This is a genomic window from Kitasatospora sp. NBC_00374 (assembly GCF_041434935.1).
Classification (GTDB): Bacteria; Actinomycetota; Actinomycetes; order Streptomycetales; family Streptomycetaceae; genus Kitasatospora.
This window is the reverse complement of the sequence record NZ_CP107964.1, coordinates 969,745-1,085,087: the sequence shown is the minus strand read 5'-3', so window position 1 is coordinate 1,085,087 and position 115,343 is coordinate 969,745. Positions and strand designations below refer to the sequence as shown.

97 protein-coding genes, 1 tRNA gene and 6 pseudogenes (2 of these 104 only partly in view) are annotated in these 115,343 nt (G+C 73.6%); 44 read left to right on the top strand and 60 right to left on the bottom strand.

Translation table 11 applies throughout. The features are described from left to right. Window positions 1–201, bottom strand: the 5' portion of a protein-coding gene (locus tag OG871_RS05030) for an aminotransferase class III-fold pyridoxal phosphate-dependent enzyme (RefSeq protein WP_371494448.1). The gene continues 1,761 nt to the left of window position 1, outside the view; only the first 201 of its 1,962 coding nucleotides appear in the window; it begins with the start codon at window positions 199–201; the stop codon falls past the left edge of the window. Between the two features lie 234 nt (window positions 202–435). On the opposite strand from OG871_RS05030, the gene OG871_RS05025 reads away from it, so the two are divergent. The 3 genes from OG871_RS05025 to OG871_RS05015 are packed head-to-tail and all read left to right on the top strand — an operon-like array spanning window position 436 to window position 2,920. Beyond that, complete coding sequence (locus OG871_RS05025) at window positions 436–1,326, top strand: PfkB family carbohydrate kinase (RefSeq protein WP_371494447.1); 891 nt, start codon at window positions 436–438, stop codon at window positions 1,324–1,326. After that, the gene (locus tag OG871_RS05020; protein WP_371494446.1) at window positions 1,323–2,036 is read left to right on the top strand and encodes an HAD family hydrolase; all 714 of its coding nucleotides are present in this window, start codon (window positions 1,323–1,325) and stop codon (window positions 2,034–2,036) included. The genes OG871_RS05025 and OG871_RS05020 overlap by 4 nt, the downstream gene beginning before the upstream one ends. Then, window positions 2,033–2,920 (top strand): glycosyltransferase, encoded by an 888-nt coding sequence (locus OG871_RS05015; RefSeq protein ID WP_371494445.1) that lies wholly within the window; start codon window positions 2,033–2,035, stop codon window positions 2,918–2,920. The genes OG871_RS05020 and OG871_RS05015 overlap by 4 nt, the downstream gene beginning before the upstream one ends. A 144-nt stretch (window positions 2,921–3,064) precedes the next feature. Here the strand turns inward: OG871_RS05015 and OG871_RS05010 are convergent. From OG871_RS05010 to OG871_RS04975, 8 genes and pseudogenes are all read right to left on the bottom strand, one after another. Beyond that, a pseudogene (locus tag OG871_RS05010) lies at window positions 3,065–3,271 on the bottom strand (LysR family transcriptional regulator); the annotation flags it as partial. Window positions 3,272–3,312: 41 nt separating this feature from the next. Next, window positions 3,313–5,334: an acetoacetate--CoA ligase gene (locus OG871_RS05005; protein WP_371494444.1), complete on the bottom strand. Its 2,022-nt coding sequence runs from the start codon at window positions 5,332–5,334 to the stop codon at window positions 3,313–3,315. A 44-nt stretch (window positions 5,335–5,378) separates the two neighbouring features. Next, on the bottom strand, window positions 5,379–5,981 hold the full coding sequence (locus OG871_RS05000) for an RBBP9/YdeN family alpha/beta hydrolase (RefSeq protein WP_371494443.1): 603 nt from the start codon (window positions 5,979–5,981) through the stop codon (window positions 5,379–5,381). Beyond that, window positions 5,978–7,315 carry an MFS transporter gene (locus tag OG871_RS04995; RefSeq protein WP_371494442.1) on the bottom strand — a complete coding sequence of 446 codons (1,338 nt, stop codon included), beginning with the start codon at window positions 7,313–7,315 and terminating at the stop codon, window positions 5,978–5,980. Before OG871_RS04995 ends, OG871_RS05000 begins: the two co-directional genes overlap by 4 nt. A gap of 49 nt (window positions 7,316–7,364) precedes the next feature. Beyond that, complete coding sequence (locus tag OG871_RS04990) at window positions 7,365–8,279, bottom strand: TauD/TfdA dioxygenase family protein (RefSeq protein WP_371494441.1); 915 nt, start codon at window positions 8,277–8,279, stop codon at window positions 7,365–7,367. A gap of 70 nt (window positions 8,280–8,349) precedes the next feature. Next, complete coding sequence (locus OG871_RS04985) at window positions 8,350–9,324, bottom strand: quinone oxidoreductase (protein ID WP_371494440.1); 975 nt, start codon at window positions 9,322–9,324, stop codon at window positions 8,350–8,352. An 88-nt stretch (window positions 9,325–9,412) separates the two neighbouring features. Beyond that, a complete protein-coding gene (locus OG871_RS04980; RefSeq protein ID WP_371494439.1) occupies window positions 9,413–10,471 on the bottom strand; it encodes a 3-keto-5-aminohexanoate cleavage protein in 1,059 nt (352 codons plus the stop codon). 192 nt (window positions 10,472–10,663) lie between these two features. Then, window positions 10,664–11,695, bottom strand: a complete 1,032-nt coding sequence (locus tag OG871_RS04975; protein WP_371494438.1) for an AraC family transcriptional regulator — start codon at window positions 11,693–11,695, stop codon at window positions 10,664–10,666. 163 nt (window positions 11,696–11,858) lie between these two features. Between OG871_RS04975 and OG871_RS04970 the strand changes: the two genes are divergently transcribed. Next, entirely contained in the window at window positions 11,859–13,400 is a 1,542-nt protein-coding gene (locus OG871_RS04970) for a long-chain fatty acid--CoA ligase (protein WP_371494437.1), read from the top strand. A gap of 160 nt (window positions 13,401–13,560) precedes the next feature. Here the strand turns inward: OG871_RS04970 and OG871_RS04965 are convergent, their stop codons facing one another. The 7 genes and pseudogenes from OG871_RS04965 to egtA all read right to left on the bottom strand — a co-directional run bounded on the left by OG871_RS04965 (window position 13,561) and on the right by egtA (window position 21,095). Beyond that, window positions 13,561–13,992, bottom strand: coding sequence for a hypothetical protein (locus OG871_RS04965; protein ID WP_371494436.1), 432 nt, complete (start codon window positions 13,990–13,992; stop codon window positions 13,561–13,563). Between the two features lie 105 nt (window positions 13,993–14,097). Then, window positions 14,098–15,399, bottom strand: a complete 1,302-nt coding sequence (locus OG871_RS04960; protein ID WP_371494435.1) for a KamA family radical SAM protein — start codon at window positions 15,397–15,399, stop codon at window positions 14,098–14,100. Window positions 15,400–15,464: 65 nt separating this feature from the next. Then, window positions 15,465–16,520, bottom strand: a complete 1,056-nt coding sequence (locus OG871_RS04955) for a hypothetical protein (RefSeq protein ID WP_371494434.1) — start codon at window positions 16,518–16,520, stop codon at window positions 15,465–15,467. A gap of 191 nt (window positions 16,521–16,711) precedes the next feature. Further along, window positions 16,712–17,689 carry an L-histidine N(alpha)-methyltransferase gene (egtD, locus tag OG871_RS04950; protein WP_371503213.1) on the bottom strand — a complete coding sequence of 326 codons (978 nt, stop codon included), beginning with the start codon at window positions 17,687–17,689 and terminating at the stop codon, window positions 16,712–16,714. Between the two features lie 111 nt (window positions 17,690–17,800). After that, window positions 17,801–18,478 (bottom strand): annotated as a pseudogene (gene egtC, locus OG871_RS04945) (ergothioneine biosynthesis protein EgtC); the annotation flags it as partial. Continuing rightward, complete coding sequence (gene egtB / locus OG871_RS04940; protein WP_371494433.1) at window positions 18,478–19,842, bottom strand: ergothioneine biosynthesis protein EgtB; 1,365 nt, start codon at window positions 19,840–19,842, stop codon at window positions 18,478–18,480. The gene egtB and the pseudogene egtC, both read right to left, overlap by 1 nt. Further along, a complete protein-coding gene (egtA, locus tag OG871_RS04935; protein ID WP_371494432.1) occupies window positions 19,839–21,095 on the bottom strand; it encodes an ergothioneine biosynthesis glutamate--cysteine ligase EgtA in 1,257 nt (418 codons plus the stop codon). The genes egtB and egtA overlap by 4 nt, the downstream gene beginning before the upstream one ends. A 438-nt stretch (window positions 21,096–21,533) precedes the next feature. On the opposite strand from egtA, the gene OG871_RS04930 reads away from it, so the two are divergent. The 3 genes and pseudogenes from OG871_RS04930 to OG871_RS04920 all read left to right on the top strand — a co-directional run. Further along, complete coding sequence (locus OG871_RS04930; RefSeq protein WP_371494431.1) at window positions 21,534–23,024, top strand: APC family permease; 1,491 nt, start codon at window positions 21,534–21,536, stop codon at window positions 23,022–23,024. Window positions 23,025–23,097: 73 nt separating this feature from the next. Continuing rightward, window positions 23,098–23,535 (top strand): hypothetical protein, encoded by a 438-nt coding sequence (locus OG871_RS04925; RefSeq protein WP_371494430.1) that lies wholly within the window; start codon window positions 23,098–23,100, stop codon window positions 23,533–23,535. A 153-nt stretch (window positions 23,536–23,688) separates the two neighbouring features. Then, window positions 23,689–24,141: pseudogene (locus OG871_RS04920) on the top strand (serine hydrolase); the annotation flags it as partial. 70 nt (window positions 24,142–24,211) lie between these two features. On the opposite strand, the gene OG871_RS04915 reads toward OG871_RS04920, so the two are convergent. From OG871_RS04915 to OG871_RS04865, 11 genes are all read right to left on the bottom strand, one after another. After that, on the bottom strand, window positions 24,212–25,927 hold the full coding sequence (locus tag OG871_RS04915) for a SulP family inorganic anion transporter (protein WP_371494429.1): 1,716 nt from the start codon (window positions 25,925–25,927) through the stop codon (window positions 24,212–24,214). A 346-nt stretch (window positions 25,928–26,273) separates the two neighbouring features. Beyond that, window positions 26,274–27,335, bottom strand: a complete 1,062-nt coding sequence (locus tag OG871_RS04910; protein ID WP_371494428.1) for a ketoacyl-ACP synthase III family protein — start codon at window positions 27,333–27,335, stop codon at window positions 26,274–26,276. Then, window positions 27,332–27,985, bottom strand: a complete 654-nt coding sequence (locus tag OG871_RS04905; RefSeq protein WP_371494427.1) for an SRPBCC family protein — start codon at window positions 27,983–27,985, stop codon at window positions 27,332–27,334. The genes OG871_RS04910 and OG871_RS04905 overlap by 4 nt, the downstream gene beginning before the upstream one ends. Then, window positions 27,957–29,648 carry a thiamine pyrophosphate-binding protein gene (locus OG871_RS04900; protein WP_371494426.1) on the bottom strand — a complete coding sequence of 564 codons (1,692 nt, stop codon included), beginning with the start codon at window positions 29,646–29,648 and terminating at the stop codon, window positions 27,957–27,959. The genes OG871_RS04905 and OG871_RS04900 overlap by 29 nt, the downstream gene beginning before the upstream one ends. Beyond that, on the bottom strand, window positions 29,645–30,661 hold the full coding sequence (locus tag OG871_RS04895; protein ID WP_371494425.1) for a GlxA family transcriptional regulator: 1,017 nt from the start codon (window positions 30,659–30,661) through the stop codon (window positions 29,645–29,647). The genes OG871_RS04900 and OG871_RS04895 overlap by 4 nt, the downstream gene beginning before the upstream one ends. A 574-nt stretch (window positions 30,662–31,235) precedes the next feature. Next, a complete protein-coding gene (locus OG871_RS04890) occupies window positions 31,236–32,180 on the bottom strand; it encodes an SGNH/GDSL hydrolase family protein (RefSeq protein ID WP_371494424.1) in 945 nt (314 codons plus the stop codon). Between the two features lie 383 nt (window positions 32,181–32,563). Then, window positions 32,564–34,369: an amidohydrolase gene (locus OG871_RS04885; RefSeq protein WP_371494423.1), complete on the bottom strand. Its 1,806-nt coding sequence runs from the start codon at window positions 34,367–34,369 to the stop codon at window positions 32,564–32,566. Window positions 34,370–34,539: 170 nt separating this feature from the next. Continuing rightward, window positions 34,540–35,481, bottom strand: coding sequence for a hypothetical protein (locus tag OG871_RS04880; protein WP_371494422.1), 942 nt, complete (start codon window positions 35,479–35,481; stop codon window positions 34,540–34,542). A gap of 111 nt (window positions 35,482–35,592) precedes the next feature. After that, window positions 35,593–35,718 carry a hypothetical protein gene (locus tag OG871_RS04875; RefSeq protein ID WP_371494421.1) on the bottom strand — a complete coding sequence of 42 codons (126 nt, stop codon included), beginning with the start codon at window positions 35,716–35,718 and terminating at the stop codon, window positions 35,593–35,595. Between the two features lie 616 nt (window positions 35,719–36,334). After that, entirely contained in the window at window positions 36,335–37,675 is a 1,341-nt protein-coding gene (locus OG871_RS04870; RefSeq protein ID WP_371494420.1) for a DUF2252 domain-containing protein, read from the bottom strand. A gap of 123 nt (window positions 37,676–37,798) precedes the next feature. Continuing rightward, entirely contained in the window at window positions 37,799–39,166 is a 1,368-nt protein-coding gene (locus OG871_RS04865; protein ID WP_371494419.1) for a diacylglycerol kinase family protein, read from the bottom strand. Between the two features lie 502 nt (window positions 39,167–39,668). Between OG871_RS04865 and OG871_RS04860 the strand changes: the two genes are divergently transcribed. The 7 genes from OG871_RS04860 to OG871_RS04830 all read left to right on the top strand — a co-directional run bounded on the left by OG871_RS04860 (window position 39,669) and on the right by OG871_RS04830 (window position 46,479). Continuing rightward, the gene (locus OG871_RS04860) at window positions 39,669–40,967 is read left to right on the top strand and encodes a DUF2254 domain-containing protein (RefSeq protein WP_371494418.1); all 1,299 of its coding nucleotides are present in this window, start codon (window positions 39,669–39,671) and stop codon (window positions 40,965–40,967) included. Between the two features lie 221 nt (window positions 40,968–41,188). Continuing rightward, window positions 41,189–42,739: a DUF1254 domain-containing protein gene (locus OG871_RS04855; protein WP_371494417.1), complete on the top strand. Its 1,551-nt coding sequence runs from the start codon at window positions 41,189–41,191 to the stop codon at window positions 42,737–42,739. Between the two features lie 79 nt (window positions 42,740–42,818). Beyond that, on the top strand, window positions 42,819–43,226 hold the full coding sequence (locus tag OG871_RS04850; RefSeq protein ID WP_371494416.1) for an SHOCT domain-containing protein: 408 nt from the start codon (window positions 42,819–42,821) through the stop codon (window positions 43,224–43,226). An 89-nt stretch (window positions 43,227–43,315) separates the two neighbouring features. Then, window positions 43,316–43,825, top strand: coding sequence for a DUF1269 domain-containing protein (locus OG871_RS04845; RefSeq protein WP_371494415.1), 510 nt, complete (start codon window positions 43,316–43,318; stop codon window positions 43,823–43,825). Window positions 43,826–44,285: 460 nt separating this feature from the next. After that, window positions 44,286–44,741, top strand: a complete 456-nt coding sequence (locus OG871_RS04840; RefSeq protein WP_371494414.1) for a hypothetical protein — start codon at window positions 44,286–44,288, stop codon at window positions 44,739–44,741. A gap of 63 nt (window positions 44,742–44,804) precedes the next feature. Continuing rightward, on the top strand, window positions 44,805–45,644 hold the full coding sequence (locus OG871_RS04835) for a transposase family protein (RefSeq protein ID WP_371494413.1): 840 nt from the start codon (window positions 44,805–44,807) through the stop codon (window positions 45,642–45,644). Window positions 45,645–45,780: 136 nt separating this feature from the next. Further along, entirely contained in the window at window positions 45,781–46,479 is a 699-nt protein-coding gene (locus tag OG871_RS04830) for a hypothetical protein (protein ID WP_371494412.1), read from the top strand. A 55-nt stretch (window positions 46,480–46,534) separates the two neighbouring features. On the opposite strand, the gene OG871_RS04825 is transcribed toward OG871_RS04830, so the two are convergent. The 5 genes and pseudogenes from OG871_RS04825 to OG871_RS04805 form a co-directional block, all read right to left on the bottom strand. Continuing rightward, complete coding sequence (locus tag OG871_RS04825; RefSeq protein ID WP_371494411.1) at window positions 46,535–47,023, bottom strand: potassium channel family protein; 489 nt, start codon at window positions 47,021–47,023, stop codon at window positions 46,535–46,537. A 254-nt stretch (window positions 47,024–47,277) separates the two neighbouring features. Beyond that, window positions 47,278–47,429, bottom strand: a pseudogene (locus tag OG871_RS04820) (winged helix-turn-helix transcriptional regulator); the annotation flags it as partial. Beyond that, window positions 47,411–47,671, bottom strand: a pseudogene (locus OG871_RS04815) (hypothetical protein); the annotation flags it as partial. The pseudogenes OG871_RS04815 and OG871_RS04820, both read right to left, overlap by 19 nt. A gap of 43 nt (window positions 47,672–47,714) precedes the next feature. Next, window positions 47,715–48,143, bottom strand: a complete 429-nt coding sequence (locus OG871_RS04810; protein WP_371494410.1) for a hypothetical protein — start codon at window positions 48,141–48,143, stop codon at window positions 47,715–47,717. Window positions 48,144–48,221: 78 nt separating this feature from the next. Further along, window positions 48,222–48,533: a hypothetical protein gene (locus OG871_RS04805; protein ID WP_371503531.1), complete on the bottom strand. Its 312-nt coding sequence runs from the start codon at window positions 48,531–48,533 to the stop codon at window positions 48,222–48,224. Here OG871_RS04805 and OG871_RS04800 point away from each other — a divergent pair. Then, window positions 48,437–49,003, top strand: coding sequence for a serine hydrolase (locus OG871_RS04800; protein ID WP_371494409.1), 567 nt, complete (start codon window positions 48,437–48,439; stop codon window positions 49,001–49,003). The genes OG871_RS04805 and OG871_RS04800 overlap by 97 nt on opposite strands. Before the next feature lie 169 nt (window positions 49,004–49,172). Here the strand turns inward: OG871_RS04800 and OG871_RS04795 are convergent, their stop codons facing one another. Continuing rightward, window positions 49,173–50,471, bottom strand: a complete 1,299-nt coding sequence (locus OG871_RS04795; RefSeq protein WP_371494408.1) for a DUF2254 domain-containing protein — start codon at window positions 50,469–50,471, stop codon at window positions 49,173–49,175. Beyond that, a complete protein-coding gene (locus tag OG871_RS04790; RefSeq protein ID WP_371494407.1) occupies window positions 50,468–52,225 on the bottom strand; it encodes a cation:proton antiporter in 1,758 nt (585 codons plus the stop codon). Before OG871_RS04790 ends, OG871_RS04795 begins: the two co-directional genes overlap by 4 nt. A gap of 274 nt (window positions 52,226–52,499) precedes the next feature. On the opposite strand from OG871_RS04790, the gene OG871_RS04785 reads away from it, so the two are divergent. Further along, window positions 52,500–53,450 carry an oxygenase MpaB family protein gene (locus OG871_RS04785; RefSeq protein ID WP_371494406.1) on the top strand — a complete coding sequence of 317 codons (951 nt, stop codon included), beginning with the start codon at window positions 52,500–52,502 and terminating at the stop codon, window positions 53,448–53,450. Window positions 53,451–53,471: 21 nt separating this feature from the next. Here the strand turns inward: OG871_RS04785 and OG871_RS04780 are convergent, their stop codons facing one another. Further along, window positions 53,472–54,479 (bottom strand): helix-turn-helix domain-containing protein, encoded by a 1,008-nt coding sequence (locus OG871_RS04780; protein ID WP_371494405.1) that lies wholly within the window; start codon window positions 54,477–54,479, stop codon window positions 53,472–53,474. Between the two features lie 350 nt (window positions 54,480–54,829). Here OG871_RS04780 and OG871_RS04775 point away from each other — a divergent pair, with 350 nt between their 5' ends. The 4 genes from OG871_RS04775 (at window position 54,830) to OG871_RS04760 (ending at window position 59,443) form a co-directional block, all read left to right on the top strand. Further along, window positions 54,830–56,080, top strand: a complete 1,251-nt coding sequence (locus OG871_RS04775; RefSeq protein WP_371503212.1) for an MFS transporter — start codon at window positions 54,830–54,832, stop codon at window positions 56,078–56,080. Between the two features lie 220 nt (window positions 56,081–56,300). Further along, window positions 56,301–57,596: an extracellular solute-binding protein gene (locus OG871_RS04770; RefSeq protein WP_371494404.1), complete on the top strand. Its 1,296-nt coding sequence runs from the start codon at window positions 56,301–56,303 to the stop codon at window positions 57,594–57,596. A 66-nt stretch (window positions 57,597–57,662) separates the two neighbouring features. After that, window positions 57,663–58,595, top strand: a complete 933-nt coding sequence (locus OG871_RS04765; protein ID WP_371494403.1) for a carbohydrate ABC transporter permease — start codon at window positions 57,663–57,665, stop codon at window positions 58,593–58,595. Further along, entirely contained in the window at window positions 58,592–59,443 is an 852-nt protein-coding gene (locus tag OG871_RS04760; protein ID WP_371494402.1) for a carbohydrate ABC transporter permease, read from the top strand. The genes OG871_RS04765 and OG871_RS04760 overlap by 4 nt, the downstream gene beginning before the upstream one ends. 23 nt (window positions 59,444–59,466) lie before the next feature. On the opposite strand, the gene OG871_RS04755 is transcribed toward OG871_RS04760, so the two are convergent. From OG871_RS04755 to OG871_RS04740, 4 genes are all read right to left on the bottom strand, one after another. Continuing rightward, on the bottom strand, window positions 59,467–59,739 hold the full coding sequence (locus OG871_RS04755; protein WP_371494401.1) for a hypothetical protein: 273 nt from the start codon (window positions 59,737–59,739) through the stop codon (window positions 59,467–59,469). A gap of 152 nt (window positions 59,740–59,891) precedes the next feature. Continuing rightward, window positions 59,892–60,413, bottom strand: coding sequence for a hypothetical protein (locus OG871_RS04750; protein ID WP_371494400.1), 522 nt, complete (start codon window positions 60,411–60,413; stop codon window positions 59,892–59,894). A 130-nt stretch (window positions 60,414–60,543) separates the two neighbouring features. Continuing rightward, on the bottom strand, window positions 60,544–61,242 hold the full coding sequence (locus OG871_RS04745; protein WP_371494399.1) for a hypothetical protein: 699 nt from the start codon (window positions 61,240–61,242) through the stop codon (window positions 60,544–60,546). 2 nt (window positions 61,243–61,244) lie between these two features. Continuing rightward, entirely contained in the window at window positions 61,245–61,865 is a 621-nt protein-coding gene (locus OG871_RS04740) for an RNA polymerase sigma factor (RefSeq protein ID WP_371494398.1), read from the bottom strand. A gap of 254 nt (window positions 61,866–62,119) precedes the next feature. On the opposite strand from OG871_RS04740, the gene OG871_RS04735 reads away from it, so the two are divergent. Continuing rightward, on the top strand, window positions 62,120–62,932 hold the full coding sequence (locus OG871_RS04735) for an SAM-dependent methyltransferase (protein ID WP_371494397.1): 813 nt from the start codon (window positions 62,120–62,122) through the stop codon (window positions 62,930–62,932). A 3-nt stretch (window positions 62,933–62,935) separates the two neighbouring features. On the opposite strand, the gene OG871_RS04730 is transcribed toward OG871_RS04735, so the two are convergent. After that, on the bottom strand, window positions 62,936–63,679 hold the full coding sequence (locus OG871_RS04730) for an alpha/beta fold hydrolase (RefSeq protein ID WP_371494396.1): 744 nt from the start codon (window positions 63,677–63,679) through the stop codon (window positions 62,936–62,938). A 152-nt stretch (window positions 63,680–63,831) separates the two neighbouring features. Between OG871_RS04730 and OG871_RS04725 the strand changes: the two genes are divergently transcribed. From OG871_RS04725 to OG871_RS04705, 5 genes are all read left to right on the top strand, one after another. After that, window positions 63,832–64,674 (top strand): S-methyl-5'-thioadenosine phosphorylase, encoded by an 843-nt coding sequence (locus OG871_RS04725; protein ID WP_371494395.1) that lies wholly within the window; start codon window positions 63,832–63,834, stop codon window positions 64,672–64,674. Between the two features lie 216 nt (window positions 64,675–64,890). After that, window positions 64,891–65,613 (top strand): response regulator transcription factor, encoded by a 723-nt coding sequence (locus OG871_RS04720; protein ID WP_371494394.1) that lies wholly within the window; start codon window positions 64,891–64,893, stop codon window positions 65,611–65,613. Continuing rightward, window positions 65,610–67,013 (top strand): ATP-binding protein, encoded by a 1,404-nt coding sequence (locus OG871_RS04715; protein ID WP_371494393.1) that lies wholly within the window; start codon window positions 65,610–65,612, stop codon window positions 67,011–67,013. Before OG871_RS04720 ends, OG871_RS04715 begins: the two co-directional genes overlap by 4 nt. A 341-nt stretch (window positions 67,014–67,354) precedes the next feature. Next, window positions 67,355–68,020 (top strand): ricin-type beta-trefoil lectin domain protein, encoded by a 666-nt coding sequence (locus OG871_RS04710; protein ID WP_371494392.1) that lies wholly within the window; start codon window positions 67,355–67,357, stop codon window positions 68,018–68,020. Window positions 68,021–68,543: 523 nt separating this feature from the next. Next, complete coding sequence (locus OG871_RS04705; protein WP_371494391.1) at window positions 68,544–69,038, top strand: hypothetical protein; 495 nt, start codon at window positions 68,544–68,546, stop codon at window positions 69,036–69,038. 19 nt (window positions 69,039–69,057) lie between these two features. Here OG871_RS04705 and OG871_RS04700 read toward each other — a convergent pair whose 3' ends face one another. Continuing rightward, window positions 69,058–69,453, bottom strand: coding sequence for a hypothetical protein (locus tag OG871_RS04700; protein WP_371494390.1), 396 nt, complete (start codon window positions 69,451–69,453; stop codon window positions 69,058–69,060). Next, window positions 69,453–70,619, bottom strand: a complete 1,167-nt coding sequence (locus OG871_RS04695) for a molybdopterin-dependent oxidoreductase (protein WP_371494389.1) — start codon at window positions 70,617–70,619, stop codon at window positions 69,453–69,455. The genes OG871_RS04700 and OG871_RS04695 overlap by 1 nt, the downstream gene beginning before the upstream one ends. Window positions 70,620–70,792: 173 nt before the next feature. Here OG871_RS04695 and OG871_RS04690 point away from each other — a divergent pair. Further along, window positions 70,793–70,885: transfer RNA gene (locus tag OG871_RS04690), tRNA-OTHER, on the top strand. Window positions 70,886–71,139: 254 nt separating this feature from the next. On the opposite strand, the gene OG871_RS04685 is transcribed toward OG871_RS04690, so the two are convergent. Then, window positions 71,140–71,313, bottom strand: a complete 174-nt coding sequence (locus OG871_RS04685; RefSeq protein ID WP_371494388.1) for a hypothetical protein — start codon at window positions 71,311–71,313, stop codon at window positions 71,140–71,142. Window positions 71,314–71,588: 275 nt separating this feature from the next. Between OG871_RS04685 and OG871_RS04680 the strand changes: the two genes are divergently transcribed. Beyond that, a complete protein-coding gene (locus OG871_RS04680) occupies window positions 71,589–72,821 on the top strand; it encodes a helix-turn-helix domain-containing protein (protein ID WP_371494387.1) in 1,233 nt (410 codons plus the stop codon). Window positions 72,822–73,027: 206 nt separating this feature from the next. On the opposite strand, the gene OG871_RS04675 is transcribed toward OG871_RS04680, so the two are convergent. Both OG871_RS04675 and OG871_RS04670 read right to left on the bottom strand, forming a co-directional pair. Continuing rightward, entirely contained in the window at window positions 73,028–73,828 is an 801-nt protein-coding gene (locus tag OG871_RS04675; protein ID WP_371494386.1) for a maleylpyruvate isomerase family mycothiol-dependent enzyme, read from the bottom strand. A gap of 34 nt (window positions 73,829–73,862) precedes the next feature. After that, window positions 73,863–75,860, bottom strand: coding sequence for an aldehyde dehydrogenase family protein (locus tag OG871_RS04670; protein WP_371494385.1), 1,998 nt, complete (start codon window positions 75,858–75,860; stop codon window positions 73,863–73,865). A gap of 165 nt (window positions 75,861–76,025) precedes the next feature. Between OG871_RS04670 and OG871_RS04665 the strand changes: the two genes are divergently transcribed. Then, entirely contained in the window at window positions 76,026–76,496 is a 471-nt protein-coding gene (locus OG871_RS04665) for a MarR family winged helix-turn-helix transcriptional regulator (RefSeq protein WP_371494384.1), read from the top strand. Between the two features lie 10 nt (window positions 76,497–76,506). On the opposite strand, the gene OG871_RS04660 is transcribed toward OG871_RS04665, so the two are convergent. After that, the gene (locus OG871_RS04660) at window positions 76,507–76,695 is read right to left on the bottom strand and encodes a hypothetical protein (RefSeq protein WP_371494383.1); all 189 of its coding nucleotides are present in this window, start codon (window positions 76,693–76,695) and stop codon (window positions 76,507–76,509) included. Between the two features lie 214 nt (window positions 76,696–76,909). On the opposite strand from OG871_RS04660, the gene OG871_RS04655 reads away from it, so the two are divergent. The 3 genes from OG871_RS04655 (at window position 76,910) to OG871_RS04645 (ending at window position 80,706) form a co-directional block, all read left to right on the top strand. Then, window positions 76,910–77,962 carry a YncE family protein gene (locus tag OG871_RS04655; RefSeq protein ID WP_371494382.1) on the top strand — a complete coding sequence of 351 codons (1,053 nt, stop codon included), beginning with the start codon at window positions 76,910–76,912 and terminating at the stop codon, window positions 77,960–77,962. A 172-nt stretch (window positions 77,963–78,134) separates the two neighbouring features. Next, window positions 78,135–78,317: a hypothetical protein gene (locus OG871_RS04650; protein WP_371494381.1), complete on the top strand. Its 183-nt coding sequence runs from the start codon at window positions 78,135–78,137 to the stop codon at window positions 78,315–78,317. A 352-nt stretch (window positions 78,318–78,669) separates the two neighbouring features. Then, window positions 78,670–80,706: a multicopper oxidase family protein gene (locus OG871_RS04645; protein WP_371494380.1), complete on the top strand. Its 2,037-nt coding sequence runs from the start codon at window positions 78,670–78,672 to the stop codon at window positions 80,704–80,706. Window positions 80,707–80,727: 21 nt separating this feature from the next. On the opposite strand, the gene OG871_RS04640 is transcribed toward OG871_RS04645, so the two are convergent. Both OG871_RS04640 and OG871_RS04635 read right to left on the bottom strand, forming a co-directional pair. Further along, window positions 80,728–82,866, bottom strand: a complete 2,139-nt coding sequence (locus OG871_RS04640; RefSeq protein WP_371494379.1) for a SpoIIE family protein phosphatase — start codon at window positions 82,864–82,866, stop codon at window positions 80,728–80,730. A gap of 126 nt (window positions 82,867–82,992) precedes the next feature. Further along, on the bottom strand, window positions 82,993–85,212 hold the full coding sequence (locus OG871_RS04635; protein ID WP_371494378.1) for an NADP-dependent isocitrate dehydrogenase: 2,220 nt from the start codon (window positions 85,210–85,212) through the stop codon (window positions 82,993–82,995). A gap of 416 nt (window positions 85,213–85,628) precedes the next feature. On the opposite strand from OG871_RS04635, the gene OG871_RS04630 reads away from it, so the two are divergent. The 5 genes from OG871_RS04630 to OG871_RS04610 all read left to right on the top strand — a co-directional run bounded on the left by OG871_RS04630 (window position 85,629) and on the right by OG871_RS04610 (window position 99,515). Continuing rightward, window positions 85,629–86,960 (top strand): hypothetical protein, encoded by a 1,332-nt coding sequence (locus OG871_RS04630; protein ID WP_371494377.1) that lies wholly within the window; start codon window positions 85,629–85,631, stop codon window positions 86,958–86,960. A 544-nt stretch (window positions 86,961–87,504) separates the two neighbouring features. After that, window positions 87,505–90,621: an amino acid adenylation domain-containing protein gene (locus OG871_RS04625; protein WP_371494376.1), complete on the top strand. Its 3,117-nt coding sequence runs from the start codon at window positions 87,505–87,507 to the stop codon at window positions 90,619–90,621. Between the two features lie 63 nt (window positions 90,622–90,684). Continuing rightward, a complete protein-coding gene (locus OG871_RS04620) occupies window positions 90,685–96,186 on the top strand; it encodes an amino acid adenylation domain-containing protein (protein ID WP_371494375.1) in 5,502 nt (1,833 codons plus the stop codon). Next, window positions 96,176–99,295 carry an amino acid adenylation domain-containing protein gene (locus OG871_RS04615; RefSeq protein WP_371494374.1) on the top strand — a complete coding sequence of 1,040 codons (3,120 nt, stop codon included), beginning with the start codon at window positions 96,176–96,178 and terminating at the stop codon, window positions 99,293–99,295. The genes OG871_RS04620 and OG871_RS04615 overlap by 11 nt, the downstream gene beginning before the upstream one ends. Before the next feature lie 52 nt (window positions 99,296–99,347). Then, window positions 99,348–99,515, top strand: coding sequence for an MbtH family protein (locus OG871_RS04610; RefSeq protein WP_371494373.1), 168 nt, complete (start codon window positions 99,348–99,350; stop codon window positions 99,513–99,515). A 67-nt stretch (window positions 99,516–99,582) separates the two neighbouring features. Here OG871_RS04610 and OG871_RS04605 read toward each other — a convergent pair whose 3' ends face one another. From OG871_RS04605 to OG871_RS04590, 4 genes are all read right to left on the bottom strand, one after another. Continuing rightward, entirely contained in the window at window positions 99,583–99,972 is a 390-nt protein-coding gene (locus OG871_RS04605) for a CBS domain-containing protein (protein ID WP_371494372.1), read from the bottom strand. Continuing rightward, window positions 99,969–100,379, bottom strand: coding sequence for a DUF5994 family protein (locus OG871_RS04600; protein ID WP_371503211.1), 411 nt, complete (start codon window positions 100,377–100,379; stop codon window positions 99,969–99,971). The genes OG871_RS04605 and OG871_RS04600 overlap by 4 nt, the downstream gene beginning before the upstream one ends. A 171-nt stretch (window positions 100,380–100,550) precedes the next feature. Next, the gene (locus tag OG871_RS04595) at window positions 100,551–101,135 is read right to left on the bottom strand and encodes an AAA family ATPase (RefSeq protein WP_371494371.1); all 585 of its coding nucleotides are present in this window, start codon (window positions 101,133–101,135) and stop codon (window positions 100,551–100,553) included. Window positions 101,136–101,165: 30 nt separating this feature from the next. Then, window positions 101,166–104,354, bottom strand: a complete 3,189-nt coding sequence (locus OG871_RS04590; RefSeq protein WP_371494370.1) for an AMP-binding protein — start codon at window positions 104,352–104,354, stop codon at window positions 101,166–101,168. 75 nt (window positions 104,355–104,429) lie between these two features. On the opposite strand from OG871_RS04590, the gene OG871_RS04585 reads away from it, so the two are divergent. The 4 genes from OG871_RS04585 to OG871_RS04570 all read left to right on the top strand — a co-directional run bounded on the left by OG871_RS04585 (window position 104,430) and on the right by OG871_RS04570 (window position 106,900). Then, complete coding sequence (locus tag OG871_RS04585; RefSeq protein ID WP_371494369.1) at window positions 104,430–104,783, top strand: hypothetical protein; 354 nt, start codon at window positions 104,430–104,432, stop codon at window positions 104,781–104,783. 61 nt (window positions 104,784–104,844) lie between these two features. Then, window positions 104,845–105,339 (top strand): GNAT family N-acetyltransferase, encoded by a 495-nt coding sequence (locus tag OG871_RS04580; protein WP_371494368.1) that lies wholly within the window; start codon window positions 104,845–104,847, stop codon window positions 105,337–105,339. 104 nt (window positions 105,340–105,443) lie between these two features. Continuing rightward, window positions 105,444–106,403, top strand: coding sequence for a prolyl aminopeptidase (pip, locus tag OG871_RS04575; protein WP_371494367.1), 960 nt, complete (start codon window positions 105,444–105,446; stop codon window positions 106,401–106,403). Window positions 106,404–106,555: 152 nt separating this feature from the next. After that, window positions 106,556–106,900, top strand: a complete 345-nt coding sequence (locus OG871_RS04570) for a hypothetical protein (RefSeq protein WP_371494366.1) — start codon at window positions 106,556–106,558, stop codon at window positions 106,898–106,900. A 44-nt stretch (window positions 106,901–106,944) separates the two neighbouring features. Here OG871_RS04570 and OG871_RS04565 read toward each other — a convergent pair whose 3' ends face one another. After that, window positions 106,945–107,955: a Ku protein gene (locus OG871_RS04565; RefSeq protein WP_371494365.1), complete on the bottom strand. Its 1,011-nt coding sequence runs from the start codon at window positions 107,953–107,955 to the stop codon at window positions 106,945–106,947. A gap of 32 nt (window positions 107,956–107,987) precedes the next feature. Between OG871_RS04565 and ligD the strand changes: the two genes are divergently transcribed. Then, window positions 107,988–108,878, top strand: coding sequence for a non-homologous end-joining DNA ligase (gene ligD / locus OG871_RS04560; protein WP_371494364.1), 891 nt, complete (start codon window positions 107,988–107,990; stop codon window positions 108,876–108,878). A gap of 25 nt (window positions 108,879–108,903) precedes the next feature. Here ligD and OG871_RS04555 read toward each other — a convergent pair whose 3' ends face one another. Beyond that, the gene (locus OG871_RS04555; RefSeq protein WP_371494363.1) at window positions 108,904–109,743 is read right to left on the bottom strand and encodes a GNAT family N-acetyltransferase; all 840 of its coding nucleotides are present in this window, start codon (window positions 109,741–109,743) and stop codon (window positions 108,904–108,906) included. 193 nt (window positions 109,744–109,936) lie between these two features. On the opposite strand from OG871_RS04555, the gene OG871_RS04550 reads away from it, so the two are divergent. Further along, on the top strand, window positions 109,937–110,365 hold the full coding sequence (locus OG871_RS04550) for a hypothetical protein (protein WP_371494362.1): 429 nt from the start codon (window positions 109,937–109,939) through the stop codon (window positions 110,363–110,365). Window positions 110,366–110,391: 26 nt separating this feature from the next. Here the strand turns inward: OG871_RS04550 and OG871_RS04545 are convergent, their stop codons facing one another. From OG871_RS04545 to OG871_RS04520, 6 genes and pseudogenes are all read right to left on the bottom strand, one after another. After that, window positions 110,392–110,820, bottom strand: coding sequence for a hypothetical protein (locus OG871_RS04545; protein WP_371494361.1), 429 nt, complete (start codon window positions 110,818–110,820; stop codon window positions 110,392–110,394). A gap of 34 nt (window positions 110,821–110,854) precedes the next feature. Continuing rightward, complete coding sequence (locus OG871_RS04540) at window positions 110,855–112,531, bottom strand: hypothetical protein (protein ID WP_371494360.1); 1,677 nt, start codon at window positions 112,529–112,531, stop codon at window positions 110,855–110,857. Window positions 112,532–112,622: 91 nt separating this feature from the next. Further along, window positions 112,623–112,778: a hypothetical protein gene (locus OG871_RS04535; RefSeq protein WP_371494359.1), complete on the bottom strand. Its 156-nt coding sequence runs from the start codon at window positions 112,776–112,778 to the stop codon at window positions 112,623–112,625. A gap of 188 nt (window positions 112,779–112,966) precedes the next feature. Next, the gene (locus OG871_RS04530; protein ID WP_371494358.1) at window positions 112,967–113,629 is read right to left on the bottom strand and encodes a methyltransferase domain-containing protein; all 663 of its coding nucleotides are present in this window, start codon (window positions 113,627–113,629) and stop codon (window positions 112,967–112,969) included. Next, window positions 113,626–114,345, bottom strand: a complete 720-nt coding sequence (locus OG871_RS04525) for a DUF2064 domain-containing protein (protein WP_371503210.1) — start codon at window positions 114,343–114,345, stop codon at window positions 113,626–113,628. Before OG871_RS04525 ends, OG871_RS04530 begins: the two co-directional genes overlap by 4 nt. Next, window positions 114,319–114,996 (bottom strand): annotated as a pseudogene (locus tag OG871_RS04520) (glycosyltransferase family 2 protein); the annotation flags it as partial. The pseudogene OG871_RS04520 and the gene OG871_RS04525, both read right to left, overlap by 27 nt. A gap of 106 nt (window positions 114,997–115,102) precedes the next feature. Between OG871_RS04520 and OG871_RS04515 the strand changes: the two are divergent. Continuing rightward, window positions 115,103–115,343, top strand: partial view of a response regulator transcription factor gene (locus tag OG871_RS04515; protein WP_371494357.1) — the beginning only. The gene runs 470 nt beyond the window's last position; the window shows 241 of its 711 coding nt (coding positions 1–241); its start codon is at window positions 115,103–115,105; its stop codon lies beyond the right edge, outside the window.

Sequence of the window (115,343 nt, the reverse complement as noted above, 5' to 3'; positions counted from 1 at the left end):
TCGGTCCACCGTGCACCCGGTGAGCCGTTCGAGGTGCGTCCACAGGTCGAACCCGATGGTGCCGACGAGTGACGACCACATGTCCATCGGGAGCTGATGGCCGAATTCCAGGAAGATCTCCGCGTGGGCGCGGAAGATCTCGGATTCCGGATCCCACAGCGTCCCGTCGAAATCGAAGAGGACCGCATGCACTTCCTTCACCTTCACCTCCGTCGAGCGGCAGACGACCATGCGGTCAGGAGTTGGTGCACGGATCTGGAGTGCCAACGGGCCCCATCATCGCGGAGCCGGCACATGCCCGCCATTCATGGTTCGTCAACGTACCCTCGGTCGGAGTATTTCGCGCGGCGCGGGTGGGCGGAGGGTGATCGACTCGGAGCGGTGCCGACGAAGGGCCGGCGCGGGAGCCGAGGAGCACGCGGGAGTCGAGGAGCAATGGACGAAGACATCCGCCTCGCCGGTACGGCTGCTCCCTCGGGCTGGCCGCGGGTCGCCGTGGTGGGACACGTCGAGTGGACGACGATCGCGGGAATCGACCAGGTGCCCACCGCCGGTGAGGTGATCCACGCCGAGCGGCTCTGGCGGGGCCCGGCCGGGGGTGGCGCGGTCGCCGCCGTCCGGCTGGCCGAACTGGCCGGCGGCTGCAGCTTCTTCACCGCCCTCGGCGACGACCACGCCGGGCGGCGCTCGCGCGCGGAACTCGAGCACCGCGGCGTACGGGTGCTGGCCGCCTCCCGGGCCGGCCCCACTCGCGCGGCGGTGAGCATGGTCGACCGGGCCGGTGAACGCACCACCGTCACCCTGGGCGAACGCCTGCAACCCGCCGCGGCGGACACCCTCGACTGGGGCGAACTGGCCTCCTTCGACGCGGTGTTCTTCACCGCCGGGGACGCGGCCTTGCTGCGCCGGGCCCGTCAGGCCAGGGTGCTCGTGGTGACGGCGCGTGAATTCACCACCGTGCTGGAGTCCGGTGTCAGGGTCGACGCGCTGGTGGGCAGCGGCTGCGACCCGGCCGAGCGCCACGACCCGGCGCTGCTGTGCAGGCCGCCGGATCTGGTGGTCAGCACCGAGGGTCATCGCGGCGGTGTGTTCACCTGCGCCGGCCAGCCCCCGCGGCGCTACCGACCCGCCCGCGCACCAGGCCCCCTGGTGGACACCTACGGGGTCGGGGACAACTTCGCGGCGGTCCTCACGTACGCGCTGGCCGCCGGCTCGGCCACGGCCGATGCGCTGGACCTCGCCGCCAGGCACGGTGCGGCCTGCACCGCGCGGCGGGGCCCGTTCGCGACCGGGCCGACTCCTGGGCGACGGGCAGCCCGGGTGTGAAGCGGATCCTCCTCCTGTGGGACATCGACGGCACGCTGATCGACGGCGGGGGCGTCTGCGAGGCCGTCTACCCGCTCGCGTTCGAACGCCTCACCGGCAGGCCGGCCCGCCACCGGGTCGCCACCGCAGGCCGCACCGAACTGGACATCATGGACGAGCTGTTCGCCCGGCACGGTGTCAACGGGGTCGAGCGGAGCCGGGTCACCGCCGAGTTGGCCACGCAACTGCGTCGGCGGGCCGCCGAACTCCGTACGGCCGGACGGGTCCTGCCCGGTGCCGTCGAGGCCCTGCGGGCGTTGCGGGCACAGCGGGAGGTGACCCAGTCGGTGCTGACGGGGAATCTCCGGGCCAACGCCGCCTTGAAGCTGCGGCTGTTCGGCCTGGCGGAGTTCCTGGACCTCGGAGTCGGCGCGTACGGCGGCGACGCACGCGAGCGGGCCGCCCTCCTCCCGGTGGCCCGGCGGCGCGCGGCGGCCGCGTACGGGCACCACTTCGATTCCGGGAGCACCTTCCTGATCGGCGACACTCCGCAGGACGTGCACGCGGGACGCATCGGCGGATCGTGGGTGATCGCCGTCGCCTCGGGAACGAGCAGCGGCGCCGAACTGCGGGAGGCGGGAGCCGATTCGGTCCTGACGGATCTGCGCGACACCGCCGCCGTGGTCCGCGCCGTCCAGGCACTGAGCCCTGCCGCGCGGAGCGCCGGATGAACGAGAGCGTCCGTCCGGTGAGCCTGGTCTCGGTCGTCATGCCGGCGCGAAACGCCGAGCTGACGATCGCCACGCAGCTGGAGGCCCTGCGTCGGCAGACGTATCCGGACCTGTGGGAGCTCATCGTCGTCGAGAACGGATCGAGCGACGGCACCCGCGCGCTCCTGCGGTCCTGGCAGCAGGCGATGCCGCAGCTCAGGGTGGTCGACGCCGCCGAGGACTGCGGCGTCAACGTTGCGCGCAACATCGGTTGCCGGCATGCGCACGGCGACGTGGTGCTGTGCTGCGACGCGGACGACATGGTGGCCCCCGGCTGGATGGCCGGCCTGGTCGACGTCCTGCGGACCAGCCCGGCCGTCGGGGGATCGCTCGAACGCCGCCTGCTCAACGCGCAGGTGGCCCTCGCCGCGCGCCCGCCGAAGGAGGCCGACGCACTGCTCGACACCTTCGGCTTCCTGCCGTACCCGGCGGGAGCCAACTGCGGGTTCCACAAGGAGCTGTGGAGCCACCTGGGCGGCTTCGACGAGAGCTACCGCTACGGCAGCGACGACGTCGAGTTCTTCTGGCGCGCCCAACTGGCCGGGTACCGCCTGGCCTTCTCGCCCCACGCCGTCGTGCACTACCGGCTCCGTGGGGAGACCCGGGCCATCGCGCGCCAGCTCTACCGCTACGGCCGTTCGCACCCCAAGCTCTACCGGGACTTCGCCGGCCACGGCATGCCCTCCTCACGGCCGGGTGACGTCGCCCGGGCCTGGTGGAGGATGCTGGTGCACGCCCCCGACCTGGTCGGCTCCGCGGACAGCCGCGCCGCCTGGACGGCCCAACTCGCCCTGCGGGTCGGTCGGATCGTCGGCAGCGTCAGGTACCGGCGGTGCTACCTCTAGGTTCGACGCCTCGGGCGACGCCGAGCAGTTCCGCGGCGGGGCCGACCGGGGTGCGCCCGCCGGTCCACACCGCGCGCAGGTCACCAGCCGGTCGAGTTCGAGCAGTACGCGCTGCGCCCCCTCGACGACGGCCCTGCCCGCGTCGGTGACCTGGGACCCGCGGCGCGTCCGGTCGAGCAGGACCAGGCCGAGCCGGCGCTCCAGTGCGGACAGCCGCTCGCTCGCCGAGGGCTGGGTGATGCCCAGCCGTGCCGCCGCGCTGCCGAGACTGCCCGACTCGCCCACCAGGACCAGCAGCCGCAGGGATTCCGGATCCGGGAGCCGGCCGAGGGCGGTGAGGGTCTCGGACATGACGGTTCCTCGGGTCGCAGGGTCCGGGCGGCGGGCGGTGTCTACCTGGACGAGGCGGTGAAGGCGGCGAACCAGGCCAGCATCTCGGGGTGGGTGATGGCGCCTTCGCTGCTCACCTCGGCGACGTCGGCACCCTGGATGATCCGCTTGACCGGGACCTCCAGCCGCTTGCCCGTCAGGGTGCGGGGCACCCCCGCCACCTCGGTGATGGTGTCCGGCACATGGCGGGGGGAGAGCTCACGACGGATCGCCCCGGCGATCCGCGCGCGGAGCGCGTCGTCGAGCACCGCGCCGTCCCCGAGGACCACGAACAGCGGCATGACGTACCGGCCGTCCGGCATCTCGGCCCCGACGACGAGGCTGTCGGCCACCTCGGGGAACCGCTCCACGACGGCGTAGATGTCGGCCGACCCCATCCGGACGCCCAGGCGGTTGAGCGTCGAGTCCGAGCGGCCCGCCACCACGACCGTCAGGTCCCGGTCCACCGTGACCCAGTCGCCGTGCCGCCAGACGCCGGGGTACATGTCGAAGTAGCTCGCCCGGTAGCGCGAGCCGTCCGGGTCGTCGACGAAGTACAGCGGCATCGACGGCAGCGGTGCGGTCACCACCAGCTCTCCCTGCTCACCGACGACCGGCCGGCCCGAGGGGTCCCAGGCGTCCAGGGCGACGCCGAGGGCCGGGCACTGGATCCGGCCGACCCGTACCGGGAGCAGCGCGCTGCCGCCGGCGAGGACCGAGCAGATGTCGGTGCCGCCGCAGATCGACTGCAGCCACACCTCGGGCCCGAGGCGGTCCTGGGCCCAGCGCCAGGTGCTCGGGGGCAGCGACGAGCCGGTCTGCAGGACGGTGCGCAATGCGCCGAGGTCGAGCTCGGCCGCGGGGTGGGCACCGGCCTTCTCGCCGGCGGTCAGATAGGCCGCTCCGACGCCGACGACGCTCGCGCGGGTCCGTTCGGCGACCCGCCAGACCCCGTCGACGTCGGGGTGGGTGGGGCTGCCGTCGTAGAGGACGATCGTCGAGCCGTGCAGCAGGCCCGCGACCATGAAGTTCCAGACCATCCAGCTGGTCGAGGTGTGGAAGAAGTAGCGGTCGTCGGCGCGCAGGTCGGCGCCCAGACCGAGCGCCTTGAGCAGCTCGACGACGATGCCCCCGTGGCTCTGCACGATCCCCTTGGGCAGTCCGGTGGTGCCCGAGGACCACAGGATCCACAGCGGGTGGTCGAAGGGGACGTCGGCGAAGACCAGCGGGGCGTCCTGCTCCAGCAGCGCGGACCAGGTGTGCTGCACCACGTCGTCGCGCGTCGTCCAGCGGGACTCGGCCGAGGCCGGCCGCAGGTGGTCGACGGCCACCAGGTGCCGCAGCGTGGGCAGCCGGGCCGTGATCTTCTCGACCTCGGGGAGCCGGTCGTACTCCTTGCCGCCGTGGCGGTAGCCGTCCACGGCCAGCAGGACCGTCGGGCGGGCCTGCCGTAGCCGCGCCAGCACGCTGGGCGTACCGAAGTCGGGCGAGCAGACGGTCCACACCGCGCCCACCGCGGCGGTCGCCAGGAGCGCGATCACGGCGTGCGGGGTGTTCGGAAGGTAGCCGGCGATCCGGTCGCCGGGCTCCACTCCCAGCCTGCGCAACGAGGCGGCCAGCGCCGCGACCTCGCGTCCCAGCTGCGCCCAGGTGGTCTCCACGGGCACGCCGCCCTCGTCGAGGCCGATCAGGGCGGGGCGCTCCTCGGAGGCCCGGGCGAGGCACCGCTCGGCGAAGTTCAGACGCGCGCCCGGGAACCAGGAGGCGCCGGGCATCGAGGCGTCCGCGAGCACGTCGTCGGAGGAGGAGGAGGAGGAGGAGTGGGTGGAGCGGGTGGAGTGGCTGGAACGGGCGTCCAGGCCGTAGTAGTCCCACACCGCGGACCAGAACCCGGGGACATCGGTGGTGCTCCACCGCCACAGTGCCGCGTAGTCGGCGAACCGCAGTCCCCGGGTGCTGTCCAGCCAGCGCATGAAGTCGGCGACGTTGGAGGCCTCGGCGCGGGCCCGGGTCGGGGACCACAGCAGGTCGGTGTCGTGGCTCATCGTCGCTCCCTGGAGATGTGGATGGGGTTGGCAGCCGTGGGGCGTCAGCCCTGTTCGAGCTCGCGAACGAGATCCTCGGCCTGCGGCCACGGGCCGTAGCCCGAGCCGGGGTTGAGATGCCCGACCTCGCCGAGCCGGACGAGGCGGCTGCCCCAGTGCTCGGCGAGCCGGGCGACCCGCACCTCGCTGCCCAGCGGGTCGTTGCTGCTCGCCGCGACGATGCTGGGGAACGGCAGGGCGGTCCGCGGGACGGGCGTCCAGCCGTTGCGGCTGAGCACGTCGGGGGGCGGGTAGCCCTCCGGCAGCGGTGTGTCGAAGTCCGGCGGGGTCGCCAGCAGTGCGCCCAGGACCGGGCGGGTGCTGCTGCGCGCCCAGTGCACGGTGGTCATCACCCCGGCGCTGTGGGCGACCAGCACCACGGGGCCGGGGACCGCCGCGACCACCGCCTCCAGGGCTGCGCCCCTCGCCGCACGCCTGAGCTGGTTCTCCGCCAGCGGTGCGACGGTGTGCACCGTGCGCCCGGCGGCGGTGAGCCGTTCGGCCAGGATGGTCTGCCAGTGGCCGGGGACGTGGTCGCGAAGGCCCGGTACGACGACGATCGTGGCCTCGGTGCGCCCTCCGATGACTCGTTCGCTTCGCTCGCTCACGCGGTCGCCTCCGCCGCCTGGCCGGCCGGGCGCGCGGCGAGCGTGGTCAGCCGGGTGATGTCGCGGTCGTAGTGCCGGCGCCCGACCACGAAGGCCAGCGCGGCGACCACCGCGACCAGCGGCATCAGCCGCAGCGCGCCGAGCAGTCCGAGGTGGTCGGCGACCATGCCGGTCACCGCGGATCCGGGGGCGAGCCCGAGCAGGCTGTTGGCCAGAGTGAGGGTGCCGAAGGCCGTACCGGAGATGGCTCCGGGGGTCAGGTTGGCCACCATCGCGGCGGCCGGACCGGCCGTGGCTCCCGACACCAGGGCCCCCGCCGCCAGCAGGAGGATCTGTGCCGTACCGGTCGGTGCGCGGAAGGCCGCCGTCAGCAGGACGAGGGCAAGGAGGCTGCAGACGACGGCCGCGTTCCACTTGCGGACCTGGAGCGTCCGGCCGATGCGGTCGGCGACGACACCGCCGAGGATCATGCCGGCCCCGATGAGGAGCGCGAACAGGCCGGCGGTGACGCCCGCCTTGGCGGTGGGCATGTGGTAATAGCGGTTGAAGAAGCTGGGCAACCAGGCCAACAGGGCGCCGGGGACGAACAGTTGGAGGCCGCTGCCGACGTAGGCGCTGACCACCGAGACCGAGGAGAAGAGCTGGGGCAGGAGAGAGCGCAGCGGGACCTCGGCACGCTTCCCCCGGCGCTCGGCGGAGTCCCTCCGCGGGTCGAGTCGCCGCTCGGTGACCACCACGGCGAAGACCGCCGCCAGGACGAGCCCGAAGACCCCCATCACGCCGAACGCCCAGCGCCAGCCCAGCTGCTGCGCGACGGCGCCGCCGAGCGCCACACCCAGGACCGAGCCGAACGCTCCGCCGGCGATGAACGCTCCGGAGAGCGTGGCCCGAAGCCGGGCCGGGAAGACACTGAGGACGACCGCGATGCCGACGCTGCCGTACGCGGCTTCACCGATGCCGACGAAGAGCCGGCCGAGGAACATCTGCCCGTAGCCGGCCGCCACCGCGCAGGCCAGCGTGGCCAGGCTCCACATCACCGCGGCGGCCACCAGGCTGCGCACCCGGCCCCAGCGGTCCGCCAGGAACGACGTCGGGAAGGTCAGGAGGCCGACCGCCAGCGCCACGACGCCGCTGAGCGAGCCCAGCTTCGCGTCGGTGAGACCCCACTCGGCCTTCAGGAGCGGAAAGACCGCGTTGAGCACCTGCCGCGACATGTAGTCGGAGAGCAGTAGTCCGAAACTCAGGGCGAAAACGATCCAGGCGTAGCGCCGGGAGACGGCCGGTGCGGGGGTGTCGACCCCGGGCGCCGGATCCGCAGTGGCGGGAAGACCCATCGGTACCACCTCTTCTGATCCTGGTCTGTCTGTGAGAAGGGCCGGTCTCCTAGAAGGGCCGGTCTCCGACGATTCCGGCGCGCTCCATCTTGCGGACGGCCGGCCAGTAGTCCTGGACGGCGTAGTGCTGCGTGGAGCGGTTGTCCCAGATGGCGAAGCTGTTCGGCTGCCAGCGCCAGCGGACCTGGTACTCGGGCACGGAGGCCTGGCTGAGCAGGTAGGTCAGCAGGTTGCTCGCCCCGGGCGCGTAGTCGATGCCGAAGCGGACGTTCTGCGGCGTGTGGTAGTTGGTGAAATGGGTGGTGAAGCTGTTGACGAAGAGGACCTCCTCGCCGGTCTCCGGGTGGGTCCGCACCACCGGGTGTTCCGCGTCCGGATACCGGGCCTTGAGGGCGTGGCGCTGTTCCTCGGGCATCACCGCGCCGAACGACGCCTCGATGCTGTGCCGGGCCCGCAGATCCCGGATCTGCGTCCTGATGTGCTCCGGCAGCCTGCGGTAGGCCTCGGCCATGTTGACCCAGACGGTGTCCCCGCCCACCGGGGGAGACTCCACGCAGCGCAGCACGGCACCCATGGACGGGTTCTCGCGCCAGGTCCCGTCGGTGTGCAGCGCGTTCTCGTAGTGCTCGGGCGCGCTGTCCAGGTCCTTGTAGATGCGGACCAGTCCGGGGTTCTCGGGGTCGCCGCCGGCCACCGGGTGGTCCTCCAGCGGGCCGAACCGGGAGGCGAACGCGACGTGCTCGGCGCGGCTGATGTCCTGGCCCCGCAGGAACAGCACCTTGTACGTGAGGAGCAGCTCCCGGATCTCGGCGAACAGGTCGTCGTCGTGCGCGGCGTCGGCGAGGCTCACGCCGAACAGTTCGGCGCCGATGGTGCAGGTCAGCGGCTCGGCCTTGACCGAGTGGCGGACCTGCGGCCGGACAAGGGCCGGCGCGGCCGCACTCGGGGTGCTGATCTGGTTCATGGTGGTACCTCCTGTGCAGGCTCGTGGTCCACGTGCTGCTCAGCGGTGCTGAGCGGTGCGCTCGGGACGGTCAGAGGACGAAGACGGAGGATCCCGTCGTCCGGCCGCTCTCCAGGTCCCGGTGCGCCTCGGGTGCGTCCGGGAGGGAGTAGCGCTGATTGATCTCGATCTTGATGCGCCCGGAGGCGACATGTCCGAACAGCTCGCCGGCCAGTTCGGCGCGCTCCGCCGGATCGGCGATGTAGTCGGCCAGCGCCGGGCGGGTCACGAAGACCGATCCGTGGATCGCCAGCTGCATGGCGTCGATCGGCGGCACGGGACCGGAGGCGGTGCCGAAGCAGACCAGCAGGCCGCGCCGCCGCAGCGAGGCGAGCGAACCGGTGTAGGTGGTCGCCCCGACGCTGTCGAACACCACCGGCACCCCGGCGCCGCCGGTCAGCTCGCGCACCCGCTGGGCCACGTCCTCCCGCCGGTAGTACACGATGTGGTCGCAGCCGTGGCCGCGGGCGAGCGCCGCCTTCTCCTCGGTGGACACGGTGCCGATCACCGTGAGGCCCAGCAGCTTGGCCCACTGGCAGACGATGAGCCCGACTCCGCCCGCCGCCGCGTGCAGCAGCACCGTGTCGCCGGGCTTCAGCGGGTGGATCCTGCGCAGCAGGTACGCGGAGGTCAGGCCGCGCATGGTCATCGCGGCGGCGGTCTCGAAGTCGATCGCGTCCGGCAGCTTGATCAGCGAGCCGGCGGGCATGACCCGTTCGGTGCTGTAGGCCCCGAGCGGGCTGCCGGTGTAGGTCACCCGGTCGCCCTCGGCGAAGTCGGTCACGCCCGCGCCGACCGCCTCGATCACGCCCGCCGCCTCGACGCCGAGCCCGGCGGGGAGCGGAGCCGGGTAGAGCCCGGTGCGGAAGTAGGTGTCGGCGAAGTTGAGCCCGACCGCGCTGTGGCGGATCCGTACCTCGCCGGGGCCGGGATCCCCGACGGCGACCTCCTCCCAGCGCAGTACCTCGGGGCCGCCGGTCTCGTGGAAGCGGATGGCGTGTGCCACGGAGAACTCCATTGCTGTCCGAAGGGCGGCGGTGGCCGCGTGAGCACGGCGGTGCTCACGCGCCCGCCGCCGGTTCATGGGGGAGGGGTCAGACCTTGGGGTTGCGCAGCATGAATCCGCGCTGGCCGGGACGCCGGTTCGGCACCATGCCGAGCTGGGCGAGGGTCTCGTCGGCGTCCGCGTAGCACTCGCCGAGCCGGTAGATCCTCCTGGCCTCGAGTCCGGTCGCGACGTCGCGGCCGAGGCTCTCCGAAATCCTGACCATCTGCTCCACCTGTGCGACCGACGTCATGCGCTCGCCCTTGCGGCCCCACAGGTTGTCCTCGTTGCCGACCCGCACGTGAGCACCGAGCGCGATCCCGATCGCGTTCATCGGCGCCACGGCGCGCATCGAGCTCTCGATGGTGAGGACGGCGCCGTCCGGCGTGCGGCGGATGAACTCGATCAGGTCGGCAGGGTGCCGGCCGGCGAAGCCGCCGCCGATCGCCACGTAGTTCAGGATCAGCGGGCCCGTGTACATCCCGGCCCTGATCAGCCGTTCCACGGTCTCCAGCTGGGCCAGCGTGGCGAGTTGGAAGTGCGGCTGGATGCCGTTCGCCTGGAGCCGCTTCAGGTGCTCCAGGTAGAAGTCGGGTCCGGCCTCGACGACCATGTCGCGGTACGCCTTGTACGTCGCCGGCTTCGCGATCGAGGTGCCCTGCAGGTCGTCGTCGGTCATGATCTCGACGATGTTCATCTGGCTGGTGTTGATCGCGATCGTCACCTGGTCGGGCCTGGGGTCGAGATCGGCCAGCAGGTGGCGGGTGTCGTAGCTGAGCCACTTCGCCTCGTCGCCCTCGCCCTCGGGGGCGAAGGAGATCGATCCGCCGATCTGCAGCACCATGTCCGGCACGGCCTCGCGCAGCCGCCCGATCAGCTCGTTGAACATCGACATCCGCTTGGAGCCGTGGCCGTCGAGCTCCCGCACGTGGATGTGCAGCACGGTGGCGCCGGCGTCGTAGCAGTCGACGGCGGCCTGGACGTGCTCCTCCATGGTGAGGGGAAGGTCCTCGGCGTCACCGGGCAGCCACTCGGGTCCGTACGGCGCCGCCTGGATGACCAACGGCTCCTGGTTCTCCGGATAGAGCGAGTCGTCGTGGAAGTGCACGGTCCGTCTCCTTCGTCGGTTGGGTTCGCGCAACGCCGCTCCGCTGCGGTGAACCCAAAGGTAGGAGTCGCCGGAGGCTCGCGCTTTACCCAGCGGGACAGGGAACTTGCCGTTTGGGGACTCGCCCGGACCGGCGCGGCGCCGGCCGGACGAAGGCTTCTGCCGCGGGGCGCCGACACCGGGGAGAGCGCGTCAGCGGGCGTCGGTCCGCGTGGGGTCGGAGCCGGTCGTCGCCCGGCTGCGCCACTCCCTGGGGCTGCATCCGAACTGCTCCCGGAACCAGCGGGAGAAGGCGCTGGGTGCGGAGAAGCCCAGCAGATCGGAGATCTCCGTGAGGGAGCGGCGCGGGTTGGCGACGAACTGCTCGGCCAGCTGCGTCCGTGTCGTGTTGAGAAGTGCGGAGAACGTCTCGCCCGAGTACGCGAGGCGGCGGTGGACGCTGCGCCGGTCCATGCCCAGGCTGCGGGCGACCTGGTCCACCGAGCACCGCCCGGTCGGGAGCAGGATCTCGATGAGCTCCCGCACCCGGTCCAGGGCGGAGGTGTCCCGGGGGACGGCGATGGCCTCGAAGTACTGCCGGGCGTAGCTCCTGAGCAGCGGGTCGGACATGGTGTTCAGGGAGTCGAGATCGCCGGCGTACAGGACGATTCCGTTGAACTCCTGGCCGAATTCCACCACCGGGCCGAAGACCCGCTCATGCGTGGTGAGGTCCGCGGGGGCGCCGTGAGTGAAGTGCACGGAGAGTGACTGCCATCGGGGGCCCAGAAAGGTGCGCAGCACCAGCTGGAAGGCGCCGACGGCCAGCTCGGTGGCCTGCCGGTCCTCCAGCGCCTCGCCCAGGTCCAGTCCCACCTTCAGGGTGGCCAGGCCCTCCCGCTCGGAGAGCCGGGCATGCAGCACCTCGTTGTACATGTGCTCGTGGCGCAGCAGCAGTTCCAGCGCACTGCGGACGTCCGGCTCCTCGCGGAGGACGAGGCTGATGGGGCCGAGACTGCCGAAGCGCCGCAGCTCCGACATGCGCAGCCCGAAGTCCGCGGTGCCGGACTCGGCCGCCGAGAGTTCCAGCAACCGGACCACGGCCGCACCGGAGATCCACCGGTCCTGATGGGTGAGACCGGCGGCGTCCAGTCCCTCGCGCCGCATCAGCGCCTGCGGGTCGATGCCCAGCGAACGACTCAACTCGACGTAGCCGTTGAGCGCGGCAGTGCGGACAAGCGGTCCCATTGCTCACCTCACAAACGTTGTCCCGGAAAGGTAAGGACGCTGTCTCGCCACGTCAAGCATCCGGATGCCGCGCGCCCTAGCGTTGCGGCACCGCAGGGCGACCGCACGGCGACCGCAGGTGCACCGGCAGTCCTGACCTGTCCCGCCCCAAGGAGGCAACGACATGACCAACCTCGCCGCATTCCTGGTGCACGCCGCCCACGAGGGCGGCGGCCGAGTGGCCGTGTACGAGTCCGAGGCCGTCCTGACGTACGCGGAACTGGACGACGCCAGCGCGCGCGTGGCGACGCTGCTGCGCGCCGACGGTGTCCGGCCCGGTGACCGGGTCGCCCTGGTCATGCCCAACATCACCGCCTTCCCGATCGCGTACTACGGCATCCTTCGGGCCGGCGCCGTCGTGGTGCCGGTCAATCCGCTGCTCAAGGCGCGGGAGGTGGCGTTCGTGCTCCGCGACTGCGGTGCGCGAACGGTGCTGGCGTGCCCGACGTCCGCCGAAGAGGCCGAGCGGGCCGCAGCGGAGTCCGGGGCGGCCTGCCTGGTCATGGGCTCGGCGGCGTTCGACGCCGCGCTGCGGGCCGCGTCGCCGACGCCCGGGGTCACCGACCGGGAGGCGGGCGACACGGCGGTGATCCTCTACACCTCGGGCACGACCGGCACACCGAAGGGCGCCGAGCTCACGCACCACAATCTGATCAGCAACACGCTCACCGCGGTCGAGACGCTGCTGACGCTCGGCCCGGACGACGTGCTCTTCGGCGGGCTCCCGCTGTTCCACGCGTTCGGACAGACCTGTGCCCTCAACGCCGCGATCGCCGCGGGAGCGGCCCTGACCCTGCTGCCGCGGTTCGACGCGCGCCGGGCACTGGAGATCATGCACCGGGACCGGGTCACCGCCTTCCTCGGTGTGCCCACCATGTACACCGCGCTGCTCCACGCCGGGATCCCCGGCGGCTCCGACCTCTCCCGGCTGCGGCTGGCCGTGTCCGGCGGTTCGGCCCTGCCGGTCGAGATCCTGCACGCGTTCGAACGGGACTTCGACGTCATCGTGCTGGAGGGGTACGGGCTGTCCGAGACCTCCCCGGTGGCCTCGTTCAACCACCCGGACCGGCCTCGCAAGCCCGGGTCGGTCGGACTGCCCGTCCGCGGCGTCGAGATGACCCTGGTGTCCGCCGACGGCACTCCGGTCGAGCCCGGCGAGGTCGGCGAGATCGCGATCCGTGGCGAGAACGTCATGAAGGGGTACTGGAACCGCCCTGATGCGACTGCGGAGGCGTGCCACGACGGGTGGTTCCACAGCGGCGACCTCGCGCGCGTCGACGAGGAGGGCTTCTACTTCATCGTCGACCGCAAGAAGGACCTCGTCATCCGCGGGGGGTTCAACGTCTACCCCCGGGAGATCGAGGAGGTTCTGTACGAGCACCCGGCCGTGGCCGAGGCGGCGGTCGTCGGCGTGCCCCACGACCTGCACGGCGAGGAGGTCGCGGCCGTCGTCGTCCTGCGGGACGGCGGCCAGGCCACGGCGGACCAGATCCGCGACTTCGTCAGGGAGCGGGTGGCCGCCTACAAGTACCCCAGGATCGTCACGTTCGCCGACCGGCTCCCCAAGGGCGCGACCGGCAAGATCCTCAAGCGGGAGATCGTGGTCGAGCGCCTGACGACGCCTGCCTCGGGCACGGCGAGCGCGCCGACCAGCGCGACGTCCTGACGGTCGTCCAGGGCTTCGACGCCGGCGGTCAGGCTCGCCGGCCGGTCGCCGCCCGGTGGTCGACGGCGTGAGTGCCGGTCGGGGGCGGTGTGCTCGGCGGCCGGCCTGCACCAGCGGCAGTTCCGGCCCGCCGCCCACGTCGTGTCAGTCGGCCAGGGGGCTACCGGAAGTACCGTCCCCAGTACGTCCAGTGCGCCGGTGGTGCCGGTCGGTCGGGATCGGGCTCGTCGGGCGGCGTGGGGCGGTCGCCGAAGAGGTAGGAGTGCAGGTCGAGCAGGTAGCCGTACAGTTCGCCCTCGGAGCGGAAATGGATGTCGCACCGGGTGAGGGAGTGCCAGGCTTCCAGGGTGGCCGGCTGCTGCTCCAGCAGGTACTCCAGGCTGGCGCGCAGCCGCCGGGCGTAGGCCGGGTCCCGGGCCGGCGCATGCTTCTCCCGGGTGAGGTCGATGCCCACGTTCGGGTGCAGGAAGTAGCCGTAGAAGGTCCGCAGTCGGCTGTCCTCGCGCCAGCCGGGAATGTCCCACGCGCTCCACGGCGCGGGTGCGGCCTTGACGTAGGTCAGTGCGGGGACGGCAGGGCTTTCCTCACTCACCACGGTGAGGACGAAGTGTTCGCCCGGGCGGTTCCGCCGCTGCTGTCCGAGTCGGCCTGGGCCTGCTGCCGCGGTGTGCTGGACGAGGGCGACCGGTGACCTGCCTCAGTCGAGGCCGGGCAGGGCGCTCTCGCCGGGGAGGGGCTTGAGGTCGGTCAGCCAGCGCGCGTCGGGATCGTAGGCGGCGAAGAACGGCCGGCCGACCAACTCAGGGTCGCGCGCCTGGACGTAGTGGAGGACGAACGCGCGCTGGCCGCCCACCTCCGCGACTCCGTCGACCTGGACCTTGCCGGGGGTGGCCGACATGATCGGCCCGCGGACCGTCCGGGCCAGCCCGGAGACCTGGGCGTACGCATCGCGGAAGAGCTCGTGCGCGCGAGCCAGGGGCACCGCGAAGTAGTCCTGCGGCCCGGTGTCCCGCTCGACGAACATGTAGTAGGGGACGGCTCCGAGGGCGACCAGCCTCCGCCACAGCGCGGCCCAGTCCGCTGCCCGGTCGTTGACGCCCCGGATGAGCGGCGCCTGGCACCGGACCACCGCGCCGGTGTCCGCCACGCGTCGCAGCGCACGCTCCGCGGCGGAGGTGGCCAGCTCGCGCGGATGCGAATAGTGGCCCATCAGAGCGAGGTTGCGCCCGCTGCGTACCACTCGCTCGAACAGTCGCAGCAGATCCTCGGCGTCCGGATCGGTCAGGAACCGGTGCGGCCAGTACGACAACGCCTTGGTGCCGATCCGCACCGACTCCAGGTGCGGAATCTCCAGCAGCGGCTCGACATAGCGGGCCAGCACCGAGCTGCTCATGATCAGCGGATCCCCGCCGGTGATCAGCACGCTGGTGACCTCGGGGTGCGCGGTCACGTACGCGTGCAGCGCTGCGGCGTCGCTGCTCGCCATCCGCAGGTCGGGCTCGCCGACGAACTGCGGCCATCGGAAGCAGTACGTGCAGTACGCGTGGCAGGTCTGCCCCTGGCGGGGGAAGAAGAGCACCGTCTCCGGGTACTTGTGCTGCATCCCCTCGACCGGAAGGCCGTCCACGAGCGGCGTGTTGAACACCAACTGCCCACCGGGGTGTGGGTTCAGCCGCATCCGCACCTCGTGTACCGCCGCGCGCAGCTGCGCGGACGGTGCTCCGGAACCGAGAAGCGGGCCGATGCGGTCGACATCGGCCCGGGGCAGCATGTCGGGCTGCGGGAAGACCAGACGGTAGATCGGGTCTTCGGGAGCCGCCTCCCAATCGATCAGCTCGTCGACGACGTAGGAGTTGGTCCGGAACGGCAGCACCTCGGCCACGGCCCGCGCGCGCAACCGATCCTGCTCGTCCAGCCCCGCACGCGCCAGCAGCCCGTCGAGGTGGGGGAGGACAAGGGCACGGAAGACCGGCCGCTGATCACCGTTCTCCGTTGCCACTCACTGACCTCTGTCGCCGACTTCCGCTGATGACCCTCAGTGCCGGCCGCTGCCGCCGACGTCCGTCATGCGCCGCTCAGAGCGCCGTCACCATCCGACTCGAGCCCGCCCGACGCTGCGTCAATGATGCCATGGCGCACCGCCTGGAGCCGCACGAACACGTCGGCATCCGCCTCGTACTTCTCGGCGTACGCCGCGGAGAGGCGCCGGAGCAGCGGCTCCTCGGCCACGCCGATGATCTCCAGCTCGAAGACCTGGTCCGCCCGGCCGCCCAACCGCACCCGCACCGGCCGGTCACGCCGCCTGGCGAGCTCCACGACCAGGCGCCGGTCACTGAGGTACAGGGTGCCGTCGCTCTGGACGTACTCCAGCCACATCGCCTCACCGACGGCCTCGTCGTCCATGAGCTGCACCTGCTTCGCCAGCAGCTCGTTGACGGGCCGTCCGCTGCTCCACAGCTCGGCGAAGCGTTCGGACGCGAAGGACCCGAGCGGAGTGGTGATGCGCACCTCCAGCTGCTGCCCCTCACCGGAGAGCCGGTCCACCGGGTAGAAGCTCACCATCATCCGTTCGCCGCAGCGGTACAGCTGGATGGAGGGCGCCGCGGCGTAGACGCGGACCTGCAGCTGCTCCCGATGCGCGGGTGGCAGCCGCGCCTCCAGCCGGCGCAGGTCGCGCAGGTTCCGCAGGATCTCGTGTCGTACGTCGGCGCTGAGCTCATGGGACCGCTGCTGCGCCGCCAGTGAATCCGGATCGAGCAGCATGATCCGGACGGTGGCTCCGCGCCCGATCGCACTTCGTGCCGCCTCGGCGAAGCGCGAGGCGGTGCCGCCGGAGATCAGGTAGGAGAAGGTGTCGAGCACGCAGATGATGTCGCCGCTCTGCGCGACCTTCTCGCAGAAGGACGGGTAGTCCAGCCGCAGGTGCTCGCGGACCCGGTCCTCCTCCAACCTGGTGAGGATGGGCTGGATGACCAGCAGTGTGACCATCATGGTGAGCAGCTCGGGGGCGAGATTGAGCAGCAGGTTCCCCCGGAAGTCCGGCAGACCGCGCGCGAACCAGATGCACAGCCCCGCACACACACCGAGAGCCGCACAGACCAGCAGCACCGCACGCCGCACCCGCCCGTCCCCGAACACCCGCCACCCCCGTACACCTCACACCGCTGCCGGCAATGGGCCCCCATGGATCGGGCACGTCCGTACCAACCGTGCTACCCGTCGGTTCGTCCCGTCATGCGCGGGGAAGGCGACGCGTGCCGAGCCGTTGCCGCCGGGCCGGATCGGCCCGGCCAGGACCAGGATGCCGACGGTCAGCGGGTGGGGACGGCGAGCAGCAGGGCGAAGCGGGCGGCCCGGTCGGTCCACCAGTGGCTGACGGTGAAGCCACCGGTGGCGAGCTCCGCGGTGAGGGCCTCCCGCCGGAACTTGGTGGAGATCTCGGTGCGCAGGCTCTCGCCGGCCCCGAGGTCGAGGACGAGGTCCACGGCCGGGATCTTCACCGTCTGCGCGCAGCGGGAGCGCAGGTGCATCTCGATGCGTTCCTCGGCGTCGTTCCAGACGGCCACGTGGTCGAACGCGGCGGGGTCGAAGTCGGCGTCGAGTTCGCGGTTGAGGACGTTCAGCACGTTCTTGTTGAAGGCCGCGGTCACGCCCTGGCCGTCGTCGTAGGCGCGTACCAGCACGTCGGTGTCCTTGACCAGGTCCGCTCCGAGCAGCAGGGCGTCGTCGCCGCTGAGCGCGTGGCGCAGGGTGGCGTAGAAGGACTGGCGCTGAGCGGGGTTCAGGTTGCCGATGGTGCTGCCGAGGAAGGCCAGCAGACGCGGACCGGGCTCGTCGCCGAGGGCCAGGTCCTGCTCGAAGTCGGTGACGGTGGCGGCGACCCGCAGGTCGGGGTAGTCGAGGCACAGCGCCTCGCCGGCCTCGGCGAGCGCGGAACCGCTGACGTCCAGCGGCGCGTAGCGCTGCAGGGTGCCGGCGGTGGTGAGCGCGTCCAGGATCAGGCGGGTCTTGCGGGAGGAGCCCGAGCCGAGTTCGACCAGGGTCCGTGCCCGGGTGAGCGCGGCGATCTCGGGAGCCCGCCGGGTGAGGATCTCCTGCTCGGCGCGGGTCGGGTAGTACTCGGGCAGGCGGGTGATCTGCTCGAAGAGTTCGCTGCCGTGGGCGTCGTAGAACCACTTGGACGGCAGCGTCCTGGGCGCGGCGGACAGGCCGTGCAGGACGTCGGCGCGCAGGGTGGTGGCGAGGTGGTCCTGGGGAAGCCGGAGGTCGATCGTGAGGCGGTTCGTCATCGTGCGGTGGTCCTCGGTGGTGTGGAAGGGGCGTGGCGTGGCGGGCCGAAGCGGGATCACCCGTACGCGGCCGGGGACGGCGATGAGCAGGGAGTGGTCGGGGACTTCGTGCCACGCGCCCTCGCCGTCCGGTTCGGAGGCGACGAGCACGCTGTCCGGGGCCGTCCGGTACCAGAGCGTGTCGCCGTGGCGGGTGGCCGTGATCGTGTGCCCGTCCGTGAGCAGCAGGTTCAGCCGGGAGTCCGGGCGGACGGCCGCGGTCTGCCGCAGTAGGGCGGCCAGCGCCCCGGCGGCCGGTTCGCCCCGGCGCAGCCGCCTGCCGAGGATCGCCCACAGCAGGGCGGAGTCGCTGCGCGCCTCCAGCGCGAGCAGGTCCGCAGGGTCGAGCCCGCACGCCGCCCCCAGTGCGGCGGGCAGCCTGGTCCAGTCGGGGACGGCCCCGTTGTGGCTGAACAGCCGGTGCCCGTCCCGGAAGGGGGCGGCGGCCGCCTCGTCGTGGGCGGTTCCCTCGGTGGCCGACCGGACGGCGGCGAGCAGGGCCCGGGTGCGGACGGTGCGGGCGAGGTCGGGCAGGTTGGGGTCGGCCCAGACCGGGACCGCGCGCCGGTAGCGGGCCGGCGGCTCGTCCGCGGTCGGCAGGTACCAGCCGATGCCGAACCCGTCCGCGTTCACCGTGCCGTGCCGCTGCCTGCGGGGCGCCCAGGACTGCGGGTACAGGCCGTGCGGCGGGTCGATCAGCAGCGCGGCGGCGGTGGTCTCCGGCCCGAGGTAGGCGAGATGGCGGCACATCAGAGCGCCTCGCCCGGGGCGGCGTCGCGGGCGGTGCGGAAGCCGCTGAAGATCTGACGGCGGATCGGGTGGTCCCAGTTGCGGAAGGTGCCGCGGCAGGCGACCGGGGCCACCCCGAAGGCCCCGCCGCGCAGCACCTTGTACGCCGGGCCGAAGAACACGTCGGAGTACTCCTGGTAGGGGAATGCTGTGAAGCCCGGGTACGGCAGGAAGTCGCTGGCGGTCCACTCCCAGACGTCGCCGATCAACTGCCGGGCCCCGCAGGGCGCGGCGCCCGCCGGGTAGCTGCCGACGGGGGCGGGTTGCAGGTGGCGCTGGCCGAGGTTGGCGTGCTCGGGGGTCGGGTCGGCGTCACCCCAGGGGTGGCGGCGGGAGCGGCCGGTGGCCGGGTCGTGGCGGGCGGCCTTCTCCCACTCGGCCTCGGTCGGCAGTCGCCGGCCGGCCCAGCGGGCGTAGGCGTCGGCCTCGTACCAGCACACGTGAAGGACCGGCTCCAGAGGTGGCACGGGCTCGGTGCGGCCGAAGCGGCGGCGCAGCCAGACCCCGCCGTCCCGGTGCCAGAAGAGCGGGGCAGCCAGCCCGGCCCGCTGCCGATGCGCCCAGCCCTGCGGGGTCCACCAGCGCGGGTCGGCGTAGCCGCCGTCCGTGACGAACTCCTGGTAGTCGGCGTTTCTCACCGGGACGGTGTCCAGCCAGAACGGTGCCAGGTCCACGGTGTGGGCGGGCCGTTCGTTGTCCAGCGCCCACGGATCGGTGTCGGTGCCCATGGTGAACGGGCCGCCCGGCACGAGGACCTCGCGCGCCAGCGCCGTCGCGTCGGCGGGGGCGGCCGGTGGGGCGGGGGCGGCCAGGACGGCGGGACCGGAGCGCAGTTGGTGGGTGGCCAGCATGGTCTCGGCGTGCTGCTGCTCGTGCTGGGCGACCATCCCGAAGACGAAACCTCCTGCGAGCAGGGGATGGTGCCCATGGGAGGCGGGGGAGGGGCCGTCCCCGTCGAACGCCGCGGCGTCCAGGACCTCCAGGGCGCGCTCGCGGACCTGGCGCAGGTACCGGCGGGCACCGTCGGGAGGCAGCAGCGGGAGCGCGTTGCGGTCGGCGCGCGGATGCCGGAAGGCGTCGTAGAGCCGGTCGAGGTCGGGGCGCAGCGCGGGGAGCCGGCCGGCCTCGCGGACCAGCCAGATCTCCTCCTGGTTCCCGACATGGGCCAGGTCCCACACCAGCGGTGACATCAACGGGGAGTGCTGGGCCAGCAGTTCGGCATCGTCCAGGCAGTCCGTCAGCGCGAGCGTCCGCTGCCGGGAGGACGCCAGCGCGGCGGCGGCGTCCCGGGTGGGGGTGAGGCTGTCGGCGGGGCGCGCGTTCATCGGTCCAGGCCTTCCAGGAGGTCGTCGGCGGGACATCTGCCCTGTTCGGTGTAGCGCTCGGCGAACGCGGCGAGGGTGCCGCGCAGTCGGCCGTCGCCGTCGCCCTCGCCGTTGGAGCCGGAACCGGCCAGCGCGGTGGCGGCGGCCGCGAAGCAGATCCGGGCCGCCTTGCCGATCTCGGGGTCGGCCGGGCCGAGCCGGGCGGCGCGCAGCCACATCTCGGCAGACGGCTGGTCGCCGCCGTCCGGGCACAGCGGTGCGGTGGCGTCCCAAGCGGCCCCGGCCGCCGCCGGATCGTCCAGCAGCGTGGCCGCCAGTACCGCCGGGACGATCCAGTCGTCGCCGTCCTGGGCGTCGACCATCCGCAGCTCCAGCCAGCCGCGCGCGCGTACCGGCGGGAACAACGTGGTCAGGTGGTAGTCCAGGTCGTCCAGGGTGGGCGGGCGTTCGGCCGCGTCACCGCGGAGCCAGGAGCGGAAGGTGAGGCCGCGCGGCGCGGCCCAGGATCCGGGTGGGGTACGGCGCAGGCACAGCAGTGGGGCGTCCAGGGCGTAGCGGGCCCAGGATCCGCGCGGATCCGGTGCCGACTCGGGCGGCCGGGTGCGGTCGGGGTCCGCGTTCGCCCAGACCCGCTGCCGGGTGGACCGCCAGCCGGTGGGCCTGCCGTGCCACAGCGGGGAGTTGGCGAAGGCGGCGACCAGCACCGGACCGATCCGGTGGGCCAGCGCCCAACGCCGGCGGTAGCCGGTGACGCCGTCCGTGTCCTCGCCGCTGTCGAGGTTGATCTGAACGGACGCGGTGGCCCGCATCATCATCCGTCCCCACGGGCCCAGTCCGTCGAAGTGCTGTTCCATGGCCCGGTAGCGCGGGTGGTCCAGGAGCCGTGCCGGATCCCGGTCCGGATCGAGCCCGCGGCCGGTGAGCTCCAGCCCCGCGCGGGAGAGCGTGTCCCGCAGCGCGTCCAGGTCGACGGCCGCGGACCGCACGCAGTCGGCGAGCGCCGCGGCGGACCCGGTGCTGAGCTCGATCTGGCCGCCGGGCTCCCGGGTGATCCTGGACCGGTGGGGCAGTCCGCCGGCGGACTCCAGGGCGGTGAGAGCGGCGTCCAGCCTGGCGGCGGGGACCGGACGGGTGCGGTCCGCGCGGTCGTGCACCAGCCATTCCAGTTCGAGGCCGACGCGGCCGGGCGGGCCGGTCTTGAAGCAGACCCCGCGTACGTACTTCTCGGCCTGCGTCTCCGTCAGTATGTCCATCTTCTCTCTCTCACATGGGTAGCGGACCGGCGGCCGATGGCAGCCGATGGCGGCCGGTCAAGGGGAACGGTGACACCGTAGGCACGAAAGCGGTGCAGGACCGGGCGCGGACGCCTTACGGACTTCTAACCCCGCCCGATGCGACCCGGAGACCCGACGCGACGGAACGGGTCACCGGCGGTCGAGCAGGCCACCCGCCGGCACCCGGGTGCGCACGGGCGGCACACGTGTCGACCTGCCTCGGCAGGTGATGACCGAGCCCCGCAGGGCGCCGGCGGCCGCCGTGTCGGCCGCGCCGCACCGGGGCCACCGAAGGCGGGGGCGAATGGCCGAACGACCGCCTCCGGCGGCGTAGGCCGACGTGCGGCGGCCACGGTGGGTGACGAGGATCGGACGTGGTGCGATCGGCGCGCCGAGGTTGGGACGAGGTGGCATCCGATGAGCACTGTCGACGTACCGGGCGAAGGCGCCGGCCGCGCGGGCGGGACCCGGGCGGCCGGCGCGGTTCGGGCCGGAACCGGGTCGAACAAGATCACCTGGTTGACGCTGGCGCTGATGACGACCAGTTCGGTCGCGAGCCTGCGTTCGGCGCCGACCATGGCGGTGTACGGCCTCGCCTGCGTCTTCCTCTACCTGTTGCCCGCGGTCGTGTTCCTGCTGCCGACGGCCCTGGTGTCGGCGGAGCTGGCCTCCGGATGGAGTGGCGGGGTCTACAACTGGGTGGCGCAGGGCCTGTCGAAGCCGCTGGGCTTCCTCGCCGTGTGGTGCCAGTTCGCCATGACGATCTTCTACTACCCCACCCTGCTCGCCTACGTCGCCAGCACCATCGCGTACGTGATCAATCCGAGCCTGGCCAGCAACGGCGTCTACACGGCGATCGTCATCGTGGTCGTCTACTGGAGCGGCGTGTGGATCTCCTCCCGTGGCACGAACGCCGTCGCCGGGCTGGCCTCGTGGGGGCTGGTGATCGGCACGCTGGTTCCCGGCACGCTGCTGGTCGTCCTGGGGATGGTCTTCCTCGGGCAGGGCAACCCGTCCGCGGCGCCGATGAACGGCTCGCACTTCTTCCCCGAGTGGACGGGCGTGGCGAGCCTGGTGCTGATCGTGAACAACTTCCTCAGCTACTCCGGCATGGAGATGAACGCGGTCCACGTCAACAAGCTCCGTGACCCGTCCAAGGAGTTCCCCAGGTCGATGTTCCTGGCCATGGGCCTGGTGCTGCTGATCTTCATCCTTCCGGCGCTGGCGATCAGCTGGGTGATCCCCTCGGACCAGCTCAGTCTGACCGCCGGCGTCATGCAGGCCTTCGACGCGTTCTTCCAGTACTTCCACATCGGCTGGCTGGTCCCGATCGTCGCGGTGGGGCTGTGCGCCGCCTCGGTGGGCGGGATGCTGACCTGGCTGGCCGGGCCGTCCAAGGGCCTGCTGCTGATCTCCCGGCAGGAGGGCTATCTGCCGCCGTACCTGCAGCGTCTCAACGGCAACGGGGTCCAGCAGAACATCCTGGTCGTCCAGGGCCTGATCACGACGGTGATCGCGGTGCTGTACGCGCTGATCCCGGACGTGTCCAGCGTCTACTGGATCTTCTCGGTGATCACCACGCAGGTGTACCTGATCATGTATCTGCTGATGTTCCTGGCGGCGATCCAGCTGCGGCGCAAGCAGCCCGACCATCCGCGCGGCTATCGCGCGCCGCTGCTGACCACGGTCTGCGTGGTCGGGTTCGTGGCCTCGGCCCTCGCCATGGTGATCGGCTTCGTGCCGTCCTCGCAGTTCGGCGGTGGCAGCGTCTGGGCCTACATCGGGATCGTCGGCGGCGGTCTGCTGCTGCTGGGGGTCGTCATCCCGTTCTCGTTCCTGAAAGCGCGCAAGCCGAGCTGGCGTCAGCCCGAGGCCGGCACCGGTGCGATCGAGGAGGAAGTGGCATGAGTGAGCGAAGCGAACTCATCGATGGGAGGCGCGCGTTGGGCGAAGGCCCCGCCGAGCCCTGCGAGGTGGGCGCATGAGCCCCACCCGGATGGCTTCCGAACACCGATGGATCTACATCGGCTCGATCGTGGTCCTGGTCGGCCTCGTGATCGCCGGTCTGCTGACCTACACCCAGCAGAAGGCCACCAACGAGGCCCACCGAAAGGCGAACGACCTGAACGACGCCCTGGTCGCCGACGGCTTCGCCTCCCGGAACGTCGAGAACATCGCCCTCACCCTCGGCACGGACGGCGGCGCCGTCTGCGACGACCCGAACTCGGCGCTCAAGCGCGGCCTCTGGCTGGTCCAGCTGGCCAACGGCGCCGGTGGCCCCGGGATGCGTCCGGTCATCGTCGACAAGCAGATCCTCGAGGCGGGCGCCGAGGTGATCAAGGTGTACTGCCCGGAGAAGCTGGACGACTACCAGAAGAAGATCAAGGATCTCAAGACCGCCGACCTCGTCAACAACTGAGGCACCTGCCGGAGCCGGCAGGACCGCGAACCCACGCCCGGGGCTGACGCTCCGCTTCCGATGAGAGGCGTCCCGACATGCGACGTAATCCCGCCCGCGCGCTCGCCGCGGCACTGCTCCTCACCGCCGCGCTGACCCCGGCCGCGGCTCGGGCCGCGGCCGCCCAGGCTTCGCCGCCTGCGGCGGTCTCCGACCGGTACGGGGACGACTGCCCGCAGGGCGGTCTCGGCCCCGAGCTGGGGGTGGGCGGCCGCCGCGATGATCTCCGACCTGCAGGACATGCGGCGCTGGGCCCGGGGCCTCGCCACCGGCACGCTCCTGTCCCCCGCCACCCAGGCGGAGCGGCTGAAGATGCTCCCCACCGGCTCCCCCGGTAACGACTACGGGCTCGGCATCTTCGACAACCACGGATGGATCGGGCACAACGGCTCGCTGCCCGGATACGAGAGCGTGACCGTCTACCTGCCTTCCCGGCGGGCGACCCTGGTCGTCCTGATCAACACCGACATCCACTACCAGGGCAGCGAGCCGAGCACGCTCCTCGCCAAGACGATCACCAGCATCGTGACCCCGGAGAACGTGTACGACATCCGGCCCCAGGGGTAGCACCGCCGGTGAGCCACAGCGACCCGTGCCCGCCGTGACGGGGACGATGTGCGAAGGTGTCGCCCGGGCCTCAGCCGGCCGGGGGCTCGTCGGCCGCACCGGGGGACCCTCCGGCCGGATACGCCCTGATGGCGTCGATCAGGTTGCCGAAGACGTTCTCGGGCGGGATCCGCTGCCACAGCTCGTAGACCTTCAGGGTGTCCACGAGCGCCGCGTCGGGACGCGCGAGGACGAAGGTGACGCGGCGTGCGGCGAGGAAGTCGAGGAGGTTGTGCAGGCGGATCCCGGCGGAGTAGTCGACGTCGGCGATCCCCGCGGCGTCGAGCACCAGCCAGCGCACCGGATCGGGTGCTTCGTCGACGAGGGCCTTGACCTCGTCGGCGAATCGGCTCGCGTTCGCGTAGAAGAGCTCCGCGTTGAAGCGGAAGACGATCAGGCCTGGCGCGCTCTCGATCCCGGGCTCGGCGAGCGTGTACGTGGGAACGCCCTCCTCGGTGACCCCGACCACGAAGTCCTTGGGCCGGTACTCCCGTCGGATGACCTCGAACAGGGACAGTGCGAGGGCCAGCAGGACGCCCTGCTCGACGCCGATGCCGAACACCGCGAAGGCGGTGACGACGGCGACGACGAACTCGTTGCGGCGCCGGGCGTAGATCCGCCGGAGACCGCGTACGTCGACGAGGTCGAGGCCGACCAGGAACACGATGCCGGCCAGCACCGCGAGGGGCATGTCGGCCAGCGACGTGGTGAAGACCAGCGCGACCAGCAGCGAGATGAATGCCATCGTGAGGTTGGCGACCTGCGTCCGGCCGCGCTGCTGGTCCAGGATCTCCGTCTTGGTCGGGGAACCGTTGACGACGAAGGTCCCGCTGAGCCCGGCGGCGAGGTTGGCGACGGAGAGACCGACGAGGTCGCGGTCGATGTCGAGGTGGTCGCCGTGCCGCGTCGCGAAGCTGTGCGAGGTGGCCGCGCTCTGGGCCAGGATCAGGACGAAGCAGGAGACCGCCACGGAGAACACCTGGGACACGTCTCCGGGGGTCAGGCCGGACGGCAGTCCGATCGGCGGGAAGCCGCTCTCCACGGCGCCGACCACGGCGACCCCGTGACTGGAGGCGTCGGTCGCCCCGGAGACGGCGATCAGCGCGACCACCGCCACGATGGAACCGGGGAACCTGGGCAGGAACCGCTTGAAGACCACGATGATCACGATCGTTGCGGCGCCGTAGGCGATGGTGTACCAGGAGACCTCGTCGAGGTGGGTCAGCCAGGACCACTGTTGCTGGAACCAGTTGCCGCGGCCCCTGGGGATGCCGAGCAGGTCGGGAATCTGAGCCGACGCCACCTGGATGCCGACGCCCGTCAGGAACCCGATCAGGACGGTGGCCGACAGGAAGTCGGCGAGGAAACCGAGCCGGAGCAGGCGCGCGGCAGCCAGGATGACGCCCGACAGCAGGGCGGTCAGCCCGGCCAGCGCGACCCACTGCGGCGAGCCCGGTACGAGGCCGGCGATGCCCAGTTCGAGCAGTCCGGCGGAGAGGATCGCCGCAGTGGCCGAGTCCGCGCCGACGACGAGCAGCTTCGACGAGCCCAGCAGGGCGAACGCGATGGTCGGGAGGATCAGCGTGTACAGGCCGGTGACGATGGGCATCCCGGCGATCGAGCTGTAACCCATCACCTCGGGGATCGCGACCGCGGACAGCGCCACCCCGGCGAGTACGTCCCGGCTCAGCCACGCCCGCCGGTACCCGCGCAGTGACGCGGGCACCAGCCTCGTCATGCCAGTCATGCGGGCACCTCGCAAGCGGCCGGGAACTCGTACGCTCTCATGGTGGCCGTCGAAGCGCCGTCGTCCCGGCATTTGACGGTCCCGGCTCGGCGCTGCGACTTCGGCCCCCGGGGTGCATCGGCGCGCTGAACCTGGGCCGGCGAGCCGGTCGGCGGCGGCCGGCTGTCGACGTACTGGTGACGGGCCCTCGGTCCGCCCTTGCGGGCTGAGGGCGGTGCCGACGTTCCGACAGGCCCTGCGTTTGCGATTTTCCCGTACGACGGTCTCGGGACGGGCGTTGCGGTCCGATCTGCGGTGCGCTGCCCGCCACTTCGGCGGTGACGGTGACGGCCGGCCGCCTGCCGCCTCACGCGAGGGGGTCGGCGGTGGCGGTCCCGCCGGCCGACGGGGCGGCGCGGCCGGTGTTCCACCGGATCGCGGCCGCGCCCGCGTAGTCGCCCGCGTGGGCGAAGCCGCCCAGCACGACCAGGTCGCCGTCCTTGACCCGTCCCGAACGGATGGCGTGGTCGAGGGTGACGGGGATCGCCGCGCCGAAGAGGTTTCCGCAGCTGTCGAAGGTGTCGGGGTGGCGGCGCGGCGGCAGCCGCAGTGCCTCCCGCCAGTTGCGCAGGAAGGTGCGGTTGGGCTGGTTGGTGACCAGCAGGTCGATCTCGCCGGTGGTGACCCCGAGCCGTCGGCACAGGTCGGTGACCACCTCCGGCACCAGGCGGTTGCCGCGTTCGAGGACCGTGGCGGTGGTGGCCTCGGTGAAGCCGATCCGCAGCTGGGACTCGCCCGGCTCCCAGTACTTGCGCCCGTCGTCGAGGACGGCCTTCATGTCGCCGCCGTGGTCGGCGATGTGACGGGTGACCAGTTCGAGTACCGGAGAGGTGCCCGACGTGGTCACGTACCCGACCCCGCAGCCGTCTCCGGGGATCGCGGCCTGGGCGAGCCGGCGCACGTCGGGCTGGGTGAACAGCTGGCCGGCGGAGCTCTGCGCGTTGCAGATCAGGGCGGTCCTGGCGTCGGTGGTGGTGAGGATCTGCCGGGCCAGTTCGAGCATGTGGACGAAGGAGGCGCAGCCGGCGTTGGCCACGTCGATCAGCCACCGCGGTTTCAGCCCCAGCCGCCGTGCCACCTCGGTCCCGGCCCCGACGAACGGCGTGTCCGGCAGCTGACTGTGCATCAGAAGTACGTCCACGGAGCGGATCTCGTCCGTTCCGTGCCGCTCGATCAGGGGGGCGACCGCGCGCTCGACCATGTCCACGTTGCTCTCGTCCGCGGCCACGTGGTGCCGCAGCGGGGGGATCCTGAACATGGGACTGTCGCGGAGCCCGTCCTCCGCGCCGGGGTACTCGGTGTAGAACTCGGCGGGGACCGGCTCACCGGGCAGGTAGCCGGCGACGTCGGTGAGGCTGACCGTGGTCACCGCACCACCGCCGTGGCGGGCGCGGAGCCGACCGGCAGGCCGCCCCGGTGTCGGTGTTCCAGGATCGCCTTGAGGTTCCCCATCTCCACCGTGTGGCCGGCGTAGAACAGGTCCCAGTAGTCGCCCACCCAGGGGCGGTCGGCCCGCGGGGCCAGGCCGGGGTGGGGGTTCGCGTCGTAGTACGGGTGCCGGCAGTTGGTCCAGGTGATCACGGAGCCGGGCCTGCCAAGCACCGAGCGGGCCGGCAGCACGCGCATCAGGTACACCATCCAGAGCTCCTCGCCCTGGTCCCAGGCGCAGTGGAAGTCCACCGTCATGGCCTCGGCGTTGGTCTCCACCCTGCAGAAGATCCGGGTCCGCTCCTCCAGGCGGTCGTCACCGACCCACAGCCCGGGGGTCCCGGTGGGGGCGAAGTTCCGCAGACTGAACGTCCACTCCTCCAGGTGGTGACCCTGCCTCAGGTACTCGTAGGCCTGCGCCGGCGGGCAGTCGACGTACTGCTGGATCGTGCAGTACGTCCCGTAGACCTCGCCGTGTGGGTAGGCGGGCCGGGTCAGCTCCGCGCAGCGGGCCGTCAGCTGCTCCAGGTCGGTGTTCTCGACCCTGGTCAGGCCGGGAATGTCAGCCAACACGGACTGGTCCGCGCTCATGGGCGGTCTCCTCGTTCTCGGCCGGCTGCCGGCCGGCGACGGTCAGGAAGGGAAGGAACGGTGGTATCTCGGCGGGGTCGAAGTCCAGCGTGACGAAGGCCGGGCCGGTGCCAGCGTTGCTCCGCAGCAGCGCCTGGCGCAGCTGTGCACCGTCCTCCGCCCGGGTCACGTCCAGGCCGGGGAACATGCCTGCCATGCCCGCGGCGATGTCCGCCGGGCGGAACAGGCTGCCGGGGTTCGCGGCTCCGAGGAACAACTGCTCACGCGTGGCGCACATGGCATGGGCGTTGTTGTTGAAGATCACGAAGGTGACGGGCGCGGCGTGCTCGACCGCGGTGTGGACCTCCATGCCGTGCATGAAGAACGCGCCGTCACCGGCGATCACGTACGTGCGCTGCCCGGTGGCCAGCGCCGCGCCGATGCCGGCGCCGAAGGTGTAGCCCATGCCGCCCATGCCGACGGCCACCACGAAGCGTCCGTCGCGCGGGGCGGGGAGCAGGTGGATCGCGCTGGCCCCGGCGTTTCCGGCGTCCACGAAGACGTGTGCGTCCGGTGGCAGTGCGGCCTCGACCGAGGCCACCGCCGCGGCGTAGGAGGTGGCCCGGGTGCCCGGGGTCGGCAGGGGGGAGGGCCCGGCATGGTCGGGGGGCGGGAGCGGACCGGGCGCGAGGCGGGCGGCCAGCACGCGCAGGGTGTCCCGCAGATCGCCGCGAAGGGAGATCCCGGGCACGAACGGCGGCTCGGGATCGATGCAGATCACCGAGGTCCCGGCCAGTTCCCGTTCCAGGCCGCCGCGGGCCAGGGCCGGTAGCCGGGTGCCCACCAGCAGACAGGCGTCGGCCCGCCGCAGGCACTGCGCCACGTTCTCATGACCCATCACCCCGGCCACCCCGGCGAACCGGGCGTCGCGGTTGTCGAACACGTCCTTGGCGTCCGGGGTGACGGCCACCCACGCACCGAGCCGCCGCGCCACGTCGGCCAGCTCCGCCCGCGCGCCGGCCGAGGCCACGCCCTCACCGGCGATGACCAGGACGCGTTCCGCGCCGCGGAGGACGTCCACCGCGCAGTCCGGGACCCGGGGTTCCGTACGGACCGGCGGCGCGGCCCGCAGCGGCTCCCGGAGCTCGACCGGAGCCTGCTGCACGTCCTTGGGCAGGAGCAGCACGGCCGGGCCCTTGGGATCGGTCCGGGCCGCCGCGACCGCCCGGGCCAGCAGGTCCGGGATCGAGCCCGCGTCGTCGACCCGCGCACAGAACCGGGTCACGGGGGTGAACAGCGCCCGGGCGTCGAGGGAACCCGCCTTGCCGCTGGAGTCCTGGAACGCCCCGAACCCCTCCTGCCCGGTGGGCGGTTGCCCCACCAACGCCAGCATCGGCACCCGCGAGGCATACGCCTCCGCCAGCCCCGGCACCAGATTCACCGCCCCGCCGCCCGACGTCACGGCGACGACGCCGAGGCGCCCGGTGGCCCGGGCATGCCCGTCCGCCATGGTGGCGGCGGAGAACTCGTGCTTGGCCACCACCGTGCGGATCACGTCGCCGGTGGCGTGCAGGGCGTCGTAGAGGTCCTCGATGTTCGCGCCGCCGACACCGAACACGTGCCGGACGCCGGACCTGGCCAGCTCCCTCGCCAGGTAGTCGACGAGCCGGACCTCGACACTCATACGGTGCTCCTGTCGGACGGGCCGGGCCGGACGACGTGGCCGGCCGGCGAGACGGTCTGGAACCGTTGGCGGTACTCGTTCGGGGTCAGTTCCAGGGCCCGGCCGAAGGAGCGGAAGAACGTCTCGGGGGCCGGGAACCCGCAGCGCCGGGCGATCTGGGCGACCGGCAGATCGGTGGTCTCCAGCAGCTTGCGGGCCCGGGCGATGCGCATCTGCTCGATGTACTGGGCCGGGGGCGTACCCACCTCGCGCCGGAACACCCGGGCGAAGTTCCGCAGGCTCATGTTGGCGCGCTCGGCGATCTCGGGTACGGGCAGGGGCAGTTCGAGGTGTGCGAGGATCCACTCCTGCGCGGCGCGGATCGGGGCGCGATCGGCGAGTTGCGCGTCCAGGACCGCGCTGAACTGCGACTGCCCGCCGTTGCGCTTGAAGAACAGGACCAGGAACCGCGCCACCTCCAGGGCGAACGCCGCACCGTGGTCGGCCTCCACCAGGGCGAGGGCCAGGTCTATGCCGGTGGACACTCCGGCCGAGGTGACGAACCGGCCGTCCCAGACGAAGATCGGCTCGCGGTCCACCGTCACGTCCGGGTACCGCTGGGCCATCTCCTCGCAGAAGGCCCAGTGCGTGGTGGCGCGCCGCCCCTTGAGCAGGCCCGCCTCGGCGAGCAGGAACGCCCCGCCGCACACGGAGACGACCCGACGCGACCGGGCCGCCGCCTGGTGGATCCACGCGACCAACTCCCGGTCCGCCAAAGCGTCCTTGAGGCTCCATCCGCCCGGGACGAGGAGGGTGTCGATCGGGCCGCCGCCCGCGGCGAGCGGCTCTGCCGCGACCACCATGCCCGAGCAGGTCCGCACGAGCGGTGCGTCGGCGGAGACGAACTCGATCCGGTAGCGGGCACCCGTCTCGGGAAGCCTGCGGTTCGCGGTGTCGAACACCTCGATCGGACCCGCGATGTCCAGTGCCTGCGCACCGGAATAGACCACCACCACAACACGTCGCTGATGCACGGTCACAGCCTGTATCCGGCACGGGATGGCGGCAATGACGGTCTACTGACGAATTCGGCCACGGGCCGCGGCCGGGGAGCTTCGGACCGCCACTGACCAGCGCTGCTCACGGAGAGCGAGGGCTGATGTGAAATGGGTCATAGCGGAGTGCGTCCGCAGGGGGCCGGCCGCTCGTGCACGCCGACCATGGCCGGGGCCGGGACGTCCTTGCGAACGAGAGGCTCGACGCGCTCGACCCGACGACGGCGAGGCACACCTGTGCGCTGATACCGCCGTTCATCGGCGCAGCGCGGTAGGTATTTACCGCCGCAGAAGGAAGGCGCGCCGAAACCACCGCCTGATGCGATGCAGGTCGGGCAATTCGGCATGCTGCGAATGCCCCCGAAATGGCCTTCGAAGCATTTCGAATCGCTTGCCGATGGTTCAGTCCGGTCGCGCAGCCCGCCTGGCGGCTGAGCAGCCGCCGATGACGCCGGGGCGGTTTCGGCGCCCCGCCGCGGCATGGCCGAGGGGGCGGTGACCGGGGTGCGGTCACCGCCCCCTCGGGGTCGGCCGGGCTATCGGGGCGGTGGGATCACCGCAGGGCGGCGAGGACGGCGTCCGCCATCACCTGCTCGCCGGTGGCGTTCGGGTGGAAGGGGACGGCCGGGGCGCCGGGCAGGACGCCCTCGATCCAGCGGTCGTCCGAGCAGATGTCGTGGCCCGTGGTCGGGGTCGCGGTGTCCACGTAGGTGGCGCCGTTGGCGGCGGCGGTGGACTTGAGCATGGCGTTCAGCCTGCCTAGCGTGTCGTGCAGGTACTCGATGTCGCCTCGGGTGACCGGCTGGTCCCCGATGCACGTCGACCCGTCGGCCGGCACCACGGTCGGGTAACCGACCACCAGCACACGGGCGTCGGGGGCCGTGGTGTGGATGCGGTTCAGCACGTCCGCCAGCTGTGGCGAGGCGCCGTTGATCCGGTCGACCAGGTCGTCGCTGCCGTACTGCCAGGACCAGCTGGACCAGTCCCAGTGGCCGTGGTTGTAGACGTCCTTGCAGGGCGTGCCGCCGGGGTTGACGACCGTGCCGCCGATGCAGGTGGCGATCACCTCGGCGATCCCGAGGGGGCTGACGCCGAGGTCGTTGCCGCCGATGCCGATGGTCACCAGGTCGGTGTCTGCGGTGACGGCGTCCAGCTGCGGGGTGTTGCCCCACGGCAGGCCCGCGTACTGGGCCTGCGTCATCGCGCTCAGCTTGGCGGCGGAGCAGGTGACGTCGGTGTACGAGCCGGCCTTGAGGGCGGACGCCACCAGGCTTCCGTAGTTGTGGTCGGAGCGCAGGCAGAGGCCGGCCGACTGGCCGGGCACGCCGGCGCCGGCAGCGTACGAGTCGCCAAGGGCCACGTAGTGGTGGGGGGCGGGTGTGGCGGCCTGCGCGCTGGTGGCGGTCAGCGCGAGGGTCGCGCCCAGCGCGGCCGCGCCGAACAGGGCGGACTTCCGGGAGGTGCGGGTCGTGCGGCGTTTTTGGGCAGGGCGGAGCACGGTTCCTCCTGGGGGAGAGGGAACGGGTGGGGTGTGCGAGCCGGGCCACAGCTGCTACTCGCAGGTAAGTTACTGACAGGTTTCGCCCACGTCCATACACCGCGCACAAATTTCTGAAAAGCGGCGGGTGAAATTTTAAATTACGCTCCACCGGGTATCGAAGGTAATTCCGAAACGCCCTGGATCGGAATTGCTCTGCCGGTCGCCACCGCCTCGTGACACCTGCCGGTCGGCGCACTCCGTCGAAGGTTGCGGCATCGGGCGTGCGCGCACCGTCGCCGGAGGGACCGCGGGCGTCGAAACCTCATCCGTGATCTGCCTGCTCGCCGCACCCCTCCGTCGGCTGCCTCGCGCCCCGGCGGCCCACCTGATCCGGCGAGCTGTCAGCAGCAGCCGTGCCACTGGTAGTTGGCCAATGACAGGGCCGCCGTGCCGGCCCCGGAGTCCTCGACGCATACGGCGGTGACGGGGTGGACGGTGGCTCCCTCCTTGATGGTCTCGGCCACCGTGATGTCCCTGATCGCCTCCTCGCCGACCGTGAGGGGGCTGGCGGAGAGGATCACCAGGTCGGCGAGCTTGCCGACCTCGATGCTGCCCTTGCGGTCCTGCTCGAAGTACTGGTGGGCGGCGTTGATGGTGATGGATCTGACCGCGTCCAGGGCCGACACGCACTGCTCGGGGCCGAGGACGACCTTGTCGGTGCGGGTGCGGCGGGTGACCTGGCTGGACAGGATGGCGATCGAGTTGGGAAGGGCCACCGGGGCGTCGTGGTGCGAGGTGTAGATCATCTGCTGGTCGAGGGCCCAGCGGGCCGGGGAGATGGTCGCGGCCCGCTCGGGGCCCAGGACGGTCTTGCGGTACCAGTCGCCCCAGTAGAAGGTGTGCATCGAGAAGAACGACGGGATGACGCCCAGCCGGGCGAAGGCCGCGATCTGGTCCTTGCGGGCGGTCTGGGCGTGGATCGCCACCGTTCGCCGGTCGCCGGGTCCGGCCTCGTCCGTGGCGTCGTCGACCGCGTCGATGAACTGGTCGATCGCGGCGTCCCCGTTGACGTGCGCCAGCACCTGCCAGCCCTTGGCGTACGCGGTGCGCACCTGTTCCAGGACGACCTTGGTGTCCTCGACGGTGGGGTAGCCGCAGTAGCCCTCGGGTGTGCCTTCCGGCCGCTTCTTGTAGGGCTTGGTGAGCCAGGCGGTCCTGCCCTGCGGGGACCCGTCCAGGTACATCTTCACACCCGCCGCCCGCACGCCCTGCTCGTACTCCCGGCTCGCGCGGACCGGGTCCTCCTCCGGTGATGCCACGGCCTCGTCGGCCCGGGCGTAGGCGACGACGTCGATCTTGAACGGCTCGACGGCCGCGGCGTCGCGCAGCGCCTGGAGGTTCTCCAGCGTGGCGCCGCCCTCCTGGACGGTCGTGAAGCCGAAGCTCGCGGCGGACGTCACGCCCTTGCTGAAGAGGGCGGCCAGTGCGGTCGACGGCAGGCCCATGGTCGCCTTTGCGGAGGCGGGGGAGAAGGCGGTCTCCTCCAGGACGCCGTTGGGCTCGCCGAACGGCCGGGCCACGGCGCCGGGCTGACGGCGGATGACGCCGCCGTCCGGGTCTGCCGTGGCCCTGGTGTAACCGAGCTCCTGCAGGCCGAGGCTGTTGACCGCCCCGAGGTGGAAGGACTGATGGATGGCCAGCACCGGTCGGGTGGTGGACACCTTGTCGAGGTCCTCGCGGGTCGGGTGGCGGCCTTCGGTGAGCATGGCGTCGTCGTAGCCGAATCCGATGATCCACTTGGAGGCGTGGCCCACCGGGGTGTCCGCCCACGCGCAGAGCTTCTCCCGGAGCGAGTCGATACCGGTGACGTCCCCGTCGGGGTCGGCCAGCAGATTGGCGAGTGTGGCCTGCAGGCCGATGCCGCCCAGGTGGCCGTGGGCGTCGATGAACCCCGGGAGCAGGGCGCGACCCTCCAGGTCGCGCAGCCGCGTCCGCGGGCCCTGCCAACGCGAGACGGCCTCCCGGTAGTCGCCGACGTGGACGATGACACCGTCCTTCACGGCCACCGCCTCGGGCCCGGGGGCGGCCTCGTCCGCGCCGGCGGCCACCGTCACGATCTCCCCGCCGTGGAAGATGGTGTCGGCCTCCGCGTACGGCGCCGGGGTGCTGTCGTCGGTCTGCGCCGTCACTGCGGGCTGATCGATCATGCCGATTCGCTCCTGCCGTCTACGTTCAGTACGCAGTTGACTACCCATCGTCACGGCGCTCGAACCCGAGCGCGGCCTGTCCCTGATGGGACGCCCCCGACCGTCCGAGGTCGAACACCCGAACTCGTAACGGTCGGTAGCCCCGGCCGAGCCGGCCGACCGATACGGCATCAGGCGCCGAACCCACCTGGACTGAAGTAGTTGCTGGACGGCCCGTGGAAGTGCTGTTTCCAGCGGCTCTGCTCGGTGATCCGTGGCCACGGGTCGACCAGCACGCCGGTGAGCTCCTGCCAGGCTCCGGTCTCCCTGCCGCTCTCGTGCCACTCGCGCAGCGCGAGCCCGGTCTCGCGGGACCACAGGACCGCGATGTACCTGTCCCGCTCGCGCTCCTCGGTGAGCGCCGCCTGGACCTCTTCGGGGGTGAGCCCCGTCCGTACCAGGCCTCTTCCGGTGTCCCGCACCTCGCTGACGGTCTGCAAGGAGATCTCGAAGCGACGGGGGAGGGTGCTGGTGTGCTCGTGCACCGTGTACGCCCAGACGGGCTCGCCGGGAGCACCGGTCATCGCTGCGGCACGCGCCGCGCGCTCCCCCGGCTCGCGCTCGCGCCGTTCCTCCTCCATCCGTGCTCGGAGCTCGTGCAGCCTCCGTTCGTGGCGCTCACGTTCGGCCTGGACGAGCGGGGTCAGGTCACCTGCCTGCTCGCGGTACTCCCGGTAGGCGGTGAGCGCGCGGTCGCGCAGGCGTTCCATGGTGCCGTGGTGTCTGGCGCGCCGCCGGTTCCCCGGAGCGCGGCGGGCCTTCCAGAAGGCGCGGGGCAGCACGCCGGGCTTCCGGTACAGAGCCCGAACCGCGCGACGCTCCTCCTCCACCATGCCCTCCATGACGCGCAGGATCTCGTCGGTGGCGGCGTACCAGCGTGCCGCGTCGGCGGCGGAAGCGTCCAGGTCGCTGGTCCGCCAGTCGCGGCGGTACCGGGCGGTGGTGTCACTGCGCACGGCGCAGTAGAGGTCGCGGGCCGCGTCGACCTCTTCACCCGTCAGGTTCGACGGGTAGTCGGGCAGCAGATCCCTGAGGCGCGTGCAGGAGACCGGCACCTCCGCGTTCCCCGTCATGATGGCCCTGCCTTCCTGCTTCCGGGATTTGACAGGGTTCTACCCAGTCCGGCCCCCGACAGTTCCCGAGCAACGCTGGCCGACAACTCGTCGGGCCGACCCGACGGCACCTCAGCACTGCCACAGGAACGCCGCGCCGGTGCAGGGGGAGCAGGTGAAGGCGTAGGCGCGGCCGCCGCCGAAGTTCATGGCGGTGACGGGATCGGGCCCCTCCTGGAGCTGAACGGCCAGTCGCATCAGTTCCCCGCAGGTCGGGCAGGCCGGCGTCTCGTCGTCCTGGAGCCAGGCCGGTGTGCCGTTGAGCTGCCCGAGGACGTGGTTCCGGGGTCGGCCGGTCCGCGCCGCCCACGCGGTGCCGGCGCCGTCGTAGTCCGGGGCATCCGCCAGGACCTGGGGCTCGGCGGTGCGGGTGGCGCCGAGGAGCAGGACGTCGTCGGCATCCTCGTCCTCACCGGTGCCGGGCAGCGGGATCGGCGCAGACCGCGGGCCGGGAGGAGCAGCGCGAGGTTGGCACCCGAACGGGCGTCCCAGTCCTGGCAGCGGCCCGGGCGGCTCTGGCAGGCGAACAGCGCCAGCACGCGGGCCTGCCGCCCGTCACCTCCTGCGACGGCGGCGCCGGACGCGTCCAGGGCGATCTGCGCGAGGAACTTGAGCGGCCCGGCGCAGATGGCACAGAACGGCCATGCGGTGCCGGGCGGGGCCAGCGGCACGCCGCCTGTGCGGGTGATCGTCGCGTCGGGTGCGGTCGGGCCCGCATCGGTGATCAGGGTCGTCATGCGACCCGACTGTAGGACGACGTGCGGACATCGCCGGGCCACCACCTGGTGGAGATCCGGCCGTCCGGCGCTCCGGTTCAGATGCCCGGGGTGGCGGGGATGTCTCCGGCGGCGATGGCGGCGGTGAGGGCGGCATGGTCGGAGACCGTCTGGTCGGCGTACTGGAGGGCGAAGTCGGCGATGGCCTTGTCGAAGGTGTCGCCCTTGCCGAGGTATCCGGCGATGGCGATGCGGTCGCCGGTCCGGCCGTGCGCGCGGGCCAGCGCGGTGCCGCACAGCGCGGCGTACCGGCGGAGCACGGCGGGGGTCATGGTCTCGACGGCGGCGGAGCCCTTCATGTCCCGTAGCTGCCGGCCGTAGTAGTGGCGCCCGGCCGGGCCGGTCACCCAGCCGAGGAAGATGTCGCTCGCGGCCTGCGTCAGCCGCTGGCCGGCGACGACCCGGTGCCCGTGGTGGTCGTGGGTGTCGGCCGGGAGATGGTCCTCCAGCACCGATGGTCCGGCCTCCTTGATCTGGAGGAAGAGCGGGTCCTGGTCGTCGCGGCCGGTCAGCAGGAGGATGTAGCAGCGGGTGCCGACGCTGCCCACCCCGACGACCTTCCGGGCCGCGTCGACGAGCTGGTAGCGGTCCAGCAGGACGCGGCGCTCCTCGGGGAGCGTGCTGCGGTACTCGCTGAAGATCTTGCCGACGGTCCGCAGTCGGGTCCGGCTGACGACCTCCAGCAGGGGCGGGTCGTCGACGATGCGCCGGCGGCCGTCCCGGATCTCGGTGAGCTTGGCGAGCGCCTGCAGACTGGTGCGCCGACGGGCGTGTGCCAGGGTCGCCTCCACCTGCTTGCGCCGTTTGGGTTTTTCGATCAGAGGGAGCAGGGCATTGGTGTCGATACGCGTGTACCAGGTGTCGAGCTCGCCCCGTTCGGCGAGCCGCCGCATCGCGAGCCGGTAGGCCTGGACGGCGTTCAGGGCGGCCCGCCACGCCTGGTCGTCATCCTGCCCGTTCTCGCGGGCGGCCACCGCGACGCTGGCGGAGAGGCGTTTGACGTCCCATTCGAACGGGCCGGGCAGCGTCTCGTCGAAGTCGTTGACGTCGAACAGCAGCGCCCGCTCGGGTGAGGCGAAGACGCCGAAGTTCATCAGGTGCGCGTCGCCGCAGAGCTGGACGGTCAGGCCGGTGTTCGGTACGGCGGCGAGGTCGGCGGCCATGACCGCGGCCGAGCCGCGCAGGAACGCGAACGGGGACGCGGCCATCCGGCCGTAGCGGATCGGCAGCAGCTCGGCCACCCGGTCGGCGGCCTCCCGCACCAGCACCGCGACGGGATCGGGCCTGTCCGACGCCGCGATCCACGGCCCGTGCTCGGCGCGCCCGAGGTGCTTGCGCTCCGCGCGCCCGCGTCGTGCCCGTTCGGCTGGACTGGTCATCGTCGCTCCTTGTCGCTCACCCCCCAGGTCGTCTCACGCCCTGTCTTCCCCACCCCAGCCTGGGTGCGCCCCGCCCGCCGCGCACGTCGGACGGCCGTCGCCGACGCGGTGACCTGGTCCGAGTCACGCGGCGCGGGCCCCGTCGGTGCGGTCCTCGGCGCCCGGCGGCGGCCGGGTGAAGGCCAGGGTGACGACGTCGCGCCAGTGCATGGGGGGAGTGGCCGGGGGAGCGCCCGGGCGGAGCCTGGGTACCAGGACTCGCAGGGCGCCCGGGCGGATGGTGCAGGTGACGGGCGTGGGCATGGTGAGGGCCTCGCCGTCGACGGCGACCGGGATCCGCTCCGCGTCCGATCCGACGAGGATCCGGCGGGAGGTCAGGACCTGGAGGCCGGCTGCTCTGGCACCTCGGAGCGCGACCTCGGCCGCCTGGGCCGCGTTGTTCACCCGGATCCCGAAGACCCCCAGCACGCCGAGATCGAGCCGGACTCTGCGCCCGCCCGCGGCCATCGGTTCGGGGGCGGCATAGGGGTTGTTGCTGACCAGCAGCGCCTGCTGGGCCTCCAGCCGCATCTCGTCCATCGCCGCGTCGAGGGCGTGGCCGGTGTAACCGAGCAGGAGGTCGGGCAGGGCGTTCAGGGCTGTGCCCGCCTTGGCGTCCCGGTATTCCGGGCGCTGCACGATGTCCGCGTAGACGCCGAACGAGGCCGTGTTGACGAAGGTGTGGCCGCCCACGACACCCAGGTCGATCCGGAGCTCCTCACCGTCGGTCAGCGCGTCCAGGCAGCGGGCCGGATCATCGCGGTCCAGGCCCAGGTCCATGGCGAAGTGGTTCCGGGTGCCCGCGGAGATCACCAGGAACGGCAGGTCGTGCTCGGAAGCCACCTCGGCCACCAGGGCCTGGGTGCCGTCGCCGCCGGCCACCCCGAGCAGGTCCGCGCCTTCGGCCACCGCCTGACGGGCGATCGCGGCGACGTCCGTCTTGACCGTCGTGTCGAGCAGCACCACCCGGGCGCCCAGCGCCTCGGCCTTCTCGACCAGGCCGAACCGGCCGACCTTGCCGCCGCCGGACTTCGGATTCATGATCAGTACCGGATGCCGGGGGGGTGGTGCGGAGGGGACCGCCCGCATGCCCTGGGGATGCCGTGCCCCGCGCAGCGCCGACCGTGCGCACGCCGCGGCCACCGCCCACAGGGCGAAGGCGGCCAGCGCCTCGGGCCACACGTCCGCCCGGGCGTAGATCACCAGGACGGCCACCGGTACGGCCATCACGAGCAGCAGCCCGGCCACCCGCAGGGCCCCGCGATGGGCCAGCACCCACCACGTACCCACGGCCATGAGCGCCGCGCCGACCACCCCGACCACCAGGACGAGCAGACCACCGGGGCCGCTCGCGGCCACCAGCACCACCACCGCGCTCAGCGCGCAGGCCAACGCCAGCCTGGCCGACCGGCGAGCGCGCGCCGGAGCGTCGGAAGGGTCCGACCGTGCCATCTTCCTCACATCCTCTGACCGGTTCCCGTGCTGACCCGGTGGCTGTTGCGGTGGGTGGCCGCCATGGTCGGGTGGTGGTGAGCGGGAGAGCTCGCCGCGTGGTGAGCACAGCCGATCACGAGTTCGGCCATGCCACCATGCTGCTCGCCGGACGGACGTTGCGCATCCGCCCTCCCTCCCGGGTGTCGTCCCGGCCGTGGCTTGTCCGCGGGCCTGGCCCGGTCGTTCGCACGAGGTCGTGCTCGGCCGGGGTGCGGGGGTCCGGGGCGGGAGCGTGTCGCTGCCGTTCTCCGTATCCGGTCCTCCACCACACTTGCCTCTGGCAGGCCGTCACGGGAGCCGGACGAGGTGGCCAGGGCTGCCAGGCGAGGCCTGCGCCGGGCGGTCGGCCCGGCGCCGTGTCACCGGAGCACGGAGGCGGGTCCGTGTCCGCGTGTCCGCCGTCTGCGGTCACGGAGGTCGGGCCCTGCCGGCTGTCCGTGCCTGAGCGAAGGGTTGCGCGATGTTGTCCTGGGCCGCCCGGTTCCGGTTCTGGCAGTACGTCAAAGGGTGCTTGTGGCTGGTGCCGACGCTCGGTCTGATCCTCGGGGCGCTTCTTGCCCGGTGGGCGGTGGTGGTGGACGGCACCGGCGTACTGCCGTCGAGCTGGACCTACGCCGAGTCGACCGCCAGCAGCGTGCTGAGCTCGATCGTCGGGGCGATGATCGCCCTGCTGGGATTCGTGGTGACGATCGGCGTCCTGGTCGTCCAGCAGGCGACCGGTACCTTGTCGCCGCGATACATGCGGTTGTGGTACCGGGACCACCTGCAGAAGGCCGTCCTCGCCACGTTCGCCGCGACCTTCGCCTTCGCCTTCTCCCTGCTGACCTCGATCGGGGCGGAGACCGTGCCGGACCTTGGGGTCACCCTGGCCGGTCTGGGCGTCGCCGTCAGCCTCGTGCTGCTGCTCGTCTACCTGAACCGCTTCACCCACAACCTGCGGCCGGTCGCGATCGCCGCCATCGTCGGGCGCCTGGGTCGGAGCCTGATCGTCGAGCTGACGGCGGCGGGCCCCCGCGCGACCGCCTTCGACGGCCGGGCACTGCCTGAAGGACCCATGATCCCTGTCCCCGCCACACACGGTGGCGCCGTCCAGGCCATCGACGTCAACGGGCTGATCGCCCTCGCGGTCCGCCACGAGTGCACCATCGTCCTGGCCCACCCCGTCGGGGACTTCCTGCCGCCCGGCGCCACCCTCGCGCGGATCCACGGCGGGGCGACGACCGGCCTCGCCCCCCGTCGAGTGCGCGGAAAGGTCGCATTCGGCGTCGAGCGCACCATCGAGCAGGACCCGGCCTTCGCCTTGCGAGTCCTCGTCGACATCGCCACCCGCGCGCTGTCCCCCGCCGTCAACGACCCGACCACCGCCGTCCAGGTCCTCGACCACATCGAGGCCTTCCTCCACACCCTCGACACCGCCACACTGCGCCGGCGCCACGTCGTGAGCGACGGACACGGCAGGCCGCTGCTGGTCGTGCCGGACCGGTCCTGGGGGGACTACCTGGAGCTCGCCGTCAGCGAGATCCGCGACTTCGGCGTGACGTCACTCCAGGTGTGCCGCCGGCTCAGGGCGCTGCTGGACGGTCTCCTGGGGACCGTGCAGGCCGGGAACCGGGCAGCGGTCACGAGGGAGATCCGCCGACTGGATGCCGCGGTCGAGCGCACGTTCGCGGATCCGGACCAGCGTGCCGTCGCCATGATCGGAGACCGTCAGGGCATCGGTACCGGCGCAGGCGAGGACGGAGCACAGGCGGGTCGGTGACCGCCGCGCACCGGTCGACATCGCGGCGGCGCCCGGTGTCGCGATCGCCGTCGCCGAGCTCGAAGCAGCAGCCGAGGCCCCGGTGAACAGGGACACCGCGGCCGGACGGCCGATCGCCGTCCCACTCGGGAGTGACCGGCGCGTCGGCCGGAGCCGGAGGCGGAGGGCCGCCGGTAGACCGGCGGATGCGGGGATCCGTGGCGTTACGCAGGATGGAAGGCATGGGTGATTTCGCGAAGGCTCCCTTGTCGGTGACGACGCCCGACGCGGTGGAGACCCGGATCGGTGCGCTGCGGTTCACCGACGGGATCCCGGACGCCGGCACGTGCGAGAAGGTCTTCGACCAGCTCGATCTGACGCAGGGTGTGAACGCCTTTCTGGCGGGTCTGCCCGGGGTGTCGGTGCGGGCGATCCGGCAGGGCTTCCTGGACGCGGGGGTGGCGGACAACCAGGTTCTGCTGTTCTCCGGGCTGATGGACAGCGCGTCGCTGTTCCTGACCGGCAACGCAGACACCGTGTACTTCCTGAGCTTCCTCGACCTCACCGACGGGCCGGTCGCCCTGCGGGTCCCGCCGGGGTGCCTGGGCACGATCGACGACATGTGGTTCCGCTGGGTGACCGACTTCGGGCTGCCCGGCCCGGACCGCGGTCAGGGCGGCACGTACGTCCTGCTGCCGCCCGGCTACGACGGTCCGGTGCCTGAGGGCGGGCCGTTCGTCTACCGCTGCCCGACGTGGCAGGCAATCGTGCTGGGCCGGGCGTTCCTGGAGGGCGGCGACCCCGCGCCGACGGTCGCGCGGATCAAGGAAACCCTGCGGATCCACCCCTACCCGCCCGGCAGCTACGGCAGCAGCATCGGCGCGTTCCTTCAGGGCAGGGCGCCGCTCGCGCCGCTCACCACCGCCGATCCGCCCGTGTTCGTCGAAGGCACCGGCCTGGCGATGAACACCCTGCCCCCGAACGACTTCTCCTTCTACGAGCTGCTCGACACCCTCGTCCAGGAGCAGCCCGCCGAGTCGGGCGACCCGGAGGCCGGCGGGGCGTTCCGCGCGATCGGCATCGCCAAGGGGGGCGCCTTCAAGCCCGACCGGCGGATGCGTGCTCTGCTGGAGGACGCCGTCGCGATCGGCAATGCCGCCGCCCGCGCGGTCGGACTGCGCGCCCGCGAGCAGGAGGGCTTCGCGTACTACGACGGCTCGGCCTGGTACAACCCGCTGTTCGTCGGTGGCTACGACTGGACGGTCCCGCCGCCCGAGACCGGCCCGGAGGGCGGCCTCAGGCCCTACCCGCCGACTTCCGGACGGGCCCTGAACTCCCGCACCGCGTTCTTCTACATCGCCACCGGCGACAGCCCCGCGATGTGCATGCGCCTGACCGGCGTCGGCTCCCAGTACCTGATGGTCGCCGCCGACTCCGCCGGTGAGCCCTTCGACGGTGCGCGCCCCTACCGGCTGACGCTGCCCGCAGGCATCCCCGCCGCCCGCTTCTGGTCCGTCACGCTGTACGACAACCAGACCCGCTCCATGCTGCAGACCTCGCAGCGCTACCCCTGGGCGGGCAGCCAGAGCTATCCCGGTCCCGCCGCCACCGCGAACCCGGACGGTACGACGACCCTTCACCTCGCGCCCGAACGTCCCGTGGACGCGGCCGACGGCACCTGGATCCGGACCGTGCCCGGCAAGGGATGGTTCGCCATCCTGCGTCTCTACAGCCCCGAGCAGCCGTTCTTCGACAAGACCTGGCGCCCGGGCGAAGTCGAACCCGCCAACTGACACCCCACGACCGGTCCCCGCACAGGGTCATGCCCACGCTGATCCAGGTGGGGCAGGTCGGCCAGCACAGGAGAGACCCATGACTGCTGCGGTGAATCTCGCTGCGGACTATCCGCTGCTGAACATCTTCTGGACCATCTTCTGGATCTTCGTCTGGATCCTCTGGCTCGTCCTGCTGTTCAAGGTCATCGGCGATCTGTTCCGCGACGACTCGCTGAGCGGCTGGGCCAAGGCCGGCTGGGCCGTGTTCGTGGTCCTGGTGCCCTACCTCGGCGTCTTCGTCTACCTGATCGCCCGCGGCAAGGGTATGGGCGAACGCGAGCTGGCCCGGGCGCAGCAGAGCGAGGAGCAGTTCCGCTCCTACGTGCGCGAGACGGCCGCGACCGCCGACCCGGCCGAGCAACTCGCCAAGCTCACCGACCTGAGGAACCGCGGCCAGATCACGGACGAGGAGTTCGCACAGGCCAAGGCCAAGATCCTGACCTGATGCCGTCCTGACCACACCCCCGATTCCACCCGCACGACCCACCCTGCCGTGTCCTTCCGAACGCGGCGACGACGAACAGGAGAGACACCATGGCCAAGCCCGACTCGGTCTTCGTCTTCATCGGCACCTACCCGAGCGAGGCCGCGGCGCGAGCCGACTACGACATCGTCAAGGAGCTGCACTCGGCCGGTGCCGTGGGCAGCTTCGACGCGTCCGTGGTCACCAAGGACGACGCCGGCAAGGTCCACGTCAACAAGGACGAGACGGCCACCCGGCACGGGGCGTGGGGCGGAGCCGCCGCGGGTGCGGTCGTCGGCCTGCTGTTCCCGCCGGCGATCATCGGCACCGCCGCCGTCGGGGCCGCCGTCGGCGGGGTGGGCGGCCACCTGTGGCGCGGCATGTCCCGGGCGGACGTGAAGGAGTTCGGCGAGATCATCGACGAAGGGCAGGCCGCCCTCGTCATCGTCGGCGCGAACACGCTCTCGCAGGCCCTCGACAAGGCCGAACTCAAGGCCGAGAAGCAGATCGCCAAGGAGCTCGACGTGAGCACGGACGACATCGACAAGGCCGTCCGGCAGGCCGCCACCGAGGTCGCGTGACCCCTGTGACCCGGCGCCCGGAGCCGCCGCGGCGCGGTGGCCGGACGTGCGTAGAACCGCTCGCGGCCCGTGGACGACACAGCCGACCGGGCCGCACCCGTGGCGGGGCGGCCCGGTGAGGGGACTGCTCACACTGCTCGTTCCCATCGCCGCGGTGACGATCGCGGCCTGCTCGATCTGCAGATCGCCGACTCCGAATGCCTCGTCATCGGCATCGTCCTGATCTCCGTCTATCGGAGGACCGGTCGAGCAGGAGCAGGAGCACCGTCGGGACAGGGCGGAGAGCGGCCCCTCATTGAGTGGTGTGCATCGTGAAGTGGCAGGTCACGGGCCTGGTGTGATTCCGTGCCCCGGTGCTCGTGCTGGTCACGCGCGGCAGTCTGCCGTGTAGATCGTCGGGCAGGGAGGTCTTCGTGGGTTCTGGCCCGTTCCAGCCCGCGATGCTCCTACGCTCCCGGGCATGGTGGGCCCCGAGGTACTGGAACGGATCGCCGCGCGGCGCGCGGAATTGGACGAGCTGGAAGAACAGCTGGTCAAGCAGTTGGACGAGGTGAAGGCCGAGCGGGACGAACTCGCAGTCGCCGAGAGGGTCCTGACGCGGATGAGCGAGCGGACAGCTGGGGAACGGGATGCCGTCGCACCGGCGTCAGCGCAGGTCGGCGGGCGTGCGATGCTGCTGGTCCCGCACCGTGGCGACAGCGTTGACGAGACCGCGCTGCCCGACGACTACCGCCGGATCCTGGCGATCGTGCGAGCCGTCGGCGGTCCGGTGCAGGTGCGGGCAGTGGGCGAAGAGCTGGGCCTTCAGGTGGAGGTGCGCGGGAAGCTGGAGCCGCTGCGGGCGAAGCTGGTCAAGCTCGCGGACCGCGGCTGGCTGCACAAACGCGGCGACGGGAAGTTCACCGCACGGTTGTAGCCGTCCAGGTCCTGCACGCCGCAGGGCGTAACCGGAGGGCCCCCGGCGGCAGTTGAGTTTGGTGTGAAGAAAAACAACGGTCTCGTCGAGGGCCCCGACGGTCTTGTCTACACCGCCCGCCTGCCGCTGTCGAGTGCCACCTTGAACTGGCTCGCCGACCTGATACGCGGCCACTGCAAGAAGATCGGATCGCGGTGGCGGGCCCTGTCGGCAGGGAGGATCGCCGGCATCGTGCTGGCGGTGCTGCGCTGTGACCAGCGGCCCGGCGACATGGCCGGCGGGAACGGGGTGCACCGCACCACCGTGACCCGGTGGGTGCGCGAGGTCGTCGGCCTGCTGGCCGCCCGCGCCCCGCGCCTGGACCGCGCGCTCAAGAAGATCGCCCGATCGGGTGGCGGGGTGGTCCTGCTGGACGGTTCTCTGATACGCACCCGCCGCCGCACCGGGACCGAGAACCGGAAGAACTACTCCGGCAAGCACAAATGCCACGGCCTGCTCGTGATCGCGCTCACCGATGACAAGGGCCGCCTGGTCTGGGTGAGCGCGGTCCGCCCCGGACGCACCTCGGAGATCACCGCGTGCCGCCACGACAAACTGACCGCCCATCTGCGCGCGGCCGGCCTCGGCGCGATCGCCGACCTGGGCTTCCTCGGCCTCGACGACAGCGGCCCGGACGCCGACCCGGCGGTGATCACCGGCTACAAGGCGGCCCGCAACCGGCCTCTTACCCGGGGGCAGAAGCTGTCCAACAAGGCGCTGGCCGCGGTCCGGGCCCCGGTCGAGCACGGCTTCGCGCACCTGAAGAACTGGCGCGTGCTCGGCAAGGTCCGCACCGACCCGAAGTGGGCGACCGCGCTGGTGCGGGCCCTGCTGGTCCTGACGAACCGGGAAGTCGCCCGCTGACCGACGATCTTCACCGAAGTCATCCGCCCGCAACCAGCGTGAGCACCCCGACGCCGACGCACACCAGGCCCGTGACCTGCCACTTCACGATGCACACCACTCATTAGGGGCTCACGCAGACCGGAGGATGAGGCGGATGAACGCGTCCGGGGCCGACCAACAGGTGGTGTCGTCGAACGGGTGGGACGCTCGCCTGTACCGGCTGTGGATCCTGTACAACACGATCGCCTTCGTCACCGTGCTGACCGTCGGCTTCCTCCTGGCCCTGCTGGGCGGCAACGTGCTCCACCTCTCCCTCGCCAGTGGCCACGTGGTTGTGGCGCTCGTCATCGCGACCCTCGGGGCCGCGCTGTTCGGTGGTGTCCTGGGCTCGCTGCAGTGGCTCGTCGTCCGGGAGCGCGTCCCCGTCCCACGCAAGGAGTGGGTCACCGCCAACGTCGGTCCGGCGCTGCTGGCCTGGCTTCTGGTGATCATGCCGGCCGTGATCGACGCCCAGAACACCCACAAGAACGCGTCCACCGCCTACCTCCTGGCCGCCAGCCAGTCGCTCGCCCTGGGCCCGCTGCTCGGCCTGTCGCAGTCCGTGGTGCTCCGCAAGGTCACCAGCCGCTGGAAGTGGTGGATCGGGGCGAACCTCGCCTCCTGGCTCATCGTCGACGCCGCCGTCTACCTGCTGGCGGAGCTCTTCGGCGGCTCCGACGCCCTCACCGCGAAGGGCTCCATCGCCGAGGTCTACCTCACCCTGATCGCCACCACCCCGTTGACCGGCCGGGCCCTGCTGTGGGTGCTGGCGCCCTCGGCGACGACCTTGCCCACGAAGCCGCAGAGCCCCTGATGCACCGGGCTCCGACCTCCGGCTCCCGGCTCCGGGACGACGAGCCGGCGGAGGGTCACTTCGCGGCGGACGAGCCGCCGTTCCCGCCGTCGGCCGAAGCCGCACCCCGCAGCCGGAGGCTCTCCTGGACCGCGCCGACCAGCAGCCGGGCCGCGACGCCGATCAGCACCAGGTCGAGCGTCATCTGCCCGGTGGCCAGCAGCCGGGCAGGTTCGCTGCGCGGGCTGATGTCCCCGAAGCCGACCGTGCTGAACACGGTCATCGTGAAGTACAGCGCGTCGCTCCGGGTCAGCGGCTCGCTGAAGCTCTCCGGCGTGCTGCGCTCCAGCAGGTAGTACACCGCGGCGAACAGCAGCAGGAAGAGGGGGAGAGCCGTCGCCACCGCCTCGACGGCCCGTAGCTGCGGCTGCAGGGATTTCGTGATCACCCGGACCTGCCAGTACAGGAGCAGGGCCACCGCGACGAGTCCACCGACCAGGGCGAGCACCGTGCCGATCGTGAAGGCCGAGTCCAGGGGCAACAGGTAGTAGGCCGTGAGGAGCACTCCCGTCGCCAGGGTCGACCGAACGCCGGCGAGCACCGCGGCTCGGCGGCCCCCACCCGTATACCCTTCCAAGGATTCCCCTTTCGGCCTCGTGCGCTGCCGTCCTCGGCCGGCTGCGTCCGCCTCGGACCATCACTCTCCCGGGTGAGCCGACCGCCGTACGGAAGGCGCACCACCGGTGTCACCGGTCCGGCGGCACCGCGCACGCGCCGACGAGAGCGGAGCTATCCCGGGCGCGGGCCGCTGTCCGCCCGTCAGGCGTCGAAGCGGTGGCGGAGGCCTCGATGTGACCGAGGTAGTGGTGGGTCCAGTCGCACAGCCCGGAGATCGTCACCCGTAGGGCCCGGCCCGGCTCGGTGAGGGTGTACTCGACCCGCGGTGGCACGGTGGGGTACACGGGCGCTTCTCGGTGTAGTCGGCCAGGACCGGTCCCAGGTCCAGCACCTCGTCGACCAGGTCGGCGACGAACCGGGCTTGATGGTCATGGGGCAGCCAGTCGTCCAGCGACGGGGGCAGCAGCAGAACCTGGTGCGGATCGAACGCCCCGAACCGCTTGTCCACCGCCGCCCCACGGCCCTGCGGCTGCCTCTTCTCGACCGGCTCGACAACCCATCCCCACCACGCATACCGGGATGATGTCGCACGGATGATCACAAGCCGCACTCGGGTTGCCGGCTACGGAGTCACGCTCCTAGCGGTAGAAAGTCCGGCCAGCGGCGCCGGATGAGACCGACCAGACCTCGACAATCAACCCATCGGAGACCCTGAGGATGTCGATTCCGCTCCTGGCGACCTTCCCACCGTCCTCGGCCGCGAAGCTCGCAAGGTAGGGGCGCGCGACAAGTCCGGTCGGTGCGCCGTCGGCAGGCGCGAGATCGACTGTGGCGGTCCCCTCCGCTGCGAAGAGAAGCCCGGTGCGGGACTTGTGCCAGGCAGCGACCGTCTCGGCAAGCTGCTGCGGGGTGCGGATCTCGTCGAAGGCGTCGGTGCCCGCCTGGGCATAACGCAGCACGAATTCGGGCGCCATGATCTCGTTGACGAGATCGAGGTCGCCGTTCCACATGGCCGTCCACCGGTCGAACAGGCCGATACCGAACGCGCGCATGCCGTTGTCGCCCACAACAACCCCCTGAGTTAAGGATCTTCGTAACGCGACGACGGTAGCAAGCACCTACGACAGTTACTCTGACCCACGCTCCTAGGTTCTGAGCCGGCGGGCGCGGAGCCGGGTGAGGCCCCAGTGGACGGCGGCGGCCTCCGCCCAGGCGAGGACCACGACCAGGACCAGGAAGGTGCCCCCGTCGAGCGAGGCCCCGGCGCCGGACAGGATCAGGGGAAGCACCGACGGGAGCGCCACCAGCCCGAGTGCCAGGTGCGGCAGGGCGTTCGACGTGTCGAAGGGGTCGCTGCTCAGTGGCGCCGCGGCGGCCCAGACCGCCAGGGCGGCGACCAGCAGCCCGTAGACCACGACGGCGCGCCCGCCCCTGCCTACCCGTCGTCGGTTGCGCATCGGCTGCGCCCTCCGCTCCCTCGTCCACCACCGGCTGTTGTGATCGCCACGGCCGGACCGGGCTTCTCACCAGGGACGATACGGGACGGCGGCGGCCCGACGGGACCCGCCCCGACCTGCACGACCTGCACCGCTGGGCCAAGATGGTCGCCACCGGCACCCTGCTCTCCCCGGCGACCCAGGCGGAGCGGGAGAGGTTCATCACCGTGCCCGGGTACGACGGCGCCGGGTACGGGCTGGGCCTCTTCCGGACCCACGGCTGGATCGGTCACAACGGCTCGCTGCCGGGCTACGAGAGCGTGACGATGTATCTGCCGGAGCAGGACGCCACCATGGTGCTCCTGCTCAACACCGCCATCCTGCACGACGGCTTCGAGCCGAGCACCCTCTTCGCCCGGGCGATCACCTCCGTCATCACCCCGGACCACGTCTACGAGCTCCCGGCCGAGGGCTCCGACCGGAACCCCTGAGCCCCTCGACGGCGCCCGTGCCTGCGGCGCCCGCCCTCTCCGTCAGGCCGGTTCGGCGTGGAGGGCGCGAACCCCGAGGATGAGTCGCGGTCCGCCGCCCGCGGGCCGGCCCGGGACGCAGCCGTGCGCTGGGCCAGGTCGGGGTGGGGCGTGGGCTTCGCGGGACCGCCTACGGACCGGGGGGTGGGGTGCCCCGCGGATGCCGTCCGCCGCCGATGCCCTGGGGGTCGGGCGTCCGGGCGCCGGCGCGGCGGGCGGGGTCGGTGAATTCCCGGTCCACCGTGGCGTCGAGGAGTTCCAGCTCGGCCCGGACGGCGGACAGGTGCTCGTCGGGCAGCGTCGTGAGGAGATGGTCCAGGAGGGCCCTGAGCCGTCGGCAGACCTGGAGGGAGGTCGCGCCGTACTCGCGGATCTCGGTGACGGCCAGGTCGAGGTAGTCCGCCCACGCCCTTCCCGGCACCACGACGCGCGGCCGGCCGCCGTCGTCGGCGAGCACGTAGCTGCTGCGGAGGCCGGCACGGCCGACGGCGTGCAGGAACGCCTCGATGTGGTTCAGCACCTGGACGGCGGTGGTCGGGTCGTTGACGGCGGGGGAGAGCGCGCGGATGGCGATGTCGACCAGGATGCGCAGGGCGAACGCCGGGTCCTGCTCGATCGTCCGCTCGGCCCCGAGGGCGAGCAGGCCGACCACCCGGCGCGGGTCGGGCGCGGACCTGCCGTGGCGGACCTCGACGATCGTGGCGCCGGGAGGGACGAAGTCGCCGACGGAGGCGGCCAGGACGAGGACGCAGTCGTGCCGGGCCGCGAGGGCGGCCATGCCGCGTGCGTCGAACGCCTGGATGACACCGCCGCGTCCGGACCGGATGCGGGCCACCGGGCCGTCGGACGCAGGCGCGCCGCCCGGCGCCGCGGAGCCCCGGACATGCGCCGCGGCGCGATCGAGGACCCGTTCGCCCATCCGTCCCACGATGTCGGCGATGGCCACCGGCCGCAGGTTGTGGGTGAACCGGTTGAGGTAGATCAGCAGGAGCAGCAGGCTGACGGAGACGGCGACCCCGGCCAGGGTCACGCCGAGGTTCGGGACGGAGTTCGTCTCGATGCTCCGCAGCAGGGTGTACGCGAACGCGAACGTGCCGGTGAAGGTGGCGAGGACGGCCTTCTGCAGCCGGTCGCGGTACCAGAGCCGCATGTAGCGCGGGGAGAGGGTGCCGGTGGCCTGCTGGATGACCAGGACGCCGATGGTCACGACGAAGCCGAGCAGAGCGATCATGGATCCGACGACGGAGCTGAGGACGCTGCTCGCGGTCGTCGCCGAGTAGTCCCAGGTCCTCGGCAGCCAGGACGACCCCTCCGCCGCGGCCGCCGCCTCGGCCAGGGCGACGCCCAGGACGAGCCCGAGCAGCGGGACGATCCACAGGCTCGCCTTGGCGTACTGCCGCAGCCGGAAGCGGGTGGCCCAGGACATCATGCGGGGCTCAGCAGGACGGCGGTGTCGTCCGGCAGCGGGGTGATCGCACTGGTCTCGGTGACCGGGTCCAGCCGGCCGTCGGGTCGGATGACGAAGAGGACGTCGTGGCCCGGCGGGATCGGTACGGAGCCGGGCTGCAGCAGGAAACGGGCACCCCGCCGGTAGCGTTCGGCGAGCAGGTGGCGGACGAGTGACCGGCCGAAGAGGATGTCGCCCCCGGTGTACGGGGCGACCACACCGTGGCTGCCGCGGGGCGGTCCCACCCGGTAGACGGGGCCCTGGACGTTGTCCTTGACCACGACCGAGGCGAGCGCGTTGAAGTCGTCGTCGTCGGTGAGGAGGAACACGGCTGTGACGCCCTCCAGGCGTGCCCGGGGATTGGTCGCGGTCGCGAGCATCTCCCCGTGCGCGAGTTCGATGCCGGCGGCGGTGATCTCCTCACGTTCCTCGTCGAGCCCGGCCCACATCAGCACGTCGAGTCCTGCCGACTCGAGGGCCTGCCCCAGGCCGATCACCCACGGGTCGCCGCCGACCAGCAGCGGCCGGGTCCGCGTCGGCCGGACGACGCCCAGCCGACGGGCCACGGGCGCGGCGGTCAGGGCGTAGAGCAGGACCGTTCCGACGATCACCAGGAAGGTGATCGGGAGGATCTTGGCGGCGCCCGGCAGGCCCTTCTCCACCAGAGCCGATGCGAAGGCGGACGCGGTCGAGGCCGCGACGATTCCGCGCGGAGCCATCCATCCGACGAAGCCCCACTCTCCCCTGGTGAGCGCCGAACCGTGGGCGGCCGCGTACGCGACGAGCGGGCGCACCACCAGCACGAGGATCGCGATCAGCACCAGCGACGGCACGAGCACCGGCGTCACGGAGGACGGCGGGACGGCCGAGGAGATGGAGATGAACAGCAGCCCGATGATCAGCTGGACGAGCGTCCCGAAGAAGGGCCTGCGGGCGGGCATGTCCAGGCCCGGGAGGTTGGTGACGGCGAGTCCGGTGACGATCGCCGCGATGAGGCCCGTGTCGTCACGGGCGATGTCGCAGCCCGCGGAGACGACGACGACCGTCGCCAGCTGGGCCAGGGTGCCGAGGGTCTCGCCGAGGCGCAGCTTGCGCAGGGCCAGCCAGAGGAGGGCGGTCCCGACGGCGCCCCCGGCGAGGCCGACACCCATGCTGATGAGGAACTGTCCGATCTGGTAGCCCCGGCCGATGTCGATCCGGCCCGAGGTCGCGACCGCGTGGAAGACGACGGCGCCGAGGATGCCGCCGATCGGGTCGGTCAGGGTTCCCTCCCAGACCAGGATGCGCCGCACCTTGTCCGTCGGCTGGACGTACTCGAGCACGGGGCCCACGACGGTGGGGCCCGACACGACGAGGATCACGCCGATCATCGCCGCCACCCTGAGCGGGATGCCGAAAAGTGCCGGGCCGATGCCCGAGACGGCGAAGAAAGTGATCAGGATGCCGAAGATCAGCAGCCGTCCCACGATCCTGCGGGTCTCGCCGGTGAGGTTGCGCAGGTTCAGTCCGAGACCGGCGTCGTAGAGGATCACCGCGACCGAGAGCGAGACCAGCGCGGGGAAGTCCGGCCCGATCAGCCGTCCGGGATGGATGACGTCGGTGAGGGCGCCCACGGTGAAGCCGACCGGCAGGAGGATGATCAGGGCAGGGACCTGCAGCTTGTTCGCCAGGATCTGCGAGCCGGTGGCGAGGGCGACGGTCAGGGCGATACCCAGGAGGATCTCTTCGCCGGTCATCGCGGTCATCCTCCTCTTGACGTTCGGGGGCCCGTGGGATTCAACCGCGCCCACGAGTCCCGCACCGGCCTTCCGCGGTGGGACACGGTTCCTGCCACCCGATCGGCCCCCGCCGCCCCCCGCGGGGATGTCATGAGCCGGACCCGGACGGCCGTACGTACTCCCGACGGGGTGTCAAGGGGCGTACCCCGGAGGGCCGAGTCCGACGGCGCAGGCCCGGTACGCCCGCGCGGTCGGTACTGTGGTGGGCCGGGGCGAGGAGGGGCGGGCCAGGATGAGGTCGCAGAACGGTGTCGCCGGGTGGCGTACCCCGCTCGTCGCGCTGCGCGCCCGCCTGCTGGCGGAGATCAACGCGACCGTGCACGGACAGGACCTGCACCTGGAGCGCTACGACCGCCCGGCCGGGGACCCGGGCCTGTTCGGCCCGGACAGCGTGGTGTGGCGGGTGCACGGGCACCCGGCCGGAATGCTGGTGGGCGGCTTCGCCGCGCTGCTGCTGCAGTCCCTGCACCCGCTGGCGATGGCCGCCGTCGACGCCCACTCCGACTTTCGGGCCGACCCGACCGGGCGGCTCAACCGGACGGCCCGCTTCGTCACCACCACGACGCTCGGCTCGACGGCGGCGGCCGAGCGGGCGATCGCGGGCGTGCGGAAGATCCATCCGCGGATCCACGGCACCGCACCGGACGGCCGCCCCTACCGCGCCGACGACCCGGAGCTGCTCACCTGGGTGCACACCGCCGAGGTGTACTGCTTCCTGACCGGATACCAGGCCCTCGCCGCCACCCCGCTGACCGCCGCCGAGTGCGACGACTACCTCGCGCAGGCCGCGCTCGTCGCCGAACGCCTGGGCGCCACCGAGATCCCGGCCTCCCGCGCCGAGGCGGCGGCCTACCTGGCCCGGACGAGGCCCGAGCTACGGGTGACGCAGCCCGCCCTGGACGTGCTACGGCTGCTGCGCGGGTTCGGTCGCAGCCGCCGCGAGCGCGCCGCCGTCCGGCTGCTGACGAACGCCTCGATCGGCCTGCTGCCGGACTGGGCCAGGGCCGAACTCGGCGTTCACCGGCCCTGGTTGGTCCGGGCGGCCTGGGACCGCCCGGTGGCGCGGACCGGCGGCCGGATCATGGTCTGGGCCTGTGGGCCCTCCCCGATCCGGGCCGCCGCCCACGCGCGGGCCACCGCCCAGGCCGAGGGCACCGCCGGACCACGGGGGACGGCGCCCTGACCCGTCTGCCGCTCCCGCGGCTCAGATCCATCCGCGGCGCGCCGCGTGCAGCGCCATCTGGAACCGGGTGAGCGATCCGGCCCGGGTGTTGAGCTGTTCCAGCTGCCGGGAGAGCGTACGGCGGCTGATGCCCAGGAGTTCGGCGATGGTCTCGTCGGTGACGCCGGTGGCCAGCAGCTCCAGGATGCGGCGGTGGAGGGGGCTGAGCGCCGGGGGCACCCGGTCGCTGAGGTGCATGGGCAGCGCCGTGCGCCACGCGGTCTCGAAGAGCCCCGTCAACGCGGACAGCAGGCTCGACGGGTGGACGACGAGGAGGGAGTCGTTGACCTCGGCCTCGACGAACGACATCGACACGACGGCCACGCGGCGGTCGAAGACGGCCAGTTTCACCGGGACGGTCGGCAGCACCCGGGCCTGCTCCCCGGCGGCGATGCCGGGCCGGATGTTGACACTGTAGTAGGCGGCGTTCTGGACCGCGGACTTGGAGTAGACGACGCGGTACTCCACGCCCTGGCCGAGCTTCTCGACCTCGACCGGGTTCGCGGCGCCGTGGGTGTGGTACGGCGGGGAGTCGAAGCGCAGCACCTCGGACTCGGCGGCCTCCTCGATGTTCCAGATGCGTTCCACGACGGACGGACCGGTGACCACCTCCACCAGGTTCTCCGTGGACTGCGGGCTGACGGTCCGCCGATAGCCGTGGTAGGCCGCGACGGCTGCCTGGTGCGCCTGGCGGAGCTCGGCCGTGCGGGCGTGCGCCAGGTACTCCAGGGCGATGGTCGGCTCGACCGGGACGTGTTCGCGGCAGTCCGGTCCGGCGGCGGTGATCAGGCCCATCCTGCGGAGCTGGGCCAGGTGCCGGTCCAGCTCCCGCCCGTGGAAATGGTCTTCCTCGGCGCCGTGGTGGCCCAGCTCCTCGGCGAGCTGCCCGCGGTCGCAGGGGCCGATGGTGAGCAGGGCGAGGTAGGTCTCCGCCTGCCGGTCCGTCAGGCCCAGGCGGAGCAGATGCGTCGGCAGGTCGTCGTCGGTCATCGAGGGGCCTCCCTGTGAGGACGGCGGCAACCAGCCCCGTCTGCCGGTGAGCAAACAGCACAGACCAGCCGGTGCGGTGCATAGTGGCACGTTTCACCCGCGGGACACCAGGGAGCGACCGGGCCGGGTCGGCACGGCGCGCGGAACGCGAACGCCGGTCCGCGAGGCTCGAACACCCGCTCTGGGCGCGAACCGTGTCCCCGCATCAGGCCGCGCCAGGCACGCAGGAGCAAGTCCGGCACCCAGGCCCGGCGGAGCGGGACTCCGGGGCACCTTGGCAGTCCCCGCCGGGGCCTCTACACTCGGCAAATCCGAGCAGTGCTCATGTTTACCGTGCGGGGGAGGCGGCCATCAGCGGAACCCCGCCGCGCCCCGCCGCCCTCGCCGAGCCCACGACCCGGGTCGCCGCAGGCTGGACGGCCTCACTCGGCCTCGCCTCGCTCGCCGTCTTCATGGGCTTCTTCACCCCGATCCAGATCCTGCTGCCGCTCCAGCTCGAACAGCTCGACCCCGACCGCAAGGCCGAGCTGCTGGCCTGGGTCACCGGCGCGGGCGCCCTGGTCGCGATGCTCGTCAACCCGCTGGCCGGCGCGCTCTCGGACCGAACCGTCTCCCGCTACGGCCGCCGCCGCCCGTGGATCCTGGGCGGCGCACTGCTCGGCGCCGCCGGTCTGCTGGTCACCGCGGGCCGGCACGGCCTGCCCGGGATCACCGCCGGCTGGTGCCTCGCCCAGACCGGACTCAACGCCATCGTGGCCGGCGTCACCGCGCCGGTCGCCGACCAGGTCCCGGTCGCCCAGCGCGCCCTGGTCTCCGGCTGGACCGGCATCAGCCAGTCCCTCGGCCTGGTGGTCGGAGCCCTGCTGGTCACCGTGGTGGTCACCGGAGTGCTGCCCGGGTACGCGCTCACGGCGGCCCTCACCGTGCTGCTCGCCCTCCCGTTCGTGCTCCGGTACCCGGACCCCGTGCTGCCGCGCACCGCCCGGCCGCCCCTCGACCGGCGGGCACTCGTCGCCGGCTACTGGGTCAGCCCCCGCCGGTACCCGGACTTCGCCTGGGCCTTCGCCACCCGCTTCCTGATCAACCTGGGAAACGCGATCGGCACCCTCTACCTGCTCTACTACCTCACCGACGCCGTGCACCACCCCTCCCCGGAGAGCGGCCTGCTGGTGCTGACGGCCGTCTACACCGGCGCCGCGCTGCTCACCGCGATCCCGTCCGGCCTGGTCTCGGACCGCACCGGGCGGCGGCGTACACCGGTGGTCCTCGCGTGCGCGGTGATGGCCGGTGCCGCGCTGATCCTCGCGCTGTTCCCCACCTGGCCGGCCACCGTGCTGGCGGCGGCCGTGCTCGGCGCGGGCTTCGGCATCTACCTCGCGGTCGACCAGGCCCTGGTCACCCAGGTCCTGCCGGCCGCCGCCGCCCGGGCCAAGGACCTCGGCGTGATCAACATCGCCAACTCCGCCCCACAGGTACTCGCACCGGCGCTGGCCGCCCCCGTCGTCGCCCACCTCGGCGGCTACCCGGGCCTGTACCTGGTGACCGCCCTGGTCACCGTGCTGGCCGGAGCCCTGGTGCACCGCATCCGCGGCGTCGCCTGACGGCCGCCGCAAGGCTCGCCGCGCGGATCCGCCTGCGCGCGCGGCCGGAGCCGGCTGCCCGGCCACGCTGAGCGGGCCGACACACTTTCACTCCTCCCTCGCTCGGCGCGCTTCCGCGACTGCGAGGCGTGAGCGCGCTACAGGTTCAGTGGCGGTGTCCGACGGGGGCGCTGTCCGAGGCGCCGCCCGCACCACCCCTCCTCGCAGAACGGGACCACCCATGAGACGTCCGACCCGCGGCGCCCTGCTCGCCGCGCTGGTGCTCGCCGCCACGGCGGGCTGCGGCGGCGCCACCGGCTCCGGTGAGGCGCAGGAACCCGCCGACGCGGCCGGCACGCTGACGGTCTGGCTGCAGACGGACGCCCAGACCCTGTGGCCGAAGTCGGTCGACGCCGCCACCGCGGAGTTCCGCAGGAAGTACCCGAAGGTGGAGGTCAGCGTCGCCTACCAGGTCTGGACGGACCACCTGGCCAAGTTCGACGCGGCCGCCCAGGCCGGCCACGTCCCCGACGTCATCGAGCTGGGCAACAGCGAGACCGCGCAGTACAACGCGGCCGGTGCCTTCCTCGACCTCGCCCCGCGCACCGCGGAGTTCGACAACTCCGCCGACTGGCAGAAGGGCCTGGCCGACGCCTGCCACCTCGACGGGAAGCTCTACTGCGTTCCCTACTACGGCGGCACCCGCGCGGTGGTCTACCGCAAGGACCTGCTCGCCGACGCCGGGGTGACGCAGGCCCCGAGGACCTGGGCCGAACTCCAGGCCGCCGTGGCGGCGCTCGCCGAGCGGCACCGCGACGACCGGGGCTTCTCGCCGTTCTTCCTGCCGGGCCAACACCCGTACGGCGCCCTGCCGTTCGTCCTCGACGCCGGCGGGTCGATCGCCTCGCGGGGTCCGGACGGCCGGTGGAAGTCCGATCTCTCCTCCCCGGCGGCGATCGCCGGCCTGAAGAACTGGAAGTCCCTCGTCGACGCCGGGATGCGCGGCGACCGCACCGCCAACGACCTCGGTGCGGCGCCGGCCCTGGCCGCGGGCACCGCGGCCATGTCCTTCAGCACCAACGGCCAGCTGGTGAAGGTCTTCGGCGCGGAGGGCGACCCGGCCCTCAAGGACCGCATCGGGTCCTTCCCGATGCCCAGCCCCGCCCGGGCGGGACAGGTCGTCCCGCCGTACCTGGGCGGCTCGGTGCTCGCCGTCCCGGCCATGAGCAGACACCAGCAGTGGGCCGCCGAGTGGACCCGCCAGTTCACCTCCACCGAACGGGAGAAGGAGTTCCTGGCCGGCGGCTTCCTCGCCAACACCATGAAGCTCACCTCGGACGACCCCCAGCGCGCCGGCTACTTCCAGGGCCTGGAGCACAGCTGGAGCGTGCCCCCGGCCGAGAACTGGGCCGCCGTCGAGAAGGCCAACCTGGTCAAGCAGATGCTCGTCGACATCGCGACCGGCACCGCCGGCCCCGAGGACGCGACCAGGGACTACGGCAAGAAGATCGAGGACCTCCTCAACACCCCCTCCTGAGGCCGGTGCCCGCCCTCGCGCGGGCACGGTCGACACCCCCACCGGACGGATGGAACCCAACCCGTGGTGACCACACCCGAAGCGCCGGCCCGGGCCCGCTCCCGCGTCCTCGAACCACCCTCCCGGCGCCGCACCGACCGCACCCCCTACCTCCTCGTCGCGCCCTCCGTCCTGGTCCTGCTCGGCGTCCTCGCCTATCCGCTCGGCAAGGTGGTCGTGCTGTCCTTCCAGCACTGGGGCGTCGGCCAGATCTTCGGCGCCCGCGGTCCGGCCTTCGTCGGGACGGACAACTACACCGCCCTGCTGTCCGACCCGCAGTTCCGGACGGTGCTGCTGCGCACCGTCATGCTCACCGCCGCGATGGCGGGGCTGTCGATGGCCGTGGGCACGGCCGTCGCCCTGCTGATGCGGCAGGTGCCGGGCTGGTGCCGGGTGGCCATCACCTGCGCGCTGGTCCTCGCCTGGTCGGTGCCGACCTTCGTCTCGACCGAGATCTTCGCCTGGATGACCGAGTACAACTCCGGCGTCGTCAACTGGGCCCTCGGCATGCAGCCCCACAACTGGTACGCCGACGCCACCCAGGGTCTCGCGGTCGCCACCGCGGTGGTCGTCTGGGGCGCCGTACCGCTGATCGCCGTCACCCTGTACGCCGGGCTGGCCCAGATCCCCGCCGAACTCCTGGAGGCGGCCAGGATGGACGGCGCGGGAGCCTGGCGGCTGCTGCGCTCGGTGGTGCTCCCCCTGCTCCGGCCGCTGCTCGCGCTGCTCACCACGCTCTCGGTGATCTGGGACTTCCAGGTGTTCAACCAGATCTGGATCCTGCGCCAGGGCGCGCCGGGCGAGGACTACTACACCCTCGGCATCTACTCCTACGTCAAGGCGTACGCCGGCCACGACTACGGCCTGGCCTCGGCGGCCGCCGTGCTGACCGTGCTGCTCCTGCTCGGCGTGATGGTCGTCCACCTGCGCCAGATCGCGAAGATCGGAGACACCCCGTGACCCCGACCGCCCCCCGCTCCGCAGCCCGCCGGGCCCGGACGGCCGCGCTCTCGCTGCTCGGGCTCGCCGTCGCCGCCGTGTGGGCCTTCCCCGTCTACTGGATGGCCGCCACCGCGTTCACGCCCGGCGCCGGGATCCGCGCCGCCACTCCCCGGCTGTGGCCGCACCGGCCGACCGTCGCGCACTTCTCCAAGGTCGCCGCCGACCCGCTGTTCTGGCGCGCCGTCGGCAACAGCGCCGTGGTCACGGGGGCGACCGTGGTGCTGGCGATGGCCGTGGCCCTCGGCTCGGCACTCGCCGTCGCCCGCTTCCGCTTCCGGGGGAAGGGGCTGTACGTGGCCGCCGTCATGCTGGTCCAGATGGTGCCGCACGTCGCCCTGGTGATCCCGATCTTCCTCACCCTCAGCGACGTCGGCCTGTCCGACAGCATCACCGGACTGGTCGTCACCTACCTCGCGTTCGTCCTGCCCTTCGCCGTCTGGACGCTGCGGGGATTCGTGGCCGCCGTCCCGCGCGAACTGGAGGAGGCCGCCATGGTCGACGGCTGCGGCCGGGCGGCCGCCTTCCGCCGCGTCGTGCTGCCGCTCACCCTGCCCGGCCTGATCGCCACCTCCGTCTACGCGATGGTGCTGGCCTGGAACGAGTACCTCTTCGCGTACTTCCTGCTGGGCACCCCCGACAAGCACACCGTCCCGCTGTGGCTGACCCACTTCGTGACCACCGAGGGCACCGACTACGGGGCGCTGATGGCCGGATCGACCATCGTCGCGCTCCCGGTGGTGGTGTTCTTCCTGCTCGTCCAGCGGCACCTGGCGGGCGGCCTGACCGCCGGGGCGGTCAAGGGCTGAGCGGGCGGCCGCCGCCGGCCGGGTCAGCTCCCGGTGGGGAAGTAGGCGGCGGTCTGGTCGCGGTACAGCTGCTTGAGCTGCTCCCTGGTCATGTCCAGCCGCACCGTGCGCCCGTCCTCGTCCAGGTCGGCCACCGCGGACATCGGCACGCTGATCTCCTTGCCGAAGACCCAGACACCGGTGTCCACCAGGATGTGCCGCTCGTCCAGGTACACCGAGTGCCGGTCGACCCGGCCGACATGGCCGTCGACCGCGTCGACCCGGTACCCCACCAGGTCCACATGCCGCTGCGCCACATCCGCCTCCTCGTTCCGATGCTGTCGCCGGGAGACCACAATGCCCCCGGAACCGGCCCGCCCGCGGGGTGCCGTGGCTCGTCTGCCCGTCCGGGCGGCCCGTCATGCCCTGTCGGCCTGCGAAGGCATGACGGGCCGCCCGGGTCCGGCGCTCAGTGCACGCGGTCGCCGGTCAGCTGCGCCGGGACCAGGTCGTCGATGCGTTCGATCTCGGCCACCGGGGTGGTGTTGTACTGCATCACCAGCGCGCCGTCCGGGGCGCCGGGGCCGTGCCGCACCACCAGGTAGCTGCCGGCCTGGACGTGCTGGGCGTAGCCGGGCACGTGGCGCTCGGTCAGGAAGTGCCCGAGCAGGGTGTCCAGACCGCCGCCGCAGGCCGCGTCCTCGGCGGCCGCGACGGCGCCGGCCGCCAGCGGGCCGAGCACCAGCAGCGGCCCGACCTCCGGTACCAGCAGCAGCGCGGTGCCGCTCAGCACGCCGAACAGGCCGCCCGTCCAGCTGTCGCTCCCGTCGTCGGCGCAGACGAAGCCGTGCACCTCGGTCTGGCTCCGCAGCTCCTGACCGATGACCGACAACTCGTCGGCGGGCACTCCCTGTTCGAGCAGAATGCGGACGGCCTCCTCGGCGTCCCGCATCGATCCGTACACTCCGACCACACCGTTGACCTCGACCACGATCCGCTCCTCGTTCTGCCGCCCGGGTTACCCGGGGCCGGGCTTCCGGTGCCCGTCTGCCCCTGTTCCCGCAGGCCAAGCGGGCAAGTCCGGGTGAATCTCCGGCACCGGTGTTGACGGCGGTCGGGCCTCAGGGCCCCGTGGGGGCGGTGAGTTCCTCGGCGAGCGTGGCGGAGGGCTGCGGGATCTCGCCGAAGTCGGCGTCGGGGCACTCGACATGCAGGCGGTTGATGGCCGCTTCGAGGCGGGGCGGCAGGACCAGGCGCCGCCCGCTGTGGCACTGCTTGATCAGGTCGTGCTGGACCTCCTGCGGCAGCAGCGACTCCCGCGAGCCGCTCGCGGAGTGCCGGTGCAGATGGGCGGTGAGCCGGCGCCCCTGGGTGCGCCAGTGCTCCGCGTCCCGGAACTCGGCGCGCCTGCGGTGCGCCAGGAAGAGGCAGAAGGCGGCGTTCCGGCTGCCGCCGCCGGCCGCGAACTGCCACCAGAAGCAGGCGGCGTCGCGGTACCCGGCCAGGTGCAGCAGCGCGCCGAACACCAGGGCGCCGGCCGGGTCCATGTCCTCCCCGTCCGCGAGCCGCCGCAGCCCGGCCGCGGCGTGGGGTGCGGTGACGACCAGGGTGACGGCCAGGTCGAGGTCGTGGGCGGCCCGGTCGGTACCGGCCGGGAACCGGTACCCGGGGGAGGACGACCGCGGGGCCCGGTGGGCCCGCGGCAGGGCGGCGATCCGCTCGCGCGCGGCCGCGCCGTCGTAGTCCTCGTACTCGTCGGCGAGGATCTCGGCGTCGCCGAGCATCCGTTCGACGGACGGGTGTTCGTGGGCGCGGTGCACGGTCACTCTTCCGGCTCGGGACAACTGGGCAGGTTCAGTCTCTTCGCGAGGCGCCGCTTGGCGTGCCGTACGTGCGAGCGGACGGTGGCCTCCTCGATCCCCAGGTACTGCGCCACCTCGCGGTCCGAGCGGCCGAGTACGTAGCGCACCACCACCACGTCGTACTGACGGTCCGGCAGTTCGGCGATCGCCGCGTACAGGCCGAGTTCGCTCTCGATGACGGCGAACTCGTCCCGGAGCTCGTGGACCAGCAGTTTGCCGATCGCCGCCTGGAAGGCCGCGGTGCCGACCATGGCCGGCTGCCGGCCGTGCCGGTCGAGCCAGTCGTGGACGTGCTCCTTGAGGACGGTCCAGGCGTAGCCGGGCACCGACTCCTGGGCGAGCACGTGGTCCCAGTTGCGCAGCAGGTCGGCGCAGGCGTCCTCGACCACGGTGCGGGCGGCGTCGCGCCGGCCGACGTGGGTGTGGGCGTAGCGGAGCCAGAGCTTGTGGTGGTACTCGTGGAAGGCGTCGAAGGTCACCGGGGTCCGCCGGGCGGCCGGGCGGTGGTGCGACCGCGGTAAGGACGGCCGTGGCGGGGACAGCGTCTCGCTGCCCGGGAGGTCGGTGGGCGGGTGTCCCATCAGGCTTTCCTGTCAGGGCTGTTCGGGGGGTAGTCCGCGCCGGGGGACGCGGCGGTTCTGGCACAGGCGTTCTCCTAGTGGCCAGCCAACCGGATTTGTGCCCCCGATGTGCAGCGGCTCCGGAAGTTTTCTGCCACAGGGCAATAGTATGACTACGCTCCGCTCCATTCGGGTGATCAGTACCTCGGAAGGACGGCGGCACCCGGCCCGCCGGTTCCTCCGGTGGGCCGTCCGACAGTGCGAGGGGGCAGACGATGGCAGATGCGGACGGCATGGTCGATCTGGAGCTCGACCGGGCCCACTCGGCCCGGATGTACGACTACTTCCTGGGCGGGAAGACCAACTTCCCCGCCGACCGGGAGGCCGCCGCGCAGGCGATCGAGGCGTTCCCGTCGGCCCCGACCGCGGCCCGGATCAACCGCCGGTTCATGCACCGCTCCACCCGCCTGCTCGCCCGCCTCGGACTCGCCCAGTTCCTCGACGTCGGGACCGGGATCCCCACCTCGCCGAACCTGCACGAGGTGGTCCAGGGCGAACGCCCCGAGGCGCGGGTGGTCTACACGGACAACGACCCAATCGTGCTGGCGCACGCGCGGGCCCTGCTGCAGAGCCACCCCCTCGGCCGGACCGCCTACGTCCAGTCCGACGTGACCGACCCGGCCGCGCTGCTCAAGGCGCCGGAACTGCTCGACACCCTCGACCTCGACCGCCCGGTCGCGCTCAGTCTGAACGCGCTGCTGCACTTCGTCCCCGACGAGCGCGGCGCCCACGAGATCGTCGAGCACTTCAAGGCGACCCTGCCGTCGGGCAGCACGCTGGCCATCTCGCACGCGACCCCGGACTTCGACCCGGCCGGCATCGCCCGGGTCACCGACACCTACCGGGCGGCCGGCACCGCCGTCCAGGCCCGCACGCGTGCGGAGATCGCCCGGTTCTTCGACGGCTGGGAGCTGCTCGACCCGGGCATAGTGCCGGCCCACCGGTGGCAGCCGGACGACGAGGAGCGGGCCGCGGCCTCGACCGACATCGAGGCCTCCTGCTACGCCGGGGTCGCCCGCAAACCGTGAGGGTCAGCGGTGGCCGGCCGCCGCCAGCGGCAGTTGGAGCCCGCCCTCCAGCGGCGAGCGCAGCGCGAGCGCGGCGGCCACCTCCGCGGGCAGTTCGGCCAGGCCCAGCAGCCCGGCGGTGAGCCGGGCCGCCGCCCGGTGCCAGTCGCCGGCCCGGCGCAGCAGGGTGTGCCCGCTGCCCTCGACCCGGTAGCCCGCGACCTGGGCGCCCGCCGCGCGGGCCCGGCCGGCGAAGACCAGGGTGTCGGCGGGGGCCGTCACCCGGTCCCGGTCACCGTGCAGCATCAGCAGCCGCCGGTCCGACAGGTGCTCGCAGGGTTCGTCCTCGGGGCACCAGGGGGCCAGCGCGACCACGCCGGTCACGCACGGGTGGCCGGCGGCCCGCAGTGCGGCCCGGCCGCCCATCGAGTGGCCGATCAGTACGGTCGGCACCGGGCCGAGTTCCTCCGCGAGGTCGGAGAGCGCGGCCAGGGTGTCCCGGGCGGCGTCCGCCCGGTCGCCGTTCCAGCCCCGGCAGCGGTAGCGGACCGTCCCGACCGCGACGTCCGCGCCCGCGGTGGCCCGCTCCACGGCGCAGGTGAATCCGCGCATCCGCAGGCCCGGAAGGTTGACCGGCCCGGGCGCACGCAGACCGGCCACCTGGCCGCCGTGCAGCACCAGCACCGCGGCGCTCGGCGACGTGGGCCGCACCCGCCACGCCAGGGCCTGGTGGTCGCCGGCCCGCGGTACCGCAGCCTGTCTGTCCACGTGGTCACTCCTGTCCGTCCGGGGTGTCACTGTACGCGGCGCCGTACGCGAACCGTAAGGTTCCCGGCCTGATTCCGGGCCGGGCGGCTCATAGGCTGGTGGCGGCGTCCCGACCGGGCCGCAGTACCCACCCAGGGAAGGACGAGAGCCCCATGGCCGACTCGCAATCAGAAGCCCCCGTACGGGCCGAACTCGGCGTGATCGGCGGCTCCGGGCTGTACGCGCTGCTGGACGACGTCACCGAGGTCACCGTCGACACCCCGTACGGGCCGCCCAGCGACTCGCTCTTCGTCGGCGAGGCGGCCGGGCGCACCGTCGCCTTCCTCCCGCGCCACGGCCGCGGCCACACCCTGCCACCGCACCGGATCAACTACCGGGCCAACCTCTGGGCGCTGCGCTCGCTGGGCGTACGGCAGGTGCTCGGCCCGTGCGCGGTCGGCGGGCTGCGCCCCGAGTACGGGCCGGGGACGCTCGTCGTGCCGGACCAGTTCGTCGACCGGACGACCGGCCGGGTACAGACCTACTACGACGGGCTGCCGCTCCCGGACGGGACGGTGCCCGAGGTGGTGCACGTGTCGATGGCCGACCCGTACTGCCCGGACGGCCGGCGCGCGGCCCTCGCCGCCGCGCGGGACAGCGGCTGGGAGGCGGTGGACGGCGGCACCCTGGTGGTCATCGAGGGGCCGCGCTTCTCCACCCGCGCAGAGTCCCGCTGGTACACCGGGAACGGTTGGTCGGTGATCGGCATGACCGGCCACCCGGAGGCCGTCCTGGCCCGCGAACTCGGCCTCTGCTACACCTCGTTGGCCCTGGTCACCGATCTGGACGCGGGTGTCGAGACCGGGGAGGGCGTCACCCACGCCGAGGTGCTGGCGGTCTTCGGCCGCAACGTCGACCGGCTGCGGACCGTCCTGTTCGCGGCCTTCGAAGGGCTGCCGGCCGCCCGGGACTGTGTCTGCTCGCACGCCCTGGACGGGTTCCGGCCCGTCGAGTGATGACGCCGGTTCGGGCGGTGAGTTGCCACGGTGCATGCCGCTGCGACTGATCGTACGGGCTGCCCGGCAGTCGATCCGCGGTGCTCAGACTCCCCTAACGTTGCCCTGAGGTTCCGCTGACCTCCGGCCCGCCGCCCCGGCCGCCGGGCCCGCCCGGTGCGTTCGCGCAGTTGGCGGGGCTGGGGGCCGGCCGGACGGTCCGCTACGGTGTCCGCCATGACGTCCGTGCTCGTCGTCGAAGACGACCCGATCATCCGTACCTACCTGCTGGACGAACTGACCGCGCACGGGCTCGTCGTGCGTACGTCCCCCGACGCCCTCGGCGCTCTGCGGGAGGTCACGCAGTGGCAGCCGGACGCGGTGGTGCTCGACCTCGGACTGCCCGACCTGGACGGCGCCGACGCGCTGCGGATGATCCGCGGGCTGTCCCAGGTGCCGGTCCTGGTGGCGACCGCCCGCTCCGACGACCGGGAGATCATCAAGCTGCTCAACGCCGGCGCCGACGACTACCTGGTCAAGCCGTTCTCCGCCGGGCAGCTCGTCGCCCGGCTCGCGGCCGTCCTGCGCCGCAGCGCCGTGCAGACCGGGGCGGCCGGGCTCGGCGGCGGCCCCGACGGCGGTGCCGCCGCCGGCACCGCGCCGCTGGTCGTCGGCGAGCTGTGGATCGATCCGACGGCGCGCGCCGCCCAGCTCGCCGGCCGGGAACTGGCCCTGACCCGGCGCGAGTTCGACCTGCTGGAGTTCCTGGCGAGGAACGCCGGGCGGGTGGTCTCCAAACGGCAGCTGCTGGCCGAGGTGTGGCGCCTGCCGTACGTGGACGAGCAGACCGTCGACGTGCACCTGTCGTGCCTGCGCCGCAAGCTCGGTGAACGGGCGTCGACGCCCCGCTACCTGCACACCGTCAGGGGTGTCGGGGTGAAGCTGGTGTCGCCGCGGTGAGGGCCACACTCGCGATGGTCGCCCTGGTGGTCACCTCGATGGTGGCCGTGTCCTTCCTGATCCCGCTCGGCCTGCTGGTGCGCACCCAGGTGGAGACCCAGGCGACGATCGTCGCCGAGCGGCGGGCGGTGGCGGTGCTGCCGGCCATGGTCCTCTCCTCCCAGCCGGGGGAGCTGGCGCTGGCGGTGTCCGGCATACCCCGGGGCGAGCGGCCGTGCGTGCACCTGCCGGAGGGTCAGGTCGTCGGCGAGACGCACGCCCCCGAGGAGATGCTCACCCGGGCCGTGACGGACCGGAAGTCCACCGCGGGCAACGTGCCCGGCGGGTGGGCCTACCTGCAACCCGTGCTGCTGGACGGCGGCCGGGTCGCGGTGGTGGAGGAGTTCGTGCCGCAGGCCGAGCTGACCCGCGGGGTGACCAGGGCCTGGACGGTGATGGGGCTGCTGGCCGTCTGCCTGGTGATCGCCTCGGTCGTGGTGGCCGACCGCCTCGGCTCCCGGATGGTCGGGGCCTCACGCGGCCTGTCCCGGGCCTCCACCGCCCTCGGCGCCGGAGACCTGGCCGTACGGGTGGAGCCGGCCGGCCCCAGCGAACTGTACGAGGCCGGCGTGGCGTTCAACGTGATGGCGGACCGGGTGTCCCAGCTGCTGGCGAGCGAGCGGGAGTTGGTCGCCGACCTCTCGCACCGGCTGCGGACACCGCTGATGGCGCTGACCGTCGCGTCCGAGCGGATCGGGCCGGTCCCCGGTTCGGCCCAGCTGGGGGCGGCCGTCCGCCAGCTGGAGTCCGAACTCGACTCGATCATCCGCGCGGCCCAGACACCGCTGTCCACGCGGGTGACGGCGCCCGAGCCCGGGAAGGCGGGCCCGGTGGCGGCCGGGCCGTCGGCGTCCTGCCGGGTCGCCGAGGTGGCCGGCCGCCGGGTCGGCTTCTGGTCGATGCTCGCCGAGCAGCAGGGCCGGGCCTGCGCCTTCGCCGCCACCGACGAGCCGACCTCCGTCCCGCTGCCGGAGGACGACCTGGCCGCCGTCGTGGACGCCCTGGTCGGCAACGTCTTCCGGCACACCCCGCAGGGCACGGCCTTCGGGGTGAGCGTACGGCGGACCGCGCAGAGCGTCGTCCTGGTGGTCGAGGACGCGGGGCCCGGCATCGCCGACCCGGACGGCGCGGTGTCCCGGGGCGCCAGTACGGGCGGGTCGACCGGCCTCGGCCTGGACATCGCGCACAGCGCCGCGAACGCGACCAGAGGCCACGTACGGCTACGGCGCAGCCGGCTCGGCGGAGCGCACGTCGAGGTGGTCCTCGGCCTCGCCCCCGACCCGGACCGCGGCCTCGCCGCCTCCTGGGGCCACCGGCGCCGCCGCGCCGCGGAGAGCCGTCGGCTGCGCCGGCAGTCCTGAGCCCGCCTGGTGACGACCGACCGGTCCGGCCGGTACTTTCCGTTATTACCGGCATTCGGCCGGATCTCCTGTGCGGGAGGTCCGACGTGCGCCGGCGGCGGCCCGACCGACGGCAAGAGGCGGCAGGATGGTGCGACCGCGATGGTGGCGCCTGGTTTCCGCGACAGAGGGGTGGTGCCATGAAGGCTGCATCGCGGTGCGCGGCATGCGAGCGGAACGGCCAGGCGCAGGGCTGCCGTTGCGGGCAGCCCCCGGTGCGGGTGCCCGTGCAGCGGACGGCGTCCGCACCCCAGGACTCCGCCCGGGCCCGGCCGCGCGTCGACCGGCGGAGACTGCGTCCGGTGGTCGAGCCCTGGCTGAGGGCGCCTCAGGTCATCGGCATGCTGGCCGCCGGGCTGGTGGCCACCACGGCGGCCGTCGGCGTGCTGGCCGTCGTCACCACACCGGACGCCCTGACCGCGCCGATCGCCGGGCCGCTGCTGCCCTCGACCTGGACACCCACGGCCTCGCCGTCGCCGACCGTCGCCCCGTCCACACCCTCGCCGACCCCCAGCGCCACGCCGACGGCCGCGCCGTCGCCCTCTCCCTCGCCCACCCCGAGGCCCTCGCCCTCACCCACGGTGAGCCCGGACCTCGACGGAGTGCTGGTGAGCGCGGCCTCCGGACGCTGCCTGACCGTCAGCGGCCAGACCCGGGTGGACATCCGGGACTGCGACGCCGACCGGGACCAGCAGTGGACCCTCACCCAGGCCGGCGAGGTCCGCGACCGCGGTGGCGCGTGCCTCGCGCCGTGGAACGGCGGCGTCCAACCCGGGACACCGGTGCACGTGTGGCCCTGCACCAGGGACGGCCGGCAGCTGTGGCGGACGGGCGTCAGCGGTGCCCTGGTCGACGTGAGGTCCGGCCTGTGCCTGGACGTCTACAACGGCCGCACTTCCAGCGGCACCATGGTCCAGCTGTGGTACTGCGGCTACCACCAGGCGAACCAGACCTGGAGCGTCACCTGAGCAGCCGGCCCACCGGCGACGGTGACCCCGGCCGTGTGGTCGCCACCGACGGGGCAGGGGCCTGACGCCCCATCAACCTGGCCGGGGCGGCGGCGCGGAGGGGTGGGCGCGGCCGTCGACCGGACAGGGGATCGACGGCCGCGCCCACCGGCGGGGCGGTGGGACGGCGAGGCCGGGCCGTCCCACCTGCGGCGGGCAGGACCCGGTCGGCAGTGGGGTGCTGCCCGAAGCCCGCGTGTCGCCGACGGAACACCTCGTCACCGTCGGATCGACACCGCGATCGTACGACCGTCCCAGGGCCGGATCCGGCGTGCTCAGCTGCCCCGCAGCTACCCCTAAGGCTCGGCTAAACGCAGCGGCCGGCCGAAGGTGAGCGCAACCTTAGGCGACCGTTAGGGCTGCTTCACGGCCGGCCGACCGGCCTCGTACCGCTCGTACCATCGGCCCACGGCCTCCCGTCATCCGGAGGAGGGGCCGCCCCGGGCCGAGGTGAGACCACCGTGATCCTTGAGGAGGAACCTCCATGCGCCCTTTTTCCCGGCTTCCCGCGACGAGGACGGTCGAGCGGACCGGCGCCGTCCTGCGGGCCCGCGCGGTCAGCCGCCTGGAGGAGACGGCCGCCGAGCTGTGGAGCTTCGTACCGGTGACGTTCCCCGACGGGACGTCGTTCCCCGCACGGCGCGCCTTCGACGAGGCCGTCGCGCTGGGCAGGGCTCTGATCTACGCGTCGCCTCCCAGGGCGGCGGACCTGATGCGGTACTGCCTGAAGGCCCTCGCGGGCCTGGCCTCGGTGGGCGACCCGCAGACCTACACCGTCCAGGCCGGCATCGACGCCATGGCGGCGCGCACGCTGCTGCGGCAGAGCGGGATGGCCGCGTGGGAACAGACCCTGACGCGCGTGCTCCTCCTCACCGTCGAGTACCACCGGAAGGCGGGCCACCTGCCGGTGGCGCACCGGCCGCCCAGGGACGGCGGCCACGCCGGAACCGGTGCTCCGCCACCGCGCCCGGCCTCGTGACGGCGGCCCCGGACCGGGATCACCCGGCACGCCTGCGGCGTCGGCCGATCAGGGCCCAGACGGTGGCCACGACGGCGATCGCCGCCAGCGCCAGGAGCCAGTTGCGCAGGTAGGGGAGCGGCAGGACGGTCGGATTGCCGCCGTCGACACCGGCCCGCAGGACGGCGGGGAGGGCGACGGCGGTGACGGCGGCGGCCAGGACCAGGCCGGTGCGGACGGGGGTGCTGCGGGCGAGGGTGGCGCCGAGCACGCAGATCAGCGGCACCCAGAGGCCGTCATGGAGGAGCAGACCGCCGACCGCCCACTCGGCGATCTCCAGGGGGTGCTGGACGAAATGGTCGGTGAGCAGCCCGTAGAGGCCGTAGCCGGTCAGCGCGAGGCCGGCGAGCACGAGGACGGCGCGCAGCGTCCGCATCACAGCACCTCCATCCGGGCGACCCACTTGGTCTGCAGGACGCCGGGCCGGTTGGGAGCCATGATCCGCGCCGGGTAGCCGTGGTCGGGGTCCAGCACCTCGCCGTTGACCCGCAGGGCGAGCAGGGTGAGCGGGTCGCGGGCATGCGCGGCGGGCAGGTCCGTCACCCGGTACGGGCCGTCGGCCTCCAGCGAGGTGATCCGCACCCGGGCGCCGGCCGGGGCGCCGGCGAGCTCCAGCAGGTCACGGACGCGGACACCCGTCCAGCGGGCCGAGGCGCTCCAGCCCTCGACACAGGCGATCGGCAACTCGGCCTCGTACTGGGGGAGTCGGGCGAGGTCGGCGAGGGAGAGGGCGAGCGGTCGCGGGCCGTCCACCGCCAGCCGCCAGTCGGCGGGTACGGTCGCGGTGCCGGCCTGGACGGCGGTGCGGTTCACCGGCAGGCCCTGCGGGCCGAGGTCCGGGCGGCGCGGCGCGAACAGGTCGGTGACCCGCAGCCACGGGACGCTCTGCCCGGCCGTGGTCAGGGTGACCGCGCCGACCGAGGCGGCGACCGCCGTCAGGAAGGCCCGCCGCTGGGCGAGACCCGGCCTGACCCGCCGCCAGTGCGCGGCGACCAGCGGGGCCTTGGCGGCGACGTGCAGCAGCAGTCCGCCGGTGGCCAGCCAGCCCAGCCAGAAGTGCGTCTGCCGGAACGGGAACGGCCACGGATACCACTGCAGGGTGTTGAACAGGCCGGTGAACAGCTCCAGCAGCATCGCGGCCACCAGCACGGCGATCCCGAGGCGCTCCAGCGCGTGCAGCACGCTGCGGGCCGGCGGCCACTCGAACAGCTTCGGGTAGACCGCCCAGAGCTTCGCGGCCAGCAGCGGGATCGCGGCGATCCCGCTGATCACGTGCAGCCCCTGGGTCACCCGGTACCCGTTCACCGGCCGGCTCGGCAGCCAGCCTGGCCCCTCCTGGACGAGATGGCTGAACAGGCCCGTCAGGAAGCAGGTGAGCAGCGCCGCGCCGAGCCACCTGCCGAGCACCACGGCCGTGCGGGGCTCGTGCAGCGCGGAGCCGAACGTCCCCTCGCGCAGCGGCCCGCGCCGGAGGGCGTCCGGCGGGGTGGGGAGCGGGAGGTCGTACGGCCTGCGGTGCGGGGGAGGGGTGTTTTCTTCCACCCGTCCATCTGACCGCCTGGATGCCCTCCGCAGCGGCCTCGACGTGCTTACGGAAGTCATACGGCCGCTGCTCGGGTGTCGGCCGGGGTCAGCCGGGTGTCAGTGCCCGGTCAGGGCGCCTCGTCATCCTGAGGGCACGTCAGGGAGTGCCGGAAACGGGTTCCCGTGGCGGGGGAGAGGTGCCCGGAGCGGCTGATCGGGTGCCTGGCCGGCAACGGCCGAGCAGGGCCCTCGGGCCCGCGCAGGTTCGAATCCTGCCCTCTCCGCCCACAGTCCGACCCGCCCACAGTCCGACGCTCGCCCGACGCCGATGGCCGGCCTGCCGGTTGGAGCGGTGGCAGCCGTCGGTACGGGCAGGGTCGGGTCCTGCCGTGCGTGCCGCGTCATGGGCCCGAGGTGCGGGTGGACCATCGGCGGAGCGGATGCGCACTCCTCGGTTCGGGCGGTGTGCCGGCGAGGGCGGGAGTGTGCCTGCGCCGGCGGACCCGGTCGGGGTGGGGCCGCGTGGTCGGGGTGAGGGTCAGGGCCAGTCGATGTCTCCCGCGGAGCCGGCGTCGGGGGCGGTCACGGTCGTGGTGGTGGTCGTGGGTCGGGGGGTCGGCCAGTCGATGTCGGATTTCGTTTCGAGCGGCAGGGTGGTCACGGCGGAGGACAGGATCGCGGCGGTCAGGAGCAGCTGCAGGTGCTTGGGCATGAGGTCTCCAGGTGTGGCCCGGACGCTGGCACGGGTGGCGTGGATGGCGTTGCGGGCGACGGTAGTTGCCCGGTTGGTACGCCGTAAACCTAAGATGATCGCATCCGAATTGACAAGTGACTTGCCAAAAGTTGCCAAGATTCTCGCGCTGGACGGTGCCCACATCCAGTCCTTCGTGGCACTATATTGACAACGCAGATGCCACGAATGGGGGCGCGGCGAAGACTATGGCGGGACACGACGCGTGTCCCGCCCGGAATGATTGCGGGACTTGCATGACATCAACGTCGTCCTTCGGGTCGCGCCTCAGGTTCCTGAGGCAGCAGCAGGGGCTTTCCCAGGCAGCTCTGGCGGGCGACGAGATCTCCACGGGGTATCTGTCCCGTCTCGAGTCCGGCGCACGCCAGCCCACCGAGCGTGTGGTCAGCTACCTGGCCGCGCAGCTCGGGGTGGACCGCTCGGCCTTCGACACCCGGCCGGTCGGTGGTTCCCTCACCCAGGCTCTGAGCATGGCGGCGACGACGGACAACGACGCGGCCGTCGAGGAGCTTATCGACGTGCTCGCGGGGGCGGGCGACGAGGACCCCCTGCTGCGCTGGCAGGCCCTGTGGCTCATCGTCAAGTACTGGCACCGGCGCGGTGAGCGCACCGAGGAGCTCGCCGCCCTGGAGCAGCTGTGCGAGCTCGCCGACGAGCTCGGGCTGCCCGCGCTCCAGTGCCGGTCCAGGACCTGGTTCGCGCGGTGCCTCAGGTCGGCGGGCGAGGCGTCCCGGGCGTTGGAGCTGGCCGCGCGCACCTACCGGGAGGCCAAGGAGGCGCAGCTGTCCGCCGTCGACACCGGGAACGCGCTGGCGGCGCTGGTCGCGACCGAGGCGGAGGCCGGCCGGCTTCCGGACGCCCGCGCGCACGTGCAGGAGCTGCTCGACCTGGTGGCGGACGTCCCGGACAACACCCGGCGTGCCGAGGCGCTGTGGTCGGCGGCCACGGTCCACTCCCGGCTCGGGGACGACGAGAGCGCACGGGCCTACCTGGGGCAGGCCACGCAGGCACTGGACAGCCGTGACGACCTCACGCTGTGGGCGCGGCTGCGGCTGGCCGCGGCCTCGCTGTCGCTGCAGTCCCGGCCCGCCCTCACCGCACCGGCCCGCACGTACCTCGCGGAGGCGCAGACGGCACTGTCGCTCGTCGGCACGCCCGTCCAGGAGCAGGAGCTGCTGACGCTGCAGGCGCACCTGGCCTTCGCCGAGGGGGACCGCGTCGCGGCCCGGGGCTTCCTCGACCGCCTGGACCGGGACCAGTTGATGCTGAGCTACCGGGACCAGATCCGGCTGCACGCCCTCGACAGCCTGCTGCTGATCGGCGAGGGCCACCAGGCCCGCGGGCTCGCCCGGCTCAAGCAGCTGGGCGAGGACGCCCGCCGGGCCTCCAACATGGATCTGGCGGCGGAGATCTGGCGGCTGCTGGCCGAGGCGCTGGAGCACACCGAGAAGCCCGGCACGGCCGCCTGAGGAGGCGCCGGCCGGGCGGCGGCACGAGGCCCTCACCGCACGGGATCCCGCACCGGCCCGCCCCGTCGAGCTCATCGTCGAGATCGGCCGGACCGGCGGCCGTGCCGGCGCCCGCACGACCGAGGACGCCCTCGCCACCGCCCGCGCCGCCGCCGCGAGCCCCGCACTGCGCCTGGTCGGCGCCGGCGGCTAGAGCGACCCGCGGCTCAGAACGCCGAGTTGGCGCACCAGTGGGCGATCAGCCCCCGGTCGCCGTCGAGCGTGAAGGCCGCCGCGTCGTGGGGCAGGCGGCCGTAGAGCAGGAGCAGCAGATCGGCCGCCGCCCCGTGCACCGTCGCGTCGGCGGGCCCTGCCGCCCGGGCGGCGGGGTCGAGGCCGAAGCCGTCGGGCCGCAGCCGGACCCACCAGTCGCCGTCCCCGTCCCCGTCGGTGGCGCGGAAGCGGATCGTCTCGCCGGTGCCGCGCAGCTCGGCCACCCCGGGCGCGAAGATGCCGGCGAAGGGCAGGTTGACCAGGAACTCGTCGATCCCGTCGAGCGCGAGCGCACGGTCGACCGAGGGGGTCAGCCGCAGGGCCTGCTCGGCGTCGACGCGGTGCAGCAGGGTCTCGAAGAGCATCCGGCGCGCCCAGAACCGGGCGTGCTGGTCGGCGCCCCACGCGTACATCGGCACGTCCGGTGCGGTGGCCTCGAACGCGCCGGCCGCCTCGGTGGCGCTCGCGGCCAGCCAGCCGGGGTAGTCCGCCTGGTCGGCCGGGAGCCGCAGGTCCACGTCCCGGGTGCGCGGCGGCTCCTGTACGCGCCGGCGCAGCAGGACCGAGAACCAGCGCTGGACGCTGCCGGTGTGCCGGACGAGGTCGGCCAGTGTCCAGCCGGGGCAGCCGGGCACGGGGGTGCTGAGGTCGGCGCCGGCGAGCGCGGCCACGAACCGTGCGGTCTCGGCCGCCACGGCCGTGCGGTGGTCGACCGGGGCCGGTGCCCGGTCGGGGTGGAACGGGGTCGTCGTCATCGTGTCGTTTCCCTGTGGTGGTCCGGGGGCGGGCTCAGCCGAGCGGCTTGTCGAGGATCGCCTTGGTGTGGCTGAAGGTGTCGATGGAGTACTCGCCGTGGTAGCGGCCCATGCCGCTCTCGCCGACGCCGCCGAACGGCAGCTCGGGCACGGCCAGGTGCGAGACCGGCAGGCCGAACGCGAGGGCGCCCGAGGAGGTCTCCGCGGTGAGCCGCCGCTTGGTGTCCGCCGACTCGGTGAAGGCGTACAGCGCGAGGGGCTTGTCGCGGCCGTTGACGAACGCGATGGCGGCGTCGAGGTCGGGGACGGCGACGATCGGCAGGATCGGGCCGAAGATCTCCTCCCGCATCACCGGGGCGTCGACCTCGACGTCCGCGAGGACGGTGGGCGCGAGGTAGCGGGCGGCGCGGTCGTGGTCGCCGCCGGTGACGACGCGTCCGCTGCCGAGCAGGGCGGTCAGCCGGTCGAAGTGGCGCTCGTTGACGATCCGTCCGTACTCCGGGTCGGCGGCGGGGTCGTCGCCGTACGCGGCGTGGACGGCGGTGGCCAGCTGTGCGGGGAGTTCGGCGGCGGCGTCGCCGATCGCCAGGACGTAGTCGGGGGCGACGCAGGTCTGGCCGGCGTTGAGGAACTTGCCTCGGACGATCCGCTGGGCCGTGGCGGCCAGGTCGACGCCCGGCTCGACCACGACGGGGCTCTTGCCGCCGAGCTCCAGGGTGACGGGGGTGAGGTGCTTGGCGGCGGCGGTCATCACGACCCGGCCGACCGCGCCGTTGCCGGTGTAGAAGATGTGGTCGAAGCGCTGTTCCAGCAGCGCGGTGGTCTCCGGGACGGCGCCTTCGACCACGGCGACGGTCCCGGGGCCGAGGTAGCGGGGCAGCAGCTCGGCGATCGCCGCCGAGGTCGCCGGGGCCAGCTCGCTGGGCTTGACCACGGCGGTGTTGCCGGCCGCCAGGGCGCCGACCAGCGGGGCGAGCGCCAGCTGCAGGGGGTAGTTCCACGGCGCGATCACCAGGACGACGCCGAGCGGTTCGCGGACCACCCGGGCCTCGGCGGGGAGGAAGGCGTCGGGGACGCCGGCCGGCGCCGGACGCAGCCACTCCGCCAGGTGCTTCACGGTGTGGTCGAGCTCGTTCAGGGTGAAGGCGATCTCGGTGCGGTACGCCTCGGCGGGGCCCTTGCCGAGGTCCGCCCGCAGGGCCGCGAGGAAGACGTCGCTCTGCTCGGTGAGCATGGTCCGCAGGGCGGCCAGCCGGTCCAGTCGCCAGGCGAGCGGCCTGCTGCGGCCGGTGGCGAAGGCTGCGCGCAGCCGGGTCACCACCGTGGCGGGGTCGCTCGACAGGTCGTCGACCAACCGCTGCGCGAGGGCGGCGGAGGAGCCGGGGTTCTGACCGGTGTACAGGTTGCGGTCGACCACGGTGTGCGGGTCGAACGGGGCGGCCGCGACGAACTCGGCGCCGAGTTCGGTCAGGCGGTCCTGCACCAGCCACTTCGCCCTGGCGGCCAGGCCGACGGCCGCCTCCTCCTCGCTGGTGAACGCCGTCATGCGGTAGCCGGCGAACGGCCAGCTGCCGTCCTCGCGGCGGGCGGCGAGCAGGGCCGCGGGGGCGTGGCAGACCACGCCGAGCGGCCTGCCGGAGTCGAGGGTGCGGGTGAGGATCCGGCCGGAGGCCTCGTCGAGGGCGAGGTCCTCCATCGGGCCGTGGCCGCCGGGGTAGAAGACCAGGTCGAAGCCGTCGGGGTCGATGTCCTCCAGCACGGCCGGGGCGTCGAGTCCGGCCCTGATCGTGTCGAGGTAGGAGCCGATCGCGGCGGCGCGCTCCTCGCCGCCCGCGGCCGCCGCACCGAGGCTGCCCCGGTCGACGGGGGCGGGGACGCCACCGGGGGTGGCGAGGGTGATCTCGTAACCGGCCTCGCTGAAGATCCGGTGCGGCTCGGCGAGTTCCTCGGCCCAGTAGCCGGTCGGGTGCGGGGTGCCGTCGGCGAGCGTCCAGCGGTCGGCGCCGGTGACGACGAAGAGTGCGGCGGTCATGGGGTGGCTCCTGGGGCGGTCCGGCCCGGGGTGGATCGGGCGGGCCTTGAGATCCGAGTGGGTTGACGGCTGAGGTTGACGGCCTGGATGGTTGAACTCTTCAACTAATCTGAAGGTAATCCTCAATAGTTAAAGATGTCAAGTAATCTCGCCTACACTAGAACCATGACTCGCCCCGCGCCGCACGTCCCGTCGGCCGCACCGGCGCCGGCCCCCGCATCCGTGCAGTTGATGGACCAGCTCGCGCAGGCCGCGGCGTCCTACTACCGGAACTTCGCCGCGGTCGCGGCCGGACGCGGCCTCACCCTGATGCAGGGCAAGATGCTCAGCCTGCTGCGGCAGCCGATGCCCATGCGGACCCTCGCCGACCTGCTCGCCTGCGACGCCTCGAACGTCACCGGCATCGTCGACCGGCTGGAGGCCCGCGAACTGGTCCGGCGGGAGGCGGACCCCGCCGACCGGCGGGTCAAGCTCGTGCTGCTCACCGAGAGCGGGCAGCGGACCGTCGAGGAGATCCGCGCCGAGCTGATGTCCGAGCTCAGCGGCCTGGAGACGCTGGACGAGGCGGACAGACACGCCCTGCGACGGCTGCTGGGCCAGATCTTTCCCGCAGAGCACGCCCGCCCGCCGCGCTGACGCCGCACCCTCACCCTGACGCCGCCCGCCCGGAAGCGGCGCCCGAGACCCCCCGTACGGTGACGGCCCGCAGATGCCCGCGGAACCACCGGTGGCCGTGGTCCGCCGTGTTCCGCGGGTGCCAGGCCATGCCGATCTCCAGCGGCGGGACGTCCAGCGGGATGGCGAAGGTGCCCAGCCGCTCGGCGGCGCGGGTCACGCTGTTCTCCTGGAGCAGTACGTCCAGTGCCCTCAGCAGGGTTCAGATCCACGGGCTCTCCGGTCTCGGGCGGACGGCATCGCGGCGGATCGCGGCGGATTGCGTCCGGCGCAAAGATCCCTTGCCCATCTTTGCATTGCCCGGCAGGTGCCCCGGCTCCGAGAGTGGAGTGGTCCGCAGCAGTGCGGACCCCGTATCTCACCTGGAGTTGCCCGTGCAGCAGTCCGTCCGTAGCAACCTGGCCGGCGACGTCCTCGCCGTGGTCAGCCAGAGCGGCCCCACCGTGTCCTTCTTCGACGCCGCGACCGACCGGCACCTGGACACCGTCGACGTCCTCGCCGAGCCGCACGAGCTGTGCTTCGACCCCTTGCAGCGCCTGATCTGGTGCGCCAGCACCTACCGCTCGGGGTACTACCACGCCAACAGCGGGCGGCGCAGCGAACTGACCGTCATCGACCCGGACACCCGCAAGATCGTCGAGGTCGTCGACCTCGCCCCCGAGCACGGCCCGCACGGGCTGGCCCTGGACGCCGTCCGCGGCCGCCTGTACGTCAGCGTGGAGGGCGCCGGGAGCCGCCCCGGCGGGGTCGTGGTCGTCGACACCGCGACCCGTCGCCCGATCGGGCGCATCGACACCGGAGCGCCCGGCCCGCACTGGTTCGTCGTCGACCCGGCCGGCCGGGCCGGCTACGCCAGCAACAAGGAGGCGCCGTTCGTCTCCGTCGTCGACCTCGACCGGGGCGTGCTCACCGACCGGATCGAGGTGCCCGGCAGCGAGGGCATCGCGGTGTCCGCCGACGGCTCCCAGGTCTTCGTCGCGGCGCCGTACGGCTCGTTCGCGGACCGGGCCGAGGCGGCGCCGGCCACCGGGATCCGGGTGATCGACACCAAGGCCGCATCGATCACCGAGGTGCTGCCGACGGAGCACGTGGTCTTCCCGGTCCACGTCACCTCGACCGGGCGGCTCCTGGTCGGCGAACTGCGAATGGAGCCCGACCCCGCGGCCAAGCTCGGGCGCCAGGCGGCCGGGCGGCTCACGGTGTTCTCCGCCACCGGCCACGAGCGGCTGGGCGCCGTCGACGTCGGCCGGTTCCCGCTCACCATCACCTCGTCCGCCGACGGCCGGATCGGGTACGTCGCCTGCGTCTCGTCCTCCACCGTCGACGTCGTCGACCTGGACACGATGCGATCCCTCGCGCGGCTGGACATCGCCAGGCGCGGCGAGCCGGGCGCGCACGGGATGGCCTACATCCCGAAGTCGGGCTGACCGCGCACGTTCCCGGCATCCCGCGCCCACCGGCACGGGCCGCTCCGAACGAACGAACCGAGGACGTCCGATGCCGGCCACGCACGATGCCGATCCCAAGGCCCGAGCGCTGTACCGGCCCGTCGCGCGCGGGTGGCGATCCCGCCGTTCACCGAGGCCGGCCGCGGCCTGCATGGGCCATCCGGCCGCCGCCGTGGCCTGGCCCGCCCGGCGCCGCGCCGCGGAGGGCGAGGGCCCGCGTGCCGGGCAGGTCGTGTTCTCCGGCGGCCTGACCGCGGCCGCACCGCTGGCGGCGGGCGACCTGGTCAGTGCCACCGTCGACCGGCTGGGGACGCTCGAACTGTGCTGCCGCTGAGGCCCGTTGAGGCTCGATGCGGGAGGCGCCCGGATGCCGCCCGTCCCGGTCGAAGGACACGGCCACCGGTGCCCGTCAGCTCCTCGCCCCGACCGCCGAATACGCCGGGCGGGCCCGGGAGATCGTCCGGGCGACCCGCCACCCGCCGCGAAGGACACGGGGGTTGCCGCTGCGGCGGTTGCCTCCCCCCTGCGGACGCTCTGCCGAGGTGACCGAGGCCGAGGACTGCCGGGACCTGCTCGGCCGGGAGCCCCGCCGGACCGGGAGCGGCTGTCGCCCCGGCGCCCGGGAGACACAGGCATGATGGGTGAGAATGTCCATGAATGGCACCATTCGCGCATAGCATCGCCCTGTGCACAGAGATGACGGCCTCTCAGCCGGGACACCCGACCAGGACCACGCGACCGGCTCGATGAGCAGGCGCCAGCTGTTGCGGGCCGCCGCCGTCGGAGCGGGGGCGGCCGTACTCGGCCTGGGGGAGCCCGCGGCCGGCGCCGCCACCGCCGTGACGCGGCACGGGGCCGCGCGCGGACGGCGCGGCGGCGACGCGTTGGACCCGGCGGCGGTGCCCAAGTACGTGACACCGCTGAACGTCCTGCCGGTGATGCCCCGCGCAGCCGCGGACGGCGGCCGCGACGACTACACGCTCGCCGTCCGGCAGTTCTCCCAGCAGATCCTGCCGCCCGGTCTTCCCGCCACCACCGTCTGGGGCTACGGCGCGCAGGGCCGTCCGGACTCGTTCCACTACCCGGCCTTCACCCTGGAGGCGGCGGTGGACCGCCCGGTGCGCACCTGGTGGGCCAACGAACTGGTCGACGAGCGGCGGCGGTTCCTGCCGCACCTGCTCCCCGTCGACCCGACCCTGCACTGGGCGAACCCGCCGGGCGGGGAGGACGGGCGCGACTCGCGTCCCTCGTTCACGCAGACACCGGGCCCGTACCGGGGGCCGGTGCCGATCGTGCCGCACCTGCACGGCGGGCACGTCCGGCCGGAGGCGGACGGCTACCCCGAGGCCTGGTACCTGCCCGACGCCGTCGACCTCCCCGACGGCTACGCGCGGACGGGTAGCTCCTACGCGCGCTTCGCCGAGGCCGCCGGTGACGCGGTCCGGCAGCCCGGCACGGCGGTTTTCGAGTACGACAACGACCAGCGGGCGGCCGCACTCTGGTGGCACGACCACACCCTCGGGCTGACCCGGCTGAACATCTATGCCGGACTGTGCGGCTTCTACCTGCTGCGCGGCGGCGAGGCGGACCTGCCGGCCGGTGTGCTGCCCGGCCCCGCGCCGGGGCACGACGACCCGCCGGGGACGGCGTACTACGAGATCCCGATCATGATCCAGGACCGGTCCTTCGACAGCGACGGCTCGCTGTTCTTCCCCGCGGATCGCGGCTTCGTCGGCGACACCCCGCCGGACGGCCCGTTCGTGCCCTTCACGGACGTCCCCCCGATCTGGAACCCGGAGACCTTCGCCGAGACGATCGTGGTCAACGGCCGCACCTGGCCGGTCCTGGAGGTCGAGCCCCGCCGGTACCGCCTGCGGCTGCTGAACGGCAGCAACGCCCGCACCCTGCTGCTCAAGATCGCCACGGACCCGCTGGCGGACCGCCCGGTGCCCGCCGCGCTGCCGCTGTGGCAGATCGGCGCCGACGGCGGGTTCCTGGCCGCGCCCGCCCGGCTCGACCAGATCCTGCTCGGCGTGGGTGAACGCGCCGACGTGATCGTCGACTTCGGCGCACTCCCGGAAGGCACGGAGCTCTACCTCGTCAACGAGGGCCCCGACCAGGCCTTCTCCGGCGGGACGGTGGGCGCCGACTACGCGGCCGCCGACCCGGACACCACCGGCCAGGTGATGAAGTTCCGCGTCACACCGCTCGCCTCCACCGACACCAGCCTCCCCCCGGCCCGCCTCGACCTGCCCGCCGTCACCCCGCTGGGGGCCCCGGAGCGCACCCGTGAACTGTCCCTGAGCGAGACGACCTCGACGGACTTCCGCCGGGTGCCGGTGATGGCGATGCTCGGCACCGTCACCCGGGACGCCCGCCGGCGCCCCCGGCCCGCCCCGCTCGGCTGGGGCGACGCGGTGACCGAGGATCCGGACCAGCACGCCGTCGAGCTCTGGGAGTTGTACAACTTCACCGGGCACGCGCATCCGATCCACGTGCACCAGGTGATGCTGGAGGTCGTCGGCCGGGAGACCTTCCGCGGGGTGGCCCGGCCGCCCGAGGCCTGGGAGTCGGGCTACAAGGACACCGTGATCGCGTACCCGCGCGAGATCACCCGGGTGAAGCTGCGGTTCGACCTCGCCGGCCGCTACGCCTGGCACTGCCACATCACGGACCACGAGGACAACGAGATGATGCGGCCGATCGAGGTCCGGCCCCGCTGAGCCGCCCGCCGGGCCCGCCGCTCAGCGGGCCCCGGTCACCCGCAGGAGCAGGGTCGCGATGTCGTCGGCGCGTTCGCCGACCGCCCGGGCCCGGCCGACCAGCTCGTCCGTGATCCGGTCCAGAGCGGGGTCCTCGGCCCGGTCCAACTGCTCGGCGACGACGGCGATGCCGTGGTCGATCTCGGTGCCGGGGCTCTCCACCAGGCCGTCCGTGTAGAGCAGCAGCAGGGTGCCGAGGTCGAGTGGGATCTCGGCGACCGGGTAGCGGGCGTCCGGCTCGATGCCCAGCGGCGGCCCGGGCACGAGTTCGAGGGCGCGGGTGCGCCTGCCCGGGGCACGCAGCAGCGGGGGCGGGTGCCCGGCGTCGGCGAGCAGCGCGCGCCCGCCGGCGAGGTCCAGGTGGACGTAGAGGCAGGTGGTGAACAGGCCCGGGTCCAGATCGCACAGCAGCCGGTTGACGCGGGCGAGGACCTGGTCGGGCGGCGCGCCCGAGGCGGCGTGGACGGCCGTGCGGACCTGGCCCATCAGGGCCGCGGCCGAGGCGTTGTGCCCCTGGACGTCGCCGATCACCGCCGCCGCCGCGCCCTCGCCGAGCCGGATGACGTCGTAGAAGTCGCCGCCGACGTCCATGCCCCGGGTGGCCGGCGAGTAGCGGGACGCGATGTCGAGTCCAGGCACCCGCGGCAGGGTGTGGGGGAGCAGCGCCCGTTGCAGCTCACCGGCGAGCCCGAGCTTGGCGTCGTACAGGCGGGCGCGCTCCAGGGCCTGCGCGAGCAGTCCGGCCAGGGACGTCAGCACGGTGCGCTCGTCCACCGCGAACCGGTGCGGCTGGTCGTAGGCGAGCAGGCAGCAACCCACCGGCCGGCCCGAGGTGATCAGCGGCAGGACGGCCCAGGCCTGCTTCCCGGTGACCAGCGGGACGTCCGGGTACACCCGGACCAGCTCCTGCGGGGAGCCGAAGAAGCCGGGCAGCCCGGAGGTGAGGGCGTCCACGGTGGGTGTCTGGTGCGCGCGCAACGGGACGTCGTTGAACCGCTCGATGGCCTCCGGCGGGTAGCCGCGGTACCCGGTCACATGCAGCCGTCCGGCGTCGGCGGTGAGCAGGGCGAGCCCCTGCGCGTCGAAGGCGGGCAGGACCTGGGCGGCGACCAGGTCGATCACGTCCTTGACGCTGACCGCCTCGGTGAGGGCGGCCGCCAGGTGCATGATCTGGTACAGCTGGCCGGCCCGGGAGGCGGGCGGCGGTTGCGGCCGGATCGAGGCGGGGTCGGGCGCGCGGCCCCGGCCGGCCGGAGTGATCCGGATGCTGGTGCCGTCGGCGTCGGGGTACAGCCGGAACGACAGCCAGCGGCCGGGTGGGCGCATCGCGGTGAACGCCGTGGGCCGGCGGCTGACCACCGCCGTCCGGTACCGGTCCTCGTACTCCGGGCCGTCCAGCCAGGGCAGCGCCTGCCACGGCAGCGCGCCGAGCAGCCGCTCCCGGCGGGCGCCGAGCAGGGTGCACGCGCCGGAGCTGAGATAGGTGATCCGGCCGTTGAGGTCGAGCGCGCAGCTGCCGCCGGGCAGGCGTTCGGCGAACGCGCTCGCGGCGTCGGCGGGCAGCGCGGCGGGGGAGAGCCGGATGGGCAGCTGCCGGGGCCGCGACGGGGCGGTGATCGGACGCCCGGCCCGCTCGGCCTCCGACAGCAGGGACGCCAGCTCGTCGCAGGCCGCGGCGATCAGCTCCTGCTCGCGGCGGCTGGCCCGCGGCGGGTGGGAGGCGGGCCACAGCAGCAGCAGCGCGCCCAGGCACCGCTCCCCGCGCCGGAGCGGGGCGGCGGCCAGCGCGAAGTGGTAAGGGAACGCCAGCGCGGCCCGCGGGTACAGCCGGGCGAACTCCTGCTGGCTGCCGGACCACACCAGCCGGCGGTCGCGGACGGCGTCGGCCACCGGCAGCGGCGCGGCGAGCGGCACGCGGATCCACGGTGCGATGAACTCGGCGGGCATGCCCCGCAGCACCGCCAGCTGCAGCACGGGCTCGGCGGCGGGCAGCAGGTAGACCCCGCCCGACGCGGCGCCGCACCGGAGGACGATCGAGGTCAGCGTCGTGTCCAGCGGCGCACGGTCGTCGTGCGCCGCCAGGCCGGCGGGCGGTGCGTCACGGGCGCCCGGCACGAACATCACCCATACGCAGGACGCTACGCCCGTCCCGGAGCCGCAGCACACCGGACGCACGCGGGAGGGGCCCCCGGGCCGGTGAGCCCGGGAACCCCTCCCGTCACTGCGTGCGGTGCCGCGCGGACCTCGTCAGCCGAGGGTCGCGACGGCCTCGTTGAACGTGGCCGACGGACGCATGACCGCGGCGGCCTTGGCGGCGTCGGGCTGGTAGTAGCCGCCGATCTCGGCGGGCGAGCCCTGGACCGCGATCAGCTCGGCGACGATCGTCTGCTCCTGCTCGGCGAGCGTCTTGGCCAGGGCCGCGAACGCCTCCGCGAGCTGGGCGTCGTCGGTCTGCTGCGCCAGCTCCTGGGCCCAGTACATGGCCAGGTAGAAGTGGCTGCCGCGGTTGTCGATGCCACCGAGGCGGCGGCTCGGCGACTTGTCCTCGTTGAGGAAGGTGCCGGTCGCCCGGTCGAGGGTGTCGGCGAGGACCTGGGCGCGCGCGTTGCCCGTGGTCTGCGCGAGGTGCTCGAAGCTGACCGCCAGCGCGAGGAACTCGCCGAGGCTGTCCCAGCGCAGGTAGTTCTCCTTGACCAGCTGCTGCACGTGCTTGGGCGCGGAGCCGCCGGCGCCGGTCTCGAACAGGCCGCCGCCGTTCATCAGCGGGACGACCGACAGCATCTTCGCGCTGGTGCCGAGCTCGAGGATCGGGAACAGGTCGGTCAGGTAGTCGCGCAGCACGTTGCCGGTGACCGAGATGGTGTCCTCGCCGCGGCGGATGCGCTCCAGGGAGAACGCGGTCGCCTCGACCGGGGAGAGGATCTCGATCTGCAGGCCCTCGGTGTCGTGCTCGGCGAGGTAGCCGCGGACCTTCCCGATCAGGACGGCGTCGTGCGCACGGCCCTCGTCGAGCCAGAACACGGCCGGGTTGCCGGTCGCGCGGGCGCGGGTGACGGCGAGCTTGACCCAGTCCTGGATCGGCAGGTCCTTGGTCTGGCACATCCGGAAGATGTCGCCGGCCGCGACGGCCTGCTCCAGGACCACGTTGCCCTCGGCGTCGACGACGCGCACGGAGCCGGCGGCGGCGATCTCGAAGGTCTTGTCGTGGCTGCCGTACTCCTCGGCCTTCTGCGCCATCAGGCCGACGTTGGGCACCGAGCCCATGGTGGCCGGGTCGAAGGCGCCGTTGGCGCGGCAGTCGTCGACGACGACCTGGTACACACCGGAGTAGCTGCTGTCCGGCAGGACGGCCAGGGTGTCGGCCTCCTTGCCGTCCGGGCCCCACATGTGGCCGGAGGTGCGGATCATGGCCGGCATCGAGGCGTCGACGATGACGTCGCTCGGCACGTGCAGGTTGGTGATGCCGCGGTCCGAGTCGACCATCGCGAGGGCCGGGCCCTCGGCGATCTCGGCGTCGAAGGACGCCTTGATCTCGGCGCCCTGGGGCAGCGCGTCCAGGCCGTTCAGGATGGTGCCCAGGCCGTCGTTCGGGCTCAGACCGGCGGCGGCGAGCACCTCGCCGTACGCGGCGAAGGTCTTCGGGAAGAAGGCGCGCACCACGTGGCCGAAGACGATCGGGTCGGAGACCTTCATCATGGTGGCCTTGAGGTGCACCGAGAACAGCACGCCCTCGGCCTTGGCGCGGGCGACCTGGGCGGCCAGGAACTCGCGCAGCGCGGCGACGCGCATGACGGAGGCGTCCACGACCTCGCCCGCCAGGACCTTGACCGACTCGCGCAGCACGGTGGTGCTGCCGTCCTCGGCCGCCAGCTCGATGCGCAGCGAACCGGCCTCGGTGACCACCGCGGACTTCTCGGTGGAACGGAAGTCGTCGGCGCCCATGGTGGCGACGTTGGTCTTGGACTCGGCGGTCCAGGCGCCCATCCGGTGCGGGTGCGCCTTGGCGTAGTTCTTCACCGACAGCGGCGCGCGGCGGTCGGAGTTGCCCTCGCGGAGCACCGGGTTGACGGCGCTGCCCTTGACCTTGTCGTAGCGGGCGCGGATGTCGCGCTCCTCGTCCGACTTCGGGTCGTCCGGGTAGTCCGGCAGCGCGTAGCCCTGCTGCTGCAGCTCCGCGACCGCGGCCTTGAGCTGCGGGATGGAGGCCGAGATGTTCGGCAGCTTGATGATGTTGGCGCCGGGGGTCTTGGCGAGCTCGCCGAGCTCGGCGAGGGCGTCCTCGATGCGCTGGCCCTCCTCCAGACGCTCGGGGAAGCTCGCGATGATGCGACCGGCCAGGGAGATGTCACGCGTCTCCACGTTGACACCGGCCGTCGAGGCGTACGCCTGGACCACAGGCAGGAACGAATACGTTGCCAGGGCCGGGGCCTCGTCAGTGTGCGTGTAAATGATGGTCGAGTCAGTCACCGGTGCTCCGCTTCACGTCTAGAACGTCTTGATATCAAGATATCTCGTGAGGGCCCCTCCCCGACACCCACCCCCGCATCGAGTCGCCGGGGCCGCACCGCGCGGCGGCGGTACCGGCTCGGGCCGCCCACCGCTCCGAACCTAGCGCGGCCTGCGCCCGCCCGCCCCGCGTCCTGCCGGGGTGGGCGGCAGACGGCCGCTCCCGGGCGTGTCGCGGCCCACGGCACAGGCGGCCGGAGCACGCCGGCGGCGCTGTCCACGCTGCCGATGAGCTCGGACGCCCGGGCCGGCCCGTGCGGGCGGGCCTGCCCGCCGCGCCCGGACCACCCCTGAGGCGCGCAGGCGGGGCCTTACGGAAGTCGAACGGCGGCCGCGCGATCCGGCCGCGGGCGGCGGCGCGGTGGCAGGGTGGCCGGGTGCCACGACTCCTCCTCCCGTCCGCCGCCCTGCTCGCCCTGGTGGGCGCCCTCGCCGGCACCGTCACCGGCGGCGGCACCCTCGGCCGGCCCGGCCCGCTGTACGGCTGGTACCTGGCGGACCTGCTGCTCTTCGGGCTCGCCGTCGCCCTGCTCCGCCGGGTGCCGCCCCGCCGGGCGGCGGCCCTGGTGCTGGCCGGCAGCATCGCCGTCGCCGCCACCGGGCTGCTCGCCCCGCCCCGGACCAGCGACGACGCGTACCGCTACGTCTGGGACGGCCGGGTGCAGGCGGCCGGCATCTCGCCGTACCGGTACGCGCCCGACGACCCCGCGCTGGCCGGCCTGCGCGGACGGGCCCCCGACCTCTTCCCGCCCGCCGGGCCGTGCAGCGGCTGGGACGAGCGGCGGACGGCCGCCGGGCAGTGCAGCCGGCTCAACCGCCCCGCCGTGCCGACCATCTACCCGCCGGTGGCCGAGGCCTGGTTCCTCGGCCTGCACGGCCTCGGCGGCGGTGTACGGGCCGTCCAGCTCGGCGGCGCGCTGCTCGCGGTCGCCACCACCGGCCTGCTGCTGACCCGGCGCCGGCCGGTGCGGGCGGCGCTCTGGGGCTGGTGCCCGGGGGTCGCCCTGTGGGCCGTCAACGACGCGCACGTGGACACCCTGGGCGCACTGCTGCTGGTCGCCGCCCTGCTCGCGGCGGTCCGCGGCTGGGTGGCGGCGGGCGGGGTGCTGTTCGGGGCCGCGATCGCGGTCAAGCTCGTCCCCGCCGTGGCCCTGCCGGGCGCGCTCTCCGGAGTGCTGGCGCGCCGCCCGCGCCCGCGCGACCTGCTGCTGCCCGTGCTGGCGCTGGCCACCGTCGCGCTCGCCTACCTGCCGTATCTGGCGCTGTCCGGCGCCGGCGTGCTCGGCTACCTGCCCGGGTACCTGCGGGAGGAGGGCTACGACCGGGCCGACGTGGCGCGGTTCGGACTGGTGCGGCTGCTGGTGCCGTCCGTGCTCACGCCCTGGGCGGCGGCCCTGGTGCTGCTCGTCGTGGTGTTCCACGTGCTGCGACGGGGCGACCCGGCGCGGCCGTGGGGCGGTGCGCTGCTGGTGACCGGGACGGCCCTGCTGCTGGCCGCGCCGAACTACCCCTGGTACGGCCTGCTGGTGGTGGCGCTGGTCGGGCTGGACGGGCGCTGGGAGTGGCTGGCCGTGCCGGCCGCCGGGGCGGTGCTCTACCTGGTCGGCGGCGACACCCAGCAACCCGTGTACGGCGGGGCCCTGCTGGTGGTACTGGTGGGGGTGCTGGTGCGTCACCGGGCGGCGGCCCGCCGCGTTGCGGCCGCGTGAACGATCCCGCTCCTCCGGAATGAGCAAGGCGGTGCTCACCGTCGACCGACCGTCACCCGGCGCCATCCGATCGAGGGCCCCGACCGCCTGCCCAGGCGGTCGGGGCCCTCGTCGTCTCCACCGCACGGCGTACGAAGGGCGGGCGCCAGACGGCTTCGGCGGTCGAGGTGGTCCGTGTGCGGACCCGGGCCTCTCCCGGGGAGGCCGCCAGCAGTCGTGATCCGCACCGTCAATTTTGCTCTGGACATGCTGAGTTACTGACCGTCAGGGCAGGTCGGGCGACCCTTGACGCCTCCTTTGGTCTATGCCAGTCTCTCCGCAGGTCTGGACCAATATGAACTGATGTGAATCACCGGGGCTCGACCGTTCGGCTGTGCTTCCATCCCCTGACGGCACATCAGGAAGCCCGGGGCGACCGAGGAATTCCGGGGCGGCGTGCGGCGCGTACCCCCGAGGCGGTCGCCCTCCTCCCCGTCGTGACCCGACCACCGGGACGGCCACGGCTCCTCGCTCCCGCAGCACCCACCACCCGAAGTGAGCAGCGATGCCTGAACAGAACGCGGCCCGTCCGTCCGCCCTGGCCGGGTCGGCCCAGCACGGAGTCTGGCTGACCGAACGCCTCGGCCTGGCCGGGCGCAACTACCACATGCCGGTGCGCACGGCCTTCGACCGGATCGACCCGGCGGCCCTCGGCCACGCCTGGGAGGACGTACTCGACCGCCACCCGGCGCTCTGCTGCACGCTGGTGGAGCAGGACGGCGCGCTGCGGCTGCGCACCGCCGACGAGCGCCCGTCACTGGCCGTGGCCGATACGACCGGCGCCGGCGCCGAGGACTTCGCGAAGCGGCTGGAGTCCGAGATCGCCCGGCCGTTTTGGCCCGGCACCGGCCCGCTGGCCCGCGCCACCCTGTTCCACCGCCCGGACGGCCGTGCCGAGTTGCTGACGGTGGTCCACCACGCGGTGTTCGACGGCATGTCCAAGGAGGTCCTGCTGGCCGACCTCGCCACCGCCTACAACGCCCGCCTGGCCGGCCGCGCCCCCGCCCGGCCGGCCGGAGCCGCCGACCCGGAGACCGCCCTCGCCACCGCGCTGGAAGCGCTCGCCGAACCCGATCCGGCCCTGGTCCGGCAGGCCGCCGACTGGTACGCGCAGCGCTGGACCGACCGGGCCGAGGTCGCGCTGCCCGGCACCGGCCGACCGGCCGGCCCGGGCGGCGGACCGGGCCAGCCGCTCGGCGAGAGTGTCGAGCGGCTGCTCGGCCCGGCCGAGCACCGGGCCCTGCGCGCCGCCGCAGCGGCGGCCGGGGTGAGCGTCTTCGAACTGCTGCTGGCCGCCGCGCACGCCCTGCTGCTGCGCTACGGGAACGAGGGCGCCTCGATCGCCGTCCCGCTCTCCACCCGGGGCCCGGCGCAGCGCGCGGCCGTCGGCCTGCACGTCAACGAACTCCCGCTGCCCGTACCGGCCGTGGACCAGGAGACCACCGGGCTGGCCGGATTCGCCCGGGCCGTGCGCGCGCAGCTGCGCGCGGTGTACCGCTTCCGGTCCGTGCCGTTCGGCACGGTGGTCCGCGGGCTGACCCCGCGGGTGGGCCTCACCCCGGTCACGCTGAGCTACCGCCGGCGTGGCGCCGACCCGGTCTTCGAGGGAACGTCCGCCGCCGTGGACTGGGCGGTGTTCAACCACGCAGCCCGCACCACCCTCAACATCCAGGTGGTGGACGAGCCGGACCGCGCGCTGATCGCCCTCCAGTACGACCCGGCCGTGCTGCCCCCGGACGCCGCCAGCCGGATCGCCGAGCACTTCGCCACCCTGCTGGACGCCGCCGTCGCCGACCCCGAACGCCCACTCGCCGAACTCCCGCTGCTCGGTGAGGCGGAGCGGCACGCCGTCCTCGACGGCTGGAACGACACCGCCGCCGCCTACCCGGCCGACCGTACCGTCGTCGACCTGGTCGAACGGCAGGCCCGGCGCACCCCCGACGCCGTCGCCGTCACCGCCGCCGACGGCAGCCTCGACTACCGCACCCTGATGGAACGCTCCGACGCCCTCGCGGCCGTGCTGCGGGCCCGCGGCATCGGCGCCGGCTCCCTGGTCGCCGTCCACCTCGACCGCACCGCGGCGCTGCCGGTCGCGCTGCTCGCGGTGCTCCGGGCCGGCGCCGCCTACCTCCCGCTCGACCCGGCGTACCCCGCCGAGCGGCTCGCCTACATCCTCGCCGACTCCGGCGCCGCGCTGCTGCTCACCGACCGCGGGCCGACCGCCGAACTCGCCGCCGCCGTACCGGCGGTGCTCGACCTGGGCGACCTTCCGGGGGAACGGGCGGGCGAGGCGCCGGCGCATCCGGCGCCCGGGGACACCGCCTACGTGCTCTACACCTCGGGCTCCACCGGGCGTCCCAAGGGCGTGGTGGTCGGGCACCGGGCGCTGGCCAACCTGCTCGGCTCCTTCGCCGACCGGCTGGACTCCGGCCCCGGGCACGTCTGGCTCGGCCTGACCTCGCTCTCGTTCGACATCTCCGCCCTGGAGCTGTTCCTCCCGCTGACCACCGGCGGTCGCCTGGTGCTGGCCCCGGACGGCCTGGCCGTCGACGGGCCGGGCCTGCTCCGGCTGATCGCCGCCGAGGGCGTCACCCACGCCCAGGCCACGCCCTCCGGCTGGCGGGTCGTGCTCGCCGCCGCGCCCGGTCGCACCGGCCTGACCGCCCTGGCCGGCGGGGAGGCACTCCCGCTGCCGCTGGCCAGGGAGCTGCGGGCCGTCGTGGCACGGCTGCTCAACGTCTATGGCCCGACCGAGACCACGGTCTGGTCGACCTGCGCCGAGATCCCGGCCGCGCCACACCGGGTCGGCATCGGCCGCCCGATCGCCAACACCCGGGCGTACGTGCTGGACGGGCGGCTCCGGCCGGTGCCCGTCGGCCTGCCCGGCGAACTGCTGCTCGGCGGCGACGGCCTGGCGTCCGGCTACCTGGGCCGGCCCGAGCTGACCGCCGACCGCTTCGTCCCGGACCCGTTCGGCCCGCCCGGCGCCCGGCTCTACCGCACCGGCGACCTGGTCGTCCGGACGGGCGACGGCGCCCTGGACTACCTCGGCCGGATCGACCAGCAGGTCAAGATCCGCGGCCACCGGATCGAGCTCGGCGAGATCGAGTCGGCGCTGCTCGACCATCCGGACGTCGCACAGGCCGCCGTCGCCGTCCACCCGGACGCCCACGGCGAGCCCCGGCTGGTCGGCTACCTTGTCGCTGCCGAGCCTGCCGAGCCTGCCGACCTGCGGGACCACCTGCGGCGCACGCTCCCGGCCGCGATGGTGCCCGCGCAGTTCGTCACGCTGGCGAGCCTGCCGCTCACCCCGAACGGCAAGCTGGACCGCCGGGCCCTGCCCGCCCCGCCCGCCGCAGAACCCGCCGCCGAGGCCGACCTCGCGCCTGGCACCCCCGGGGACGAGCTCACCGCCACCCTGTGCGCGATCTGGTCGGAGGTGCTCGGCCTGCCCGGGGTCGGCCCGCAGGACGACCTCTTCGACCTCGGCGGACACTCGCTGACGATCATTCAGATCTCCGCGCGGATCCGCGAATCCCTCGGTGTGGAGGTCGACTTCGACCTCTTCTTCGACACCCCGACCGTGGCCGGCATCGCCGAGGCCCTGGCCCGCCTGCGCTGACCGCGCCCGCCCACTCGCCCGGCGCCCGCAAAGCGCGCCTCCCCGATCCCGAACAGGATGACGATGACCGAAACCCAGCCCCCGACCACGGGCTGGTCCGACGCCAAACGGGCCCTGCTGACGCAGCGGCTGCGCGGCGCCCGAGGCCCCGCCCGGACGGTGCACCCCAGGCCCGCGGGGACGCCGGCGCCGCTCTCCAGCAGCCAGGAACGGCTGTGGTTCATGGAGCAGCTCACCCCCGGCTCGACCGCGTACACGCTGGCCCCCGCCCGCCGCATCCACGGCCCGTACGACCGCCGGGCGCTGGACGCCGCGCTCACCGACCTGCTGGCCCGGCACGAGAGCCTGCGCACGGCCTTCCCCGCCACCGCGGACGGAACCGCGTACGCGCTGGTCGCCGACCCGGCGCCGTTCACCGCCCGGTTCCTGGACGCGAGTGGGGACGAGGACCCCGACCGGCGGGCCGCCGAGGCCGTCGAGGCGCTCATCGCCGAGCCGTTCGACCTGGCGAGCGGCCCGCTGCTGCGGGTCCTGCTGGTGCGCCTCGCCGAGCAGGAGCACGTGCTGGCCCTGGTCCTGCACCACATCGTCTGCGACGGCTGGTCGATCGACCTGCTCCAGCGCGAGCTGGACGCCCTGCACACGCACCACACCGACGGCACCCCGCACGGCCTGCCCGCGCCCGAGCTGCAGTACGGCGACTACGCCGCCTGGCAGCGCGAGCGGATCGCGGACGGCACGTCGGCCGCCTCGCGGACGTACTGGCGCACCGAACTGGACGGCGTCCCGGCTCTGGAACTGCCCACCGACCGCCCCCGCCCGCCGGTCCTCGGCCTCGCCGGCGCCGCGCACGAGTTCCGCTGGGACGCCGAGCTGTCCGGGCGGATCACCGAGCTCTCCCGCGCGTACGGCGCCTCGCGCTACATGGTGCTGATGGCCGCGTACCAGGCGCTGCTCGCCCGGCACAGCGGGCAGTGGGACTTCGCGGTCGGCTCGCCGGTCGCGGGCCGGCTGCACCGCGAACTCGAAGCCCTGGTCGGCATCTTCGTCAACATGCTGCCGATCCGGGCCCGGCTCGCGCCCGAGCTGGGCTTCGGACGCCTGGTCGGCCGGGTCCGCGAACGGACCCTGGACGCCTACGCGCACCAGGAGGTGCCGTTCGAGCAGATCGTCGGCGACCTCGCCGTCGAACGGGACGTCAGCCGGGCCGCCGTCTTCCAGGCCACCTTCGCCTTCCAGAACTACGGCGAGCAGGCCCCGGTCGCGCCGGCCGGCCCGCCGCGCTCGGAGGGCTTCGGCTACCGGGCCACCACCACCCACCACGACCTCGCGCTGTACCTGCGCGACGAGGCCGACGGCGGCCTGTACGGCCTGTTCACCTACCGCACCGACCTGTTCGACCACACCACCGTCGAGCGGCTGACCGAGCGCTTCGAGGTCCTGCTGCGCGCCGCTCTGGCCGACCCCGACCGCCCGGTGGGCGAGCTGCCCCTGCTGGCGGAGGGCGAGGACGCCTCGCTGGCCGACTGGGCGGCCGGCCCCGCCCTGCCCGCAGACGGGCCCGACACCCTCACCGAACTGCTCGCCCGGGCCGCCGCGCTGACCCCGGACGCGCCCGCCCTGACCCTCGGCGCGCAGACCCTGACCTACGCCGAGCTGGAGCGCCGGGCCACCGGCTTCGCGCGTCGGCTGCTGGCGCTCGGCATCGGCCCCGGCACGGTCGTCGCGATCTGCCTGGAGCAGTCGCCGGAACTGGCCGTCGCCATGATCGGCGCCCTCAAGGCGGGCGCCGGATACCTCCCGCTCGACCCCGAACAGCCCGTCAGCAGAGTGGAGTTCCTGCTCGCCGACGCCGAGGCCGCGGTGCTGGTCGCGGACCCGGTGCGCGCCGCCGCAGCACCCCGATTCCCGGGGCCCGTCCTGGCGCCGGACGCCACCGCCGACACCGCCGCGGGCAGCGCACCGCTGCCCGAGCGGGCCGGCCCGGACGACCTCGCCTACGTCATCTACACCTCGGGCTCCACCGGCCGGCCCAAGGGCGTCGCCGTGCAGCACCGGCAGATCCTCAACTACCTGGCGGGGGCGCGCGAACGGCTGCGGATCGAGCCGGGCGCCTCGTACGCGCTGCTGCAGTCCCTCGCCTTCGACTTCAGCCTCACCATGCTCTACCTGGGCCTGTCCACCGGCGGCCGGATCCACCTGCTGCCGCGACGGATCTCCGGCGCCGAACTCGCCCTGCGAATGGCCGAGTCGGGCATCGACTACCTCAAGATGACACCCTCCCACCTGGCCGCGCTGACCGCCGACGCCCCCACCGGGCAGCTGCTGCCCCGCAGAGCCCTGGTGCTCGGCGGCGAGGCCGCCCCGGCGGCCTGGGCCCACAGCCTCGCCGCGCTCGGCCGGTGCGCCGTCTTCAACCACTACGGACCCACCGAGGCGACCGTCGGGGCCACCGTGCACGAGGTCCGGGCGGACGGGCCCGCGCCCGCCCACGGCTCGACCCCGATCGGCCGCCCGCTCGCCGGGGCCCGCTGCTACGTCCTCGACGAGCGGCTGCGGCCCGTCCCGCCCGGCGTCGTCGGCGAGCTGCACCTGGGCGGCGACCGCCTGGCCCGCGGCTACCTCGGCCGGCCCGACCTGACCGCCGACCGCTTCCTGCCCGACCCGTTCACCTCCGAGACCGGCGCCCGGATGTACCGGACCGGAGACCTCGTCCGCCACCGGCCCGGCGGCGAACTGGAGTTCCTCGGCCGGGCCGACCACCAGATCAAGGTCCGCGGCTACCGGGTCGAACCCGGCGAGATCGAGGCCGCGCTGACCGCCGTCCCCGGCATCGCCCAGGCCGTCGTCCTCGCCCGCGGCGAAGGCGTCAAGCAGCAGCTGGTCGGCTACCTGGAGTGGCCAGGCCAGGGCGGACCGCCCGCCGCCGCCGACCTGCGCACCCGCCTGCTGGAGACCCTGCCGGACTACATGGTCCCGGCCCGCTGGGTGGTCCTCGACCGGCTGCCGCTGCTCGCCCACGGCAAGGTCGACCGGGCCGCCCTGCCCGCCCCCGAGGACGGCCCGCTCGGCACCGCCCAGTACCTGGCACCCGAGGGCGACACCGAACAGGTGATCGCCGACCTCTGGGCCGACCTGCTCGACCTCGAACGGGTCGGCGCACTGGACGACTTCTTCGAACTCGGCGGCCACTCCCTGCTCGCCACCCAGGTGGTCGCCCGACTGCGCCGCGCCCGGCCCGAACAGGCCGCCGGACTGGGCGTGATGGACCTCTTCCAGCACCCCACCGTGCGCGCCCTCGCCGCCCTGCTCGGCTCCTCGGCCGAGGACCGCGGCCCGCGCCGGCTGCTGCACCGCCTCACCCCGCAGCGCACCCGCACCACCGGCTCGATCGTCTGCGCCCCCTACGGCGGTGGCAGCGCGCTGATCTACAAGCCGCTCGCCGACGCCCTCCCGGACGACTGGGCGCTGCACTCGCTCGCCGTACCCGGCCACGAACTCGGCGAACAGGCCCGCCCGTTCGACGAGGTCGCGGCCGAGACCGCCGCGGAGATCCTGGCCGGCGTCGAGGGCCGGATCGTGCTCTACGGCCACTGCGGCCTCGGCGTGATGCTGATCGTCGAGGTGGCCCGCCGACTGGAGGCGGCCGGCCGCGAGGTGGACGCCGTGCACCTCGGCGGCATCTTCCCGTTCGCCCGCCCCGAAGGCCGCGGCGCCGCCCTCTCCGAGCGCTTCGGCGCGCTGGTCGACCGGCTGCGCAGCGACCAGGACATGGTCAACGCGCTCACCGCGGCCGGCCTCGACGTCGAGGACTTCACCCCGGAACAGCTCAGCCTGATCGTCCGCAACCGCCGGGTCGGCACCAAGGAGGCGGAACGCTACTTCGGCGAGCTGTTCCGCACCGAGGGCGGCCGGCTGAGGGCGCCCGTCATCGCGATCGCCGGCGAACGCGACCCCGCCACCGAGTTCTACCAGGAGCGCTACCGCGAGTGGCACCGGCTCAGCGACACCACCGGCGTGGTGGTGCTCGACGAGGCAGGCCACTTCTTCCTCAAGTACCGGGCCCGGGAACTGGCCACCGTCCTCACCCGGGTCCATCCCGCGATCGCGGCCGGCACCGAGCGCGAGCACGCCCGCACCCCGGCCGCCACCTGGTGGCTGGAGGGTGTGTCCCGCTCGCCCGAACCGCGGCGGCCCACCGCCGCCGACCACACCGTGCGGCCCGGCCTCGGGCGGTTCCTCGCCGTCGCCACCGGCCAGCAGCTCTCGATGATCGGTTCGGCGCTCACCGAGTTCGCCCTGCCGATCTGGGTCTACCTGCGGACCGGCTCACTCGCCGACCTCGGACTGCTCGCCGCCTGCGCCCTCGTCCCCGGCATCCTCGCCGCCCCGCTGGCCGGCGCCGTCGTCGACCGGGGTGACCGGCGCCGGGTGATGCTCGGCGGCGACCTCGCCGCGGGCGCCGTCCAGGCCGTCCTGCTGGTGCTCCACCTCACCGGCAGCCTCCGGGTCGGCCACGCCTACGTGCTCATCGCGCTGCTCTCCCTCGCCCTCGCCTTCCAGCGCTTCGCCTGGGGCTCGGCCGTGCCGCAGCTGGTCCCCAAGCGCTATCTCGGCCGGGCCAACGGCATCGTCCAGATGGCGCTCGGCTTCGCCCAGTTCCTCGTCCCGCTGTTCGCCGTCGGCCTGCTCGCCGGCATCGGCCTCGGCGGCATCCTCGCCCTGGACGTGGTCAGCTACGCCGCCGCCGTCGGCATCACCCTCGCCGTACGCTTCCCGCAGGCCATGGCGTGGCGGCGCCGGGAGAGCGTGGTCGAGGAGATCAGGGCCGGCTTCCGGCGCTCGCTCGGCAGCCGGCACTTCCGGGCGATGCTGGTCTTCTTCGCCGTCCTCAACGTCTTCCTCTCGCCGCTGTTCCTGCTCACCACCCCGCTGGTGCTGTCCTTCGCCGACCTGCCCGCCACCGGCTGGGTCGCCATGGCGGCCGGCGCCGGCGCCGTGGCCGGCGGCCTCACCCTGCTGATCTGGGGCGGTCCCCGCCGCGACCGGCTGCGCGGGGTCATGGTCGCCACCCTGGGCCTGGCCGCCGCCTGCGTGCTGACCGGCCTGCGCCCCGCCCTGCCGCTGGTCGCGCTCGGAGCGTTCGGCATGACGCTCGGCCTGGCTCTGCTCAACGGCACCTACGCCACCATCATCCAGACCAAGGTGCCGCTGCGCTTCCACGGCCGGATCATCGCGGTCAACACCATGGTCGCCTGGTCCACCCTGCCGATCGGCTTCGCCGTGGTCGCCCCGGCCGCCCCCGGCCTGCTGCAGCCCCTGATGGACGAGCACGGCGCCCTCGCCTCCACCGTGGGCCAGGTCATCGGCACCGGCGCGGGCCGCGGCATCGGCCTGGTCTACCTGCTGTTCGGCCTCGCCATGGCCCTGCTCGCGCTGGTCTGCCTGCGGATCCCGGTGCTCGCCCGGTTCGACGAGGAGGTCCCCGACGCCGTCTCCGACGACCTGGTCGGCCTGGAGACCCTGCAAGCCCGCACGAAGGACGAGGTGGCCCATGACCGCTGAACCGACCACCCACCCGCTGACGATCGACCAGCGCCGGCTCTGGTTCCTCCAGCAGCTCGACCCCGACGACACCGGCTACCACCTCTACCTCGCCCACCGCTGGCTCGGCCCGCTCGACCTGCCACGGCTGCGCACCGCCCTCGACGGCCTCGCCGCCCGGCACGACATCCTGCGCACCCGCTTCACCGTCGTGGACGGGCAGCCCCGCCAGGTCGTCCACCCGCCCGCACCCGTCCCGCTCACCCTGCGCGAACTGCCCGCCGGCGCGGGCGAACGCGAGCTCACCGAGGCCGTCGCCCCGTACGTCAACGCGCCCTTCGACCTCGCCGCCGAGGCGCCGCTGCGCGCCGTCCTGGTCCGCGCGGGGGAGCGGGACCACGCCCTGTGCCTGGTGCTGCACCACATCGCGGCCGACGGCTGGTCGGCCGGGCTGCTCCACCAGGAGCTGCTGGCCCGCTACCGTGGGCTCGAACCGCCCGAACTCCCGCTCCAGTACGGCGACTACGCGCGGGCCGAGGAGGCCCGGCTGGACGCCGACGCGGCCGAGCAGGCGTACGCCCACTGGCAGGCCCGGCTGGCGGGTACCGCGCTGCTCCGGCTGCCCACCGACCGGCCGCGCCCCGAACACCCCGCCCACCCGGCCGGGTTCACCGACCTCGTCCTCGGCCCCGAGCTGACCGAGGCCGTCGACCGGCTGGCCCGCGAGGAGCGCTGCACCCCGTTCATGGTGCTGCTCGCCGCCTACCACATCCTGCTCGGCCGGTGGACCGGGCAGCAGGACTTCACCGTCGGCACCCCGCTCGCCGGCCGCAACGAGGTCGCGCACGAGGCCCTGATCGGCTACTTCACCCGGACGGCCGTGATCCGCGCGGACCTGCGCGGCGAACCGGACTTCCGGACCGTGCTGCGCCGCGTCCGGGCCGCCACCATGGCGGCCCTGGCCCACCAGGACGTCCCCCTGGAACGCCTGGCCGCCGACCTCGGCGCCCCGGCCGGCGGGCTGCCGTTCTCCACCCTGTTCGTCCTGCAGAGCCAGACCGAGCGGGGCGGCGCGGCCGCCGAACTCCCCGACAGCGTCGAACTGGCCCCGCTGGACTCCGGGTTCGCCCGGGCCAAGGCCGACCTGCTGCTCGACAACTGGCGCACCGGGGCCGGGTGGACCTGCTCCTTCTCCTACGACCTGGAACTGTTCGACCGCACCACCGTCGAGACCCTGGCCGGCCGCTACCGCGCCCTGCTGACCCGCGCCGCCGCCGACCCGCTCACCCCCGTGCACGGTGACTGGCTGCTCGACGACCGCGAGCGCGCCGACCTCCTCGCCCGCGGCACCGGCCCGGCCCTGCCCGCCGTCCGCCGCACGCTGCTGGAACGCTTCGCCGAGCAGACCGCCCGCCACCCGGACGCACCCGCCCTCGCGCTCGGCGACGGCACCCTCACGTACGCCGAACTCGACCGCCGCTCCTCGCTGCTGGCCGAGCGGATCGGCCCGCTCACCGGCCGGGTCGCCGCCGTCCGGATCGCACCCTCGTACGAGCTGGTCACCGCCCTGCTGGCGATCTGGAAGGCCGGCGGCGCCTACCTTCCACTCGACCCGGCCCACCCCGTCGAACGGCTCCGGCAGCTGGTCGCGGACGGCGGCGCGAGCCTGCTGCTCGCCAACGGCGACACCCCGGACCTCGGCCTGCCGCGGCTCACCGTCCCCGCCGACCGGCCCGCGGAACCGGCCGGACCGGTGCCGGGCGGCGCGGCGGGAGACCCGGCGTACGTCCTGTTCACCTCCGGCTCCACCGGCCGGCCCAAGGGCGTCGTGGTCGAACACGGCGCGCTCGCCGACCGGATCGACTGGATGGCCGGCGAGGGCTACGGCCTCGGCCCGGGCGACCGGATCGTCCAGTTCGCCTCCATCGGCTTCGACACCCACGCCGAGGAACTCTGGCCCGCCCTCGCCGCCGGCGCCTGCTGCGTGCTGCTGCCGGGCGGCGGCCGGACCCTGCCCGACCTGCTGCGCAGCCCGGCCGGCGCCGACGTCACCGTCCTCGACCTGCCGACCGCCTACTGGCACGAACTGGTGCTGCTGGAGGACGGGTTCGGCTGGCCGCGGGCACTGCGCCTGGTGGTGCTCGGCGGCTCGGCGGTGGAACGGGCCCCGCTCGACCGCTGGCAGGCCCGGCACGGCCGGCGGATCCGGCTGGTCAACACCTACGGCCCCACCGAGGCCACCGTGATCGCCACCAGCGCCGAGCTGAACGACCGCACGGGCCGCCCGCCGATCGGCCGCCCGCTTCCCGGGGTGCGCTGCTACGTCCTCGACCCGTACCTCAACCTGGTGCCCGACGGCACCGAGGGCGAACTCTTCCTGGCCGGCGCCGGCCTCGCCCGCGGCTACGCCGGGCGGCCCGACCTGACCGCGGACCGCTTCCTCCCGGACCCCTTCGCGGGCGGCGGCGCCCGGATGTACCGCACCGGCGACCGGGTCCGGCGCCGGCCGGACGGCGAGCTGGACTTCCTCGGCCGCACCGACACCCAGGTCAAGCTCCGCGGCTACCGGATCGAACCCGGCGAGGTGGAACACGCGCTGGCCGCCCACCCGGCGGTCGCCCACGCCGTGGTGCTGGTCCGCGGGGACCGGCTGCTCGGCTACGCAGTCCCCGCCCCCGGCGAGGCCCCCGGTGTCCCCGAACTGCTGGAGCACCTCGCCGAACGCCTGCCGTCCTTCATGGTCCCCGGCGGCCTCGCCGTCCTCGACCGGCTGCCGCTCACCCCGAACGGCAAACCCGACCTCGACGCCCTGCCCGAGCCGGACCCGGCCGCCGCCGGCGAGTACCTGGCGCCGCGTACGGACGCGGAACTCCTGGTCGCCGACATCTGGCAGGAGGTCCTCGGGGTGGACAAGGCGGGCGCCCTGGACGACTTCTTCGCGCTCGGCGGGGACTCCCTGCGGGTCACCCGGGTCGCCGCCCGGATCCGCGCGCTCGCCGGGCTGGAGATCACCGTCCGCGACGTGTTCGAGAACCCCGTCCTGGCCGGCCTCGCGGACCGCGTCGAGGCCCTGCTGATCGCCGAGATCGACGCCCTCACCGACAACGAGGCCGCCGACCGGCTCACCTGAACCACCCGGCTCACCTGAACCACCGGACCACCGACCCCGCGAGGAGCACACCATGTTCGCCGTTGTCGTCAACGACGAGGAGCAGTACTCGGTCTGGCCCGCCCACCGTGAGGTGCCCGCCGGCTGGCACCCCGAGGGCACCCGCGGCACCCGCGCGGAGTGCCTGGCCCGCATCGCCGAGATCTGGACCGACCTGCGCCCGCTCAGCGCCCGCCGCTGAACCGGGCCGCCCGCCCGGCCACGACGGGTGCCCCGGGGCGGCGGCGCCGCGTCCTGGACCGGCCCGGTCAGGGCCGGCGGAGGAGCCCGACGACGTGGCCGTCGTGGTCGACCACTGGCCAGCTGTCCAGCTCCCGCTGCTGCATGGCGGCGAACGCCGTGGCGGCGGGCATGCCGGCGGCGGCGAACGGGGCCCGGTCGAACACGATGTCACGGACGGGCGTGCGCTCGGTGTACCAGGAGCGCGCACGGAACGGCGCGAGCTGCAGAGCGGTCAGCAGCCCGGCGCAGCGGCCGTCGTCGCCCCGGACCAGGAGGTGGTCCGTGCCGGAGCCCTGCAGGATGTCCAGGGCGGTGTCCACCATGACGTCGTCGTCGACCTGCAGCCCGGGCGGGTCCATCAGGTCGCCGACGGTGGCGGTGAGGTACGGGGTGGCGGGCTGGAGGGTCACGGTCATACGCGGGGCTCCTTCGAGTGGCCTTCGGCCGGGCCGCCGGCGATCAGGGCATCGGCGGTGAGAGGGTTGCGGGGGTCGGCCGCCGCCGCCATCAGCCTGCGGGCCTCGTCCGCGGTGGTCTCCGGCGGCACCACCAGGAGGTCGAGGCGGTGGGTCGTGTAGGACCGGACCATGATCTCGTGCTCGTCCTGTTCCCGGTCGAACCAGCCGGCGTGGACGTTGTGGCCGGCCACCGGTATGCGGCGCGGGACGGCGGGCCACCGGGCGGGATTCACGGTGATCCGGGTGACCCGGCCCCAGCTGCGGTCCAGTTCCGCCGCCAGGGCGGGGAGTTCGCGGAGCAGGTCGCGGGAGCGGGGCCACCAGGCGCCGTCCAGCCTTCCCGCGGGCGTTCCGGTGGGTGTCAGCGAGAGCCGCAGGGGCTCCGGCGGCGAAGGCGCGGCCGTCGCGGGAACTGAAGTCAGGGTGATGGCGCGGGGCCTGTCCCCAGGCCCCGAGGTGGGGCCCGGCGTCGCGGATCTCCGAAGGGCGAGGCCGGCGTCGGAGCCGGTCTGCGAAGTGCCCTCGGTGGGGCCATGCTACCCGGGACGGCCGCCGGCCCGGCCGGATCCGTCCGCCGCCCTGATCCTCCCCGCCAGCAGTGCGACGTCCACCCGGCGGGTGGTGTCGACGCGGTGCACCGTCCCGAGGGCCAGCGGGACGGCCGTCCGGCTCCACAGCTCCCAGCGCCCGTCCGGGTCCGGGTCCGTACCCGGCAGGTCGTCGAGGTGCACCGGGTGCCGGCCCGCGGCCCGCTCAGCGCAGCGGCGCCGCGCGACCTCCGGCGGCACCTCGCACCAGACCTCCTGGACCTCCGACACACCGGCCCTGGCCAGCCCGGCCGTCGCGAACGGGCGGGTGCCGCCGAGCCACGGGCTCTCCAGCACCGCGCCGCCGGGCGCGTGCCCCAGCAGCGTCCACAGCGTCTCGGCGGCGGCGCGGCCGAGGGCACTGCTCCACCCCCGCGCGGTGGAACCGGGCGGGGGCCCGAGCCCGAGCGTGTCGGCCAGGGTCTCCTTGACCGCGTCCTTGCTGAACAGCGGTAGGCCCAACTCCTGTGCGAGGGACCGGGCGAGGGTGGTCTTCCCGGCGCCCGGCAGCCCGTTCACCAGCACCGTGGTCACCCCGCGATGGTAGCCGGCCGGTCGGGCCGTTCAGCCGCAGGCGGCCGCCAGCGCGGCCACGAAGTCCGCCGCCAGCGCGGCGACCACGGGCTCCTCGAAGGCGAGCGCGTTGTACTGCAGCCAGCACCGCAGTCCGCCGTCCGGCTGCTCCACCACGGTCAGCTCCGGCACCCCGCGGTCCCCGCCGGGCAGCGGCCACGGGACGGTGCTGCCGCGCGGCAGTTCCCACGGCCCGCAGCTCAGGCCCGGCAGCTGAGCCGGGGCCGCCCAGGCCTCGTACCGCAGCCAGGCCGCGAACGGCGCCGCCGGGCTGAACTCGGCGAAGGGGTAGAGCTGGTGGTCCAGGGCCGCGGTGGCGACGCCCCGCAGCCGGTCGAGCAGCTCGGCGAAGCCCGGGCCGCCGGAGGCGTCCACCCGCAGCAGCAGCGACTGCACGAAGCACCCCACCGCCCGCTCGGCCTCCGGCCGCGGACGGCCCGGCACCGGTGTCATCAGCACCAGGTCGGGCCGGCCGCTGCGGGCCGCGAGCAGGCCGGCCCACGCCGCCGCCACGGCCAGGAACGGGGTGGCGCCCAGCTCGGCGGCGCGCTCCCGCAGCGCGGCCGCCCGCTCCGCGGGCAGCGCGAACTCGTGTCCCCGGGTGAGGACTTCGTCCACCGCCCGGCGGCCGGCGAACGGCTCGACGGCCTGCGGCGCCCCGGCGAGCGCGCCCGCGAAGTGCGCCCGGGAGGCCGGCCAGTGCCCGTTGGACCACTCCACCAGCTCCCGGTAGCCGAGGCCGGGCCGCGGGGGCGGGGCGCTCCGCCCCCGCCGCAGCGCCGAGTAGAGCACCCCGAGATCCGCCAGCAGCACCCCGATCGACCAGCCGTCGCCGACCATGTGGTGGACGGCGAGCAGCACCACGTGGTCCTCGGCGCCCCGGCTGACCACCAGCAGCCGGGCCATCGGGTCGCGGGCCAGGTCGGTCAGCCGGTCCCGTTCGGCGACCAGCAGCGCGTCGACCTCGGCGTCGCTCGCACCGGGCGCCGCCAGCAGGGTGATCCGGGCGTTCGGCTCCTCGTCCAGCACGGTGCGCACCACCCCCGGCTGCCCGGCCACCGGCTCGAACCGGGTGCGCAGGGCCGGGTGGCGGCGGACGGCCTCGGTGAGGGCCAGCCCGAGCGTCTCGGGCTCCAGCCGGTCGTCCACCCGGAACAGCGCGGTCACCGCGCCGGCGTCCCGGCCGGGCGCCCCGGCCATCCAGCGGAAGAAGTTCTCCTGCTGCGAGCTGAGCGGGACGGCGTGCGGCTGCGCCCGCAGCCGGGCCAGGTAGGGGGTGACGGCGGCCGCGGCGGGGCCGTCGGCGCGGGTGTCCGCCGTCCGGCCGGGGTGGTCCAGCCAGGCGGCCTGGGCGCGCAGCGAGGGCCGTTCGAAGACCAGCGCGGTGCCGGTCGGCACCGCGAACTCCTCGGTGATCGCGGCGGCCAGCTGGACGGCCCGGAAGGAGTCGCCGCCGAGCGCGAAGAACTCGTCGGCCACGTCGGTGACCGTCCGTCCCAGCAGCCGCCGCCAGATCGAGGCCAGCCGCAGCTCGGTGGGCGTGGCCGGGGGAGCGGCGGGGCCGGCCGGGGGCTCGGGTCCGTCGAACAGCGGCCGCAGCCGGTGCTTGACCACCTTACCGGACGGGTTCCTGGGCAGCTCGTCCACGAGCAGGATGCGGACCGGCAGTTCGGGCCGGCTCAGCCGGGTGCTCAGGAACAGCCGCAGGCCGTCCAGGTCCAGGCCGCCCGGCGCCGGGATCACGGCGGCCACCGGGACGGCCCCCATCACCGGGTGCGGCAGGCCGAGCGCCGCCGCGTCCGCGACCTGCGGGTGCTCGTGCAGCACCTCCTCGATCCGCAGCGTGGACACCTTCAGCGCACCGGACTTGACGACCTCGCTCTCCCGGTCGACCAGGTGGAGGTACCCCTCGGCGTCCAGCCGCCCCAGATCGCCCATCCGTACCCAACCGCCCCGGAACACCGCCGATCCGCCGGCCGGCTCGCCGAGGTAGCCGCGCGGCGGGCCGGGCTGTCGCAGCCACACCTCGCCGACCTCGCCGACGGGCACGGCCGCACCCGTGTCGTCGAGCACCCGCAGGTCCGCCGGGTCGGTCGGGCGCCCGACCGACCCGGGGCGGCGGGCGTCCACGACCGCCGAGATCTGCGCGGGGGAGGACTCGGCCGAGGTGTAGGTGTTGACGAGCGTCGCGCCGGGCAGCGCGGCGGCGAGTGCCGCGGCGACCGGCCCGGGCAGTGCGGCGGCGGAGGAGCTGACCAGCTTCACACCGGACAGGTCGTGCCGCTGCGCGGCCCCGGAGTTGAGCAGCTCCACGGCCATCGACGGCACCAGGAACACCGTGCCGACGCCGAACTCCGCCACCGCCGCGCCGAACTCCTCCGCGGCGAACCGAGGCAGGCTGAGCACGGTCGGCGCGCCCGTCAGCGCGCCGAGCAGCATCACCTGCCCGGCGTTGGTGCCGATCGGGAAGGCGTGCAGCGCGTACCGCGAGTGCGCGTACGGCCTCGGGCGTGGCCGCAGGGCCAGCCCGGCGGTCAGGTTGCCGTGCGCGGCCAGTACGCCCTTGGGGTCGCCGGTGGTGCCCGAGGTGCCGATGACCTGCGCCGGGTCCTGCGGTCCCACCCGGTAGGGCGCCGCGTCGGGGGCCGCCGGGTGCCGCGCCAGCAGCGTGTCCAGCACCAGGTCGGTGGTGCCGGGCAGGGCGGCGAGCGCGGGGCTGCGCAGGGCGGTGCCGGCCTCCGCGAGGGCGGCCAGCCGGGCCGCGTCGGCCTCGGTCAGGTCCTCCCGGACGGGTACCGGCACCCCGCCCGCGTACTGCACGGCCAGGAACGCCACCGCGTACCGCTCCCACTCGGCGTTCGGGAACCGCAGCACGACCCGCCGCCCGGGGCGCACCCCGGCGCCGGCCAGGCCGAGGGCCGCGCGCAGGGCGCGCTCGCGCCAGGCCCGGTAGGTGACGGAGCTGCCGCCGACCACCTGGAGCGCGACCCGGTCGGGGTGGTCGGCGGCCCGGGCGTCCAGCAGGTCGGGGACGGTCAGCGGCGGGTGCGTGATGGGGGCGATGACGGCTCCAGGTACGGCTCTCCGGGCGGGCCGCCGCCCGGCGTGAACTCTGCTGTGCCGTGGGCGCGCTGACGGTTCGTGGCGCCGGCCCGACGGCTCCGCTATGGTCTGGACCAATGCGCGGACCTCGCGAGAGTACGGCCGCAGTGTCGCGCTTGTGTCGCACCGCCGAACGCCGACCGCAGGAGGGCCATGGACGTCCGGACCGCCGAGCCGTGCCCCGCCGGCCAGCACCTCGCCGAACTGCTCGCCCGCCCCGGCCCCTACCGCATCCGGTGGCTGCGCCAGGTCGCCCGGGCCACCCCGGACCGGGTCAACCAGGCCGCCGTCGCCCGCGTCCTGGCCCAGTGGCTCTGGCTCAACGGCGAGGCCCCCGAGAGCGAGACGCTGCCCCGCGCCCTGCGCGACCGGGTCTCCCGCGCGCTCGGCGGCCGGCAGCTGTCCGCCGGCACCCTGCGGCTGTTCGCCGCGGCCTTCGCGCTCAGCGAGCGGGACGAGGCCGACCTCTGGGCCCTGCTCGACGAGGACCGCACGGCCCGGCCCTGAGCGGCCGGCCGCGCGGCAATCCGATTGCGCACGTCCGCCGGCCGGTGGCATCGTCGCGCCCATGACGACGACGACAGTGGTGGTGCGGAGGCTCGCGGCCGAGGAGTGGACGGGCTACCGCGAGGTGCGGCTGGCCGCCCTGGCCGACGCGCCCGAGGCCTTCGGCTCGACCCTGGCCCGCGAACAGGCCTTCACCGAGGACGTCTGGCGCGGCCGGCTGCTGGCGCGCAACACCCTGGTCGCCGAGCGCGACGGCGAATCGCTCGGGCTGGTCGGGATCGTCCCGGCGGGCCCCGGGCAGGCCGAGCTGGTCTCGATGTGGGTGCACCCGGCCGCCCGCGGCCTGGGCGTGGGCGACCTGCTGGTGCGGGCCGCGATCGAGCGGGCCGGGCGGCTGGGGCTGCCGGAGGTGCTGCTGTGGGTCGCCGAGGCGAACGCGCCCGCCGAGCGCCTGTACACCCGGCACGGCTTCGGCCGCACCGGCGAGGTCCAGCCCGTCGACGAGGAGAGCGACCGGGGCCTGGAGTTCGCCATGCTGCGCCCGGCCACGGGCTGACCCGGCGCGGGACGGGCCCGCCGCCGCTTCACCGGCCACCTCCGGACGGCTGGTCACCGCTCGTACCGTGGGCCGTTCGCCCGCCGCCGAAGGAGCCCACCGCCATGACCGGCCCGTACCCGCCGATCGAACCGTACGACCACGGGATGCTCGACACCGGGGACGGCAACCTCGTCTACTGGGAGGCCTGCGGCAACCCGGACGGCAAGCCCGCACTGGTGGTCCACGGCGGCCCCGGCTCGGGCTGCACGCCGGGCGCGCGCCGCAGGTTCGACCCGGAGCTGTACCGGATCATCCTGTTCGACCAGCGCGGCTGCGGTCGCAGCACCCCGCACGCGAGCGACCCGTCGGCCGACATGAGCCTCAACACGACCGAACACCTGCTCGCCGACATGGAGCGGCTGCGCGAGTACCTCGGGGTGGAGAACTGGCTGCTCCACGGCGGCTCCTGGGGCTCCACCCTGATCCTGGCCTACGCGCAGCGCCACCCCGAGCGGGTCTCTCAGATCGTCATCGCCGCCGTCACCACCACCCGGCGGTCCGAGACCGACTGGCTCTACCGCGGCGTGCGCCGCTTCTTCCCCGAGCAGTGGGCGCGCTTCCGGGCGGGGGTGCCGGCGGCCGAGCGGGACGGCGACCTGGTCGCGGCCTACGCCCGGCTGATGGAACATCCCGACCCGTCCGTCCGGGAGCGGGCCGCCGTCGACTGGGCGGCCTGGGAGGACGCGGTGCTCTCGATGGAGCCCAGCGGCGCGCCCCGTCCGTACGGTGACCGGCCGCCGGCCGCGCTGCTGGCCTTCGTGCGGATCTGCTCGCACTACTTCGCGCACGGCGCCTGGCTGGAGGAGGGCGCCCTGCTGCGCGACGCGGGCCGCCTGGCGGGCATCCCCGGGGTGCTGGTCCACGGCAGGCTCGACCTCAGCACCCCGCTCGACACGGCCTGGGAGCTCGCCCGTGCCTGGCCCGACGCGCGGCTGGTGGTGGTGGACGACTCCGGGCACAAGGGCAGCGACGCCCAGCAGCGGGAGGTCCTCGACGCGATCGAGCGGTTCGCCCGACACTGAGGGGACGTCAGGCCGACACGCCGTCAGGCCGACACGCCCCGCCGCACCCGACACGCGCGAACCGGGCAAGGAGAACCGTTTCACCCGATTGGTCCCGCTCTAGGGTGATCCCGTCCCCCTCCGTCCCGACGGGAAAGCGAGCCCGCTCCGCCATGCGTATCCGCACCACCGCTGCTGTCGCCACAGCCGCCCTGGCACTCCTGTGGTCCGTCCCCGGCCACGCGGTCGCCGCCCAGGGCACCTTCGCGTACACCTACGTCAACGAGCTCGGCCTGCGGACACCCGGCGAACTCGTCGACCCGGCGGACCGGGTCTGCATCGGTGTACCCGAGGACACCGGCGGCCGCGGCCTGCCGGCCTTCGCCCCGGACAACCGGACCGACTCCCCGGCCCTGCTCTACCTGGAGAAGGACTGCACGGGCGCGACCCACCTGCTCGCGCCGGGCCGGCAGCTGAGCGACCGGCTGCTGCTCCGGTCGGTCCGCTTCCTCTCCTGACCCGCGACCCGCCCCGGGCCGGTCCCGCACGGGCGGCCCGGGCGTCACGAGGCCCGTCGCGGCGCCGCCCGCTTGGCGGCGGCGGCCTTCTTCGCCGGCGCCTTCGCCGCGCTCTTCGCGGCCGGCTCCCCGGCGCGCTTCGCCGGGCTCTTCGCGGCGGCGGTCTTCTTGCCGGCGGGCTTCCGCGCCGCCGTCCGCTGCCCGGGCGAGGCCGCCTCGGCCCCCGCGTCTTCCCGGGCCCCGTCCGCCGGCGCGGCGGCCCTGCCGTGCACCTCCTTGGCCGCCTTCACGCTGCTGCGCAGCACCGCCATCAGGTCGATCACGTCGGCGCCCGCCGTCTCGGCCGGCTCCTCCCCGTGCGGGGTCTCCACCCCGGCAAGCTTCGCCTCGATCAGCTGCTCCAGGGCCTGCTGGTACTCGTCGTGCAGCGCGGACAGGTCGAAGTCCTCCGACAGGGTGTCCATCAACGACCGGGCCATCTTCAGCTCCTGCGGCCGCACCGTCACCGACTCGTCCGGCGCGACCCCCTCGGCCGACCGCACCTCGTCCGGCCACAGGCAGGTCTGCAGCACCAGCGCGTCGCCGCGCACCCGCAGCACCGCCAGCGACTCCCTCGTCCGCATCGTCACCTTGGTGACGGCGATCTGCCCGGACTCCACCAGGGCGTCGCGCAGCAGCACGTACGGCTTGGCGGGCGCCTTGTCGGCCGTCGACACGTAGTAGGCCTTGGCCAGCATCATCGGGTCGATCGAGTCGGCCGGGACGAACGCCAGCACGTCGATGATCTTCTTGCTCGGCAGCGGCAGCTCGGCCAGGTCCGACTCGTCCAGCACCACCTGGCGCCCGTCGGGGGACTCGTACCCCTTGACCACCTCGCCGTACGGGACCTCGACGCCCTCCGCCTCGCAGAAGCGCTTCAGCCGGATCCGCGAGCCGTCCTTCGCGTGCATCTGGTGCAGGGTCGGCCCGCTGTGCTCCTCGGTCGCGGCGTACAGCTGGACGGGCACGCTGACCAGCCCGAACGTGATGACGCCCTTCCAGGTGACCTGTGGCATAGCCCATCCCTTTCGCGGGGATCTACCACGTTATGCCGGAGCGCCAGGTCACGGAAGTCGAGGGCCGCCGCCTGGTCCTGTCCCACCTCGACAAGGTCCTGTGGCCGGTCACCGGCTGGACCAAGGGCGAGGCGCTCTACTACTACGCCCAGGTCGCCCCGGCCATGCTGCCGCACCTGCGGCGCCGGCCCGCGACCTTCCTGCGCTTCCCCTCCGGGATCGGCGAGGAGGGCTTCTTCGCCAAGAACCCGCCGCCCGGCCTGCCCGACTGGGTGCACACCGTGACCGTCCCCACCCACGAGGGCCCGAAGGACCGGGTCACCGTGGACGACCTCGCCACCCTGATGACGGTCGGCAACGGCTACGCCCTGGAGCTGCACGTCCCGCAGTGGACGGCCGACACCGGCCCGACCCACCACGACCGGCTGGTCGTCGACCTCGACCCCGGGCCCGGCGCCGACCTGGTCCAGTGCTGCCGGGCCGCCCTGCTGATCCGCGAGCGGCTCGCCGCCGACGGCCTGCGCGCCCACCCCAAGACCTCCGGGAGCAAGGGCCTGCACCTGTACGCGGCGCTGCGCCCCGCCCCCGCCAAGGCGGTCGGCGCGTACGCCAGGGCGCTGGCCGAACGGCTGGCCGCCGACCACCCCGACCTGATGGTGTCCCGGATGGCGAAGGCACTGCGCCGGGGCCGGGTCTTCGTCGACTGGTCGCAGAACGCGACGGCCAAGACCACCGCCGCGCCCTACACCCTTCGGGCGACCCCGGTCCCCGGGGTGTCCGCCCCCGTGAGCTGGGCGGAGATCGAGAGCTGCACCCGGGCCGAGGACCTGGCCTTCACACCCGACCAGGTCCTGGAACGCGTCGCCGCGCACGGCGACCTGCTGGCGCCGCTGCTGGACGAGGACGCCCCGCTGCCCGATTGAGCGACCGTACGAGCGGCCGCGAGAGCTACGAGGCGGGCTCGGCGGGCTCGGCGATCAGCGCGGTGGCGACCCGGCGGAAGCCCGCCCGGCCGTAGATCCGGGCGACGGCCTCGTCGTCCGCCGAGAGGAACACCGTCGCGGCGCCGCGCGCGCGGGCGTCGGCCACCAGACACGCGGTGACGGCCAGCGCCAGGCCCCGGCGGCGGGCGGCCGGCAGCGTCCCGACGCCGACCACCTCGGTGACCCCGTCCACCGGCTGGTGCATCCCCGAGCAGAGCGGGGAGCCGTCCGGGGCCAGCGCGGCGGCCGTCACGGTCAGCCCGGCCCGCATCCGGCCGGCGACCCGCTCCAGCGTGCCGTCCGTCAGGAGCTCCGCCGTGGCGGCGGCCAGCTCGGCCGGGCCGGCCGCGCCGATCCCGGTGCCGGGCTCGGCGAACGCCAGCCGCGGTACGGCGAGCGCACCGGCGAGCTCGGGGGCGTCCGGGTCGAGCAACCGGACGGTGAGGTCGGCCGGCAGCCCGGGGGCGTCGGGGTCGAGCGCCATCAGCGGGTGGGCGTGCACGGTCAGGCCGCTGGCCTCCACCGCCTCCCGCAGCCCGGGCGCGTTCTCCGCCACCCACTCGAAGCTCTCCGGGACGCCCAGCTCCCGCTGGCGGGCCCGGACGCGGTCGACGTCAGCGACCGTGGCGGCCGGGCCGTCCCAGCCGAGCGTCGGGCGGCCGTAGTACCCCCAGCCCTCCCCGTTGCGGACGAACAGGGTCAGCGGCCCGAAGTCCTCGGCCCGGGCGGCGGACCGGGGTACCGCGTCGTAGTAGCGCTCGATGCGGGCGAGCAGGTCATCGGTGTCGGTCTTCGTGAAGTGCACAGCGCATCCAAGCAACCGCCGCCCGTACGCGCCACCGATTTGCCGGGAAGCCGCCTGGAGCGCGGGCGCGGCCGCGTCCGGGTGAGCCGCCGGGGTGTCGCAACTCCCTTGGCCGGCCGACGAGGTGACGATGGCCGTTGGCGCCGGCCGACCGGCCGGAGCCGGGACGGTACGAGCGAGAACGGAGTCCGGCATGGCTGCTTCCACCCCGAACGGTGTCTTCCGGATCGGCGACTTCGGTCCGGAGGAGAACTTCCTGACCCTGCAGGACGGGCTGAGCGACCCCGGGACACCGGTCCTGATGCTGCCGGCCAACGGCATGGGCGAGCAGGAGTGGCGCATCGAGCCGGCCGGCGAGGGCGCCTGCACGATCGCGAACATCAGGACCCGGACGTTCCTCGGGTACGCGGGGGACCCCGACTTCAATCTCCCGGTGGGCGGATTCCCCGAGCCGCGCCGCTGGCGGCTCACCCCGGCCGACGCGCCGGGTGACTTCGTCGTCGCCGTCCCCGCGGCCGAACTGGTCCTCGGGCGCAGCCCGGCGCGGGTGCTCCCGCCGCCGGCCGCACTGGTGGGGTCGGCCGGCGGGTCGGCCGGTTGGCGCTTCCACCCGGTGGGGTAGGGCCCGGCGTCCGTGCCCCGCCGGCGCTACCGGTCGGCCGCGCCCGGGTCCGCGATGCCGACGATGTACTGGTCGGCGAGCCGCACCCGGTACCGGACGTGCCGGGTACCGCCGTCGGCGGCGTACTGGGTGAGGTCCACCGCGTCGGCCGCGCAGGCGGCGGACCACCGCACCGGCACACCGGCGCCGCGGAACACCGGGTCGGCGGCCGGGTGCCGCTCGGCCCACCGGTCGAGCCGCAGGTTGAGCTCGGGCGTGAGGTAGAGCGCGCGGATCTCCGAGGGGGTGCGGCCGGTGGGCCCCTCGCCGAGTACGGCGTCGCGGTAGGCGCCGACGAACTGGACCACCAGCGCCGTTCCGCAGTCGGTCGCGGAGGCGGCGGCCCGCGGGGCCGGGGCGGGGGCTGCGGCGAGGGCCAGTGCGGCGAGGGCGGCGGCGGTGAGCGGCTGCTTCAAGGATCCTCCGGAGGTGGGCGGGGCCGACTTCCTGTCAGCCCTGCCCACCTCGGGGACGGGCGAACCCCGGCCGGGCGCGGTGCCGGCCGTGGAGGCCGGCCCTGCGGCGGTACGTCAGCGCCGTTGCCAGCAGCCCGATGCCCAGGCCGACCGCGGCCGCGCCGCCCAGGGCGATCGGCAGACCGGCGTCGCCGCCGCCGGTGCGGGCCAGGTCGGGACCGGGGACGGCCGCCGGGCTGCTGGAGGCGTTCGTCGGGGCGGTCGCCGGGCTGGTCGAGGGGCTCGGGCCGGGGCTGCTCACGCTTGCCGGGGTCGGCCCGGTCCTGGTCCGGGAGGCGGCCGGCGCGGGCGAGTCGGGGAAGGCCGGGAGCACCGAACCGACCCGGAACTCGGCCCGGTCGTCGGCGGCGGAGGCGTCCGCGCCGCCCGGCGCGGCGGAGAGCGCGGCGGTGCCCGTCCGACGGTCGAACAGCTCGGTGGGCTCGACCTGGAAGGTGAAGGTCTCGGTCTCGTCCGGGTGCAGGGTCCTGGTGGGGGTGCAGGTGTACCCGGGGGTGCCGCCGGTGGCGGGCGCGCAGCCCGCGGGCGCCTCGGCCACCCGGAGGCCTTCGGGGAAGGCCAGCAGCAGGGCGACGGGCGTGCCCGCCGGGTCCCCGGGTGCCACGGGCACGTCGCCGGCGTTGCGGATGCCGAAGCCGGCCCTGGCCGTGCTCCCCAGCGTGCTCGCGATGTCGGGGGCGACCACGGCGAGGTCGCGCACCCGGCCGGTCTCCAGGTTGGCGTAGACCGTGGCGCCGCCGTACTCGACGCCGGAGGGCGCGGGCTCGGCCGTCAGCGTCAGGGCCGGTCCGGTGCCCCGCCGGGTGATCGCCGGGTCGCCGCCCAGCGCGCGGTCCTGCCGGCCGCCCTTGACGTCGACGCCGTACTCGAAGCGGGAGTTGGGCGGGTTCCCGCCGTCCTGGGGCGCGAGGACCACCGGGACGGCGGGCCGCAGGGCCTCGCCGGGGTGGACCACGAGCTCGTCGAACCGGCACAGCACGTAGGAGTCCGGTACGACCGGGTACAGGCAGTTGCCGTAGCTGCCCTCGACACCGAAGGCCGGCCGCTGCGCGAAGTACAGCACGACGCCGTTCGCATCCCGGTTGCCCCGGTTGACGAAGCCGGTGTCGATCGGGGTCGGGCCGCCCACCGTGGTCCGGGCGGGGAGCTGACGGGCGGCCAGGTCGGGCCCGTCGGCCACCTTCACGGTGGTGCGCGGCGTACCGGAGTGGCCGCCCTCGCTCGCACCGGTCGCGGTGACCCGGTACGAGATCGCGCCGGCCGCGCCGACCGCCGCGCCGGCGCTGGCGCGTACTCCGAGGCGGAGCGTGGTGGCGGCGGTCACCTCGCCGAGCGCGCAGACGGCCTGGAGGTGTGCGGTGTCGGTGAAGGCGCACTGCGCGGGCAGCCGGAGCTCCGCGACCTTGGCGAGCGCGCGTCCGTCGACCGTCACCTGCAGCCCGGTCAGGGTGGAACGGTTGTCGAGGCTGTGGATGTACAGCGCCAGGTCGCGGAAGGCCGGGTCACCCGGTGCGAGCTGCTGGTCCGACGGAGTCGGGTACTGCACCTCGAAGGCGGGCCTGTCCTGGGCGGCCCCCGCGGGCGCCGCCACCGTCGTCACCACCGCGGCGGCGGCTGCCGCCAGCACCCCGCGGACCCGCAATCCGGCCAAATCCGGTTCCCCCGTCGAACGCACGATCCAAAGGCCTTGATCCAACCACTCCGCCGCCGTCCGGGCCAACTCGCGCGGCGCGCCGGAACCGTCAGGCGGGACCGTCCCCCGCCGGCGGCTGCCGCGGGACGCCGAGCCCGTAGCCGGCGGCGATCGCGGGCCCGGCCGCGGCCGCCGCCGGCAGCGGTACCTGCGGCCCCCGGCCGGCGTTCAGCATCGGCGCGCCGAGGACTCCGCCGCCGAACACCGACGGCCCATCGCCACGGCGGTCGCCGCCACCATCGCCAGGTGCCGGCGCGGCTCCACCCGCGGCTCCCTCCTGCGGCACCCACGGCTGCCGCGGGCCGCCCGCCGCACCCGTTCCGACGGGGCTGCGCCGGGCGGTCCGTTCAGCCGCCCCGGGGGAGCGGGCCGAGTGTGCTCACCGCTTCGGGCTCACCGCTCCGGGCGGCGCAGGGCGACGAAGGCCCGGCCGTGCGAGCTCCATCGCTCGACCTCGGCCAGCCCGGCCGGCGCGGCGCGCCGGGCGAGGGCGTCGGCGTCCAGCCGGGCCCAGCCGAACGGCGGCCCGAGGCGGCCGTCCGGCCCCTCGACCCGGACCGTCAGCCGCTCGTCGGCGGGCCGGGGTTCGACCTCGACCAGCAGTCGGCCGCCGGGGCCGAGCAGCCGGGCGGACCGGTGCAGCAGGGCGTCCGGGTCGCCGCCGATGCCGAGGTTGCCGTCGGCGAGCAGGGCGGTGCCCCAGCGGCCCTCGCCGGGCAGCCGGTCGAAGACCGAACGGCACAGGGCGAGCCCGCCGAGGCCGGTGGTCCGGGCGACGGCCGCCCGGGTGACGTCCACCCCGAGCGCCGGGACACCGAGCGCCAGCAGTTCGGCGACCAGCCGGCCCGGCCCGCAGCCGATGTCCAGGGCGGGTTCGGCGGAGTCCAGGCAGCGCAGCAGCAGACTGTGGTCGGCGCCGGCCGCCGGGCCGCACCACCGGTCCACCTCCAGCGGCCGGCGGCTGCCGTCCGCGCCGCGCAGCCAGAGCGGGCCGCGGCCGGTCCGCATGGCCTCGGCGAACGGGTCGTCGACCCAGGGCCGCACGGCGGTCGTCATCGGCGGGCCGTCCGCTCGTGCCGGTCCGCTGCCCGTTCGGCGGCCTGGTCGGCGGTCCGGCCGACGGCCGCCCAGCGGACGGCGAACCGCCCCTCGGGAGCCGCCCGGGAGACCAGCTCGGCGTCCTCGACCGTGTCCACGTCCACCAGTTCCGGCAGATGGCAGACCGTCATGCCCTGCGCCACGATCCGCGCCAGCAGCTCCGCTCCCGTCCGCCCGGTCGACATCTCGACCCCGACCAGCAGCCGACGGGCGAGCTCCGGCGTCGGCCGGGCCAGCCCCAGCGCCCAGAAGCCGCCGTCCGCCGCCGGTCCGTACCAGGCGTCCACGCCGGGCCGCCGCGCGGCGGAGAGCGGCTCGGCCAGCGTGGCGGCGCCCAGCTGGGGGGTGTCCATGCCGACCAGCAGCGCCGGCCGGTCCGGCGGGGCGAGCGCGAAGGCCGCGGCGAGCCGCTCGTCCAGACCGCCCGTCACCTGCGGCGCGACCTCCCAGCCGGGCGGGAGCCAGCGGCCGGGCGCCCCGTCCAGCACCACCAGCCGCCGGCCGGCCGGGACCAGCGAGAGGGTCGCGAGGGTGTCCGCCAGCGCGGCCTCGGCCAGCCCGGCGGCCTGCTCGGGGGTGCAGGAGGGGGTCAGACGGGTCTTCACCCGTCCGGGCACCGGCTCCTTGGCGATCACCAGCAGGGTCGGCGGCGGCGCCGCCAGCACGGCCCGCATGTCCCGGACGGCCCGGAGGGTGCCGCGCAGCGTCCCGGTCACCTTGGACCGCCCGGTCCGCGGCCGGTAGTCCACCGGACGCTCGGCGATCCGCATCCCGGCGGCCGAGGCGGCGAGCACCATCTCCAGCGGGTAGCCGGAGCGGCGGTCGCCCAGCCCGAGCGCGAGCAGGCGCTCGCGCCGGGCCGCCCGCATCGGGCCGAGGTCGTGCAGGGGCGCCCCGGTCCGGGCGCGCAGGCGGCGGGCCAGCTCGGCGTTGGCGAGCCGGGCGTGCGGCGGCCAGGCGCCGCGGGCGGTCGGCCGGCGGCGGCCGAGCACCAGGTCGGCGGCGCCGTCCCGGACCGGGCCGGTCAGCCGGGGCAGCTGGGCCGGGTCGAGCGAGCCGTCGCAGTCCATGAAGCAGACCAGCTCGGCGGTGGCGGCCAGCAGGCCGGCGTGGCAGGCGGCGCCGAAGCCCCGGCGCGGCTCGGTCACCACGGTCGCGCCGAGCGAGCGCGCCAGCTCGGCGGAGCCGTCCGAGGAGCCGTTGTCCACCACGATGGGGCGCCAGCCGGGCGGCATCCGCCCGAGCACCCAGGGGAGGGCCGCCGCCTCGTCCAGGCAGGGCAGCACCACGTCGACAGAGAGGGAAGGAGTGGTCACCCGGATCAAGCTACCGACAGGAATACGGACAAAAGCCGTATCGGCACCTTACGGAAGTCGTACGGACCACCCGCGTGGTCCGGAGTACACCGCGGAGGTTCCTATCCTCGATGACGTGACCCAGACTCCTCCCACCGCCCGTGTCCTCGTGGTCGACGACGACCCCACCGTCGCCGAAGTCGTCACCGGCTACCTGCAGCGCGCGGGCTACCTGGTCGACCGCGCCGCCGACGGCCACCAGGCACTGGCCCGGGCCGCCGAGCACCGCCCCGACCTGGTGGTCCTCGACCTGATGCTGCCGGGGCTCGACGGCCTGGAGGTCTGCCGCCGGCTGCGGGCCGGCGAAACCGGCGCCG

Coding starts and splice junctions, on each gene's coding strand:
- OG871_RS04725 (WP_371494395.1), top strand. CDS start 63,832: ATGGCCGACTCGCAATCAGAAGCCCCCGTACGGGCCGAACTCGGCGTG.
- OG871_RS04880 (WP_371494422.1), bottom strand. CDS start 35,481: ATGACGGGGAACGCGGAGGTGCCGGTCTCCTGCACGCGCCTCAGGGAT.
- OG871_RS04805 (WP_371503531.1), bottom strand. CDS start 48,533: ATGCGCAACCGACGACGGGTAGGCAGGGGCGGGCGCGCCGTCGTGGTC.
- ligD (WP_371494364.1), top strand. CDS start 107,988: ATGCCGGAGCGCCAGGTCACGGAAGTCGAGGGCCGCCGCCTGGTCCTG.
- OG871_RS04860 (WP_371494418.1), top strand. CDS start 39,669: ATGTTGTCCTGGGCCGCCCGGTTCCGGTTCTGGCAGTACGTCAAAGGG.
- OG871_RS04610 (WP_371494373.1), top strand. CDS start 99,348: ATGTTCGCCGTTGTCGTCAACGACGAGGAGCAGTACTCGGTCTGGCCC.
- pip (WP_371494367.1), top strand. CDS start 105,444: ATGACCGGCCCGTACCCGCCGATCGAACCGTACGACCACGGGATGCTC.
- OG871_RS04855 (WP_371494417.1), top strand. CDS start 41,189: ATGGGTGATTTCGCGAAGGCTCCCTTGTCGGTGACGACGCCCGACGCG.
- OG871_RS04915 (WP_371494429.1), bottom strand. CDS start 25,927: ATGACTGGCATGACGAGGCTGGTGCCCGCGTCACTGCGCGGGTACCGG.
- OG871_RS04990 (WP_371494441.1), bottom strand. CDS start 8,279: ATGAACCAGATCAGCACCCCGAGTGCGGCCGCGCCGGCCCTTGTCCGG.
- OG871_RS04605 (WP_371494372.1), bottom strand. CDS start 99,972: ATGACCGTGACCCTCCAGCCCGCCACCCCGTACCTCACCGCCACCGTC.
- OG871_RS04640 (WP_371494379.1), bottom strand. CDS start 82,866: ATGTTCGTGCCGGGCGCCCGTGACGCACCGCCCGCCGGCCTGGCGGCG.
- OG871_RS04580 (WP_371494368.1), top strand. CDS start 104,845: ATGACGACGACGACAGTGGTGGTGCGGAGGCTCGCGGCCGAGGAGTGG.
- OG871_RS04870 (WP_371494420.1), bottom strand. CDS start 37,675: ATGACCAGTCCAGCCGAACGGGCACGACGCGGGCGCGCGGAGCGCAAG.
- OG871_RS04970 (WP_371494437.1), top strand. CDS start 11,859: ATGACCAACCTCGCCGCATTCCTGGTGCACGCCGCCCACGAGGGCGGC.
- OG871_RS04930 (WP_371494431.1), top strand. CDS start 21,534: ATGAGCACTGTCGACGTACCGGGCGAAGGCGCCGGCCGCGCGGGCGGG.
- egtA (WP_371494432.1), bottom strand. CDS start 21,095: ATGGACATACTGACGGAGACGCAGGCCGAGAAGTACGTACGCGGGGTC.
- OG871_RS04975 (WP_371494438.1), bottom strand. CDS start 11,695: ATGGGACCGCTTGTCCGCACTGCCGCGCTCAACGGCTACGTCGAGTTG.
- egtB (WP_371494433.1), bottom strand. CDS start 19,842: ATGAACGCGCGCCCCGCCGACAGCCTCACCCCCACCCGGGACGCCGCC.
- OG871_RS04585 (WP_371494369.1), top strand. CDS start 104,430: ATGGACGTCCGGACCGCCGAGCCGTGCCCCGCCGGCCAGCACCTCGCC.
- OG871_RS04675 (WP_371494386.1), bottom strand. CDS start 73,828: ATGACGACGACCCCGTTCCACCCCGACCGGGCACCGGCCCCGGTCGAC.
- OG871_RS04885 (WP_371494423.1), bottom strand. CDS start 34,369: ATGATCGATCAGCCCGCAGTGACGGCGCAGACCGACGACAGCACCCCG.
- OG871_RS04780 (WP_371494405.1), bottom strand. CDS start 54,479: ATGACCGACGACGACCTGCCGACGCATCTGCTCCGCCTGGGCCTGACG.
- OG871_RS04700 (WP_371494390.1), bottom strand. CDS start 69,453: ATGCGGACGCTGCGCGCCGTCCTCGTGCTCGCCGGCCTCGCGCTGACC.
- OG871_RS04900 (WP_371494426.1), bottom strand. CDS start 29,648: ATGAGTGTCGAGGTCCGGCTCGTCGACTACCTGGCGAGGGAGCTGGCC.
- OG871_RS04620 (WP_371494375.1), top strand. CDS start 90,685: ATGACCGAAACCCAGCCCCCGACCACGGGCTGGTCCGACGCCAAACGG.
- OG871_RS05015 (WP_371494445.1), top strand. CDS start 2,033: ATGAACGAGAGCGTCCGTCCGGTGAGCCTGGTCTCGGTCGTCATGCCG.
- OG871_RS04735 (WP_371494397.1), top strand. CDS start 62,120: ATGGCAGATGCGGACGGCATGGTCGATCTGGAGCTCGACCGGGCCCAC.
- OG871_RS04770 (WP_371494404.1), top strand. CDS start 56,301: ATGAGACGTCCGACCCGCGGCGCCCTGCTCGCCGCGCTGGTGCTCGCC.
- OG871_RS04685 (WP_371494388.1), bottom strand. CDS start 71,313: ATGCCCAAGCACCTGCAGCTGCTCCTGACCGCCGCGATCCTGTCCTCC.
- OG871_RS04550 (WP_371494362.1), top strand. CDS start 109,937: ATGGCTGCTTCCACCCCGAACGGTGTCTTCCGGATCGGCGACTTCGGT.
- OG871_RS04830 (WP_371494412.1), top strand. CDS start 45,781: ATGAACGCGTCCGGGGCCGACCAACAGGTGGTGTCGTCGAACGGGTGG.
- OG871_RS04785 (WP_371494406.1), top strand. CDS start 52,500: ATGAGGTCGCAGAACGGTGTCGCCGGGTGGCGTACCCCGCTCGTCGCG.
- OG871_RS04850 (WP_371494416.1), top strand. CDS start 42,819: ATGACTGCTGCGGTGAATCTCGCTGCGGACTATCCGCTGCTGAACATC.
- OG871_RS04845 (WP_371494415.1), top strand. CDS start 43,316: ATGGCCAAGCCCGACTCGGTCTTCGTCTTCATCGGCACCTACCCGAGC.
- OG871_RS04650 (WP_371494381.1), top strand. CDS start 78,135: ATGGGCCATCCGGCCGCCGCCGTGGCCTGGCCCGCCCGGCGCCGCGCC.
- OG871_RS04680 (WP_371494387.1), top strand. CDS start 71,589: ATGACATCAACGTCGTCCTTCGGGTCGCGCCTCAGGTTCCTGAGGCAG.
- OG871_RS05025 (WP_371494447.1), top strand. CDS start 436: ATGGACGAAGACATCCGCCTCGCCGGTACGGCTGCTCCCTCGGGCTGG.
- OG871_RS04615 (WP_371494374.1), top strand. CDS start 96,176: ATGACCGCTGAACCGACCACCCACCCGCTGACGATCGACCAGCGCCGG.
- OG871_RS04530 (WP_371494358.1), bottom strand. CDS start 113,629: ATGACGACCGCCGTGCGGCCCTGGGTCGACGACCCGTTCGCCGAGGCC.
- OG871_RS04905 (WP_371494427.1), bottom strand. CDS start 27,985: ATGAGCGCGGACCAGTCCGTGTTGGCTGACATTCCCGGCCTGACCAGG.
- OG871_RS04565 (WP_371494365.1), bottom strand. CDS start 107,955: ATGCCACAGGTCACCTGGAAGGGCGTCATCACGTTCGGGCTGGTCAGC.
- OG871_RS04625 (WP_371494376.1), top strand. CDS start 87,505: ATGCCTGAACAGAACGCGGCCCGTCCGTCCGCCCTGGCCGGGTCGGCC.
- OG871_RS04925 (WP_371494430.1), top strand. CDS start 23,098: ATGAGCCCCACCCGGATGGCTTCCGAACACCGATGGATCTACATCGGC.
- OG871_RS04665 (WP_371494384.1), top strand. CDS start 76,026: ATGACTCGCCCCGCGCCGCACGTCCCGTCGGCCGCACCGGCGCCGGCC.
- OG871_RS05005 (WP_371494444.1), bottom strand. CDS start 5,334: ATGAGCCACGACACCGACCTGCTGTGGTCCCCGACCCGGGCCCGCGCC.
- OG871_RS04795 (WP_371494408.1), bottom strand. CDS start 50,471: ATGATGTCCTGGGCCACCCGCTTCCGGCTGCGGCAGTACGCCAAGGCG.
- OG871_RS04995 (WP_371494442.1), bottom strand. CDS start 7,315: ATGGGTCTTCCCGCCACTGCGGATCCGGCGCCCGGGGTCGACACCCCC.
- OG871_RS04570 (WP_371494366.1), top strand. CDS start 106,556: ATGCGTATCCGCACCACCGCTGCTGTCGCCACAGCCGCCCTGGCACTC.
- OG871_RS04705 (WP_371494391.1), top strand. CDS start 68,544: ATGCGCCCTTTTTCCCGGCTTCCCGCGACGAGGACGGTCGAGCGGACC.
- OG871_RS04840 (WP_371494414.1), top strand. CDS start 44,286: ATGGTGGGCCCCGAGGTACTGGAACGGATCGCCGCGCGGCGCGCGGAA.
- OG871_RS04740 (WP_371494398.1), bottom strand. CDS start 61,865: ATGGGACACCCGCCCACCGACCTCCCGGGCAGCGAGACGCTGTCCCCG.
- OG871_RS04790 (WP_371494407.1), bottom strand. CDS start 52,225: ATGACCGGCGAAGAGATCCTCCTGGGTATCGCCCTGACCGTCGCCCTC.
- egtD (WP_371503213.1), bottom strand. CDS start 17,689: ATGACGAACCGCCTCACGATCGACCTCCGGCTTCCCCAGGACCACCTC.
- OG871_RS04670 (WP_371494385.1), bottom strand. CDS start 75,860: ATGACCGCCGCACTCTTCGTCGTCACCGGCGCCGACCGCTGGACGCTC.
- OG871_RS04865 (WP_371494419.1), bottom strand. CDS start 39,166: ATGGCACGGTCGGACCCTTCCGACGCTCCGGCGCGCGCTCGCCGGTCG.
- OG871_RS04525 (WP_371503210.1), bottom strand. CDS start 114,345: ATGCGGGCCGTGCTGGCGGCGCCGCCGCCGACCCTGCTGGTGATCGCC.
- OG871_RS04875 (WP_371494421.1), bottom strand. CDS start 35,718: ATGCGACTGGCCGTTCAGCTCCAGGAGGGGCCCGATCCCGTCACCGCC.
- OG871_RS04720 (WP_371494394.1), top strand. CDS start 64,891: ATGACGTCCGTGCTCGTCGTCGAAGACGACCCGATCATCCGTACCTAC.